The following is a 112,123-nucleotide window of genomic DNA, read 5'->3' on the forward strand; positions in this document are numbered from 1 at the left end:
ATCGATGCAGAACAGGAGTCGCTGGAGAACGTGGCCGATCCGCTGTCCGCCGAGGGCGCGGAATAGGGGCAGGCCTCCGACGGTGGAGGTATTCCAGTCCTGAGATAATGCGTGCTGCGAGGCTCCTTGGATGGGGCCTCGCTTCGCTTTGTTACCGCCCTACCCTTTGCGGGTTGAAGGCGGCGCATTGTCCGGTCCCCGATAGCAGCGCTCCGACCATTGGCGCTTGTGACACACCGCCGGATCGCCAAGAGATCTCGCGGCTCCGCGCCGGGAATCTTCACGGATGCCGACTTTTCTCGTCTGCGGTCGAAGTTTTTGGGCTCCCGGCGGGTGCGCCCGAAAAACTCGCGAGATAGGAATTGAGGATTTCCGCCAATGCGACACCCTGCGCTGGCCCCGCCCCCCGGGGGCCGACCGCCACACGAGAAAGCCCCCCGCCGCGTAGGACGAGGAGCTCCGAGGGCGATTTAGCTATTGGAGCTGATCAGGTGTTGCCGTTGACCACGACGATCAGGTTGCCATCGCTATCGATGAATGCGGTTTCGACGTCATCGGCGGTGTAGTCGGTGCCGTCGAACACGCCGTCCGGAAGCTGGCTGTAATCGGCGTCCACGTCGGACCCGGTCGCGTTCTTCAGAGCCGCGGAACCATTCTCGGCGCCTTCGCCCTGCAGGTCGGATAGCGCGACGATCTCCACCTCGCCATCGGTTCCGACCTGATAATCGGCGAACTGATCGGTGGAGGCGGCACCGTTCGCCTTCAGCCCCGCGATTAGCTGACCGTAGGTCTTGATCGACCCGCCTTGGTCCATGGCTGCGGACGCACCGGTATCTGCCGAAGCGCCCATATCCGCGCTTGCGCTGGCATCGGTGCCTGCACCCTCCGCAGCACCCGAAACTCCACTGTTCATTTCGGTCGAGGCGCCGGCCGCGGCGCCAGCCGCATCTGTGTTATTCTGGGCCAGGGCCGCGACGGGAGCAGCGGTGGCGAGCAGACCGACGAGGACGATCGATTTGAGGCTATAGGTCATAGTGATCTCCTTCCATTTTTACACCGACCAGGAGCCGGCAGGGAGACAACACGATGCCGTAAGGGCAGTTCCCCGGGTTGGTAGGGCTCGGAAGAACCCTGCCCAAACCTCGATTATCGTGAGCGCGATCACGCCGAACGGAGAACGAAATTTCGATTGATAATTGTAACCACGGGGCGCGTGCGCGCGATCGCTTGATCTGGGATGCAAAAGACGAGCAGCACGGCAAAGCACGCGTCATTCAAAGACGAACCAATAGCAAGAAGACTATTTGTCTTGCGCTTTTACGACGCTGATTGCCCCATTTCGTTCGATGTAGGCGACTTCGACCTCAGCTGGGCCACGAAGCCCTTTGAGGCGTAACTGTTCGGTGAGGTCTCGCTCTCCGAGACGGCTTTTTTCGGCGGCCTCCCAATCTACAACACCATTACTGATCAGCCGGACTGGTCGCCCCTTTATAATGTAGGAGAGGAATTCAGAGCGTGGCGCGAGTGCAGCAAGAACGGAGTGAAGCGCTATCAAAAGTGCGGTGGCCACCAGCGTGGGAAGCAGCGGCGCGTTACCTGTCAAAGCCCGGCTAAGTCCCGATCCCATAATCACGGACAAAACGACGTCGAATGCAGAGAGACGGGCAAAAGAACGCCTTGGCGCGATCCTATAAATGAACACAGCGTAAATGAAGATGATGGCCGCACGAATACCCATCTGCCACCAGCTGATATGCGCGCCATTCTCCCCGATCAGATAGTGAAACGTCTCCATGGTTTCCTCGCTCTAAGGGTAGCCGAAACCGCCGTGAGGCCTCGCTCTCTCATCGATCCGATCGTGGCCTCGTTCACGCGAGAGGATTGCCGCCATGTCAAAAAAAAGTCGCGTCGACGGGTCAAAACACGGGGCCGACTTAGCTCGATCTCTCCTCAGCCTGAACGCACTGTTCTTGACGATGGCGGCATCTCCCGAGGGCCATCTCCGTGTGGAGTTACATCTTCTCTTTGATGCCTTTCCGGATCAGCCACCAGTTCACTGGATAGGAGGTAATGAAGCCGAAAATCATCGCGATCTGCATCATGAACCAGAATTCAACGCTGTTCACTTCCAGCTTCACGCCGAGAATGCTTGCAAAGATCCAGAAATGCGCAATTGCCATGAAGCCATACATCCCGATCTGCCACGCTGACAGAGAGAGGACGTCTGCTTTGATTGCTTGAACGATGCCCTCTTTCACGGAGAGATTTCTCATCGGTTTGATCGTGAAATACTGGAAGGCCACCCCGATCACGAGCGCGAAGATATAGTCTACAATCCACGCGGCGAAAATCTTCTCGGCAAAGAGTTCTTTCCAGCCAAACCAAGTCGCGATGACCGGCACGAAGAACAGCAACCACTCCGCGATGATGTCTCCGAGGGTGCACCCACTGCCACAGTGAGACGCGCCCTTTGCCACCATCATGGGAAATGGAGTGTATTTTTTGTTTGGCGGGGTCTCATCGTTCTCCATCGCAGCATGCATTTTGCTGTGCGCCCCGAGCTTGCCGTAGGTGAAGTAGGCCCAGAGAGCGATCACCGAGGCAAAGAGAGCCACGACAGGCCAGACCACATTCATGATCCACATGTGCTGGGGGTCTTTCGACTCGTCCCACGCAATGACAATTGCGGAAATCGCGCCAACAGTAAGAGAGATTAGCGATAGGATGTGCAGCCAGTCGGGTATCATGGACGAACTCCTGAAATGCTTAGGGTGACTTCAGGTCGAAACGGTCGAGTTTACGCGAGGTTCCGGCTGTCTGTCACTGCGTCCGCTTCGCTGGCTTCGTCAATTCACCCGCTCTGAGCTCCAGGCCGCCGCAGCATGCGAAGTTGGTTGGCCGCTTCCTTCCGACACTGTCGGCGTATAAGTGCCGCCATGCCCATCCTGGCTTCCTAAGATGCGAAATGCCGCGCGGCGCCGACGATGACCGCTTTCGGAATGCGGCACTGCGGCGCCGTGAGCTCGGACGAAGGTCCGGAATGGGCCGATCAATGCAGCCGCATCAACTCGTGGCTAGGCACGGTGAGCTCGCGCGCGATCCAGTCGGTCGTAATGCAATTTGATGCGAAGAAGGGCGGCTTCGGATCTTACCAGGGCAAAGGCGTCGGCGGCTCGAGCCCGACAGTCTCGATTCCTTGGGGTGATATCCCAGCGCGCCCGTTCATGGGAATCTCAGCGGGTGACCAAGAGAACATCGAGGCGGCAATCGTGGAGTGGCTAAAACTCTGAAGCGCCTTATACTGGCGTGATATATCGCCGAAGGCTTCCCCTTTTCTCTTCCCTGTGTGAAATTCCCATAAAGTTTGTTTTCTGGGAGAATTTCATGTCAGCCTTGCAACCCATTCCGCTCAGCTTCTATTTGAAACTGGAGGAAGGGAAAAACGCAGATCTTGAGGTCGTTTCACGTGCTTCGATTGAGCTGATCGGTGCCCTTCGAGACTTCATCGAATTTGCTGAACCAGATGCTCAGCTGAAAATGACGATCCAACAAGGTGACGAGGGAAGCCTCAACCTGAAAACGTTTGTGCATTTTTTCAGCGGCAGGAGCGAGGAAGATAGAAAAAGGCGAGAACTCGTCCTGGGGAACATGATCAAGGGAGCATCCTTCTTCCTCCTCGAGCTCACAGCGAGTCACTACGGCGAAAAGGTCCTCGATCAGCTGGACGCCTACGTCACGCAGTGGTTCCAGGAGGATCCCGAAACCGCGACGATGCCCGAAGACGACAAAGCCGCGTTGAAAAAAGAAGTCACAGATGCCTTGCGAGGAGCCATCGACAATCAGACAGCAGCTCCGCACATCCGGAAATTCTACAGTGAGGTGAAACGTGATCCCAGCATTGCTGGCGTTGCGCTTATGGCTGGTCATCAGGACGAGGAACCAGAGACGATCATCCCACGTGAGCAGTTCTCCGGTCGTTCTTCTGAACCCGAACCTGCTGAGGAAAAGAAGCCCAGGACTCGCACCGAAAGGCAGCCGCTATTGCTGCTCCAACCCAGGCTACACGCCGACAAGAAAGCTTGGCGCTTCTCGGTGGGCGGCATGGAGTTCGCAGCTAAGATCGAAGATGAGAATTTCGTTTCGGACATGCTGTCTGGGAAACTGCCCGTGCCAGCAGTTGAGGGCGTCTATTTTGACGCTGATTTGACCATCACAGAGGAGTTCGAAGGAGGGGCATGGGTCGTGAAGAACAGGAAGGTCACGAAGGTCCATGATGTGATCGCACGACCTGAACAGAAAGACCTACTTGGCTCGGTCGATCAACAGAATGATGGAAGCGACAGCGATTACAGCGATCGCGACGAGTAGAGATACTTTCGATCCGCTAGCGAGCCAGACGACATTGAGCGCCAGAACGGTTGCAGCCGCAATGGCCCATCCCTTTGCCTTCTGTTTCATCTGGACACGCATAGCATTCGCTTCTCTCTCGAAATTCACGATCATTCAATGCCCGGAATCTTTAACGCTATGTTGATTCGATCCAAGGAAATTGCACAGGGATCAGCGACAAATCGCTTTCCTGAAGAGCTCAAGGGGCGCCTCCAGATCGCTAGGAGGCGGATAAGACACTGGAAATCAGTGCTTAGTGGCACTGGTTTCGAGATCTTCCATTGCCTGCTCTAGCCAGCCATCGGGCAATTTCCCGCGGTTCTCTGCGATCAACGAATTCACGAGCTCGGCTGCCCAATTTCCGTTGCCGATTTGGTGGCCAACCGCTCGATACTCCATAAATTCCGGCATGAGCCCCTCCGCAACACACGACGGTTCATCGACGACAGGTTCCACTCGCCTCGCAACATAGGCCGCTGCCCAAGAGAAGGATTCATCCTCTCCATCAAGACGCATCGCGATGAATAGTCCGCCGTTCATGGAAAATTTATTGGCCCTGATCTCTTCTACGAAATCGGGGGCCAATCCGACATCTTCGGAACCTGAAAATAAGCCGATTCTGTCGATGGTGAGCTTAAACTCAGTTTTCATGGCGTCTCTCCACCCTTTAGGTGCGGAGCTATAGCCCTACTGAGATCATGCCGCCAGCGACGAAATCTCACCCTTGACCGCGTCCCGGCCTCTGGCGCACCACCGAACAAATCCGCACTCTACGCCACTAGAGCGCCCAATCGAGTTCTAACGAGCAAATTCTCAACGAAAGCAATGCCCCACTGGCTTCCTGAACGTCTTCGCCCGGCTCACCGGGAAACGCTGCCCTCGTTCTTTTCGCGGCTCGCGGCATCGAAAGGGGTGAGCGCCAAAAACCTCGCCTTGGATATGGGCGTTTCGTTGAAACGCTTGGTGACGCAAGATCCAGAAGCCTTGGAGCAGTTGCGCATTTGGAGCAGGCTCACGGACACGGAATTTGCCGATCTCCTTTCATGGACAGGCGTCGGCGCAGGAGACATTCAACAAGAGTTCCGCGGCGAGCTTGTCGGATCACGCTCTCTACGCAATCCGGCGGTCCGGGGGTGTCCGTTGTGTCTCGCGGAGGATGCGGCAGCCGGTGACAGATCACCTTTCGAGGCAATGGTCATGCGTGGCGATTGGCAGTTCAAGGAAACCGTCCGCTGCGTTCGGCACGGAGCCGATCTGGTGCCCCTGTGGCGGGCCAATTCACCGTCAGTCCGATACGACATCGGCTTAAGGCTCCAAGAAATCTTACCAGCGCTCCTCGCAGGAGATTTCTTTCAGCCGAGGAGCAAGGCAACGGAATATGATCATTGGCTCGATGCACGTCTTGAGAACGGAACCGACGCCACTTGGCTGGCCAGACATTCACTCTATGCAGCGACCACCATGTGCCGCCTTCTCGGGGCCTGTTTGCAAAGGCTTCCCGGACAAGCGGAACAAGATCCGCACCAACTTGGTTTCGACGCACTACGAAATGGCGAGAGAAGCTTTCAGGATACTCTCAATCAACTCGCAGATCACTGCGACAGCACCCAATTTGGCCCAAGCAAAACCTTTGGTTCTCTTCACGAGAAGCTTAGCCGTAACTACGCGAAAGATCCCCAATTCGCTGAGTTCCGCCAGTGTCTCCGCGACTGCATTCTTGAAAATTGGCCCGTGGGAAGCGGCGAATTGGTATTGGGAGAAGCGCTCGCAGAACGCCGTCTCCATTCGGTGACGAGCGTGTCGGTGCAGACCGGTGTAGGTCCCGCTGTCGTCGAAGCGCTATTAATCGAGGCCGGGGCAGTCATGGCCGATGATCCCAGGCCACGAGCCCGCAAGACTTTCGATGCAAAAGGACATGCTGGGCTCGTCGCCATAATCCCTCAACTGGTTGGGCCGATGAAGATGCGGAAAGCGATGGGTGCGACCCGCTCGGAGTTCCGGGCTTTGGTGGAGCTCCGGGAGCTGTCACCTGTTACGCGGATCGCCGGTTTCAAGACGCCTTGGCTCGCATCCGAGGGTATACGTTTTGTCGAGGGTCTCCGCCAGAAAGGCGGCCCTATCCCCAACGGAGAGCGAGGCTGGAGCACCATCCAATTGGCCAGCACCCATACCGGAATTCCTGTGAGCCAGATCCTCGCTGGCATTCGGAGCGAAGCTCTTGGTGTCGGACTTCGCGATGGAGAACTTGGCTATCATGGCATCTGCGTCTCGCGGAACGAGATAAAGGCCATGAAAGATCAGGTTCAGGGAACTACTAGAATGTGGCAGGACGGCTCGATCTCGATCGCAGCCTTCGGCCGATCAATTGGCATTCGGGATCACGGCACCTTCACACGTTTCGCTGAGGCCGGGCACTGCCCTGCGCATCTGGTGCGCAACCCACACACCGGGCAAAACCAATTGCGGATGACCGAAGCCGAAATTGCACTTTTTCATGAGAGATTCGTCACACCAAACACGATCGCCACAGAAACCGGCTTGCATAGGAATACCATCTGGGCGCTTTTGAAAGACCATGACATCGCACCCTTCAGCGCAGGTGGCCATGAATTTGGGCGCATCTACCTTCGCAAAGAGATGGTCGCGATCCTGCCCGATGGGGCTGTCACGTATCCGAGGCGCTAGTGCGCTTAGAAGGCGCGAATGAGAGGCCGGCGCCCGTTCAGCTCTTCCCCCAAGAATCTTTCCTTCCAGATCAATGCGTTAATCTGATTTCGTCGCGCAAAACGAAACACCTCTTGACAGGAGATGCGCAAGAAATTCCAATTTTTCGCAAGCTTATGCTTCATTGGCAGGAGAAAGTTTCTTGGCGATCCCTGAAGGACTCGAACCCTCAACCTGCTGATTAGAAGTCAGCTGCTCTATCCAGTTGAGCTAAGGGACCGCGTGGCCCCTAAATGCGCGATCGGGGCGCGCGGCGCAAGTTCAGATCGCGCGCATCAGGAAGACGGAATTCGGATCGGGCTGGTAGCCGACATAGGGCCCGCATTCCGTAAAGCCCGCGCGCAGGTAAAGCTGGCGCGCCGGGGCGAAGGAGTCCTGCGATCCGGTCTCGAGATAGAGGCGCGCCATGCCCTCGGCGCGGGCGGCTTCGACCAACTGCTCGAGCATCCGCTGCGCCAGCCCCTGCCCGCGCATTTCGGAAAGGATGTGCATCGACTTGATCTCGCCCTCATCGGGCGCGATGCGCTTCAGCGCCCCCATGCCGACCGGGCGTCCCGCCTGCCGCATAACGAAAAACGAGATGCCGGGAGCGGCGAGCGCATCGGGCGGCAGCATGTGGATCGACTCCGGCGGCGTATCGGCGTGCATCGCCGCCGCGTGGCGGGCGTGAAGCTCTGCGAGATCGCCCCCCAGCGGGGTCTCGCGCGCGATTTCGATCGTGTCTTGCATTGGGCGTCCTCATTCGTATCGGCGGCAGATTAGGCATGGCGCGCGCCGGCCTCCAGCGCGAAAACGCATCAGTTGCGAATGACTTTGCAGAAGCCGCCCCCACCGCGGATTTTCTCGCAGGTCGCCAGCGCCTCCTTGCGCGAACCCGCCGGGACCTGCGCGGTGTATTGCGCGCGTCGTCCGAAGCCCGGCATGACCGCACGTACGAAGCGCAGCTTGGCGTCGCCGATAACCCCGGAGTGGCGCGCGGCAGCCTTTTTCCCGAAAGTCTCGGCCGATCTCTGGGTGCGCCCGGCGGCCACGATGACGCCCCAGGGCGGGACCGGATCGCGGAATTCGCGGATCGCCTGACCCTCCGCCAATGTGGTGCAGGCGACGAGGAAAGGCGTATCGCCATCGAGCCTGTAATCCACCCTATCTGGCGGCGTGTCGCGCCAGTCTTCTGCCGAGTGGCCGGTGATCGCGCGGACATAGGCCCGGGTTTCGCCCGCGAGGCCGCCGGTCTTCGCAATGAAGCCCGCCGCGCGATCCTCGCCGCCGTTATAGCCGATCGCTGCGAGGCCGGGATTGCCGAAGCGTCTGGCCATCTCGCCGAGGTAACGCGCCGAGGCCTCGATCGCTTCCGCCGGGTTGAACGGGTCGGCAAGCGCGCGCAGCCGCGCCGTGCCCGGCATGAATTGCGCGATACCCTGCGCGCCCGCCGGGCTGATCGCCGCCGGATCGAACCGGCTTTCGCGCCACAAAAGCCGCGCGAAGTAGCCCGGATCGAGCCCAGCCTCGTCGGCCGCGCTTTGAATGAGCCTGCAGGTGTCGGCGAAATAATCCGTCAGTCCGATACATCGCCGCCCGTCCGCGGTGCAGCGCAGATCGGGCGCGGGCGGACCGATCATCGCCCGCGCCGGTTGCGCGTTCGGCGTCCCCGCGAGGGCACAGAGGATCAGGGCGGAAAGGACGGCTCGCATTGCGGAAAATTACCGGGATTCCCGGCGTGGGGCCAGCGCGAGTTCAAGGACGAAGTCACCAGACATCGTGCGGCTGCATGGACGAATGGGCTGGCTTCAAGCAGCTTTCGCTCAGCCCCAGTCGCGCAGCCCTAGTCGCGCAGCACCCCGGCGGCGGTCAGCGCGTGGCGGTCAGGCCGCCAGATATCGGCATGCGGTGTGGCGAAGGCCCGCGCGGCGAAGCGCGCCGTCACGCCACGCTCGCGCAGGAAAGCGCGGTCGATCTCCTCCTCTTTTCCGATGTCGATCGGCAACGGGTAAGCTTCCAGGCTGTAGCCGTGAAAACCCAGCTCCCCTTCGGGGCCAAGATCGCGATGCGCGCCTGCCATGAAAATCAGCGTGCAGGCCGAGTAGCATCGCTTCGTCACTCGCGTCTTCAGCCCCCGCCTCATCACGCGCTGCGCCAGCGCGCGGGCGGCAAAGACGTGCCCACCGGCGCTGTCGAGATCGATCGCCGAGACGCCCTGCGTCGGGGTCGCCTCGAACCGAGCCAGAAGATCGTAGCTGATATCGCCGGTGAGATAGACGATGCCGTTTCGCACCTCCAGCGGCATCGGCCCGGCATGAGCGATCGGCGCCAAGGCCATCGTTTGCCGCGCCGATTGGTCGAGCGCATGCGTCGCGCTCACCACCGCGACGGCCCCGATCGCCACACGCGCGGCGAACAGCACATCGCCCCGTGCCCGCGCATCGACCCAATGCGAGACGCTGCGCCACGCCCCCACCACCTGCCATACCGCCAGCGCGATGTCCGCGAGGATGAGCATTGAGAAGAGCGGCATTGGCACCGGCGGCGACACGACCTGCCAAAGCCGAGCCACGGCGAACCGCCCGCCGATCAGCACGACTATAAGCGCGATCCACGGCGGGTACGCGCCGCGCCAATATGCGCCGATGCCCCAGAGCGGGGCTGGTTGCGATGTCCGGGTGGCTCGGGCCATTCACGCGGTCCTTTCGAGCACTATCAAGCGTCAGTGTAGCACGACCGAGCCGAAAACCGGGAATCCGCCTCGCCGACCGGGCTGCGAGGCAGACCGAAGGTGGACCTTCTGCGACGACGGGAGCCTCTGTTATACTTATCGGATCGGGAGGTTTCTTCGCATGATCACGCTGACGATCAATGGGCGACATATCGACGTCGAGGACGGCACCAGCTTGCTGGAGGGGGCGAAGACAGCCGGCATCCACATCCCGACCTTGTGCCATTATCCCGGCCTGCCCGCCCATGCCGTGTGCCGCATGTGCCTCGTGGAGATCGAGGGCACGCAGAACCCGCAACCGGCCTGTCGCACTCTGGCGAAGGATGGGGACGTGGTGACGACGGACAGCGAAGCGCTGACTGCCTTTCGGAAAGCCGATGCGGAATGGCTGCTCGCGCGGCATCCGAACGACTGCATGCGCTGCGAAGTGAACGGGGCGTGCCAGCTCCAGCGTCTCGTCCATGAGAACCAGTGGGAAGAGCGTTGGCCGAAGACGCCGGCCGGGGCCGTCACCGCGTCGGAAGAACTTTCCTGCGATCACACCTCCCCCAGCATCTGGCGGGACTTGTCGAAATGTATCGAATGCGGGCTTTGCGCGGAGGTCTGCGGCGACAGCGTGCAGAACCAGAACGTGATCGGCTTCGCCAATCGGGGCTTCGACCGGCGCCCCGTCACCGTCTTCGACGTGCCGCTGTCGCAGACCAACTGCATTTCCTGCGGCCAGTGCACACTTGTCTGCCCGGTTGGCGCGCTGATCGGGGCCCCGCATTGGCACGAGGTGCTGCGCACGCTCGATGCCCATCGGCGGGTCTCCGTGGTTCAGGTCGCCCCGGCGACCCGCATCGCCATCAGCGAAGAATTCGGGCTGGAGTCGGGAACTGTCAGCACGGGGCGCCTGATCAATGCGCTGCGGCTCTTGGGGTTCGATTATGTGTTCGACACGAATTTCGCCGCCGATCTCACGATCATGGAGGAAGGCACTGAACTGCTGTCGCGCCTCGAGGCGGGCACGGATTTGCCGCTGTTCACCTCCTGCTGTCCGGGCTGGGTGAACTGGGTCGAGTTGAACCGGCCCGATCTTCTGCCGCATCTGAGCACGACCAAATCGCCACAGCAGATGCATGGCGCGATCGCCAAACGGGGCCGCTTCGCGCGGTCTCTGGGCCCTGATTTCGCAGACGGCAAGGCCGAACCCTACGTGGTGAGCGTGATGCCCTGCACCGCCAAGAAGGACGAGGCTCAGCGGCCCGGCGTCTCGGGCGACGTGGATCATGTGCTCACCACCCGAGAGCTGGCGCGGATGATCCGGTCGCGCGGGATCCCGTTCGGGGCGCTCTCCGAGGACGGGCAATTCGACAGCCCGCTGGGCGAGAGCACCGGGGCCGCCCAGATATTCGGCGCCTCGGGCGGCGTCATGGAGGCGATGGTCCGCACGGCTGCGCATTTCAATGGGGTCGAGCACGATCTGCCGCTGGAATGGGAGGCATTGCGCGGTGTGCGCGAGGGCGTGAAGACCGCGACCATTCCCGGCGTCGGCACGGTGGCCGTGTGCAACGGGATCGCGTCCGCCCAGCGCATGCTAGAGGATGAGACGTGGCGCGAGGACTATGTCGCGATCGAGGTCATGGCCTGCGTCGGTGGCTGCCTCGGCGGCGGCGGCGAGCCGAAATCCATGGACCCGCAAATTCTGCAAAAACGCGCCAAGGCGATCTACAGCGTCGATGCAAAGGCACCGCGCCGCCGTTCCTATGAGAATGCGGATGTGCAGGCGCTCTATGCCTCGGAACTGGGCGCGCCGAACTCCCCGACCGCGCACCATCTGCTCCACACCCATTACGCCCCCAGACATTCCAAGCGCTCGTTGCTGATGCGCTTTCTGGATTGCGTGGACCGGCGCGACGGTGCGGCGGCTGCAAAGCTGTTTCATCCCGACGGGATCTGGTCGACTGCCTCTCCCTTCGGCGTGCTGACCGGCGCGGACGAGATCGCGGGGCTCATCGACGCGAAGCTTCCGCCGAACCTGCGCGGCGCGAAATATGCGCGCCACCAGATGGAGCGCTCCTCGGATATCGACGATCTCACGGTCCTCGCCCCCGACGGGAGCCGCAGCCGCTTCGATCTGGAGCTGAGCACCGTGGAGGAGGACGGATATTCGCAGATGGCGATCAAGACCCTCACGCGCACGGTCCTTTGATGCGGTGATGTGCAAGCATTGCCCGCAGCGGCCGACGACAGATCGCGAATTGATCAACTCGCCGACCCCACGCGCGTTTCTTCTTCCCTTCTTGTTCTAGAGCAAAGCCATAGCGGGCGACGGGGTTCATCCTTTGCGACGTATCACACCTGCCCTCCCTGCGGGACGAGAAACCGGAACGGATTCATCATGCCGAGTCAGAGCCGCGACGAGATCGAACACGTATTGTCCAGCGCGAAAAGCCGCCGATCTTGGCGGCTCTGGGCCCTCGGCGCGGGGGCCCTCGTGATCGCGGTCGGCGCTTGGGTCTGGTTGGCGCCGTCCCGCGACAGCACCGGCACGAGCTACATCACGCAGGCCGTCACCCGGGGCGATTTGACCGTCACGGTCACCGCGACCGGCACGGTGCAGCCCACGACGGAAGTCGAGGTCTCCTCGGAGCTGTCGGGTACGCTGGCAAGCATCGACGTCGACTATAACGACGAGGTCAAAGTGGGTCAGGTCCTCGCGCGGCTCGACGATACGAAATTCAAGGCGCAGGTCGCCAATGCCGAGGCCGCGCTTGCGGCCGCCAAGGCGCAGCTCGCACAGGCCGAAGCCACCCAGAAGGAAGCGACGGCACTCTACGAGACACAGGCGGAACTGGACCGGCGCGGCGTCTCGACACATAGCACCTTCGTCACCTATATCGCGCAGCGCGATCGCGCGGTGGCGGCCGTTCAGGCCGCGAAAGCGTCGCTGACTTTGGCCGAGGCGAACCTTGCTTTGGAGAAGGACGATCTGGAGAAATCGGTCATCCGGTCCCCGATCAACGGCGTCGTTCTGGACCGCAATGTCTCGGCCGGTCAGATCGTGGCCGCCTCGCTATCCGCGCCCACCTTGTTCACGCTCGCCGAAGACCTACGCCGCATGCAGTTACTCGTCGATATCGACGAGGCGGATATCGGTCAGGTCGCGGTCGGCAATGACGCGACATTCACCGTCGACGCCTATTCCGGTCGCTCTTTCCCGGCGACGATCACGCAGGTGCGCTACGCCCCCGAGACCACCGACGATGTCGTGACCTACAAGGGTGTGCTGGCGGTCGACAATGCCGACCTGCTGTTGCGCCCCGGCATGACCGCGACGGCGACGATCACCGTGGACGAGGCCAAGGACGCGCTCCTGATCCCGAATGCGGCGCTGCGCTATGCGCCCCCGCAACAGGTCGAAGACGCAGGCAATGGCGCGAGCGGGCTCATCGGCCTCGTGATACCGAGCCGACCGGGTTCGGAGAGCGGTACCGCGAGCGGGAAATCCGTCTGGGTTCTTCGCGAGGGCACCCCTGTCGAGGTTGCGGTCACGCCGGGGGCGACGAATGGCAAGTTCACGATCGTCACCGAAGGCGACCTGGTCGTCGGCGATCAGGTCATCACCGATCAGCGGGACACGTCGCGATGAGTGAGCCGCTCCTCGAGCTGCGCGGAATCGAGCGCCACTACGGCCACGGGGAGACCCTCCTGCGTGCCCTCGACGGCGTCGATCTTCGCGTCGAACCGGGGGAATTCCTTGCAATCATGGGCCCCTCGGGGTCGGGAAAGTCGACCGCAATGAATATCATCGGCTGCCTCGACCGGCCGACCGCGGGGAATTACCTGTTCAACGGCGTCGAGGTCGCGACCCTGAACCGCGATCAACGGGCCCTGCTGCGCAGGCATTACCTCGGCTTCGTCTTTCAGGGCTACAACCTTCTGCCGCGCACCACCGCGCTGGAGAACGTCGAGCTTCCGCTGATCTACAAAGGGATGCGGAAGGCCGAACGCGTGGCGCGCGCCCAGCTGGCTCTGGCACGCGTCGGGCTTGATGGGCGCGAGGATCACACGCCGTCGCAGCTCTCGGGTGGTCAGCAGCAACGGGTCGCGATCGCGCGGGCGCTTGCGGGAGAACCGATGGTTATGCTCGCCGACGAGCCCACGGGCAATCTCGACACCAAACGCAGCGTCGAGATCATGGACCTGATGCAGGATCTCAACCGCGAGTCCGGCCTGACCATCGTCATGGTCACGCATGAGGAGGATATGGCCGCCTACGCTTCGCGCCTCGTCGTCTTCACCGACGGCCGGGTCGTGCGCGACGAGAAGATGCGCGAGGGGGCCCTGTGATGCTCTGGGAAACCATCCGGCTCGCACTCACCGCGATCACCCGAAACGCGCTTCGCTCCTTTCTCACCGTGCTGGGCGTCGTGATCGGGGTGGCGGCCGTCATCGCGATGATGACCGTCGGGCAAGGTTCCTCGGAACAGGTCTCGGCGAATGTCGCCGCGCTCGGCACCAATGTTCTCGTCCTGCGATCCGGTGCGCGGATGATGGGGCCCGGATCGCGCGAGGCCGCCCCGCCCTTCAAGCTGTCGGACGCCGAGGCGCTGAAAGACCTGAGCAGCCTCTCCGCCGTCGCGCCGGTCGTCTCGACCGCGGCCACGGCCGTGTTCGGCAATAGCAACCGCATGACGTCGATCACCGGGACGACCTCCGCCTATCTCGATATCGGTGGCTGGTCCCTCGCACTCGGGCGCAGCTTCACCCCGGCCGAGGATCGCAGCGGCGCCAATCTTTGCATCATCGGCGAGACCGTGCGGACGACCCTGTTCGGCGCGACCGATCCGACCGGCGAGAAGGTCCGCATCAAGTCGATTTCCTGCGAGGTGATCGGCTTGCTGAAGACGAAAGGCGCAGGCTCGTTCGGGCAGGATCAGGACGATCTCGTCATCATGCCCATCCGAACGGTGCAAAGACGGCTGATGGGCAGTCAGGACGTTTCCACGATCTCGGTTCAGGTCGCGCCGAACGTGTCGATGGCCCGGGCGACCTCCGACATTGAGACCCTGATGCGCGAGCGGCGTCGCATCGCCATCGGCGAAGAGGACGATTTCTCGGTCTTCGACATGGCCGAGCTGAGTTCGATGCTCAATTCGGTCAACTCGGTGCTCACCGGCCTGCTCTCCTCCGTCGCGGCGGTCAGCTTGCTGGTGGGCGGCATCGGCATCATGAACATCATCCTCGTCTCGGTGACCGAGCGCACCCGCGAGATCGGCATCCGCCTCTCGGTCGGAGCGCAGGCGCATCAGGTGCTGATGCAGTTTCTGGTCGAGGCCGTGGTGCTCTCGGTTCTGGGCGGGATCATCGGCATCCTCTTCGGCCTCGGCCTCGCCTATGTCGCGTCGCGGATCATGGCGATCCCCTTCTCGCCACGCCCGGATATCATTCTTCTCGCCTTCGGCTTCTCGGCGGTAGTGGGAATGGTCTTCGGCTACTTCCCGGCGCGACGCGCGGCACGGCTCGACCCGATCGATGCGCTTCATTACCAGTAGAGGCGGTGGCCGGGTGGCCCCTGAAACGCAAAACGGCGCTGCCACCGCAACGCCGTTCTCGTCATTCGTTGGTGAGGACCTGGACCCTCAATGCGTCCAGTTCGCGCGGCGGTCGGTGGCGAAGTTCTCGCCGTAGCCGCGAGCGCGGACATTCGGGGCGCGCTTATGCGGCTCGGTCACGACGTAATCGATGCCCTTTTCCTTGGCATAGGCTTCCGCCGCTTCGCGTGTCTCGAAGCGCAGCCGTACCTGCGCCTGCGTGTCGTTCGAGCTGGTCCAGCCCATCAGCGGGTCGATTTCGCGAGCGTCGGCAGCGACGTAGTCGAGATACCAGAACCGCGTCTTCGCGTTGCCCGATTGCATGGCGTTGCGGGCGGGTTGGTAGATGCGCGCGCGCATGGGCAAACTCCTCTGCGATACCTCTGGCTTTTCTTAGTGCATCTGCAACAAATCGCAAGCCCCGGAGCGCAATGGCGACGGATGCGCGGCGATTATGCAGGGTGCAGCGGGAAGGAAGGAAGACCGTCCGCCGCTGGTGCCCGGGCATCCGCTTTGCACGAAGAATGTGGCGGACCTGCGGACCGACCGGAGGGCAAGCTCAGGGTGACGCGCGGCTCGGCGGTCGGACACGCCCCAAGAGGCAAAAGACGCTCCCCCGGACCGTCGCGACCCCAGGCCGAACTCCGCCACAAGCCTCTGTTAAATATGGACAATCCGACAGCACGCATTAAGCTTTCCGCATCCTCCCTCGCAAACCCTTGAATGCGAACGAAAAGAGGACAAATCTGGGGAGCAAGCAAAAGGTCTGCCCGATGCCCCACAACAATACCAATCTGCCCACCGAACGCCCCGATGTGCTTACCCGCCCCAAGCTGGAAGGCGGCAAGCGGTTCGTGATGCACACTCAGTACGCTCCGGCCGGCGACCAGCCCACAGCGATTGCAGAGCTGTCTTCCGGGGTCGAGGCGATGGAGCGCGATCAGGTGCTGCTCGGGGCGACCGGGACCGGCAAGACCTTCACCATGGCAAAGGTGATCGAGGAGACTCAGCGGCCCGCGATCATCCTCGCGCCCAACAAGACCCTGGCCGCGCAGCTCTACGGCGAGTTCAAGAGCTTCTTCCCCGAAAACTCGGTGGAATATTTCGTCTCATATTACGACTACTACCAGCCCGAAGCCTACGTGCCGCGCTCGGACACCTATATCGAGAAGGAATCGCAGATCAACGAGCAGATCGACCGGATGCGCCACTCGGCCACCCGGGCGCTTCTGGAACGTGACGACGTGATCATAGTGGCCTCGGTCTCGTGCATCTACGGCATCGGCTCGGTCGAGACCTATTCGGCGATGACCCAGGATATCAAGACCGGCGACCTGATCGAGCAGCGCAAGTTCATCAACGAGCTGGTGGCGCAACAGTACAAACGCCTCGACGCGGCATTCCAGCGCGGCGCGTTCCGGGTGAAGGGCGACACGGTCGATCTGTGGCCCGCCCACTTGGAGGACCGCGCCTGGCGGTTCTCCTTCTTCGGCGAAGAGCTGGAGGCGATCACGGAGTTCGACCCGCTGACGGGCGCGAAGACCGACAGTTTCGACCAGATCCGCATCTACGCGAACAGCCACTACGTCACACCACGCCCGACCCTGCAGCAAGCGGCCAAGGGCATCCGCAAGGAGCTGGCGCTCCGGCTGAAGCAGCTGGAAGAGGAAGGCAAGCTGCTGGAGGCGCAGCGCCTCGAACAGCGCACGAATTTCGACCTGGAGATGCTGGAGGCGACCGGCGTCTGCAACGGGATCGAGAACTATTCGCGCTACCTCACGGGTCGCGCACCCGGTGAGCCGCCGCCCACCCTATTCGAATTCATCCCCGACAACGCGATCGTCTTCGCCGATGAGAGCCACGTCACCGTGCCCCAGATCGGCGGCATGTATCGCGGGGACTATCGGCGCAAGTTCACGCTGGCAGAACACGGCTTCCGCCTGCCGTCTTGCATGGATAACCGCCCCCTCAAGTTCGAGGAATGGGATGCGATGCGCCCGCAGTCGGTCTTCGTCTCGGCGACGCCCGCTGCATGGGAGCTGGAACAGACCGGTGGCGTCTTCACCGAACAGGTCATTCGCCCCACGGGCCTCCTCGACCCGGTCGTGGAGATCCGCCCGGTCGAGACGCAGGTGGACGACGTGCTCGATGAAATCCGCACTGTCGCGGCGCGCGGCTATCGCACGCTGGTCACCACGCTGACCAAACGCATGGCCGAGGATCTGACCGAATACCTGCACGAGCAGGGCGTTCGCGTGCGCTACATGCACTCCGACATCGACACGATCGAGCGGATCGAGATTCTGCGCGACCTGCGCTTGGGCGCGTTCGACGTGCTGATCGGGATCAACCTGCTGCGCGAGGGTCTGGACATTCCCGAATGCGGGCTGGTCGCGATCCTCGATGCCGACAAGGAGGGCTTCCTGCGCTCGGAAACCTCGCTGATCCAGACCATCGGCCGCGCCGCGCGGAACTCCGAGGGGCGGGTCATCATGTATGCTGACAGGATCACCGGCTCGATGCAGCGCGCGATGGACGAGACCGACCGCCGCCGCGCCAAGCAGATCGCCTATAACGAGGAACACGGCATCACGCCCGAGACGATCAAGAAGAATGTCGATGACGTTCTGGCGGGCCTCTATCAGGGCGACACCGACATGTCGCGCGTGACCGCCAAGGTCGATGCGGTGAAGCCGGGGGCCAACCTTCAGGCTCATCTGGACGACATGCGTGCGAAGATGCGCAAGGCCGCCGAAGATCTGGAATTCGAGGAAGCCGCCCGCCTGCGCGACGAGGTGAAACGTCTCGAAGCGGTGGACCTCGCCGTCCACGACGACCCGCTCGCACGACAGTCCGCAGTGGAAGCGGCAAGCGAGGCTGCGGTCAAGGCGACGGGCCGGTCTACTGCGGGTCGCCCGGGCCAGCGCGGGGGTGTGAAGCGGCGGAAGGGTCGGTGAGGCTTGTCCGGCGTCTCTCGCTGAGCCTCTGGCTCGGTGCGCTCGCCCTGCCCGCGCACGCCCAGATACTAACCTGCGCCGCACCGCCATTCGACGATCCCCCCGAGGTCGCAACCATCGTCGATCAGCTGCGTCCCGCTCTCGACCGCTGGCCAAGCCTGCATGTTGCGCTCTTTCGAGACGCTAGAGAGCTGTGTGTTGCCGACACGCTGCACGATGCGCGGGGATATTTCGAGCCGCGCTCCTCCCGGCTCGTGATCGCCACCGATATGGCACCCGCCTTGCAAAAGGCAGTTCTGATTCACGAATTGCGCCATCTGGAGCAGAAATTCCACGGCTCCTGCCCCGAGCCGAACCTGTCGATGAAGGAAAACGCCCGCGCGATCTTCGCGATGGAGGCCGATGCCACCACCTACAGTCTCGCTGTCGCCTGGGATTTGCGCAAAGCCGGGATGCCCGACACCTGGAACGCGCTGGCGACCTGGCCAATGCAGGCCGATATCGCGACCGCGTTCGAGGCCGAAATGGGCCGCTCGGGCGATCTCATCAGCGCGGCCAGCGCCGCGTTCACCCAATGGTACGCGAAAGACGGACGACGCGAGCTATACTACCTCGCGTCGTGCAGCGATTATCTCGAGTCCCGCGACCGGGACCACAGAATGCTCAGCTATGATCGACTTTCCAGCGGCTTCTTCAACGCGCTTTGTCGGCTTCCCGATGGCGAAGCCTACCCTTGCGCAGAATCCGGAGGATGAGGGTCAGCCGCCGCTGACCGTCAAGCCCAGCAGCCGCCATTGCTGCATCCCGCCGCGGTAGTAATAGATCTTTTCCGCCGGGAAGCCGGCTTCGATCATCCGGCGCGCGGCTGTCGGCGACTGGCCGCACCACGGACCGTTGCAGTAAAGCGCGACCGATTTCACGTCCGGACCATCGCAGATGAAGCCCTCGAAATCGGGCTGACAGCCAAGCTCGCCCAGACGATCGGGGGCTTCCATATAGGGAATATTGATCGCACCGGGGATCGCACCGCCCTCAAAATCGCGGGTCACACGTCCGTCGACGACCACCACGTTGGGATCCTTGAGAAACTCCATCATCTCCAGTTCACCCACCGGGGTCACACCCGGCGCCGGGATCATCGGCTGGATGCAGAAATTCGGACAGGGGCGCGAGGTCTTTGCCCACTCGCCTTCCAGCTTGTTCTCGTTATCCTGAATCCGCTTGATCTCGACCGGCCCCTTGGCAGTCTCCACGGTCACGGACATAACGTCCGGGCGAATATTCACCGGCTCGGCGAAAGCGGGCGCGGTCAGAACAGGCGCGGCAACAAGCAGCGCGGCAAGAAACATGAAACGCATGATAACCTCCCTTTTTCGTGATCTTAACATAAATCCCGGCCTTGTCGCCGGACGTGCGGATCTTTAGCTCAACGAAATGAGAGCGATTTTGATCCTCGGTGCGGCGGTCTGGGCGGAGGGCGCCCCGTCCCCCACTTTGCTACGGCGCACGCGGCACGCGGCTGCGCTATGGCACGCGGGCGCGGCGGAGCGGGTGATCTGCTGCGGGGGTGTCGGGCGGTATCCACCGAGCGAGGCGGAAGTGATGGCCCGGATATTGCGCGCGGAAAGTGTGGATTCTGAGGCGATCTTTCTCGAAGATCGCTCGACCAGCACTTACGAGAATATCGGCTTCGCGCAGGCGCATCTGGATGGCGACGAGGTAACCATCGTCACCGATCCCTACCACGCACCGCGCGCGGTGATGATCGCGCGCCGGATCGGGCTGCGGGCACGCGCGGATTGCCCCACGCACCGCGCAAGCGCGAAGGCCCGCGCCCGCGAAGGCTTCGCCTACCTGAAGCTGGGATGGTGGATGGCGCGGGGCGGGCCTTTGCCCTGACCCGCGCCGCATGCGTCAGTCGAGGATCATCTTGCCGATGATCAGCACGATCACCGCCCCGACAAGCGCGATGGCGATTATCGCAAGCAGGCCGCCCGCCGCAAGCACCGCTCCGCCCAGAAGGGCCACGATGAACGGGGTGATGAGGGCGCCGACGACGCCGATCGCCAGATAGGCGGCTTTGTGACGTCCGCCCGAGGCGACGCTCGCGATCCAGCCCGCCAGAAGACCTGCGAGCACGAGAAGGATCAGGCCGACCGTGCCGATTGCTTGCAGAACGCTTTCCATGATTTCACTCCGATATGTCTTTTCACATCAACGCGAGGCGCGTTCTGAAGTTCCCTCTTCGCGCGCCTATTTCGGCAGCGCAGCGCCCCCTGCGCGCCAGTCAGAAATCGGCGGAAACTTCGTACATCACCGGCTCGAAATTGCGGCAGAGCGTGTAGATGACCCGGTTGCGCTCGATCATCTCGGGGCTGCGCAGCATCGCCTGATAGTCGCCGCGCTCGTGCCATTTGGAATAGGTCGCGATCCGCGTGCGCGCGTCGTTCATATGCAGCCCCGCGCCGATGAAACCGGGCGCTTTCGAGATCACCTCGGCATAGGCGGCTTGCAGCTTCTCCATCAATTCGTCGGCTGTGGCGGGCGTCATCTCGAAGGTGCAGATCACGGTCTGCCCTTTGAAATCGCTGGTAATCTCGGTCATGGGCGGTCCTCCTCCGGGTTATGCTCGCACAGAAGCGCGCAGAAATCACCGCTCTTTTGTTCTCCCGTATCAGAGCGGCAGAAGCGCTAGCGCCGGGATCGCTACGATCAGCGCGATCCGGATCAGATCGGCGCAGACGAACCAGCTGACCGCGCCCCAGCTCGCGCGGCCCGGCCCCTGCCCTTCGATGGCGGAAATGACGAAGAGGTTCATGCCCACGGGCGGCGTGATCAGCCCGACCTCGACCACGATCAGCACCAGCACCCCGAACCAGATCGCGAGTGCCTGCGGGTCGAGGCCGAAATCGAGCCCCGCGACGATCGGCCAGAAGGTCGGCACAGTCAGCAGGATCATCGAGAGGCTGTCCATGAAGCAACCGAGGACGAGATAAAGAACCAGCATCGCGATCAGCACAGCCCACGGAGACACCCCCGCGCCGGTGATCATCTGCGCGAGTTCCTGCGGGAAGCGCGCGAAGCCGAGGAACCCGTTATAGACCGCCGCGCCAAGGATGATGAAGAACACCATCCCGGTCGTCTGCGCGGTCTCCAAAAGGGCGCGCACCAGCCCGCCTCCGCGCAAGCCCCCCGAGGCCCAGGCGGCGATCCCAGTCAGCGCCGCGCCGATGGCCGCACCTTCGGTGGGCGAGACGATGCCGCCATAGATGCCACCCACGACGAGCGCGAAGATCGCGATCACTGGCCAGATTCCAATCAGCGCCCGCACACGTTGGGCCCAATTGAGCGCAGCGCGCGGAGCGCCGGCGGCGTCAGGATGCCGGATCAGGTAGGCGCGCGTCGCGATCACGTAGCCCAGAACCGCCAGCAACCCCGGCAGCACGGCGGCGGCGAAGAGCGTCGCGATGTTCTGCTCGGTGAGGATCGCGAAGATCACCAGTACGATCGAGGGCGGGATCAGGATGCCGAGCGTGCCGCCCGCCGCGAGCGTCGCGGTGGCGAGCGCGCTCGAATAGCCCGCCGCCCGCATCTCGGGCAGTGCCACACGCCCCATCGTCGCCGCCGTCGCGAGCGAGGAGCCGCAGATCGCACCAAAGCCCGCGCAGGCTGCGATCGCTGACATCGCCAGCCCGCCCCGCCGGTGCCCGATCAGCGCGTCCGCGGCGCGAAACAGCGCCCGGCTCATCCCGCCCTGGGTCGCGAATTGCCCCATCAGCAGGAACATCGGGATCACAGACAGCTCGTAATGGGCGAATGTCGAAAACCCCTCGTTCTTCATCTTGGCGAGCCATATCTGCGGGCTTCCGGTCAGCGCCCAGAGCCCGCCTGCGCCCAAGATCAGCATGGCCAGCCCGATCGGCGCGCGCAGGGCGATCATCAGCAGCAATAGTGGAAAAGAGGTCAATGCGAGGGCGAAATCACTCATGGTATCCCCCGCCAGCCGCAAGCCGCCAGCCGTTCCACGTGGCCACCACGGCTGAGCCCCATGCGCCGGGCAAGCAGGCCGCATAGCCCCACCAGAGCGGCAGCCCCAGCAGGAAGGTCGTGGTGCCCGAGCGCATCTTCGCCCCCATACCCAATCCGATCCGCCACGCGATCACAGCGAACAACACCGCCGCCACCAACTGCCAGAACAGGTCAAGCCAGCGCGCCGAACGGCCACGCAGGATCTCGACCCGCGCATGGGCGTGGCGCAGTTGCACCAAGGGGATCATAGCGTAGACGATGGCAGGCAGGCTCAGTTCGACGATCTCGAAACCTGCCTTGAACGGGCCTATCCCAACGCCCCCGGGGAGCCAACCGCCTTGCGCGCCCTTCAAGCCGAGCGCGCCGAGGCTGGAGAGACAGGTCATCACGACCAGCGCCAATAGCACCAGCCCGCCGAGCAGCGCGAGCCCCTGCGCCGCCCTCTCGATCGCGCCGCGAGCCATGATCAGAACAAGTGTTTCTCGATCAGGGCGCGCGCGGTTTCCAGTAGCTCATCGCCCGGCACGCCGTTCTCTTTCATCTCGGCGACCCATGCGTCGATCACGGGCTGCGAGGCGTCTCTCCACATAGGTGTATCCTCGGCCGGGATCGTGATGATCTCGTTGCCCAGATCCATCGCGGCCTGACGCGAGGGGATATCCTCGGCCTGCTGCAAACGGCCCGCCTGCGCCGAGAAGTCGGCGCCGGAGACGCTGTCGATCGCGGCTTGCAGTTCGGGATCAAGCGCGGCGTAGCGCTCCTTGTTCATCGCGAGGATGAAGCTCGCGGTGTAGATCGACGGCCCGGCGAATTGCGTGTGATGGTGGACCAGCTCGCCGATATGCAGCGAGGCGGACACCTCCCAGGGCAAAAGCGCCCCATCGATCGTCCCGCGGGAAAGCGCCTCGGGCACAGAAGGCACCGGCATCCCGACTGCCGTCGCGCCGAAATGCTCCAGCAGCTTCGTCGTCACCCGCGAAGGCCCGCGCAGTTTCAGCCCCTCGAAATCGGGAATGTTCCGCACCGCCTTGTTCGCGTGGATAACGCCCGGCCCGTGCACCCAGGTGCCCAGAAGATGGAAGTCGCGAAAATCCGTGTCGACCATCTTCGCTTGCGCCAATTCCCACAGCGCTGCGGAGGCCGCCTCGGCCTCGGCGACCATGAAGGGCAGCTCCATCACCTCGGTGCGCGGGAACCGTCCCGGCGTGTAGCCCGGCAGTGTCCAGACGATATCGACCACCCCATCAGTGACCTGATCGACGAGATCGGTCGGTTTCCCGCCCAACTGCATGGAGGGGTAGTGCTGGATGCGAACCCGGCCCTGCGTCGCCTCCTCGACCGCCTTGATCCACGGTGTGAGGATATGGGCGGGCACGAAGCTGGTCAGCGGCAGGAACTGGTGGAGTCGCAGAGTGACCTCCGGCTCGTCGGCCAACACGGGCGGCGCGGCCAGAGCGGCGGCGCCTGCGGCAAGGGCGAAACTCTCACGGCGGGTGAATCTCTGGCTCATGCGGGGCTCCCTCTCACGCAGTCCAGAGCGGATTTACCCGGCGGATGCCCCGACGTCCAGTTTTGCTTTTCCCGAGAGGACGGGATCTGTCATGCGGCGCGCGATCCGGTGCCCCGCTCGGGCGGATCCCTCCTCTTTCTGCAAAAGAAAAACCCGCGCCAAGCGCGGGCTTTTCCTGTCCCCGGAGCGTCAGGCCCTACCCCGTATCTCCGGAAATGAAAGAGGCCGGAACGCTAACGTCCGGCCTCTTCCAATTCGGTGTTAACCGAAATTAGTTGTTCGAGGCTGCGACAGCAACGCCGATCAGCAGCAGAACCGGGATGATGATGCCGGCGTTCGAGGACGACGACTGCTCAACCACGACGGGCTCGGGCTCGACGACCGGAGCGGTGTAGCCACCGGCGAAAGCGGTCGAACCGGTGAGGCCGAGGGCCAGGGCGATGGTAGCGATCTTTTTCATAGTAATCTCCGTCATTACCGTAGGGAGCCGCCGGGTTTTCTGGCAGCTTCCCGGCGAGACTTACACAGCTTCCCGGGATTGCAAAGAGTGAATTACACGGCCCATTCACGCAGAGGCGAAGACTGTTGCACTTTGGCACGTTTATTGCATGAAATGCCCACAATTCGTGTCTAACGCGGCACATGGCACCATTCTGCGCTTCTTGAGCGGCGCGGATTCTGAGAAGAATTACCAGAACTTGCCGGGAAATGGCTTGCATCTTCGCCGCCCGGGAATCAAGGCATCGACATAGCACAGGCAAGGACGAGAATATGAAAATCGCGATGATCGGCACGGGCTATGTTGGCCTTGTTTCGGGGGTCTGTTTCTCGGATTTCGGCCATGAGGTCGTTTGCGTCGACAAGAACCCCGCGAAGATCGAAATGCTCGAGGGCGGCCGCGTGCCGATCTACGAGCCGGGCCTCGACGATTTGATGGTGAAGAACGTCGAAGGCGGGCGTCTTTCCTTCACCACCGACCTGAAGAAAGCCGTTGCAGGCGCCGATGCGGTCTTCATCGCGGTGGGCACGCCGACGCGGCGCGGCGATGGCCATGCGGACCTGACCTATGTGATGGCCGCCGCCGAGGAGATCGCCAATGCGATGACCGGCTATGCGGTGATCGTGACGAAATCGACCGTGCCGGTGGGCACCAACCGTCAGGTCGCGGAGGTCGTGCGCAAGACCCGTCCCGACATCGAGTTCGACGTCGCCTCGAACCCCGAATTCCTGCGCGAAGGCGCGGCGATAGACGATTTCATGCGTCCCGACCGGGTCGTCGTCGGCACCACCTCCGAGAAGGCCGAGGCTGTGATGGGTGAGATCTACCGCCCGCTCTTCCTGCGCGAATTCCCGATCCTCTATACCGACCTGGAAACCGCCGAGATGATCAAATACGCGGCCAACGCGTTTCTCGCGACGAAGATCACCTTCATCAACGAGATCGCGCGGCTCTGCGAGAAGACCGGCGCCGATATCAAGCAGGTCTCGCGCGGCATGGGTCTCGACGGCCGGATCGGCAACAAGTTCCTCCATGCGGGCCCGGGCTATGGCGGCTCGTGTTTCCCGAAGGACACGGCGGCGCTCGCGCGGATCGGTCAGGACTACTCCTGCCCGATGGAGATCGTCGAAACCGTCATCAAGGTGAATGACGACATCAAGCGGCGGATGATCGAGAAAGTCGTCGATCTCTGCGGCGGCTCGGTCAATGGCAAGACGATCGCGGTCTATGGCGTGACCTTCAAGCCGAACACCGACGACATGCGCGAGGCCCCTGCCCTGACCATCGTGCCCGCACTGGTGGGCGGCGGGGCGAAGGTTCGTGTGGTCGACCCGCAGGGCAAGCGCGAGGGCGAAGCGCTGCTGCCGGGCGTGTCCTGGATGGATGATGCCTATGCGGCGGCAGAGAAGGCCGATTGCGTGGTGATCCTGACCGAGTGGAACGAGTTCCGCGCGCTCGACCTGCAGAAGATCGCGACGACGATGGAGACCGCGCGCATGGCCGACCTGCGCAACATCTACTCCGAGAAGGACGTCAGGAAGGCGGGCTTCGCGGATTACGTCGCGGTCGGGCGGTAAGGAAGCGGCCACGCCGGGATCGGACCCGGGGAGGGGGCTCTGCCCCCGCCCTTCGGCCCCCCCGGGATATTTCTCCCAAGAGGAAGGGGAGGCCGCCTAGGCCACCTGCCCCGCCGCCCAGCCGGACGCCCAGGCCCACTGGAAGTTGTAGCCACCGAGCCAGCCGGTGACATCGACCACCTCGCCGATGAAATAGAGCCCTGGTACCTGCTTGGCTTCCATCGTCTTCGCGTCGAGCGCATCGGTGGACACGCCGCCCAGCGTGACCTCCGCCGTGCGATAGCCTTCCGACCCCACGGGCCGCACCTGCCAGCGATGAATCTGATCGTCGAGCTTGGCCAGATCCTTGTTCGATTGCTCGGCCAGCCGCCCCTTGAGCTTTGCCTCCGCCAACACAAATTGCGCGAGCTTCTCCGGCAGATGCCGCGCAAGCGCATTGTGCAGCGCCTGCCGGCCCGCCGCGTCGCGCTGCTCAGCCAGCGCCGCCGCGATGTCATTGCCTGGCGCGAGATCGACTCTGAGCGTGTCGCCCTCGCGCCAATAGCTGGATATCTGCAGGATTGCAGGGCCGGACAGCCCGCGATGGGTGAACAGCAGATCCTCGGCGAAATGCGTCTTGCCGAGCCGCAGATCGACGGGCCGCGCGAGGCCGGACAGCGGCGCGGTGCGCGCGAGATCCTGCTCGGCGAAGGTCAGGGGCACCAGAGCGGGGCGCGTCTCGACGATCTCGAGGCCGAAGCGCTGCGCGATCTCGTAGCCGAGGCTAGACGCCCCCATCTTCGGGATCGACTTGCCGCCCGTCGCCACAATCACCGAAGCCGCGCGGATCGGGCCTTGCGAGGTCGTCACCAGGCAACCTTCGCCCTCGCGCTCCACCCGGTCGATCGAGGTCTCGAGCGACAGCTCGCCCCCTGCCGCACGCAGATCGCGCAGCAGCAGGTCGATGATCTGCGTAGCCTTCCCGTCGCAGAACAGCTGGCCGAGATGTTTCTCGTGCCACGCGATCCCTGCCGCATCCAACCGCGCGATGAAATCCGCAGGCGTATAGCGCGACAGCGCCGAGAGAGCGAAGCGGGGATTGCGCGACAGGAAGCGTTCGGTCGCATTCTGCCGGGTCAGTAGCCGGTTGGTGAAGTTGCACCGCCCGCCGCCGGAGATTCGAATCTTCTCGCCCGGGCGCCGTGCGTGGTCGAGCACGCGCACCGACCGCCCGCGCCGCGCCGCCTCGATCCCGGCCATCAGCCCGGCAGCGCCCGCGCCGAGTATCACAACATCGCATTTTTCCATGCCGCCTCGCTTGCCGTAGCGGCGCATGACGCGCAATCGAAATTTGTCGGATTTTCCTCTTGAAGCCCCGCGCGAGCTTGGCTAGATAGCCCCCAAGTTGGGGCGTAGCCAAGTGGTAAGGCACCGGTTTTTGGTACCGCGCACCGTAGGTTCGAATCCTACCGCCCCAGCCACTCTCCTTTTTTTTGTAGCGAAACCAGCTAATTGCGGAGCGGACCAGTTTCGCGAACATAACACTTTGCGGATCACGTTCCCGGACTATCAGGGCATTCATCCTCGTCGAGTCGAAGGATCGCTTTCGCCCGCTCTACAGCCGCAAGCTCGGCCTCCAGCTCCGCCATCTCTCGCTCAGCGCGCAGGAAAATTGGAAGATAGACACGATCATGCAGCGAGCGCGCAGCATGCGCCTCAGGCCATCCAACGTTACTCGGTCGTTCATTAGACTTCTCCTCTAACGAAAAGAGCGACGCCCTGAGGGCACGCCCTATGGATGCGGCCGCAAGGGACGGGCGATCAAGCAGCGCGCAGAACCTCACCCGCCCAAATTTCCCGGCAGCAATCGGGCATGAAGCGCGCAGCCCCCAACGACACGAGCCGAACGTGAGGGCTCTCACTTCTGTTGCCCGAGCCAAGGTCTCAGTCGTTTTTGGGCGAGAGCAGACATTCGCTGCATTGACGGTGCTCATCTCAGGTCGCTACCTGCCACGAAGTCCATGGCCAGCACTCAACCGAAGCTTGTCGCACTATCCAATAATGCCGTTTGTTTAAGCGCTCACGCTTTCCCTCACTTCTTCAGCTTCGCCTGTTCGAGCGACCAGTATTCCATGTCGAACAGCTCGCGCTCGGAAATCGGAGCGAAGCGCCCGAACTCTTCCGCCGCGTTCACGATACGCGCCGCCTGCTCCAGCAGATCGCCTGCGATGCGCGCCGCTTTCTCGTTCGCACCGACTGCAAAAAGCCCCTCGCCTGGCACAAGCACCGCGCGCGGCGCAGGATCGAGCATGGTCTTCGGCTCGGAAGCATGGGGCGCGTTGCGCTCGAAATAGGCCTGATAGCGATCGGCGTAACCCGCGAGCTTACGCTTGATCGCCGCGACATCGTCCCCGACCTCCACGATCAGCGGGAAGGGTTTGATACGTATCACGTGGTCCGGGGTCGCTGTGCCACGCATTGCCAGCTCCGACAAATCCTCGCGCGAGAGATAGCGCCGGATCGCAGGTGTCGTGCGGAAGTCTACCACGGGCTCGGCGCCAAGCGCTCCCTGCGCGGCGAGGGCCCGGGTCAGCGCGGAGGCCAGATCATCGGGGACCGGCGCGTCATTGGACTGCGGACCCTCCACAGTGATCCGTTGCGACGCGAGAAACGCTTCGGCGGCGCTAACGAACTCGATCGTCAGCTCATAGCTCTCGCGCGCGGTCTCGGCGAAGGTGAACAGCCCGTGCTTTTCGAGCCAGAGGCCTTCCACATGCGGGTCGCGAGCAAGCGCATCCTTGCACGCATGGCTGAGCGCGTAGCCGGGCATGACGTAGGGCACGAAGCCGACCCGACCGTCATAGAGATCGCGCACCACCGTCTCCATGTTCTCTTGATCGGCCAGCGCGAGGATCGCCGTTGCATGGCAATGATCGACGAATGCCTGCGGCATATAGGCGTGAAGCAGCGCCTCTACCGAAGGGTTCGGCGCGGTCGGGTCGAGCAGCTGGCTGCGCAGGAAAGCTACCATCTCTTCGTCCGACATATACGGGATGGACCGCGTCTCCAGCAGCGGCTCCAATCGCATCGCCGGGAGGCCCGGCGCTTCGATATCGCCGAGGTCCCACCCCGACCCCTTCACATGAATGATCGCGCCGCCCGGCGCATCGGGAATCTTGACCGATGTATTACCACCGCCATGCAGCACCAGTTCAGGGTTCTGTCCGATCAGACGCGAGCTGTAGACGCGCAGCCCCAGTGCCGCGGGTTGGCCTGCCGCTTCAGCAGCCTCGGCGAATGAATGGGCGTCGGCGTCGTTCCAGCGCGATTGCATGGGAGGCTCCTTTTCAACGTGTTTGCGAGGGCGCGTCGCCGCGCCCCCGCCAGGTGAGATCACGGGGGATCAGAAATCGAAGTTGTCGATGTTGTCCTTGGTGAACACGGTGCGTTCGGGCAGCAAAACGATGCCGTTATCCTTGGCTTCATAATCGTAGCCTTGCACCGAGTTGGGCGAGACCTTCACTTCGCCGATGCCGGGCACATCCATCGTGTCACCGACCTGAAGCGGCCCGTTCTTGAGCACGTGATCGGCGAGCGCCACCGAGATCGCACCCTGCTGGGTCACGTCCCACAGGCCGAAGCGCGCAACCGTTCCGCGCTTCACATAGGGGCGCATCACGTTGGGTGTCGAGAAGCCCACGATCGTCACTTTGCCAGCCTTGTCCAGATTTTCGGCAGCTTGGGCTGCGGCGGGAAGCGCGTTGGCATCGGGCGCGATGATCGCGTCGAGATCGGGATAGGCGCTGAGGATGCCCTCTGCGGTCTGAAGCGATTTCTGCGCGTCGTTATAGCCGTACTGCGTGGTCACGATTTCCCAGCCGGGATGCTCCTTCGCGATCTTCTCCTTCGCGGCCGCGACCCAGGCGTTCTGGTCGGTCACGGTCGGCGAGGAATAGAAGAAGGCGACCTTGGCCTTGTCCTTGCCGTTCAGCCCGTCGGATGCCATGTCCACCAGCATGCCGCCCAACTGCGCGGGCGTGCCCTGGTTGATGTAGTAGGAGCGGCAATCCGGGTTCACATCCGAGTCCCAGGTCATCACCAGCACGTCGCGCGCCATCGCTTGCTTGAGCGCCGGGCAAAGGCCATCGGGCGAGACCGAGGCGAGGATCACCGCCTTGTAGCCCTGATTGACGAAGTTGTTCACGAACTGAACCTGCCCTGACACGCTGGGTTCGGTCGGCCCGTCATAAGTGACGTTGTCGCCAAGCTTCTTGCCCATGTCGACAGCGCCCTTGCCGCCCGACGTGAAGTAGCCCACCCCGACAAGCTTCGGGATGAAGGCGATGTCCTCGGCCGCGGCCGAATTGGCCATCAGCATCCCTGCCGCAAGGGTGCCCATCACCCATTTGGTCGATTTACGCATTTCAGTTCTCCTCCTCTGAACTCTCTGGACGCGTCATTCTGACGGACGCGGCCGCACCGGAATGAACTCGCGCAGCAAGGACGCCCCGTGGCGCATTGCGACGACGACAACCAGCAGCGCTCCGGACAACGCGCTGGAAACCTGACTGGGAACACCGCTCATCTGCAGGCCCTGCTGCAGGTAACCGATGATGAAAGTGGCGATGATGGTGCCGATGACCGAGCCCTGACCGCCATAGATCGAGGCGCCTCCGAGAACGGCGGCGGTGATCGCGGGCAGCAGCGTTGCCTTGCCCAGATCGACCCGCGCCGAGCCGAAATAGGCCGACAGCAGCAGCCCCGCGAGCGCGGCGGCAAGCCCGGTAATGACATAGGTCAGCAGCTGCACCCGAGCGACGGGCATGCCCGCGTGGCGCGCGGCGGATTCGTTCTGGCCGATCTGGAACACCAGACGCCCGAAGCGCGTGACATGCAGCAGAACCAGCATCACCAGCGAGAAGGCGAGGAACACGAAAAGCGGCATCGGCAGGCCGAGGATCATCTGGTAGCCAAGCCCGGTGAAGGCCGCCGGGAATCCGCCGATGCCGTCATAGCCGTTCGCGCCGACGACGCCGGAGAGCACCGTGGCCGCGCCCGAGAACATATAGAGCGCGCCAAGCGTCACCACGAGCGGTTGCAGCCGCGTGAGCCGGATGATCGTCGCGTTCAGCAGCCCCGCGAGCGCACCCGTCGCGAAGCCCACCGCAAGCGAGACCGCGAGCGGCATCCCGAAGAAATTGGCAATCCCGAAAGTGATCGCACAGAGCCCGACGGTGGAGGCGAAGCTCACGTCGATCCCGCCAGCGATGATGACGAGCGTCAGCGGCACAGCGACGATACCGACATGCACGAAATCCGAGGTGCCATAGAGCAGCGAACTCAACTTGAGGAAGCGCGGGTTGATGGCGCCGAACACCACAAGCTCAAGGACCAGAAGCCCGAGCAACAGGACCTCCCAGCGCATCACGAGACGCTTCATGCCGCTTCCTCCAGATCACGGGTTTTGGGTGGGGGCGTTTCGCCTCGGCGGTAACGCGCCGCGCGGTCGCGCGCTTCCAGAGCGATCCGCAGTCGACCGTCGATCAGCAGCACGGCGAGCAGCATCGCTCCGCCGATGAGGTCGTTCCAGTAGGCCGGGATCTTGAGGAAGACGAGCGCGGTGTCGATCGAGGTGAAGAAGATCACGCCGATCACAACCCCGGCAACCGATCCGACGCCGCCCAGCAGGCTGATCCCGCCCAGCACGAGCGCCGCGATCGCGCGCAGCTCCATCCCCGAGCCCGCCTGATTGGGCACGAAGCCGATCTGCGCCGCAAAGGCGATACCCGCGATCGCATACATCGCGCCCGCCCAGACAAAGGCGAGAAACTCGATCCGGCGCACCGGCAGGCCCAGATGGCGCGCTGCCTCGCGGTTGTCACCCATCGCGAAGACCCAGCGTCCGCGCCGGGTGCGCAGCACCAACCAGACCGCCGCGATCAGCGCGAGCGCTACGACACCCACCGCCGACAGCCCTAGGAAACCTTTGCCGGAGAGGTCCTTGACGCCTTGCGGCAGCTCCTCGATCCACTCGCCGCCGGTGGCGATCAGCATCACGCCGCGAAACAGGCCAAGCGTGCCAAGCGTGGCCACGATGGAGGGCACGCCAAGCAGCGCCACGAGCCCGCCATTGAGCGCGCCGGCTGCCACGCCCGCGCCAAGCGCGGCCGCGATCGCCACCGGGAGCGACGCCCCTGCGTTCACCGTCAGGCCCAGCGTCACCGCCGAGAGCCCGAGCACCGAGCCGCCCGAGACGTCGATATTGCGCGTCAGGATCACTGGAAAAATCCCCAGCGCCACGAGCATCAGCACCAGGCCGTTCGACCAGATGATCGAAGCGGTGCGCGCCGAGAGGAACCCGGGCGCCGCCGCACCGACAAGCAACAGCACGATCAGCGTGACGAGGAACAAGGTCGCGACACGTTCGCGGGCGATCCGTTCAAGCATGGACGGCCTCCTTGGATTCGAAGGCCAGTTCGGCGATCTCGTCGGTGCTGCTTCCGCCCGGAAGCTCGCCGGCGAGGTGCCCGCCCGCCATTACCGCGATCCGGTCCGACAGGCGCACGACCTCGTCGAAATCAGAAGAGATCAGCAACACCGCCGTGCCTGCGTCGGCCAGCTGTTCGATCAGTTCGTAAATATCGTTGCGCGCGCCCACATCGACGCCGCGCGTCGGCTCGTCGAGGATCAGAACCCGCGGCATTGCGGCGAGGCATTTCGACAGCAGAACCTTTTGCTGGTTTCCACCCGAAAGGCTGCGCACCGGTTGCTCCGCCGTCTCGCATTTGATCCCAAGCGTCTTGCGATAACCTTCGAAGCGCGCGCGCTCTGTGCCAGGCCGCAGCAGGAAGGGCAGCAGATAATGCACGAGCGAAGAGGTATTCCAGTAAAGTGGCGCATCGAGAAAGAGCCCGTATTGCTGCCGGTCTTCGGACAGCAGCACGACATTCTCACGCACCGCGTCGCGCGGTGTCCGGGCGACGAAAGCGCGGCCCTCGAGTGCGACCTTACCGCCAGCACGCGGCCGCAGTCCGACGAGGGTTTCAGCCAGTTCGGTGCGCCCTGCCCCGACGACCCCGGTCAGACCGAGAACTTCTCCGTGATGCACATCGAAAGAGATATCGACAAAGCCTTCGCCCCGTAGCCCCGCGACTTCGAGCGTCTTGCGCTCGGCGCGGGTCCTGTCGGCGCGGCGGTCGCGCAGGGCCGCGACACCGGGACTCATCGCGGCGAGAATCTCCGCATCGTTGCTTTCGGCCATCTTCGCGCTGTGCACGACATAGCCGTCGCGCAGCACCGTGATCCGGTCGCTGACCGCGCGCAACTCGTGCAGCTTGTGCGAAATGAAGACGAGCCCGTGACCTGTCGCGCGAAGCGCCCGCATTCGATCGAAGAGCGTGTCCACCTCATGCGGAGTAAGCGCCGAGGTCGGCTCGTCAAGGATCAGCACCTTCGCCTCGCGCACGAGGCCCCGCAGGATTTCCACGATCTGTCGGTCTGCGATCTCGAGGGTCGCGGCCTTGGCATCGGGCGACAGCGCGACGCCAAGATCCGCGATCAGCTCGCCAATGCGCGCGCGATAAGCCTCTGCCCGGCGCGGCAGGCCAATGCAGATATTCTCCAGAACGCTTTGATTGGGGAAGATATGCGCCTCTTGCGGCACCAGATACAGCCCCATCGCCTGCGCCTGCGCGGGCGTCGCGGGATGCAGGGGCGCTCCACCGATGGAGACCCGCCCCGCCGTCGGCGCGACCAGACCTGCGAGGATTTTCATCAAGGTGGACTTACCCGCACCATTGCCGCCCAGAAGCGCATGGATTTCCCCGGCACGAACCGCGAAATCCACGCCCTTAAGCACGGGCACGCCGCCGTAGCTTTTAGAAACCCGGCCAAGCTCGGCGAGCACAGATGTCATAGCGCCTCCCTCGATCAACATCCCGTCTCCTCGAATGTTCATCTGTTTGTCGTGATAACATCTGTTCATCCGATATACTCGCTGTCAACAATTTTTAGCTTATTCTTTATGCTGCGATGCGGCGTTTTTGAGTTATTGACTTGTTCATATGTTTTTGTAACGAGTTATTTGAACATTGCCCCACCACTTCGGAGGACCGATCGTCATGGAAGAGCTAGCGCCGAACGAAACGGACGAAGCCCTGCTCGCGCGGGTCGCTTGGCTCTATTACAATGACGGGCTCACGCAGAGCGAAGTCGGGCATCAGCTCAACCTCTCGCGCATCAAGGTATCGCGGTTGCTCGATGCGGGACGCGCCTCCGGGCTGATCGAAGTGCGGATAAATTCGCGCCAGCAAGGCTGCCTCGAGATCGAGACCCGTCTGCAGGAGCGATTCCGCCTCAAGGATTGCCGCGTGATCCCCGACAGCGCCGGATCAGATGTCGACGCGCGGATCGGACAGGCGGCGGCGAATTACCTCATGCAGAAACTAGCGCCCGGCGACAGTCTTGCGGTCGGCTGGGGCGCCACCGTGTCGAACGCCATCCGGGTGCTCGGCCATGTGGTGCAGGAGCGCCGCATCGAGCTGTTTTCGCTGACGGGCGGCGTGCAGACCTATGTGCAGGGGATGCGCGAGGCGCATTGGGACCGCACGCCGAACATCATCCCCGCGCCGCTCGTTGTCTCGACGCCGGAACTGGCCGCCGCCCTGCTGCGAGAGCCTGCGATCTCGTCCTTGCTCAACCAGGCGATCGCGGCCGATTACAAGCTGGTCGGGATAGGCGGCATCTCGGAACAGGCGACCGTGGTTGCGCAAGGCTACATCACCGCAGGCGAAATCGAGCCACTGCGCCGCAGCGGTGCACGTGGCGATGTGCTCTGTCGGTTCTACGACCGGACCGGGCAGGACATGGAACTGCCGCTGCATGAGCGCGTGATCGGCGTCGATCTGGTCCAGCTCCGCGACAGCGAGCAGGTAATCGGCGCCGCCGGGGGCCCAAACAAGGTGACCCCGATCCTCGCCGCGCTGCGCGGCCAAATTCTCGACATTCTGGTGACCGATGAGGCGACCGCGCTGTCGCTCCTCGACGCCGCGGAGGACTGACATGCGCTATTTTCTCGCCTTCGACGCTGGCACCGGCAGCGGGCGGGCCGTCCTGTTCGACGAGACCGGCGCCGAGATCGCGACCGCCGGGCAGGAATGGTGGCACGCCAGCGACCCGCGCTATCCTGGCTCGATGGATTTCGACACGGAAGGCAACTGGGCAGCACTGGCCCGCTGCTGCCGCGAGGTGATCGCGAAGTCCGGTGTCGATCCGAAGGATATCGTCTCGGTCAGCGCCACGGCGATGCGCGAGGCCTTCGTTCTGCATGACGAGAGCGGTGCGGAAATCTGGGCCTGCGCGAATGTCGATGCGCGCGCCGATGCCGAGGTCCGCGAACTCAAGCGGGACTATCCGGGGCTGGAGGAAGACATCTATGCGCGCTCGGGGCAAACCTACGCGCTTGGAGCCCTCCCCCGGCTGATCTGGCTGCGCCGGCACATGCCCGAGGTGCTCGACCGGGCCCGGGCCCTGACGATGCTGTCGGATTGGGTGCTCTATCGGCTTTCGGGAGAACTCACTTCCGAGCCGTCAAATGCCGGGACGACCGGGCTGATCGGCCTCGCAGATCGCAAGGTGCTTGGCGACGCGATGGAGAAACTGGGGCTGCGCAGCGACATCTTCCCGCGCGGCGTCGTGACCGGAGAATGCGTGGGCACGGTAACAGGCGCGGCGGCAGAGGAGACCGGGCTCGCGCCTGGTACGCTGGTCGTGGCGGGTGGCGGCGATTGCCAAACCGGGGGACTAGGGCTCGGGATTGTCGGGAATGGCGATTGCGCGGTGCTCGGCGGCACGTTCTGGCAGCAGGTGGTCAATGTCCCGCTGACCCTGACCGACCCGAGCATGAAACTCCGGATCAACCCGCATGTGGTCTCGCATCTCAATCAGGCCGAAGCGATCAGCTTCTTCACCGGGGCAGCGATGCGTTGGTTCCGCGACGCCTTCGGGCAGGGCAAGGGGTATTCCGAGCTGGAAGCCGCCTCGAAGGAGGTGCCGCCCGGCGCGCATGGGATCATCCCCATCTTGTCCGACGTGATGCGCTACAACGAATGGATCCACGCGGCCCCGTCGCTGCTCAACCTTTCGCTCGATCCCGAGAAATCCGGGCCCGCCGCGATCTTTCGCGCCTTGCAGGAGAATGCCGCCATCGTCGCGCATCGCAATCTCGAGGCGGTCTTCGCCCTGACCGGCGAGCGCCCCGCGCGCATCGTCTTTGCCGGAGGCGCATCGAAATCCCAGCATTGGGCGCAAATCCTTGCGGATGTTACCGGCCTGCCGGTCGCCACCTCGAAGGTGAAGGAGGCCACCGCGCTTGGCTGTGCGGCAGCGGCCGCGACCGGGTCCGGCCAGTTCGGCTCGCTGAAGGACGCAGGCGCGGCATGGTCCTGCATCGAAGATGAATACCAACCGAACCGCGCGCTGCGCGACCTCTACGACGAGGCAAGCGACCGCTGGCAACGCGCCTATGCCGCGCAGCGCGCGCTGGTGGCCGAGGGCGTCACCCAATCCATGTGGCGTGCTCCGGGCACGTGAGACCTGCAAGAAAGGACTTCTGAATGCTGATCCAACTGGTGAATATCAAGGTGCAGCCGGGCACGCGCGAGACTTTCCTCGAAGCCTTCAAGATCAACTGCGACGGCACGCGCGAAGAACCGGGCAACCTGCGCTTCGACCTGCTGCACGACCCCGAGGACGAGAACAACTTCTTCGTCTATGAAATTTTTCAAAGCGATGATGCGTTGGAAGATCACCGAAAGACCGCGCATTACCAGAAATGCGTTTCGATGATCGACCCGATCACGATCGGCGGGCGCTCGAAGACCTATTTCGAGCCGGTACTCGTGCAGGGAGCTGCGGCAACCTCGGCATAACGCTCGATCCTATAAACCGAAGCCATCCCGGGCACTTCAGGCTTCGGTTTATGGAAATTCCGTCTTTGAGAATTGGATAACGCTTCCGTCACGCACGGCCGCCCGGGTTCATAAACTGCTTAAAGAAATTCTCGCAGAGCGACGAATTCCGAATTGAGTGGAAAGCGGTTACTAGCTGCGCTCGGGCCCAATGCCTGCTAAGCGCCCGAAGCCGCAATCCTCAACAACCAGGGCGCATTGGTCCATCTCTCGTTCGGACGACAGCTTTGCGCGCCCGGCCACTGCCTCTTACCGAGCCACCTCCCTTTTCTTTTGCGCATCGGCAGTCAGCGCGGCGAGGCGATAGAAGCCGTGTGCCATCTTGGAAAACGGTGTCAGCAGGAAGAATGCGAGCACGGCCCCAAGATGCAAGGCCAACATGGCCGGCATCAGCGGGGTTTGACCGAGCCCATAAAGCGCCAATCCGCTCAAACCGACAAAGCCCAAGAGAGCGACAAAGCCGAATTCGCCGCTCGTCGCGCCCGAGGCACCGAGTTCGGGATCCGCCCGCAGCTTCAGACGGATCATCTCGATGCAACCCAGGGTCAGCAGCAAGCCACCCGACAGGCCGAGAAGCTTCGGCAGGGACCAGAGCGGGTAAGGGGCGCGCAGATCCAGCAGGTAATGCATCAATGTCGCCACACTCGTGGCGGCGAAACACAGAAGAAAGCCATACATCACGGCTTGATGCGCGAGTCGGCGGCCTTGGGAAAAACGGTCCTCGTCCTCGAAATTGCAGCCATCTCCATGCCCGCCGTTGAGGTTGCGCATGTTCGCGGCGGCGGCAAAGCCTCCCCGAAGATCGGAGAAGCGAAGCGGACCGGCCCCGACCGCGCGCCAATACCGCCGCAAGCTGATCGCGAGGCTGAGCAGCGGGAACAGGAAGGCTGGCAGGAAGATCGCAACCATCGTGTTATGCGCCAGGACCGCGTAAAAACCCTCGCCCCCTGCGCTTGCAAGCGAGAGCATGGGCCAGATCAGGAGCGCAAAGCCCAGCACCGTCGCGAGCGCTATGCGCAGCCCGCTTTTCTGGAAGGCCTGACCCGCCGCGCGGGGAAACGCGAATTCTTCCCAGCTATCCTGCCGAACATTCGCCAGCGCCTGCGGCAGGTTGAGGGCAAACTCGTGCGGTGCCGTGTATTGGCAGGCGTAATAGCACCCGCGGCAATTGTGACAGAGATTGGCGAGCTGCGTCAGATCGCCGTCGCTGAAGGCGCGCTCGGCATGGAGCGCTGGAAAGACCGAGCAATATCCTTCGCAATACCGGCAGGCGTTGCAGATCTCGGCCTGACGGCGCGCCTCTTCGAGAAACTCAGTTTGCATGGGCGGCAGCCTCCTTGCCTGCAATACGTCCGAAAACGGTGCCGATCGTCATGCCGAAACCGGCGAGATACCCCTGCCCGAGAATTGAACCGGCCATGGTTTCGCCGGCAGCCCAGAGGTTCGAAACGGGGCGGTTTCCGATCGAGCATTGTGCGCGCTCGTCGACCTTCAACCCGAGATAGGTGAAGGTCACCCCGGTGCGCAGCGAGTATCCGTAAAAGGGCGGCTCGGTGATCGGACGCGCCCAGTTGGTCTTCGGCGGGGTGATTCCGGTGGTGGACACCCCATCCAGTTCTGTCGGGTGAAATCCGGATGTGTCGCCGCAGGCTGCGTTGAACTCGGCCACGGTCTCGGCCAAGGCTGCAGGCGGCAGTCCCATCTTGGTCGCCAGATCTTCGAGCGTATCGGCCTTGATCGGCGGAAAGACCGAAGGCATGAACAGTTCGAGCGACTTCGCGTCGATGATGACATAGCCCACCTGATCGGGCTGCGCCGCGACGAGACGGCCCCAGATCGCATAGCGCTTCGGCCATACGTCCTCCCCCTCGTCGTAAAACCGCTCGCCATTCTTGTTCACGACGATCGAGAACGGCACGCAATCGAGCCGCGTGACGATCCCGCCATCGAATTTCGGCGCGCGCCCGTCAATCGCGACCGCGTGGCATTGCGTCGGATCGCCGACCTGTTCGACCTTCTGCTCGAGAAGGTCCGCGAGCACGACGCCGCGATTGTAGGGCGTGCCGCGGATCAGAAAGTTCTTCGCGGCCGGCCCCCAGGCGCGGGCAAGCCAATCGGTATCGGCCTGAAAACCGCCCGACGCGACCACGACCGATTTCGGGCTGATGCGCCGCGTCTCGCCATTCTGCGTATAGTCGATATGCGTCACGCGATCGTCGTGGATCTCCAGATGGGTGACAGCCGCTTCGTATTCGACCTGAACCCCGAGCGCTTCCGCGGTGCGGTAATAGGCATTCACGAGGCCCTTGCCGCCACCGAGGAAGAATGCGTTTGTCCGCGCCAGCGAAAGCGTGCCCGACAGCGAGGGCTGAAAGCGAACGCCATGCGCCTCCATCCAGGGCAGGCATTCCTCGGAGCTTCGAATGGCGAGCCGCGCCAGACCTTCATCGGTCTTGCCGCCGGTGACCTTCATCAAATCGGCAAGGTATTCTTCCTCGGTATAGCTGTCGGTGAGCGGACCAAGCGGCCCGCGATGCATGCAGCGGAAGTTGCGCGTATGGCGGGAATTGCCGCCCCGATAGGGTTTCGGCGCGGTTTCGAGAATCAAAACGCGCGCCCCGGCCTCTGCCGCGGTGATCGCGGCACAGAGTGCCGCGTTACCGCCGCCGATGACGACAATGTCGGGTTGAGGTGAAGCAAGAGTCACAGCAGATCTCCGTCATAGCTGGGGGTCTGGCCGGGCTCGGAGCGCAGGGCACGCACGCGTACTCTCTGGGCCGCCTCGATGTGCGCGCGCATCGCAGCCTCGGCGAGCGCGCCGTCGCGCGCCTTGACGGCCTCGAGCACGGCGAAATGTTCTTCCACCGCTTTCACCGCCCTGTCCGGTTCGGTCAGCGTGGTGGGTCCGAGGATCATCAGCGCCTTTTGCAGCGAGCGGATCGAGCGGGTGAGGAACCGATTCTTCGCTGCGTCGAGCAAGGCGGCGTGGAACTGCCGGTTGAGCGTGAATGCCTCAGGGACATTGCCGATCTCGCCCAGCTGACGGTTCATCTCGTAGAGTTCGTCGATCTCGATATCCGAAGCCGCCCGGGCCGCAAGCCGTGCCGCTGTGCCTTCGAGCACCGCGCGCATCTCGTAGAGCTCCATGACTTCGGCATAGTCGAGCCGTCGAATGCAGGCGCCCTGCCGCGCAATGTGACTGACGATGTTATCCGCTTCGAGCTTTCGTATCGCTTCCCGGACAGGCGTTCGCGACATACCCAGGCGCTCCGCAAGTTCGGTTTCCCGCAAGCGGTCGCCCGGGTTGAGCCGCCCTTCGCGCAATTCGGTCAGCAGGCGGTCGTAAGCAGCGTTTCCCTGCGGTGTGCTGCCGTCCTCATTTGCCATTTCGCCCTCCGCGTTCATCTTGTGTCCAGCTGGATACATTCGTATACAAATTACGTCAAGATGAACAGGAGGCCAGTTTGCGCAAACATATTTTCGCGGGTGCCATGCGGCGGCGCGGCCTTACATTTCTCCTTGCAGCCTGTGGCACCGCGCTCTTCTGGGCGCTGGATCTGCCGCTTCCCTTCCTCTTCGGCCCGATGGCATTTTGCCTCGCCGGCGCGCTCGCGCATTTACCGCTTCAGGGCTTCGGCCAGATCTCTGTCGGCGCGCGCACGATCCTCGGCGTGGCGGTCGGCGCCTCGATCACGCCCGAGGTTATCGCGCAATTGCCGCGCATGGCGCTCTCGGTCTCTCTCGTCCCTGTCTTCATCGCGGTGATCGCACTGATCGGCGTGCCCTTCTTCCGGAAGTTCTGGGGCTTCGATGCGCCCACCGCCTATTACGCCGCAATGCCAGGCGGGCTTCAGGACATGGTGATCTTCGGCACGGAAGCGGGCGGCAATCCCCGCGCGCTTTCGTTGGTGCACGCGACACGGGTTCTGATCATCGTGACCGTGACGCCGTTTTTCCTGAGCCATTTCTACGGCGCCGAACTCAGCAACCCGATCGGCGCGCCGGTCGCGGATCTGCCGTGGTATGAGCTGGCGATCATGGCCGTCGCCGCGGTGCTCGGCTGGAAAGGCGGCGAGAGGCTCGGGCTGTTCGGCGCCTCGATTCTCGGCCCGATGATCGTCACGGCGACCCTGTCGCTCTCCGGGATCATCCATTTCCGCCCGCCTGCCGAGGCAATCCTCGCGGCCCAATTCTTCATTGGCTGCGGGATCGGCGTTCATTTCCTCGGCGTGACCTGGAAGGAACTCACCCGCATCGTGTCGGCAGGCATCGCCTACGTGCTCGTGCTGGCCGTGCTGGCCGCGGGGTTTTCCGGTCTTGTGACCGTGTTGGGTCTGGGCGAGCGGGTGCCAGCCTTTCTGGCCTTCGCGCCCGGCGGTCAGGCGGAGATGACGGTCCTCGCGATCGTGACCGGGGCGGATCTCGGCTTCGTCATCACCCATCACCTGACGCGCATCGTGCTCGTGATCGTCGGCGCGCCCTTGGTGGCGAGGATCCTCACCCGAAGGCGGACGGGTTGACCATGTGGATCGGGCTGCCCTCCGCATAGGCATTCACCTGCGCGAAGATGTCGGAGAACTGCTTGTCGAACTCGTCCTCGGTCACGTAGCCGATATGGGGCGTGGCGATGAGGTTCGGATGCGCGAGCAGCGGATCTGTCGCGTCGGTCTCTGGCTCGCGGTCGAAGACATCCACCGCCGCCTGCCCGGGATGTCCGGCCTCAAGCGCCGCCAGCAAGGCACCCGGCGCAATCAGCCCTGCGCGAGACGTGTTCACCAGCACCGAGCGCGGGGACATCTGCGCGAGATCCTCGGCGGTGACGATCCCGCGGGTCTCTGGCGTCAATCGCAGATGCAGGGAGACGATGTCGCTTTGCGCGAAGAAGGCGGCACGGCTCTCGGCAACGTTCTCCCCGTCGGCCAAGACACGCGCCCGCCCCGCCTCGGAGGCCCACCAGACGACCTGCATCCCGAAGGCCCGGGCATAATCCGCGACGACCCGCCCCAAACGCCCGTATCCGTAAAGGCCCAGCACCCGTCCGCGCAGGCTGCGCCCCACGCCCATCTGCCAGTTGCCGGCTTTGACGCTGGCCATCTGCTGCGGAAGCTGGCGCATCGCGGCGAGCATCAACGCGAAGGTCAGCTCTGCTGCCGCATAGTTCGCGCCATCCCCGCCCGTATTCGAACACAGCAGAACGCCTTGGTCGGTGCAGGCCTCCACATCAACATGCGGCCACGTGCCCCGCTGCGAAATCAGGCGCAGGTTGGGAAGCCGCTCGAGCAAGCCGCGCGTGATCTTCGTGCGTTCCCGAAAGAGAACCACGCATTCGGCCTCCGCGAGGCGGCGCGCAAGCGCCTCCTCATCGGGCTCGTGATCCGTCCAGACCGTCACCTCGTGCCCATCCAGCATGCGAAAACAGGGCAAGCTGCGGAGCGTGTCGAACCAGTCGTCGAGAATATGGACCTTCATTGCCTCTCCCTTGGCTAGCCTTGACCGGACAGCGCCTTGATCGCGCGACTGACCCGGTCGTGCAGGAGCACGAGGTCGGGTGATTTGCCTTCGTCTCGGGCAATCTTCGCGACAATCTCCTTGCGAATGTCCTCGAGGTCCTGACGGACGCGGCTCAGTTTCTCGAAATGGGTCATGGCCTCCTCAATGCGACAACAATACGGGAATTTTCGTGCGCGCAAGCACTTCCGAGGTCACGCCTCCAAGGAAATCTTCGCGAAACTTGGAATGCTCGAAAGCCCCGAGCACAAGAAGCGACGGGTCGTTGCGTGTGCACCAACTTAGGAGCGTGTCCGCCACCGGTCGCGGCGTCGGCCAATCCTCGTGAATGGCCGCCACGCCGTGCCGCGAGAGATGGGTTAGAAGGTCGTTGATAGCGCGGTCGTCGTGTGGCCCAACGGTCAGAACGCTGACCCGTCCGTCATCCTCGAGCAGTCGCAGACTGTCGGAGAGCGCGCGCGCGGCGGCCCGCCCTCCATCCCATGCGAGCGCTGCATGGCTGTGCTTTGCGCCCGCATCATAGCCCTCGGGAACCACGATCACCGGACGGCCCGACATCAGCGCGATACGATCGGGATGCAGGACCACATGGGCATCGCCATCGTCAGCCTGCGTGCCCACGATCAGCATGTCGTAATAGCGCGCCGCTTCGGACAGAACATTGTCCACGCGTCCAGCCACGACTTTCAACTCGAGATCACTGCCAAGCCCCAGAGCACGGCGCTCTTCCTCGAACCGCGCCTCGATCTCGCGCAGGATGTCGCCATTGGCCGCTTCAAGAAGCGCACGCGCCTCCTTCGGGATCCAGCGCGAGCGGCGGTCGATCACCTCGTGCGCCGCATGGGCCATTATCGCCGTCACATGGGCGCCACGCTGCGCCGCCATGGAGGCGGCATAGCGCAGGGCGGCGACCGACCCGCTCGATCCATTGAAGGCGACCAGAAGATTCATCATCGGCATGTCAGCGTCCTTTCCAAACCGAAGCGGGAACATAGACCCGGCCGTCGGCCAACTTGCGCGCGGTGCGCAGCAAACCTGCGGAGTTCAGCGTGAAGTGGTTGTTCATTTCGAAGTCGACGAGGACCTCGATCGTGCCGGACGCATGCTCCAGCACCACGCTCGCCGGGCTGGTGGTCGGTCGCTCCAGCAGACCGTCGGCCACAGTGCCGGGCGTGAGCGCGCAGGAGGCAAGACATTGCGCCCCGGTGACCGCCATCGACGGATGCGTGTTCCACGGCATGAAATAGCGCGTCGCGATGGTTGCACCCGCCTTGGCAGGCGCAAGCAGACCGAATTTCGGCGTCACCGATTTCGAGACGTCGCCCATCCCCATCGCCGCGCCCGCCTTGAGGCGCACGGCCTCCATGCGGGCGAAGAACTCGGTATTCGCGTCGAGCTCTGCCGCGCTTTCATAGCCGGTAAGGCCGAAGTCCTGCGCCCGCGCGATCACCATCGGCATCGCGACATCCATGCAGGTCACCTCGATACCGTCGAACTCGTCGCGCAGATGCCCCGTCGGAAGAAACGCTCCGGTCGAGGAGCCGACAACCCCCATGAAACTGAGCGCGATCGGCGCGGCCGTGCCGGGCACGCCGGCAATTTCCGCGTCGCCGTCGTAGCGCATCGCCCCTCCCGGCGTCTGAACGCGCGCGAGGACTTTCGCCCCGGTATTGACCGCGCGGATCTTCACCTCGGTCTCGTCTCCCGTGGGGCGCACGAGACCCAGCTCGATCGCGGCGGGCCCCACCCCCGAGAGGATGTTGCCGCAGGTCGGTTTGAAGTCGACGAGCCGATCTTCGACAGAGACCTGCGCGAAGAAATAATCGACCTCCGCCCAGTCATCGTCCGAGGGCGAGAGCATCGCGACCTTGGTCGTCACCGCGACGCCCCCGCCGAGCCCGTCGATATTGTTCGCATGCCCCGAACCGAGCACCGCGATCAGAACCTCGGCCAGAGTCTCGCGATCGGCAGGCAGATCGGCGCGGTTGAAATAGGGGCCTCGCGAGGTGCCGCCGCGCATGAATACATAGGGAATGGCTGTCTGTTCCATCTCATTCGCTCCGTCGGATCATTTCAGGGGCCAAGGAAGATTGGCTGCGTGCTGCAGCAGGCCGGGCGGGAAATCGCGGTTCAGCGCGCCGGCCATGACGCACATCAGGGCGATGCCGCTGGCGGCGAGGATCAGCGTCTTGGGCCAGCTGGCCTGGGCGCGGATGCGCAGGAAGGTGACGAGGAATCCGGCCAGGGCGAGGATGAAGCCGACGACGTAAGTCGCCGCGATCAGCCCCGCGAACCACGCGAGCGTTCCCCACAGGCCGTAGGGCGCGTCTGCGTCCTCTCCCGAGACTTCCTTGTCCGCGAAGATCACGTCACGCTCGGCGCGCAGGATCATCTGCACCAGAAGGATCACCAGCGCCGTCAGCGTGATGCCCCCAACCACGAGTGGCACGATCTTGTCGGTCATGTTGTAGTTCGGGATCAGGCTCGCGTTGACGAGCGCAGCAATCACGTAGCCCATGACCACCAGCAGGAAGATCAGCGGCGCGCGTTTGGAGCCCGACTGGACATCACCCTCGGCCATGATCGACTTAGCCTGCCGCAGCCCGAGGAAGACCGACACCACCGTCACGATGAGCAAGACGATCACGATGGGCGAGAACAGGTAATCGACGCCCGCCGAGAAGGAATTGCGGAACCGGAAGGATGCGATCTGGAAGGCCTGGTTGGAGAATTTTTCGACAGGGTTCGACAGCACGAAGCCGATCAGGAACGCCGGGCGCGACCAGTCGAACCGGCGCAGGAAGATCCCGATCAGGCCGATCGCGAACAGGGCGAGGATGTCCTCGAAATTCTGCCCTGACTGGAAGGCCGCGAAGGAAATCAGCATGAACAGGAACGGCGCGAGATAGGTGAAGCGGATCGTGGTCAGCTTCGCGATCCCGCCCGAGGCCGCGATGCAGAGCACCGTGCCCACGACATTTGCCAGCGCCAGCAGCCAGACGATCGAATAGGTGATATCGAGATTGTCCCGCAGCATGTTGGGACCGACCTCGATATCGCCAGACCCCAGCAGGGCGAGCGCGCCGATGAAGATCGCCATCGAACCCGAGCCCGGGATACCGAAGAGCAGCGTGGGGACGAGGCCGCCGCCTTCCTTGGCGTTGTTCGAACTCTCCGGCCCGATCACGCCGCGGATTTCGCCCTTGCCGAAATTCGACTTGTCCTTTGTGGTCTGAACGGCGTGGCCGTAGGCGATCCAGTCGACGACCGACCCGCCGAGCCCGGGGATCACGCCGACGATCACGCCGATCAGCGAGCAGCGGACGGACAGCCATTTGTTGGCGACCCAGTCGCGCACGCCTTGGCTCCAGCCGGCGCCGAGCGTCGCGTCCTTGGCGATCGAGCTGTCCTGACGAAGAAGCGAGACGATTTCGGGCAAGGCGAAGATACCGAGACCGACGATCACCAGCTGCAGCCCGTCCGTGAGATAGGGAATGTCATAGGTCGCCATGCGCAGGCTGCCGCCGGCATCGGCTTCGCCGATCGTGCCGATCAGCATGCCAAGCCCCGCGGCGGCGAGGCCCTTGAGCGCGACGCGCCCCGCGAGCACAGCGACCATCGAGAGGCCGAGGATCGAGATCATCAGCATCTCGGGCAGGCCGAAGGCCAGCACCAGCGGCCGGGCGACCATGATGAACATGGTCAGGAACAGCGCACCGACGAGACCGCCGAAGAGGGACGAAGTGAAGGCGGCCGAGAGCGCCCGCGCCGCCTGCCCTTTCTTGGCAAGCGGGAAGCCGTCGAGAACCGTCGCCTGGCTCGCCGAGGACCCGGGGATCCCCATCAGTACGGAGGCGAAGGTGTCCGAGGTCGGCACGACCGCGACCATGCCCACCATCAGGGCCAGCCCCAACACCGGGTCCATGCCGAACATGAATGGCAGCAGGAGTGAGAGGCCGGCGATGCCGCCGAGACCGGGGAAGACCCCCACGGCCAAGCCCATGACGACCCCGAGCACCAGGTATCCCAGAACAACAGGTTGCAGAATCAGAGCCCATGCCTCGCCAAGCGCAGGCACGGCGGTTGCGAAGACATCCATCTCGCCCACCTCGAATTTTAGGATTATGAGAAAGTGAGCGGTCCGCGTCCCGCAGGAAGGGACCGCTCGAGGGTTTCGCTTAGTTCAGCGAAACGCCGTAGGCTTCTTGAAGCCAGTCGGTCACATAGGCTTTGGCTTCGGGAGATACGGTCGTGCCTTCCTTGGTCGCCTGCTCGGCGCCCTTGCCGACGAAGACGTCGTATTTACCAACTTGCTGTGCCGCGATTTTCTTGAAGTCCGGACGGTTGCGCACGGCGTCGAAGGCTTCGGTATAGGCTTCGACCACGTCATCGGGCGTGCCCTGCGGCAGGAACGCGATCTTCTGAACCGGGAAGCCCGCGATGAAGAACGCTTTCCACGAATCCCAGGCTTCGCCGGAGGTTTCGCAGCCATCGGTGGCTTCGCAAACTTCCTTGAAGGTCGGCAGATCTGGGAAGGTCGGATCGCGGACGATGTTGTTATTCTCGTCGAGCGCGCCCCAAGTCATCATCGGAACGGCCTTGCCATCCTCGACCATCGAGAGCGAGCCGCCGAGATAGCCGGTCGTCGTCTGGTAGTCGATCGTCGCCTCGCCGCGTTCGAACATCAGGCGACCGTCGCCGCGCCCCTTGATGCCGAAGACCGGCTCCACGTTCATGCCCAGCATCCGCCATGCGAGAAGCGGCACGAGGTCGAGACGGGTCGCACCCTGCGAACCGTAGATGAAGTTGAGATCCTTGAGGTTATTCGCAGACCCGTCGAATTTCTTGCCGGCCTCGGGATTGAGATAAGCCACGCCGCCCGTGCCCGATGCCATGACCGGGATCCAGTCGGAATACTCGTAGCGCACCCGAGGATCCCCCAGCAGATAGGGGAACTGCGTCGAGCCGGAGGTACCGAACAGCAGCGTGCCGTCCTCGTAGCGCTGCTCCTGGAACCAGTTCGCGCCCTTGGTCGAGCCTGCGCCCGGCATGAACTTCACGATCACGGTAGGCTTGCCCGGCAGCTCCTGCGCCAGCAGCGGCGCAAAGAAGTTGGCCCATTTCGCAGAGCCCCCCGTCTCCGAGAACGGAATGACCCACTCGATGGTCTTGCCGCTGAAGTCGACATCCGCGAGGGCCGGTGCCGACATGAAGGCGAGCGCCGCCGCAGAATATACGAATTGCTTGATGGTCATTAGTGTCCTCCCTTAGACCTTTCGAACCGGGCGGGCTCGAAGCCGGCCGGTATGTAGTTATTCTCCTCAAGGGACGAATCCCTCCTCCTACACCGGCAACATGTCGTCCTAACCTTGCGCGAAACTTGCGCAACATGACAAAGAAGTAACCATGCGCATCGCCGTCATCGAAGATAACGAGGCTCTGTCCCGCGCCATCGCCTTCCGCCTGCGGGATCGCGGCCATGCCGTGGACCTTCTGCATGACGGGCTCGAGGCCGACCGTTTCCTCGCGCAGGAAGGCGCGGATCTGATCGTTCTGGATCTGAATTTACCGGGGATGGACGGGATCGAGGTGTTGCGGGCGCTGCGCAGGCGGGGCGACGGGGCGCCGGTGATCCTGCTGACCGCGCGCTCTGAAACGGCCGAGCGGGTTGCCGGGCTGGATGCAGGGGCGGATGACTACCTCACCAAACCCTTCGAGATGGATGAACTGGAAGCCCGGTTGCGGGCGATGGCACGACGCAAGAACCTCGAATTCATGGAGCGCGACACGTTCGGTCCGCTCGTCTTCGACCGCACCAGCCGTCAGTTGATGCATGACGAAACTCCGCTCGAAATTCCGCGCAAGGAGATCGCCACGCTGGAATGTCTCCTCGAACGGCGCGGACGGATCGTCTCCAAATCGGCATTGATCACGCATGTCTACGGCACCGGCTCGGATGCCGAGGAAAGCGCGATCGAACCGCATGTCTCGCGACTGCGCAAACGACTTGAGCCATACGGAATCAAGATCAAGACGGCTCGAGGCCTGGGCTACATGCTCGAGGTGGAAGCTTCATGATCTCGCAGCCCAAGGCCATGTCCTTGCGGATGAGGCTGTTCCTCGTCATCCTCCCGCCACTCTTGCTGGTCTCGATCCTGTTGGGGTGGTGGCGCTTCTCGGTGGGGCAACGAACCTCGGAAGAGCTCTTTGATCGTAGTCTCCTCGCCGCGGCACTGGCAATTTCGCGCGATGTCGCGATCTCTGAGGGCGATGCGCTTTCGCCGAGCACCCGGGATATCATTTCGGACGCAGGCGGCGGCGAAGTCTTTTACCACGTGACCGGACCGGGCGGGATATACGTGACCGGCTACGCCTATCCGCCGCGCCCCGAAACCGACGTGCCGCAGGAGAAGCCCTATTACTATATGGCGGATTATCGCGGCGAACTGGTGCGCGTCATGCGGATGCATGAACGTCGAACGATTGGCAACATGACCGGAGAAACCGTCGTCACGGTCTGGCAACGCGCGAGCGATCGCCGTGCCTTCGCTCGCCAGTTGGCCCAACGGGCGGCAGCCGTCATCGTCGTTCTGATGGTCGCGCTGAGTCTGCTGATCTGGTTCGGTGTCCAGATCGGTCTCCGGCCTCTCAACGATCTTCAGGCCGCGATCGAGAAACGCTCGCCCGATGATCTCGCCCGCATCAAACGCCCAGTGCCTAAAGAAGTCATGGGAATCGTTACGACTCTCAACAGGCTGCTGCTGCAGATGCGTCGAAGCATAGAAACCCATCAAGCCTTCATTTCCGATGCGGCCCATCAGCTTCGCAATCCTGCTTCCGCCCTCCTCGCACTGGCCGAGACTCTGCCGGGCGTGCGCGATCCAGCCGAACGCGAGGCGCGCCAGCAGGATCTAATCGAGGCGGCGCGCAACTCCGCCCGATTGGCGGACCAACTCCTCTCGCTCGAGCGGCTTCGCTACGAAGGCGGGGACACCATTGAGGCGTTCGACCTGAATACGGTCGTGGAAGAGGCCTGCCGCAGCTTTGGCTCCGCGGCGCTTTCGCGTGACATCGAATTCGAACTCGAAACGTACCCCGAGCCCCTTCCCGTGAGCGGCGACCCTGTTCTGATCGGTGAGGCGGTGCGGAACTTGCTGGAGAACGCCCTTCACCACGGCGGCCCGACAATGACCCGTATCGCGGTTAGAACGGAACAATCCGGGGGGGAAGCCATAATCACAGTGCAAGACGACGGAGTCGGCATCCCGCTCGATCAAGAAGAGACCGCATTTCGGCGCTTCTCACAGCTTAGGAATGGGCAAGGCACCGGTCTTGGTCTCGCGATAGTCGAACAGATTTTGCACCGCCACAAAGGGGAGGTGAGACTAGCCCCCTGCGACCGCGGAACTCGTGTCCGACTGACGCTTCCGCTTGCCGCGTGTCTCCCGGGCGACTGTTGAAGCGACCTCCGCAGAGGACATCGAGTGTTAGGATGAGTGTCCGTTTGACGTTCGAAGCGGATGCTATCTCGCTGGAAACGCAAGGACCGCTTTGGGCCGAAGTGGCCCACCCAGCTCTGCGGTGCCCGTCAAGCACGCCGAGCTGCTGAAGCTACGTGGCCGTATTTTCGCGCCTGTGCAGTTGCTTCACCTTCCACAGATACCCTGCGCGTCCGAGAGAGAACGTTTGACGGCTGCCACTTTATCTTGGGAAGGCTGCACATCATTACCCTTGCTCGTCGGTAAAGAAGGGATCGTCGGCGTTCTTCAGGCTGCACACGTTGCCGTCCGGATCGATGAACGCGCCGGTCGTGCCCCAGTCGTGCATTTTGACTTCGACTGGCACGCCTTGAGCCTCCAGCAGGCTGGCTGCAGCCTTCACGTCTGAGACGTTGAAGCGCAACGCAACCGGGTTCTGAGAAATGTCTTTCCGCGTGACTTCGGCGCGTCCGCCGGTCTCGATCATCAAATATCCGTCGCCGAAGCGAAGGCAGGTCAGCCCTGGCTTTTCATACCAAAGCGGCAGACCGAGCTTGGTTTGATAAAACTCTACGCAGGCCTCGTAGCGTTCGGTGAAGAGGATGAGGCCATGACATTCGATCATGTCTGTCAACTTGTTCGCGGGCGCGGTTTCGCTGTCGATTTCGATGGGCATTTCTGATCTCCTGTCAGTGCAATTCGTTATATCGCCTCGCGTCCGGCGGCGCGGGTGGTAGGCCAACGTCGCGCCGGATATGCGAGCAAAGGGTAGTCGTAGCGATCGATTTGGATCTCTGCCGTGACCGCAGCAACGCCCATAACAGCGCGCAAACGACAGACGTCGCTCTATGGCGGCGGAGCAAGCAATGAAGTTCATCGCGCAGCTGCAAAGCTTGCGGGTGCGCCTCTGGCGTCATGGTGCGCTCCCAACGTTCAGCCGGTCTCGACTGCTTCCTACCTGTCCCGGCATGTGGAAAGCCTGCGACTTTTGAGCCGAAGGATAAGCGTGAATCTGTCGCATTGGTTTTCTCCGTTGACTGTCGGACGAGCGGCGTTCTAAAAGTTCAAGCTAACTTGAGGTCAATGCTGAAATTTGAGAAACGACCGGACCATGGAAACGACGCTGACCATCAATCAAATTTCACGCCGCAGCGGCATCGCCTCCTCGGCGCTGCGCTATTACGAGGAGCGCGGGCTCATTTCGTCCGAGCGGGCTGGCTCCGGGCACAGACGCTTCCCACGCCACGTTCTGCGGCGCCTCGCCTTTATCACTTTCGCTCAGACCCTCGGCATGACGCTTGAAGAGATCAAAACCGAACTCGACAAGCTGCCGACAGACCATGTTCCGACCGGGGAAGACTGGGCGGCGCTGTCAGAGAAGTGGACGCACCGGGTCGACGAGCAGATTGCCCAACTTCAGCGCCTGCGAAAGACTCTGACCGCTTGCATCGGCTGCGGCTGCCTCTCCTTGAAATCCTGCGAGATGTTCAATCCCAAGGATGAGCTGCGTCAGCGTGGAACGGGCCCAAGAAAGTGGATCGAGGATATCTGAGAGCGTGGCAAAGGCACGGCCGAAAATTAGTGCGATCATCTAAAAGATTTGGGTGAATTCGAAATAGACGTCAGTTTTCACAGCGGACTCCCGTTTGACGCTGAACGATCTCACTGATCGTCGATATGCCGATCATCGGCATTAGGGTGTGCGTGAGATGTTGACGCTCGCGTTGCTCCTTGTGAGGCTTTGCGCCGGAAGTCAGGGCGTGTCGGGGGGCTAGGAATGGATAACGAGGTGCACGGAAAGTGCCAGTGTGGAGCCGTGAGGTTTCGTATATCGGGAGAGTTCGAGAGCTTCTTCCTGTGCCATTGCGGACGCTGCCGCAAAGATAGCGGCACGGCCCATTCCGCGAACCTGTTTTCATCGACTGCTGAGATCACCTGGATGTCCGGGGCGGAAAACATCAGGGTGTTTCGCGTTCCCGGGACACAGCATGTGAAGAGCTTCTGTGCAGACTGCGGGTCGGCGCTGCCGTTCTGTCAAGCGCATGATGGCTCGCTCGTCGTTCCAGCGGGCTCACTCGATAGCCCGCTCGAAATACGACCCACCGCGCATATTTGCGTTTCCAGTCGCGCGAACTGGGACAATGACCTGGCCTCGATCGAAAGGCACGACGGGCTTCCCGGTCGATCCGAGTAGGTTGGGGCCCCGTCACGCACTGCATCCAGAGAGGGAAAAGCGCCTCTCACAGCGTCCTCATATTCGTACCGTTCTTGCCCCGCCTGAGCGACCGCAGCTGTGATTTCGGCCGCTTTCCTCGGGGAAGAGATCGATTGTCGGCGAAACGAAGAAAACGCTGATCGCGAAGAGCATACTGGTTTCCAAGGCGAAGGTAGGCACCCGCGTCTGCCCGACCACGGAATGGAACATGTTCGACACGGGCGTGCTGCGCTGGCACACGATGCAGCGGCGCCCGGTTTCCTTTCTGGCCGCCTTGTCGGCGCATTGCGATGCGTTGGAGGTTGCCGCGAGCCGCGGTGCGTTCGCGCTCGCGGTTCTCGATCTCCATCGCCAGATCCTGCGTCTGTCGGGTAACCGTTTTCTCCAGTCACTCTGCGATCCCCTGCAGACTGCGCTCTATTCGCTCTTGGCGAGCGAGACCGAGGACCAGAAGCGCGGACCGTCCAAAATGGCCGAGGTCGTCGCCCCTCATAGCGCAATCGTCAGGGCCGTCGAGAACCGCGAGCCGGAGGCCGCGAAGAAAGCGATGGAAGCCGTCCTGGAGCGCTCCAGCGATGAATGTCTACGCTCCCGCGGGATGGGCTGAGCCCAGCTCCGCCCCGAGAAAATTGGACCGTTTGAAACTGGAATTTTCCGCTACGCTTCCTTGGCTGTAAGAGAAGTGCAATCGCAAGAAGGCGAGCAAAGCACGGCGCGACAGGCAACAAGGCCCCGATCACGCTGACGAAATCGGGGTGGCGTCACCAGCCCGCCACCCTGATCAAAGCCGGCGACATCCTCCTCTACCGCTGCGCGCGTCGCGTGGGTACAGAGCCAGCTCGGCATGCAACAGCTCCAAAAGAACGTGCCGTCGCCGATCTCAGCGCTGACCAAGCTCTGTAACGTCATGGCATCAGGCGTAACCTCTTTCGCGTCCGAAGGTGCCCTTACCCAAGGGTGAGCCCCTTGCGCAGTGCGATCAGGTCAATGTCACGGGAGACGAAAACGGCGCCGGCCTCGAGCGCACGCTGATAGACCTCGTCGTCGGTGGTCAGGATGCCCGGCGGCAGGCCCGCGGCGCGGATGCGCGTGATCGCATCTAGCACCGCCGCAGTAGTCTCGGGGTGCGAAGGCTCGCCCGGGTGCCCAAGCGAGGCGGCCAGATCCGCAGGCCCGACGAAAATCCCGTCAACCCCGCGCACGGCGGCGATCTCTTCGAGATTGGAGAGCCCCTCGACACTCTCGATCTGTACGACAAGACAGATCTCTTCACGTGCGACCTTGTGATAGCCCGGGACCGTCGCGAAGCGCGTGGCGCGGTTCATGCCGGAGACCCCACGCATGCCCTGCGGCGGATATTCGACCGCCGCCACCGCAGCGCGCGCCATCTCTGCGTCGTGCACCATCGGCACGAGGATCGTCTGCGCGCCGAGGTCGAGGATTTTCTTGATCTCCGCCGCGTCGAGAGAGCCGGGCCGCACGATCGGCGAGAGAGGATACGGGGCCACCGCCTGCAGCAGCGGCAAAACACTGCGCGGGTCGAGCGCCGAATGCTCGGTGTCGAACATCATCCAGTCGTAACCGCAGCCGGCGATCAGCTCGGTGGCGAGCGGATCGCTCATCGTGCACCAACAGCCCCGCTGGACCTCGAAGGCTTTCAGCGCGGCTTTGAACGAATTCCTTGGCAGATCGACCATCGTGACTTTCTCTCTTGTTGACCTCGGCACGCGCGGGAGGGATGCCCGGGGCCGTCTTGAAAAGGTTGGTTCGGAGCTTATTCGAAACAGACGCGGGTCGCACTTCGCAAACAGCGATCCGCCGGATTTGGATGACGTGCCGTCTCAGTCGAAGGCAATAGCGACGTTCCCGAAGGTGCCGAAATCGGCCTCGATCCGGGTCCTGGGCGGGCACTCGATCGGCGCGATGAACGAGCCCGACAGGATCACCTGCCCCGCCTCGATCCGCTGGCCGTATTGGCCCATTCGCCGCGCGAGCCAGACCAGCCCCTGCACCGGATCGTCCAGCACCGCCGCGCCTACCCCGGTAGTTTCGACCTCGCCATCCTTGCGAAGGATCGCACCGGTCCAGCGCAGGTCGACCTTGGCCGGATCGTGGCGCGCCTCGCCCAGCACGATCCCCGCATTCGCCGCGTTGTCCGACACGGTATCGACAATCACACGCGCCTGCCCGGTCGCGGGATCGGCGCGCAGAATGCGGGTGTCGAGAATCTCCAGCGACGGGGCCACGTAATCGGTCGCCGCCAGCACCGCAGCGCGATCCGCCGTGGCATCGAGCGGCGCTTTCATCACGAAGGCGATCTCGGCCTCGATCCGCGGCTGGATGAAACGGCCCGCGGGCACGGTTGCGCCATTGGCGAACAGCATATCGTCATAGAGCACGCCCGAATCCGGCGTCTCGATCTTCAGCGCGGCTTGCATCACCTTTGAGGTCAAACCGATCTTCCAGCCAAGGATCGACCGCCCCGCCGCCAGCTTGCGCGCCATCTGCGCCGACTGGATCGCATAGGCGTCGTCAAGCGTTATCTCCGGATGGCGCAGGCTCAGCAGCCCGATCTGTCTGCGCGCCTCCTCGGCGGCCAGCAACTCGTCGGCGGCCTGCGCGATCTGATCGGGGCTCAGCATGTTGGCTCATCCGCGACGGAGTTGCGCAGCAAGCCGATGCCTTCGGCCTCGACCTCGATCACGTCGCCCGGTTGCAGCCAGATCGGCGGATCGAACCGCGCTCCCGCCCCGGTCGGCGTGCCACACACGATCACGTCGCCTGGCGCCAGCGTCGTGAAGGTGGACACGTAATTCACGATATAGCGGAAATCGAAGATCATCCGGCCTGTGCGGTCTTTTTGCCTGATCTCGCCATTGACGCGGGTGGTCAGCTCGATGTCGTCCAGTTGCGCGGCCTCGCGGAACGGCACCAGCCACGGGCCCATCGCGCCGGAGCGGTCCCAGTTCTTGCCCTGGGTCACGTTGAATTTCGCATGGCGCACCCAGTCGCGGATCGTGCCCTCGTTGCACAGGGTCAGCGCGGCGATGTGATCGTAGGCGTCTTTCTTCGCGATCCGGCGACCCGCCTTGCCGATCACGATCGCCACCTCGCCCTCGTAATCTAGCTGCGGGCTTTCCGGCGGACGGATCAGCGGCTGGCCATGCCCGGTGAAGCTGCGCGGGAAGCGGATGAACATCGAGGGATAAGGCGGCGCGGCCTGCCCGTCCTTGTATTCCGCGTTGCGGTCGGGAAAGTTCACCCCGATGCAGATCAGCTTTTCGGGGGCGGCCATCGGGATCAGGAACTCGACCTCGTCGGCGCGGTAATCAGGCGCGCGGCCCTCCGCCGCCGCGATCACCTCTTCCAGCGCGCCGGCCTCGACGACCTGCTGCAGGGTCGCGAACCGCGCGCCGAACTCCGGCGTCAGATCGACGATGCCGCCATCCTGCACCACGCCGTAGCGATCCCTGCCACCGGTGCGAAACGCCGCGATGCGCGGCAGTGTCAGCGTCATGACATTCCCTCCTGTGAAAGTCCCAGGCCATCGAGAATGGCGCTGTAGGCGATGTCGATATCGGCTTCGCGCATCGCGAAGGACCCGGCCTGGAAGCGGATCGCAAGCTGGCTGCCGACCCGCGTTTGGGTAAGGTAGATGCGCCCGTCATCGTTGATCGCGCTCAGATGCGAGATCGTATCGTCGTCCGATGCGCCCGCGCGGCGAAACGAGAACAGCGACAGCACCGGGGCGGTCACGATCTCGACGCCCGGGGTTGCAGCCAGCCGTTCATGCAGCATCCCCGCCCAGCGAACGTGATCGCGGATCATCGCGCGCAGCCCCTCAAGCCCGTGAAAGCGCAGCAGGAACCACAGCTTGAGCGCGCGGAAACGGCGCCCCAGGGGGACGGACCATTCGGAATAGTTGACGACGCCATCGCGACCATGGGTCTTGAGATACTCGGGCTGGATCGCCAGCGTGCGCACCAGCATCTCGGGGTCGCGAATGAAATGGGCCGAGCAGTCGAAAGACGCGCCCAGCCATTTATGAGGATTGAAGACGACGGAATCCGCACCCTCGATCCCGGCCCAAAGCGTGCGGAACTCGGGACAGATCATTGCGGAACCCGCCCAGGCCGCATCGACATGGATCAACAGATCATGGGCATGCGCGACCGCAACCAGCTCGCCAATATCGTCGCAGGCCCCGGTGCTGGTCGCCCCGACGCAGCCGATTACCCCGGCGGGCTGATACCCGGCCGCCAGATCCGCGCGGATCGCCGCCTCCAGCGCTTCGGGCGAGAGCGCGCCACTACGCGGATCGGCGGGCAGTTTCACAAGGTTGTCCTGCCCGATCCCCGCGATCCAGATCGCCCGATCGATGGAGGAATGCACCTGATCCGAGCAATAGATCCGCAGGCGTAGCGCTTGACTGAGCCCCGCGCGATTTCCCTGCCAGCCCAACGTACGCTCGCGCATCATCAAGACCGCCGCCAGCGTTGCGGACGAGGCGCTGTCCTGAATGACGCCGGAGAACGACTCGGGCAGCCCCAGCGCGTCGCGCAGCCATTCCATCATCCGGGTTTCCAGCTCGGTCGCGGCCGGAGAGGTCTGCCACAGCATGCATTGCGCGGCCATAGCGGTGACCAGATATTCCGCCACCACCGAGACAGGGGCGGCATTGCTGGGAAAGTAAGCGAAGAAGCGCGGATGTTGCCAATGGGTCATGCCCGGCTCGATCAGGCTCTCGAACTCGTCAAAGATCCGCTCCATTTCGCAACCGGTCTCGGGCGGCCTGGGCGGGATCGCGCGGTAGATATCGCCGGGCGTCGTGCGCGCGCGCACCGCGCGGGCATCGAGTGTTTCGCGATATTTCACGCCCCATTCCGCCGCCCGCCGCGACCATGTCTCGAAATCCTGAGCATCCATCCTGTCTCTCCTGCAAGGGTCTCGTGTACGGGGCCCGCTCACGGCGCGATGATCGGAGTGGCCTTCATGTCGCTGGCGACCGGCTCGACATCCTGAAACCGCGAGCCATGCTCGAACCACGAGCGCGGAGCGGGCGCCCCCCACAGCGTCTGACGCTGCGGGTCCTTCAGATCCCAGCGGATCGCCTCGAGATCGGGATCGACGGTCTGATAATCCGAGCAGTAGATCTCGATCCGGTGACCATCGGGATCGAGGATATACAGGAAGAACGCGTTCGAAATGCCGTGGCGGCCCGGTCCGCGCTCGATATTGGCGACATAGCCGGTGGTCGACATCAGGTCGAGCAGATCGATGATGTTGAGCGGCGTCGGCACCCAGAACGCGGTGTGATGCAAACGCGGGCCAAGCCCATTCGTGAAGGCGATGTCATGCACCCCGCCCTTGCGATGGGTCCATGCCGCCCAAAGCCGCCCGCTCTCTTCGTCCTCGGTATATTCGGTGACGCGGAAACCGATGCGATTGTAAAACTCGACCGCCTTGTCGACATCGCTGGCAAAGCAGTTGAAATGGTCGATCCGGAGCGGTTTGACGCCGTGATAGAGGGCGTATTTCTGGTGGATCGGCTCCAGCCGGTCCATCCGGAAATAGAACTCGATCGGCATGCCGAAACAGTCATGGGTGCGCAGGGTGCGGCCTTGATAAGGGCGCTCGACCCATTCGACCGAATGACCCTCGGCCTCGAACCAGTCATGCGCCTTGTCCAGCTCGCCCTCGTCGAACAGCTTGAATGCGAGCGAGCGCACATTGGCCTCGGGCGTCTTGACCAGCACGACCGAGTGATGCCCGCGCTCTTCCATCGCACGCAGGAAGATATGACGATCGTCCTCGTCGGTCACCTGAAGCCCCAGCGTATCGACATAGAAGGCGCGGCTGGCGGCCAGATCGGTCACGCCGAAGACGACATGGCTGAGACGGATGATGTTGAACGGTGGATACAGGTTCGGGGCCGGAATGGGCATGTCTCGCTCCCTTGAGGAAAGATCGGGGCGGCCTCCTCCGACCGCCCGCTGTCGTTAGCCGAGGCGCGGCACGCGATGCGCCTGACGCGGGAAGGAAACGTTGACCGTCTCCATGTAGAAATCGAAGGACCAGTCGCCGCCATCGCGGCCGATCCCGCTGGCCTTCACGCCGCCGAAGGGGCTGGGCAGATGGCGCACGTTTTCCGAATTCACCCAAATCATGCCCGCCTCCAGCGCGTCGGTCATCCGCATCGCGCGATCCAGATCGGCAGTCCACAGATAGGTGGCCAACCCGTAATCGACGTCATTGGCCAAGGCGAGCGCCTCATCCTCGTCGGCGAAGGAGATCGCGGTCAGCACCGGGCCGAAGATTTCCTCCTGCGCGATGGTCATGTCGTTGCGGGCTTGCGTGAACAGCGTGGGCGCGACGTAGCAGCCCTGATCGCCGACTTTCTTGCCGCCGGTCGCGATCGTCGCGCCTTCCTTGCGCGCGGTCTCGAAATAGGACAGCACCTTGGCCTCATGCTCGGGATGGATCAGCGGGCCGACCACCGTTTCAGGGTCGAGCGGATGGCCGACCTTGATATTCGCCGCCACCTTGGCGACGCGCGTGCAGACCTCGTCGTAGATGTTCTCCTGCACCAGAAGCCGAGAGGACGAGGTGCAGCGTTCGCCGTTGAGCGAGTAGATCATAAAGCTCGCGGCATCGACGGCACGGTCGATGTCAGCATCGTCGAACACGATCACGGGGTTCTTCCCGCCGAGCTCGAAATGCACGCGCTTCAGCGTCGCCGCGCCCTGCGCCATGATCATCGAACCGGTGCGGCTTTCGCCCACAAAGGCAATCGCCTTGATGTCGGGATGTTCGGTCAGCCGCTTGCCCGCATCCTCGCCGTAGCCGTTAACGAGGTTCAGAACCCCTCTCGGCAGCCCGGCCTCCTCGGCGATCTCGACCAGCAGCTTGGCGGTCATCGGCGAAAATTCGGCAGGCTTGTGCACCACCGTGCAGCCGGCCGCCAGCGCGGGGGCGATCTTCCAGGTGGATAGCATGAAGGGCGTGTTCCACGGGGTGATGACGCCCACGGGGCCGATCGGACGGCGCGAGGTCACGTTCATCTGCGTCGCGTTGCGCAGAGCCTGACCATCCTCGGCCGCCGGAGCCTTATCCGCGAAGAACCGGAAATTGGCCGCCCCACGCAGTGCCGCTTTCGACATGAAGCGCAGCGCCTGTCCGGTGTCGAGGCATTCGGTAAAGGCGATGCGCTCGGCATTCGCCTCGATCGCCTCGGCGACTTTGATCAGGAGCTTGCGGCGGTCGGCCCCGGGCATCTTGCTCCAGGTCTTGAACGCCTCTTTCGCAGCGGCGACCGCGCGGTCGATATCCTCGACCCCGCCTTTCGCGACCTTTGCCAGCGGCTTCAGATCGACGGGCGACAGCGCGTCGAACGTGGCACCAGATGCGGCCGCGACGCTTTCGCCTCCGATGTGATTGCGCACGCCGGTTTGCGCGAAATGCGCGATATAGCCTTCGGCACGGCGCAGGTTTTCCGTCAGATCGGTCATCACTTACCCTTGGCTTGGCCCGACAGGCGGGCGTGGATCGGTGTCTGCTTCCAGCTCAGCTCCGGATCGATCACCCGGATTTCGAGCGAGAGCGCGAAATGTTCGGTGGCCAGCGGACCGGCAAGCGCGGTCTGGGCGGCGGCAAAAATCGCATCGCCCCCCGCGCGCAAGGTCGCCGTGTCCCGCCCTGCCCCCACCGAAAGCGTCAGCGCGGCGAAGTCATTCTCCGGCAATCCGTCGGCCACGACCGCATGATCGGCGCGGAAGGCGCGCACTCGGATTCCGGCCACCGGGAACAGACCACATTCGACCATCGCGGCATGCAGCGCATGGCAGACCGCCGACATATCGACGCGCTCCGCCAGCCCTGCGGAATATTCGATCTTGAGATGCGGCACGATTCTCCTCCCGCGCTTTTCATTAACATGTTAAGCTTATCCAGACTTGTCAACTGCTCCAAACCCACCGATTTTGCGCGCCACCTGACAGGAACGAGGTTTCGATGCCCCAAGACAGCGCCCCCCGACAGCGGCCCGACGGGTTCGAGTTGAACGCCCCGCGTCGCTCCTTGCCGATCGCCCTGCTGCGGGCGCGGGAATTGGTGATGGAGCGGTTCCGCCCGATGCTCAACGCGCATGACGTGACCGAGCAGCAATGGCGCGTGTTGCGGGTGCTGCGCGAGAGCGGACCGCTCGACGCCACGATGCTGGCCGAACGTGCCTGCGTGCTGGCCCCTTCGCTGACCCGGATGCTGCGCGCGCTCGAGACTCGTGGATTGATCGAAATCTGCCGCGACGGCGAAGACCGCAGGCGGGCCCGCGTCGGTCTGAGCGAGGCCGGCACCGCCTTCCTTCGTGACGTCTCGCCGCAAAGCGCCGAGATCTATGCCAAGCTCGAGGCCGAAATCGGTGCAGAGCGGATCACCCGGCTTCTCGATGAGCTTGAAGCTTTCGTCGCCGCGCTGGAACATGACGAGCGCGCGTGAAACAGCCCGGATTGGCGCGCGCTTCGCGATCCCGCCCTCCAGTGCCGCGGCGTCTCCCGAGGAAACCCCGCGTCAAGCGGTGAATGCGATGAATTGAAATCGCCCGGCCCAAAGCAGTCGACCGGGCGTTCTGCGATCAGACCGCCGCGAGACCCGCATCGAGGGCGTTGAGGATCGTCGCAATATTGCCTTCGGTCACGATCAACGAGGGCGACAGGATCACGTTGTTGCCCGACACCCGAACCATTGCGCCCGTTTCGTAGGCACCGCGGTGGACCTTGGCGATGCTGGCCTTGTCGATCGGCGCCTTGGTTGCGCGGTCCGAAACCAGCTCCAGCGCGCACATCAAGCCACGCCCGCCCCGCACATCGCCCACGATGTCGTGTTTCTCCTGAAGCGCCAAGAGCCCTTCGTGAAGCTGCGTTCCACGGGCTGCCGCGTTGTCCTTGACGTTGAGCGCCTGCGTTTCCTTCAGGCAGGCGATAGCCGCCGCCGCGCCGACCGGATGGCCCGAATAGGTGTAGCCCGACCCGATCGCCGCCTTGCCGCTGGTGTCGGATTCGAAGACTTCCGCGACGCGGCCCGAGATCATCACGGCGCCGAAGGGGAAATAGCCGTTGGTGATCGCCTTGGCGGTGGTCATCATGTCCGGCTGAACGCCCCAGAGCCGCGAACCCGACCATGCGCCAGTGCGACCGAAGGCGGTGATGACCTCGTCGGCGATCAGTAGAATGCCGTATTTGTCACAGATCGCGCGCACGCCGGGCATGAAGCTTTCGTGGGGAACGATCACACCGCCTGCGCCCAGGATCGGCTCCATGATCATCGCGGCGATCGTCTCCGCGCCCTGGAACTTGATCTCGTCTTCCAGCGCGGCGAGGCAAAGCTGGGCCAGCTTCTCGGGATCTGTCTCGTTGAAGGGGTTGCGATAAGTATAGGGTGCCGGGATGTGGTAGCAGCCCGGCATCAGCGGTTCGTACTGGGTTCGGAAATTGGCGTTGCCGTTGACGCTCGCGCCCAACGTATGGGTGCCGTGATAGCCCTTCTTGAGCGAGAGGTATTTCACCCGCCCCGCCTCGCCGCGCACCTTGTGATATTGCCGCGCCAGACGCAGCGCGATCTCGACCGAATCCGAACCGCCCGAAGTGTAGAAGGCGCGCTCCAGCCCGTCGGGGGCAAAGAATTCGGCGAGCATCTCCCCCAGTTCGATCACCGCGTCATTCGTGGTGCCGCGAAAGATCGAGTAATAGGGCAGACGGTCGAGCTGCGCGGCAATGGCGTCCTTCACCGGCTGGCACGAGAACCCGAGATTGACGTTCCACAGCCCGCCCACGCCGTCGACCGCCTTGTGGCCATCGACATCGGTGATCGTCACACCGTCGCCGGCGACGATGATCTCGGGCAGGTTCTTCTGGCTATCCGCAGGGTGCGCCATCGGGTGCCAGATCGAACGGGCGTTACGCTCTTTCAGGAAATTCTCGTCTTTCATGTCGGTCCTCATCATAGGCCCAACAGGCGCAGCGCGGTGGCGTAGCCCTGGGCGGGAGATTGCACGTCGAAGTGAACGGGGATCATGCCGACAGCCTCGGCGCCGCGAATGTTGCGCAGCTGGTCATCGACGAAAACGCAGGCTTCGGCCGGAAGGCCGAGCGCGTCGAGCACACCTTGATAGGCGCGCGGATCGGGTTTCAGAATCTTGGTGTAAGTCGCGTCGATCACAGCATCGAACCGGCGCAGGAAGGGCAGCTTCTTGCGGAAGTCGGCGCCGTAGAACAGGTCGAGCTCGTTGGACAGGATAGCGAGGCGGCACCCTGCAGCCTCGGCCTTGTCGATCGCCGCGAGGAATTCCGGGCGGATCACGTCGGCAGGGCTCGCCCCGCGCGCCGCGCGCACGAAGTCGGACATGTCGCTCCAGTCGCATCCGACCAGAGCCGCCACCTCCTGCGTGCGCTGGCGCCAATAGTCGCGCTCCGAGATTTCATCTGCCTGCATCGCGCGCCAGAGCGGGTCGGTCTGAGGCTCGAACGGACCGCGCCAATTCAAGCTTCCCGAAGCGAGCCCCAACGCAGCCTCGGTCAGATCATGCGTTTCGAAAAGCGTGCGTGAGATCACGCCACCGAAGTCGAGCACGAGCGCGCGCTCAGCCATGCGATACCTCGCGTTGTTGATAATCCGCAGGAAGCGAACCGCCCATGAGTTCGGACAGGCGGGGCACCCATTTTCGCAGCGCCTCCACCATGGCTGCGCGTTTGTCGCCCACCGCGCGCGACGAAGGGACCGCGATCGAAACCGCGCCTATCACCGCGCCACCGAGCCCGAAAATCGGCCCCGCGAGGGAGGAAACCTCGTCGTCGAAGCCCTTCTCCACCCAGACGCTGCCATTGGCACGGCATTCCGCCAGCTTTTCGCGCAGACTATCGGGATCGACGACGGTCTGGGCGGTGAAGCTCTCGAGCGGCGCATCCAGAACCCGCGCCCGTAGATCGTCTCCGCCGAAGCAGAGCATCACCAAACCAGAGGCTGTCGCGTGCAGGGGCAGAAGCTGCGACTCGTCGAACGCGACCTGCGTCCCGTGCAGGCGCGGATCGTGATGCACGACCGGCGACAGCTGCTGGCCTTGCAACAGAGAGACATGGACCAGCTCGCCGACCTCCTGCGCCATCTCTTCGATGAACGGACGCAATACCGACCGCAGCGGCATATTCGCTTCGCGCACGCCATAGAGACGCAGAATCGCGGGGCCCAGCCGATAGCGACGCGTCTCCGGGTTCTGTTCCAGAAAGCCGCATTCGGCCAGTTCGACGAGATGGCGGTGCACGGTGGCCTTATCGCGCTGCGTGAGGCGAACATACTCGCCGAGCCCGATCTCGGGACGCTGAGTGGAAATATAATCCAGCAACTCCAATGCCTTTGTGATCGTTCCCATCGAGCCCTTTGGCAGCCTCCCGTAAAATTTCCGTTCGTTGCAACTGAAACGTTGACAGAAAAGAAAACCCGATACAAGAATATTTGCTACCAACGGTTCAAATAATAAACCACTCAACAGGAGAGCTTCATGACGTCGACCTTCAAGCTGCTGGCAGGGGCGCTCGCCCTCGGCCTCCCGCTTGCCGCGGGCCTGCCCGCGCAGGCCGAGTATCCAGAGAAACCCGTCGAATTCGTCGTTCCGTTCCCGCCGGGCGATCTGGAAGACGTGCTGACCCGGATGATCGCGGACGAGTTCCAGAAGACCTATGGCGTTCCCGCTGCCGTGGTGAACAAGCCCGGCGGCGGCGGCGGCCCCTTCCCCGGTGCGGCCGAAGTCGCGCAGGCGCCCGCCGATGGCTACACGATCGGTTCTTTCGTGATCGACGTGCCGGTGGTCGGCCCTTCGGTCGGCATCCCCGCGCTCAGCCCCGATCCGTTCGAGCCGGTGGGCATCTTCCTGACCTACCCGTTCGTCATCGCGGCCTCCAAGGACGCGCCTTACGCGACGATCGATGAACTCGCGAGCTACGCCAAGGACCACGATGTCGCCCTGGGGCATTTCGGTTCCTTCCTGATCCCGACGCAGGTGACCTTCGCGCTCGCAAAGAAGAAGGGTTTCGATTTCGGCTCCGAGGCTGCGTTCGACGCGCTGGACTGCAACACGCTGGCTTCGGGCGATGCGGACGTGATCAACACGACGCTGCAACTGATCCTGCCCTGCCTCGACGATGTGAACGTGATGGCCTCGATCGGAGAGAAGCGCATTCCGCTGACGCCCGACACGCCGACCGTCGGCGAGCTGGAACCGGATCTCGACCTGGCGCTGTGGGATGGCCTCTTCGTCAAGAAAGGCACCCCCGAAGACGTGCGCCAGAAGATCGCCGCCGTCGCCGAAAAGGTCATGAGTTCGGACAAGGCCAAGGAACTGGCCGATCAGACCGGTGCGCTGGTCTACTGGCAGGATGCGGCGACCGCGCAGCAGCGCATCGCGCATGACAGTGAAACCCTCGGCACGATCGACGGTCTCATCAATGGCGAATGAGCCGTCCTCCTCGGGTCCCGCGCGCAAGGAACCACCGCGCGCGGGTGCCCGCTCGGTCCGGGCGATCCGCACCAAGAACCTGGAAGATCTGTTCAAACGCTATCGCCGTCCCGGAGACATGGCCTTCGCCGTGCTGTTCTTCGCACTCTCGATCGGATTGCTGATCGCCCTGCCCTGGCAGACCGAATGGGTCAAGCGCACCAAGACCTACGCACAGCCCGCATTCTGGCCGATGGTCTCGATCTTCGCGATGGTCGTATTCAGCATGTTTCACCTGCTCGGCTCGTTCGTCTCGGAGCGCATTCCCGGGCGCTGGCGCGAAGTCGCGCAATGGCTGCGCTCGCTCGAATATGCCGTGTGGTTCATGGTCTATGTCGCGCTGGTGCCGCTCATCGGCTACCTGCTCGCCACGATCCTGTTCAGTTGCATGATGACGCTGCGCCTTGGCTATCGCGGCTGGCGCTGGATGCTGGTCTCCGTGCTGTTTTCCGTTGTCGTCGTGGTGCTTTTCAAAAGCTTCCTGCAAGTAAAAATTCCTGCCGGAATGATCTACGAGGCCGCGCCTGCGCCCTTCCGCGCAATTCTGATGACCTACTTCTAAGGAGCGTCCCTCATGGACATGCTGCTTTCCGGCGCAGAGATGCTGATGCGCCTCGACGTTATGGTCGCTCTCTTGATCGGCTCAATCGGCGGGGTGGTCATCGGTGCGATCCCCGGTGTCGGCCCTGCCGTCGCGATCGCCATCCTGCTGCCCGCGACCTTCGCAATGCCGCCGCTGGTCGGCTTGACCATGCTGCTGGGCATCTACGGCTCGTCGATGTTCGGCGGCTCGCTTCCCGCGATCCTGATCAACACGCCCGGTACGGCAGTCAACGCATTGACCACCTATGACGGCCACCCGATGACGAAGAAGGGCGAAGCGCTGCGCGCGCTCGGCCTCGCCTATGGTGCCTCGTTCTTCGGTGGCATCGCCTCGATCATCGCTCTGATCCTGCTCTCGCCGGTGCTGGCGAAGATCGCGCCGATGTTCGGCTCGCGCGAGATTTTCCTGGCCGCGCTGCTGGGCATCGTCCTGGTGATCCTCGCCCATCGCGGCCAGACTTTCGCGGCCGGCATGCTGGCGGCCTTCGGGATATTTCTGCAGACCGTAGGTCTGGAGCCCGTCAAATACACGATGCGCTTCACCTTTGGTTTCGACTTTCTCAACTCGGGCTTCGACCTGATCGTGGTGGTCCTCGGACTGTTCGCGCTGAGCCAGGCGTTCCTGCTGCTGATTGAGCCGGAATCCGCACCGCATGCGCAACGCATCGAAGGCTCGATGGGACGCGCGATGATGGGTGTGCTGCGCCACAAGCGGGTGGCGGGCTTTGCCGCGAGTTGCGGCGTGATGATGGGGATGATCCCCGGCGTCGGCGAGTTTACCGCGCAGTTTCTATCTTACACCTACGCGCAGAAGACCTCGAAGACGCCCGAGGAATTCGGCAAGGGCAGCCCTGAAGGCCTGATCGCCTCGGAGGCCGCAAATAACGCAGTGCCTGCCGCGGCAATGATCCCGCTTCTGGCGCTTGGCATTCCCGGTGAGGCCCTGACCGCGATGATGCTGTCGGTCTTCTACGTCCATAACGTGATCCCCGGCCCGCAGCTGTTCCAGAACAAGCTCGATTTCGTCTACGCGCTCTATATCGCGATGATCCTGCTCAACATCATCGTGGTGCTGTTCATGCTCGTCTCGTCGAACTGGCTGCTCAAGATCATCCAGATCCCGACGCGTTTCCTCGGCATGATGATCCTCGTGCTCAGCTTCGTGGGCGTCTATTCGTTGCGCAATTCGATCGTGGACTGCGCGATCGCTGCGGCGTTTGGCGTCCTCGGCCTGATCCTGAAACGGCAAAACCTGCCGATCGTGCCAATAGTTCTGGGCATGGTTCTGGGTGGCATCATGGAGACCAAGCTGCGGTCGTCGATGGCCCGCGTGCACGTGCCGATCGACTTCTTCGACCGCCCGATCGCGGCGATCCTTGGTCTGGCGATCTGCGGGCTTCTGATCGCCCATTTCGCGAGCCTCTACCGCGAGCGCCAGAACCGCGAGCCAGAGGGCGCGCACGACCACGACATGCACGACAGTTTCACGAGGTAAGCAATGCTCGACACCGACAAGATCGCCGCGCTGCGCAGCGCCGACGTTCCCCCTGCCCTGCATCTGATCGAGGGCGCGGCGCAGCCCGCCTCCGACGGTGGCACCCTGCCGGTGATCTCCCCGCTCAACGGGAAGGAACTCACCACGCTGGCGCGCGGCACGGCTGCCGATGCCGAAGCGGCAATTGCCAGTGCGCGGGCGGCTTTCGACGACGGGCGCTGGTCGGGGCTCGCCCCGGGCGCGCGCAAGGCGGTGATGTTGAAATGGGCCGCCCTGATCGAGGCGAACGCGCTCGAACTCGCCGTTCTGGGTGTGCGCGACAATGGCACCGAGATCGGCATGGCGCTGAAGGCCGAACCGTTCTCGGCTGCCGCGACGATCCGCTACTATGCCGAGGCGATCGACAAGATCTATGGCGAGATCGCCCCCACCGCGCCCGACGCGCTGGGGCTGGTGCATCGCGAACCCGTCGGCGTGGTCGGCGCGATCGTGCCGTGGAATTTCCCGCTGATGATTGGCGCATGGAAACTGGGTCCGGCGCTGGCGGCGGGCAATACGGTCGTGCTGAAACCGGCCGAGACCGCGTCGCTCACGCTGCGCCGGGTCGCCGATCTGGCGCTCGAGGCCGGGATACCCCCGGGCGTCTTCAACGTCGTACTGGGCGAAGGCGCGGTGGTCGGCGAAGCGATGGCGCTGTCGATGGAGATCGACGTGATGGTTTTCACCGGCTCCGCCCCGGTCGGTCGGCGTCTGCTGGAAAATGCCGCGAAGTCGAACCTCAAGCGCGTCTATCTGGAGTTGGGCGGCAAGTCCCCCAATATCGTCTTTGCCGACGCGCCCGATCTGGACACGGCGGTGAAGGTCGCCGCCAACGGCATCTTCCGCAATTCGGGGCAAGTCTGCATCGCCGGATCGCGACTGCTGGTCGAGCGGTCGATCCATGACGCGTTCGTCGAGAAGCTGCGCGCCTTTACCGAGACGATGCAGGTGGGCGACCCGCTCGATCCCGCGACGCAGGCCGGGGCGGTGAACTCCGCCCGCCAGTTGGAGCAGAACCTGCGCTTCGTCAGCGAGGCCGAGGCCGCGGGGCGTCAGGTCTTCGGCGGCAAGCGCATCCGCGAGGAAACTGGCGGCTTCTTCATGGAGCCCACGATAGTCACAGGAGTCGCCCCCGAAGATCCGATCGCGCAGCGCGAAGTCTTCGGCCCGGTTCTGGCGGTTATCCCCTTCGATACCGAGGAAGAGGCCCTGCAAATCGCCAACGGCACCGAATACGGGCTGGCCGCCGCTGTCTGGACCGCAGATCTGAGCCGCGCGCACCGGATGATCCGGGGCATCCACGCGGGGCTCGTGCATGTGAACACCTATGGCGGGTCCGACCTGACAGTGCCCCTGGGCGGCGTCAAGCAATCGGGCAACGGGCATGACAAGTCTCTGCATGCGTTCGACAAATATCTCGATCTGAAAACCGCTTGGATCAAACTGTGAGGGGGCGCCTATGACCGATCGTACCATTCTCGTTGTCGGCACTTACGACACCAAGGACGATGAACTGACCTATCTTCGCAAGGTGATCGAGGCACAGGGCGGGCGTGCCCTGCGCATGGATGTCTCGGTGCTGGGCGACCCCTCGACCCCGGTCGAATACAGCAAGCATCAGGTGGCCGAAGCGGGCGGCTCCTCTATCGAGGCCGCAATTGCGAGCGGCGACGAAAACCGGGCGATGCAGATCATGGCGCGCGGGGGCGCGACGCTGGTCGCTCAACTCCACGCCGATGGCGTCTTCGACGGAATGGTTGTGCTGGGCGGAACGATGGGCACCGATCTGGCGCTCGACCTATGTGCGGCGCTGCCGATCGGGGTGCCGAAATACATCGTCTCGACGGTCTCCTTTTCGCCGCTGCTGCCGCCCGAACGGATCGCGGCGGATGTGCAGATGATCCTCTGGGCGGGCGGGCTTTACGGGCTGAACTCGATCTGCAAAGCCTCGCTCAGCCAGGCGGCGGGCGCGGTTCTGGGCGCGGCCCGCGCGGTGGAACGGCCCGACCGGTCGAAACCGCTGATCGGGATGACATCCTTCGGGAAATCCTTCCTGAAATACATGGTGACTCTGAAACCCGAGCTGGAAGCGCGCGGCTACGAGGTCGCGGTGTTCCACGCCACCGGCATGGGCGGGCGTGCCTTCGAGAGCCTCGCGGCACAGGGCGCCTTCGCCTGCGTCTTCGACTTCGCGACGCAGGAAATCGGCAACCATCTGCATGGCTCCGCGATCAGCGCAGGCGCCGACCGGATGACCAACGCAGGCGCATCGGGCACGCCGCAGATCGTCGCCTCTGCCTGTCACGACCTCGTCGACATGATCGGCTGGCAGCCCCTGCCCGACAAATGGGCCGAACATCCGAGCCATGCACATAACCGGCTGCTGACCTCGGTCGTGCTCGATCATGCGGAGCGCAGGGCCGTGGCGCGCGCGCATTGCGAGAAATTGGCTGGGGCAAAGGGGCCGACCGCGCTGCTGCTGCCCTTGGGCGGGGTGCACGAGCTGGACCGTCCCGGTCATGATCTGCACGACTCCGAGGGGCTTGCGGGCTTCTTCGAGGAAATCCGTGCCTGCGCGCCCGACACCGTCGCGCTGCACGAGGTGGACGCGCATATCAACGACCCCGACTTCGCCGCAACCGCGCTCGCGATCTTCGATGCGTGGCGCGAGGACGGGGTGATCAAGGGCTAAGCGACATCGGCCCGGCAGCAACCGGCCCATTCGGAGAGCAACGGCGCGACCTCCTCGGCCTCCGCAAAGCGTAGGTCGAACTATCCTCGCCGCATAGGCCCGCCTCAGTCGTCGAGATCCCTTGCTGCTTCCGCGATGTGGCGCAGCGTCGTGTCGGGATCGGCTGCCTCGTGTGCCTGCAACAGGACCAGCTTCGCCAGGAACAGTTCGCGCTGTGGTTGGGGTATCGCGTCCAGCTGTGTCGCGAGCGCCTCGTAGATGGTTTCAAGCTGTTCGGGTGTCATGGCTCATCTCCTCCGATGGACCGGTGCAGCGCCGCGCGAACGGCCTCCGGCGAGGCCTCGCGCCAGCGCGCAGCGACGTGGCCGTCGGGGCGGACGAGATAAGTCACGCCCGGACCGGTGCCAAGCGCGCTTTCCGCCTCGGTCTTTGCCTGAAGGACCACGATGGTAAGATCGTCCTTCGCGAGACCCTCGAGCTCCGGATCGAAGGTCAACAGGTTGAACCCCGGGCCCAGAAGGTCGGACAGGAACCCGTCACCCACCCGCGCTTCCGGCAAAGTCGCACCGGGCACGGGACCACCCTCGAAACCGCTCTCGTCGGGCAGCACGATCGGACTGTCGGCATAGGTGTAGGGCGTCATCTGCCGCGGATTTGCCAGCTCGCCGGCAAAGGGATGCGTCAGCGCGAGGCTGAGCGCCGCGTCGCGCATCAGCCGCCAACCCTCGGTGGGCGGCGTCATGAAACGGGCCGATTTCGACGCATTGGCGAAGACATCCAGCGTCGCCCCGCGCCGTTCGGGCGTGTAGCTGTCGAGCAGGCCCTCGGGCGCGCGCCCAGCGATCACCCGCGCCAGCTTCCAGGCGATGTTCTGCGCATCCGCCAGCCCGTTATTGAGCCCGCGCACGCCGAAGATCGGCACGATATGCGCGCTGTCCCCGATGAAGAACACCCGGCCGTCGCGGTAGTCGTCCAGGGCCAGCGTGTTGGCGGAATAGACGCTCCACCATTCCAGCTCCCACGCGCCGTCATGGCCGAGATCGGCGAGTACGGCGGCGACGGAACGCCGTACCTCACCCTCGGCCATGGCGGCCTCGGTGCTTTCGTCGTCCCGCAGTTGATAGTCGATACGCCAGATATTGTCGGGTTGTTTGTGGACCAGCACGGTGCCGCCGCGTCGACAATCCGGGTCGAACAGCGCCCGCCGGATGGTCGGATAGTCATGGTTCATCTGGACGTCGGCGATCACATAGCGACCCTCGTAATTCTCGCCTTTCAGGCGCAGCCCGCGCATCTTGCGGGTCGGGCTGCGCGCCCCATCGGCGGCGAGAACCCAGTCGGCGGCCATGTCGTACCCCCCCTTCGGGTCGCGCACGGTGAGGGTGACACCGTCCGAGGTATCCTCGATCCCTGTCACTTCACTTTGCCAGCGTGCCTCGATCAGCGGCTCCCGCTCGATCGCCTCCGATAGATACTGCTCGATGAACTGCTGCTGGATATTGTACATCGGGCGATATTTCTCGCGCGGGCTGTCGGGCATGTCGAATTCGAGGATTTGCCGCCCACGGTAGAAGCTGCGCCCCGTGGTCCATCCGAGCGCCTTTTCGAGAAACGGCGCAACCGCACCGATCCGGTCGAGAATGTAGAAACTCTGCCGTGCTACGCAGATCGCACGGCTGCCGTCGTTGAAGCTGGCCTTCGCGTCGAAGAGCACAGAGGCGATGCCCTCCTTTGCCAGGGCGAGCGCCGCCGTCATCCCCACCGGCCCCGCGCCGACGATGGCGACCCGTGCCCGGCGCGTGAGGCCAGCGCGATCGCTCGGCGGTTCGAAATGCGGGTAGTCGAAATAGAGCGACTCCGTCTCGCCGCGCCCGTCTGGTCTCATGCTTCAGTCCTCCCTTTGGCCCGGTGATAGTCAATCGCGACGCACGCTGTCTGTTCCCTTTGTCGGGGGACATGCTATGAAGGCCCATGTCCTCCACCGCCCGCATGATCGATGCCTGCCTCGAGACGCTCGGCGCCGACGCGTTCGCGCCGGTTTTCGCGGATTTCGTCGAGACGCTGGGTGTCGATCAGCTGATGATCTTCGCGATCGAGACAGGGGCGGCACGGTGCCTGCTGTCGCGTCACTTCGCCAATGCGGCGCTCGCCGGAGAACTGGCGGCGGCCTATATCGCGGGCGGGTTCCGACGCGATCCCCTGCTTCCCGCCCTGGAAACAGCGGCTTCGGGGAGCGTTCAGCTGCACCGTCTGGAGGGCGTGACCTCGGTGATGGACGACGGCTACCGCGAGCGGTTCTTCGACGCACCGGGCCTCAAGGCGAAAACGACGGTGCTCGCCGTAGGCGAGACATTGCGCCTCTTCGTCAGCTTCTATGCGGTCAAGGCGGAGGGCGACGTCTGCGATCCGGACCTCGCCCGCCTGGCCGCGCGGCTCGCCCTGCTGCATTTCGAGCGCGCCCTCGACACCGGTGTCCCGGCCCCGCTCACGGTGCTCAGCGACCGCGAGCGCGCTGTCTGCCTCGGCATCCTCTCTGGCCGCAAATCAGAGGCCATCGCGGCGGAGCTCGGCATAGCCCCCTCCAGCGTGATCACCTACCGCAAGCGCGCTTATGGCAAGCTGGGCATTTCCTCCCGCGCCGGCCTGTTCGCAATTTGCGCGGGATAGGAGCGACAATCTCGGCCGAAGTTTAGGTTCGTCGTCACGATGATCTACGTTCACTCCTAGAGCTGACTGATGCGGTGAAATAAAAGCGGTCCGCCGGTCGGAGCGAATGGCAGGTAGCCAAGCTCGTCGGGGATCAGGAAATCGAAGCCACTCAAGCAAGCCCGCGGTGTGGCTCATCGTTCCGGGCATTTTCGGTCAACCTAGGCGAGATAGCCGAGGAAGAATTCGACACCGAGCACGATCGCTTGGACCGCAGGTGACGCATACTCCCGGAAGGACCAAAGCTCGAGCGTGGCGTCGCGGGAGACAGCCTCCGCCTCACAAGGCAGCGGCGCCATCGAGGCGCTCAGCCTTCGGGTCGGTCGCAGAAATAGGGGGCTCGACTCGCGGCCGTGCGCGCCGTGACCCTCGCGCGCGATGCAGCTACCATGCAGCCGGGATATTTATTCCCGACCATTCAGCCGGATTCGCGGATAGGCCGCCGGACGGAAACAACATCATCCACCTGACCGGAGCCCACCGGACGAACCGTCACAGGCCCGCGAGTGATGCCGCGAGGGTGCGCGCTGATGCCTTGCTCAAACGCGCGCCCGGCTCGCCCAGAACGGCACCGCCGACCGACTGCCCCCAGCCAATCGCGTCATCAACCGGATGCCTGAGGAGGCGGGCGGCGAGGTAGCCCGCATTGAAAGCATCGCCCGCGCCGGTCGTGTCGCGCAGCTCCGTCAGAACCGGGGTGTCGCAGCGACCGGTATGGCCTTCGGCCAAATGCCAAACCGGACGCGCGCCATCCTTCACGGCGATCTCCGCGAGCCCATGTCTGCGGAGACGCTCCAAAGTCAGTTCCGGGTTCACATCACCCCAGAGCGCTGCCTCGTCGTCAAAACTGGGCAACGCGATATCGGTATGGGCGAGCATGCGCGTGATCGTATCGCGCGCCTCCGACGGCGAGGCCCAGAGCCGCGGTCGGTAGTTCGGATCGAAGGAGATACGCGCGCCCGCCTCGCGCGCATTGGCGACCGCATCGAACAGGGTGTCCCGCGCTTCGGGCGAGAGGATGGCCAGGGTGATCCCCGACACATGGACGAAATTTGCGCCGGACAGAGCCTGGTCAAGCAGATCAGGATCATCCGCGAGACGACGGGCTGCCGAGTGCTGACGCCAGTAGTGGAAACTTCGCTCCGTCCCCTCGAGCTCAATCATGTAGAGCCCCATCTCGCGCTCGGGGTCGCGCTGGACGGCGGCGAGATCCAGCCCGTCGGCCGCCATCTCGGCGAGGAAACGGTCGGACAGCCTGTCCTCTCCGATCCGCGTCACAAAGCCCGCCCGGGCACGCGGCCCAAGGAGTTGCGCCGCATGCCAGAGGGTGTTGAACGTGTCGCCCGCATAGCCGAGCCGAAACGTGCCGCCCTCGACCGGAGCGAGCTCAAGCATCGCCTCCCCGATGGCGAGCATTTTCTTAGGAGTCTCTGTCATTCGCGCAGGCCTTTCGCGTCGAGGTCAAAGATGCGGTCGGTCAACCAATCGGGCCAGTCGCGCTCGAAGAAGGCACGCGCACTCTCGTCGAAGCTTCGGTTTTTGCGGGTGGCGATCTTCAACTCCTCCCCCTCCAGACGGACCAGGATTTGCGTCTGCTTGTCGATCTCCCGCTCTGTCTTGAAACGGAACGCAGCCAGATCCGTATCGCGCGCCATCGGGATCGCCTCCCCGTCGTCAGAGCAGATCGCGCGCGCGCCGCGGCTGCCACCGCCTTGCGAGATATACTGGTCGAGCGCGGCAAGGACGGCTTCGGAGGCGAGTGCCATCTGCTGCCACTGGATCGCGCGCGCGCCGTCGCCCGACCGCTCCGGGGCGATGCCGTCGGCGCGCAACTTCCGGTTCAACTCGCGCGCCGCTGCAAGCGCATCGGCGACGTCCACGCCATTGCAGATCATCCCGGCATGGTCGCTCATCCGGGCCTGAACTTCGTCGCGGACCGACTTCACGGAATGTGCGCTGTCCGTGTTCAACCGTGCAAGCAGATCCGTCACAGCCGAAATGAGGGCCTCCGATCCGACAGCCTCCGGCGCATGGGCCGTGCGGCTCGCGCCGATATGCTCGCCCACCCGGGTGCCGAAGACCTGACCGGCATTGAGGGCCGATCCACCCGGACGCGTCACGCCATGCGTGCCCGCCGCCTCGCCCGCGGCATAGACACCGCGCAGGTTGGAGCGCCCCCAGGGATCGACCGCGATCCCGCCGTTCATATGCTGGTTGTTTACCGCGAATTCGAGCGGCGCGGCGGCGATGTCCACCTTGTAGCGGCGGTACAGTTCGATCGCGAGCGGGTTCATGTGGCGCAGCCGGTCGATCGGTAGCTCCTGATCCGCCCCGGCGGTGCCGAGATAAGTCCGCACGTCTTCGTCGAGGCGGGTAAGATCGAAAGGCTGATCTCCGGGCACCGGAAGCGGATTGCGGTTGAAATCCATGAAGACCCGCCGCCCCGCGGCGCTCTCGCGCCAAATCGCCAGATCGACGAGGCTCGACGCGAAATCCAGCATCCGCGTCGCGTGGAACGGCCACTGATAGCCCTTGCGGAAGACGTTGGAGGCCAGTTCTTGCGTGGTGCGATAGTACTGCGCGAGGAAGTGATGCTCGCGCCCGTCGGCATCGACCGAATAGATATGCGGCAGGGATTGCACGTAAGTTCCCGACAGGTTCCAAGGGAACCCCTCGCGGCGCGTGCCGATGCCGAACTGGCTCTCGGTGAGGTTCACCAGTTCGATCCCCGCTTCGAGCGCGAGACCCAGCGTTCCGAAACAGCCATTGGGATAGACGCTGTCGCGATAAAGCTCGCCCGGCCCGCCCGCCGCGAGCACGGCATTCGGCGCGGCAAACAGCACGAGACCGTAGGGGTTGGCGGCGCTGCGGTCGGCTTTGCGGAAGGCCAGCGCGCCGGTGACCCGGCGGTCATCCCCCTCCCCTTCGGTGAGCAGTTGCACGACCGTCGTGTGGTTGAAGATCGGCACGTCGAGCCGCAGCGCCTCTTCCGCCAGCATCTTGACCATCAGCCGCGAGGTTCGGGGGCCGCAGCTTGTCGCGCGCCCGGTTTCGTCATGGTCGGTCTTGTAGCGCAGCGTCGCGCCGAACCGGTCCTGCGGCAGCGGCAGGCCGAGATATTGCAACGAGGCCATCATGCGCGGCGAGCCGACCGCCTCGATATAGGCCGTGTCCTCGTCCATCGCGCCGCCAGCCCGGATCGCCCGCGCCATCGCCTGGAAATCATCGCCGTGATCGGCGGTATTCGCGGTGTGCAGTGTCTGCTTGTCGGAGCCCGAGCATGCGGAGGTTCCGCCCCACGCGCTCTGGCTCGCGACGATGACCTCGCCGCCGCGTCGCTTGAGTTCGACGGCGGCGCGAAGACCCGCGGCCCCGCTGCCGACCACGAGGCAGCCGGTGCGATAGACCGGAAGAGAGAGGCCCGCGATCTCGAGCATCTCCGGGACCGCCTCGTCGGCCCGCAGCCGCGGCATCTCGATATCGGTCAGGGCGTCGAGGATTTCCTGAGGGATTGCACTGTCCATGTCTTGGCTCCGTTTGCGGTCCGGTCAGCTTTGCGGAATATCGACCCAGGCGCGTTGCCGGGACGAGCTCATGCAGGCGTCGACGATCTGGGTGATGTGATGGCCCGTCTCGAAGGTCGGCCACATCGCCTTGCCGGAGACGATGGAGCGGATGACCTCCGCCGCTTCGATGATCTTGGTCTCGTTATAGCCGAGCGCGAAATTCGGCAGCGGCAGGAAGGCCGCGTAGGTCGGATGCTCGGGCCCGACATCGATCTCGCGGTAGCCGCGGCGCCCGATCGGATCGGCATTGGTGTAGAAGCGCAGCCGGTTCACCTCGTCGAACGTATAGGCGAGGCTGCCTTTCGTGCCGTAGATCTCGTAGGTCTGCATGAATTTGCGCCCGGTCGCGACACGGCTGAAATCCACGATCCCGTTGGCGCCGTTCTCGAACGTGCACAGAATCTGGCTCGCGTCGGGATTGGTGATATCGGCCCATTCCTCGCTGCCGGTCAGCTCTGCCGTCTCACCGAGCCCCAGACCTTCGATCTTCGGACGGCGCGGCGTGACGATGATGTTGTTGGCAATCAGCGACGAGACGCGACCGACGAGGAATTCCATGAAGCTGAAGACATGGCTGCCGGTATCCCCGACGATCCCGGTCGGCGCGAGCGACCCATCGGCGCGCCACATATAGGGCACCATCGGGTCGCCATACATGTCGACATGCTGGCACCCTTTGAACATCGTGATCTCGCCGATTTCGCCCGCATCGATGATCTCCTTCGCAAGATCATGGACGGGGTTGCGCGGGAAGCCGTGACCGACGCGGGTGATAAGGCCGCGCGCCTTCGCGATATCGGCAAGCTCGCGCGCCTCCTCGGCGGACTCGGCAAGGGGCTTTTCGCAAAAGACATGCTTGCCCGCTTCGAGCGCGGCTTTCGCGACCTCGTAATGCAGGTTGTCGGGCAGGCAGATATCCACGAGATCGACCTCGGGATCGGAGATCACCTCGCGCCAGTCCTGAACGATCCGCGCACCGGGCACCCGCGCGGCAAGCTCCTGCGCTCGCGCGGGATTGCGATCGACGAGGGTGACGACGCGCGCCGTGCCACCTTCAGTGCCGAAGAAATGCGGAAAGGTCTGATAGGCCATCGTGTGGACTTTGCCCATCCACCCCGAAGCGCCGAGCACGGCAACACGAATCTCTGTCATTTGAACACTCCTCTCCTGTCCGCGCCGGTGTCTCTCTGCGCGGTCTCGTCTCTGTTTCGTCCGAACGGGCGGGCCTCCCGTCTCCCTGTCGTCTCAGCCCGCAGGCGTCTCGCCACTCGAGCCACGAATGGCCAGCGAGACCGGCGTGCGGATTTCCGGCGGCGGCACCTTGTCGTTCTCGAGCCAGGCGAGGATCGTTTCGGCGACAAGCTTCCCGAAGCCGTCAATGTCGCAGCGCACCGAGCTGAGCGGGGGCCAGGAATGGGCCGCCTCCTCGATGTCATCGAAGCCCACGATGCGCAGATCGCGGCCGACATTGCGCCCGATCTCGGCGCAGCCCGAAATCATCCCGAGCGCGACCTGATCGTTGAAGCAGACCGCGCCATCCACCTCCGGATGGTCGTCCGCCAGCTCATGCGCCGCCTGCCTGCCGAAAGCGCGGCTCGCACTGCCGGTCAGGACATGGGGTTCGAGCCCGGCGCTCTCTATCGCAGTCAGATACCCTGCCATGCGCTCCTGCGTGACGGCCCGGCCCTCCAGACCACCGACGAAGGCGATCCGCTTCGCGCCTTGTTCGAGGAGATGCTCGGTCGCGATACGCGTCCCGTTCGGATAGTCCGGCGCGGCGAAGGGGAAAAGCTCGGTCCGCATCTCGACTTTGCGCAGCACCTGCATCGCCGGAATGCCCGCCCGCTGAAGCGCCTCGAAGCTCAGCGCCTCGTCGCCATAGGCGGGCGAGAGGATCATCGCGGAGACGCCGTGCTCGATCATCGCCTCGACCACCTGCGCCTGAAGCTGCGGGTCTTCGTCAGTATTGGCCACGACGGCCGCATAGCCGCGGCTCGACAGCGCCATCTGCAACGACGTCGCGAACTCAGTGAAGAAAGGGTTGCGCAGGTCGTTGATCACCAGACCGACAAGCCCTGCCCCGGCGCTGCGCAGATTGGCTGCCGCGCGGTTATAGACATAGCCGATCTCGGCCATCGCAGCCTGCACCTGCTCGCGTGTTTTCTGCTTCACCAAGGGGCTGTTCTGGATCACGAGGCTGACTGTCGATTTCGACACCCCGGCCTTTCGGGCCACGTCGATGATCGTCGGTCTGCGGTCGCTCGGCGCCATGTCACGCCCCCTGCGACGGAGTTGCGATCTCGAAATCGAAGACAAGAATGCCGTCGATCCCGCCTTGAGCGTTGGCCACGAGCTTCGCCCCGAGCGCCCGGTGATCGGGATGTTCCTGGTAGGCGGCGAGCGCCTCCCAGTCGCGGAAATCGACGGTGAAGCCATGCATGTAACCGCGCTCGATCTTCTCGGGGCTCTCGGAGCGGCCCGCGCAGATTGCACCGAGGCCGTCGACCTTGCCCTCAATCGCGCGCAGCTCCTCCCAGAGCGGCGCGATCTCTTCGTCGCTCAGCCCGGGTTTGAATTTGACGAGAACGATGTGGCGCACTGTCATGTCAGCCTCCATGTGACGCGCGGATCATATCGGCGGCTTTCTCGCCGATCATGATTGCCGCAGCGTTGGTGTTGGACGAAATCACACGCGGCATAATCGAGTTGTCGACGACGCGCAGCCCCTCGATCCCGTTGAACCGCAATGTCGGGTCTACGACAGCCCCCGCATCGGCGCCCATGCGACATGTCCCTGCGCAGTGATGCGAGGTTTTCGAATGGGCGCAGATGAAATCAAAATAGTCCTCGTCGGTCCGCACGTCGGGACCGGGAAGGCGCTCGGCGAGGATATATTTGCGCATCGGGGCTTGTGACAGGATTTCCTGCGTCAGCTTCAGCCCCCGGATCGACATTTCGCGATCGAGCGGGTCCTGCAGGTAGTTCGGATCGATCAACGGCGCGACCGCCGGATCGTCGCTTTGCAGGCGGACGCTGCCGCGCGAGCGCGGGCGCAGGTAACAGGAATTGAGCGTGATACCGCCCTGCGGCATGGAAACCACGCCATGTTCAATGCCGGTCCCGAGTCCGAGATGGAACTGCAGATCCGGCGACCGTGCCTCGGGATCGGCATACCAGAAGCCACCAGTTTCGAACAAAGACGACGCAACCGGCCCCTTCCGTCCGAACAGATATTGCAGCCCCGCCAACGCCGCCCAATGCGGCTTCGCATAGCGGTCATAACTGTAGGGGCCGGAAAGCTCGCTGATGCAGTAGAGGTCGAGGTGATCCTGCAGATTGGACCCCACCTCCGGCTGGTCGAAGACGACATCGATCCCGAGCGAGGCCAGCTCATCCGCCGGTCCGATACCCGACAGCTGCAGCAGCCGCGGCGAGCCGATCGCCCCAGAACATAGCAGCACTTCACTTTCTGCCCGTAGGCGCGTGCCATCGACAAGCTCGACCCCGGTCGCGCGGCCATTCTCGACCACGAGCCGGCGCACCTGCGCACCCAGCTTCACCGTGAGGTTCTCGCGGTGACGGTTCGGCGCGACATAGGCCATCGCAGCCGAGGAGCGGCGCACATTGCGCTGGGTCAGCTGGTAATAGGCGACCCCGTCCTGCTTCTCACCGTTCACGTCGTAATTGCGCGGAATGCCGAGCTCGGCGGCCGCTTCGAAATAGGCCTCGCAGACCGGCAGGGGCGCGCGCGGATCGCTCACGCCGAGCGGGCCGCCCTTGCCGTGATAGCGGTTCTCGATGCTCGCGTTATCCTCGGCCTTGCGGAAATAGGGCAGCACATCTTCATAGCCCCAGCCGGTACACCCCATCTGGCGCCATTCGTCGTAATCGAGCGCATTGCCGCGGGTATAGACCTGAGCATTGATCGCGGAGCCGCCGCCGATCACCTTGGCCTGGGTGTAGCGAAAGACCTTGTTCTGCATGTGCCGCTGCGGAACCGTTTCCCAGCCCCAGCTGCCGATGCCCTTGGTCATCTTCGCGAAGCCCGCGGGCAGATGATAGAACGGGTGGCGATCGCTGCCGCCCGCCTCGAGCAGCAGGACGTCCGCCGACGGGTTCTCGGAGAGACGCCCGGCCAGTACCGACCCCGCCGAACCGCCGCCGATAATTATGAAATCGTAAGTCGTCTTCATGCTGGCCTCCTTGGCCAAGTCTCTCGCCGCAGCCCGGTGGCTCAGGCGGCGAGCTCTGTCTGTGCGATATGCTCGGCCGCGCGCAGGGCGAGCGCCGCGACGGTAAGGGCGGGGTTCACGGCAGCCGAGGTCGGCAGGACGGACGCATCGGCGATGAACAGGTTCGGGTGATCATGGCTGCGGCAGAACGTGTCGACGACGCTCGACGCCGGATCGTTACCCATCCGCGCCGTCCCGCATTGATGTGACGGGGTCTGCCGGTCGAAGGGCCGCGCGAGCACGATCGGATAGCCCGCAGCGCGCAGCTTTCGGCGCAGCATGTCGACGAGTTCGAGATGGGTCTCCCAGTTGGAGCGCTTCCAATCGAGCCGGATCTTGCCCTCCTTCAGCGTCACGCGGCTCTCGGGATTGGGCAGGTCTTCAGACATCGCGTAGAGATCGACCGAGCGGTTGGCGATCCAGCTTGCCACCGGACGCGGCAGCGGCGAGGCCGAGGCGAGGATCGGACCGGAGATTTTGCCGAGCAGCTGGATATTGCCTAGCGGCGCGCCGTTCGCCCCGCCCGAGAGGTAGAAATCGTTGATCGCCAGCGTCTTCTGGTAGATTGCGCGGTTCCGGCGCAGCGGGTGCAGCGCCAGCACGGCCGAGCAATTGTGGTTCATGAAATTGCGCCCGACCTGATCGGAACCATTCGCAAGCCCGGTCGGATGGCGCCCAGTCGCAGAGGCCAGCAAAAGGGCCGCGCTTTGCACCGCCCCGGCGGAGAGCACCACGACCGACGCCGTGAGCGTCCGGACCTGCCCGTCTTTCTCGATCTCGACCCCGCTTATGCGGTTCTCGGCATCGACGATCAGACGCCGCGCCCGCGCGCCTGTCATCAGCTCGACATTCTGGGATTTCAGCGCAGTCGCCAGACCGACGCTTTCGGCATCCATCTTGCCGCCGCAGGTATCGGGGAACGCATCCCAAGGCGTCTGCCCATGCGCGAGCCAACGGTCGATATCGACCCCGAGCGGCAGGGAGGACGGGTGCAGCCCGACCGATTTCAGCCGCCGCCGGAGCGCCGCGATATCGGGCTCGTCCGGGACCGGAGGATGTGCGTAGAGGCCGGAATGGCGCGGCTCCGTCGGATCCTCTCCAAGCTGACCGCGCACCTGATAAAGCGCCTCGGCCCTCTGGTAGAACGGCTCGATCTCGTCATAGGCGATCGGCCAACCCGGCGTGGTCCCGCCTTGATGCTCCACTGGCGAGAAATCCGCCTTGCGATAGCGCATCAGAACGGCGCCGTAGAACTTCGAATTGCCGCCGACATTGTAGTAATTGCCGGGGCTGAACGGCACGTCATCGCCATCGAGCCAGGTTTCCTCGGGCCGGTAATGACCGCGCGCGAAGATCGCGTCGGGATCGCGCGCATCCGGCGTGTCGGGCAGGCGTTCGCCACGCTCGAGCACCAGCACGCGCCGTCCCGTCTCGGCCAGCGCCGCCGCCGTGGTGGCACCGCCCATGCCCGAACCGATGATGATGACGTCGGCATCGCTCATGGCTGGATGCGCTCCTCCGTCTTGGGATCGAAGGCCACCGCCTTGTCCATGTTGACCGCGAAATCGAAGACCTCGCCCGCCCGCACGGTCACATCGGCCCGCATCCGGGCGATGGCATCGCGACCGCCCAGGGTCATCGTCACGAAGGTGTCCGACCCGGCAGGTTCGGTTACGCCGATATGATTGCGCAGCGGCGCTATATGGGCGGCGTTGCGATCCGCGCCCTCCGGATCCGTAATCGTCTCCGGTCGGATGCCGAGAAGGATCTCGCGCCCGTCCCACTGGGCGAGATTGGCTTGCGGGAAGCGGAGCAGTTGCTCCCCCCCGTCATGGCCCATCACGGCCGCGTGGGGCGCACCGTCCTTCAACACGATCCGCGCCGGAACCACGTTCATCGCGGGGCTGCCCATGAAGGTCGCCACGAACACATTCGACGGCGTGTCGTAGATTTCCTTCGGCGTGCCGAGCTGCTGCACATAGCCCTTGTTCATCACCGCGATCCGGGTCGAGAGCGTCATCGCCTCGATCTGATCGTGGGTCACGTAGACGATCGTGGTGCCAAGGCTCTGGTGCAGCTTCTTGATCTCGGTGCGCATGTCGACGCGCAGTTTCGCATCGAGGTTCGACAGCGGTTCGTCGAAGAGGAACACGTCCGGGTCCCGCACCAGCGCACGTCCCATCGCGACGCGTTGGCGCTGACCGCCCGAAAGCTGCCCCGGCTTGCGGTCGAGCAGATTGTCGATCTGCAGCATCTCCGCCACCCGGTTCATCGCCTCTTCGCGTTCGGGTTTGGGGGTGCCGTGCATCTCAAGGCCGAAGGTGATGTTCTGGCCGACGGTCATGTTCGGGTAGAGCGCGTAGGACTGGAACACCATCGCGATGTTGCGCTTCGACGGGTGCACACCGTTCATCGTGCGTCCCTTGATCGAAATCTCGCCGGAGGTGATTCCTTCCAGCCCTGCGATCATGCTCAGAAGCGTCGACTTGCCGCAGCCGGACGGGCCGACCAGCACGAGGAATTCACCTTCATCGACCGAGATGTCGACGCTGTGCAGCACTTCGACCGCGCCGTAGGACTTGGTGACGTTTGAAATATCGAGGAGACCCATTGGCATTACCCCTTGACTGAGCCCGCCATCAGGCCGCGCACGAAGAAGCGCCCCGAGACGATGTAGACGATGAGAGTGGGCAGCGCCGCAAGGATCGCACCCGCGAAGTGGACGTTGTAGGCCTTCACGCCGGTCGAGCTTTGAACGAGGTTGTTCAAGGCGACGGTCATCGGCTGGCTGGCCTGCCCGGCGAAGGACGACCCGAACAGGAAGTCGTTCCAGATATTGGTGAACTGCCAGATGATCGTGACCACGATGATAGGCCCCGACAGCGGCAGAAGGATGCGGTAGAAGATTCGGAAGAATCCGGCCCCGTCGATCTGCGCCGCGCGCACCAGTTCGGTCGGGAAGGCCGAGTAGTAGTTGCGGAAATATAGCGTCGTGAAGCCAAGCCCGTAGACGACGTGGACGAGGATCAGACCCGGCACCGAGCCTGCGAGCCCGATCATGCCCAGCACCCGCGCCATCGGGATCAGCACGATCTGGAACGGGATGAAGCAGGAAAACAGCAGCATCCCGAAGAGGATCGTATCGCCGCGGAACCGCCACTTGGTCAGCACGTATCCGTTGAGCGCGCCCATGATGGTCGAGATCGCCACCGCCGGAACCACGATCAGGATCGAGTTGATGAAGTAGGGGCGCAGGCCGGTCGGCTGCACGCCGATCTGGGCCGAGGACCAGGCTTCGCGCCAGGGCTCGAAAGTCCAGACATCGGGCAGCGCCATCATGTTGCCGCCGGTGATCTCGCTCAGAGGTTTGACCGAGTTGATCAGCATCACCGCGAGCGGCAGCAGGTAGAACAGCGCGAACAGCAGCAGGAAAAGATAGATGAAGGTGCGGGTCACGCGATTTGTGCGGATCGCGACCCCGGTATCGACGGCGCCGGACATTACTTCGGCTCCTTCAGTTCGGCGTAGAGATAGGGGATCATGATCGCGGCGATGGTCATCAGCATGATAACCGCCGACGCTGCGCCCACGCCCATCTCGTTGCGGGTGAAAGTGTAGGAATACATGAAGGTCGCGGGCAACTCGGTGGCCCGGCCCGGGCCGCCACCGGTCAGCGCGATCACGAGGTCATACGATTTGACCGCGAGATGCGCGAGGATGACGAAGGCCGACAGGAACGCGGGCCGAAGCTGCGGAATTATGATGCGGCGATAGAGGTTCCAGTTCGAGGCGCCATCCATCTGCGCCGCTTTCAGGATCTCGTTGTCGATCCCGCGGAGCCCGGCGAGGAACATTGCCATGACGAAGCCCGAGCTTTGCCAGACCGCGGCGATCACCACGGTGTAGATCGCCATGGACGAGCTTTTGATCCAGCCGAAATGGAAGCTCTCCCAGCCCCAAAGATGCAGCGTGTGCTCGATCCCGATGCCCGGATCGAGAAGCCATTTCCACGCCGTCCCCGTCACGATGAACGAGAGCGCCATCGGATAAAGGAAGATCGGGCGCAGAAGCCCCTCGCCGCGGATTTTCTGATCGAGAAAGATCGCGAGAGAAAGGCCGATCGCGATACAGATCGCGATGTAGAGAGAGGCGAAGATCGCGAGGTTCTGCACCGCGATCGTCCAGGTCGGCAATTGGAAGAGACGCCAGTAATTGTGCCACCCGACAAGGTCGAACGTTGGAAGAATTCGGCTGTTCGTGAACGACAGGTAGCCGGTGAAAACGATGAAGCCGTAGACGAAGATCAGCATCGACGCGACAGAGGGCGCGAGAACGATCTTGGGAATCCATTCCTGAAGCCGGGTACGCAAGTCTGACTGGACCAGACGGGCCATTGCTCTCTCCTTTAGGGAAATGAGACGGATCGGTGACGTACGGGCCGGTCTCAGAGACCGGCCCGAGGGCCTTTTACTGGGCCAGCGACACGGCCTTGACGAGTTCCTTGGCGGCGGTCTCGGCGTCATAGTCGCCGTTGAAATTCGCCGTCACCACGTCATAGATCGCGTTCTTCACCGAAGCCGGGTCAGCATGGCCATGCGCCATAGAGCCCAGAAGCGTGCCGTTCTGGCTCGCCGATTTCAGCTGAGCCATTGCCTTCTTGCCGCAAGCGTCGAACTCTTCGTCCGACACGTCCGTGCGCGAGGGAACAGAGCCTTTCACCGTGTTGAAGGCGATCTGGAACGAGGGCGACATCACGGCTTTCGCCATTGCGTCCTGTGCGGCCTGTGCGTCCTCGCCCACCTTGAACATCGCGAACTGGTCGGCGTTGAAGGTCACATCGTCCGCGGTGCCCGGGGTCCGGAAGCAGCCGAAATCGACCTCGGCCTCTTTGCCGGCCCGCAGGAATTCACCCTTGGCCCAGTCGCCCATCATCTGGAAGGCGGCCTCGCCATTGATGACCATCGCGGTCGCGAGGTTCCAGTCGCGGCCCGAGAAGTTCGGGTCGACGAAGCTGTGGAGCTGCTCCATGCGCTTGAAGGATTCGACCATCTGCGGACCGCCGAGCGCGTCGGGATCGAGATCGATGAAGGCCTTCTTATAGAAGTCGGGGCCACCGACCGAGAGCACGACGCCATCGAACATCGTCGCTTCCTGCCAGGGCTGACCACCAGCGGCGAGCGCGATCTTCCCGGAATCCTTCACCTTCTGCATCGCAGCGATGAACTCATCCCAGGTCTTCGGCTCTTCGATCCCCAGATCGGCAAGCATCTTCTTGTTCGACCAGACCCAGTTGGTCGAGTGCACGTTCACCGGAACCGCGACCCAGTGACCGTCGTATTTCGAGAACTTCTGGAGCGCCTCGGGCACGACGGCATCCCAGTTGCCATCGGCCGCCACCTTGTCGAGCTGGGCCAAAGCGCCCTGCTGTGCCCAGTCGGAGATGTCGAAGCCGAGCATCTGGACCGCGGTCGGCGGATCACCGGAGGTGACGCGCGCACGCAGCACCGTCATCGCGCTCTGGCCGCCGCCACCGGCGACGGGCATGTCCTTCCAGCCGATCCCCTCCTTCTGCAGATCGTCCTTGAGAACGTTGAGAGCGGCCGCCTCGCCGCCCGACGTCCACCAGTGAAGGACCTCCACATCCTTCGCTTGCGCCGACCCTGCGACGAGCGCCAGAACGCTCGCCATTTTCAGTGTCCGTCCGATGTAACTACGCATTGATTTTCCTCCCTGTTGCGTTGTCGTTACACATCCCTCCCGCGCGACCCTTCAGGTCATTCGGGTCTCACCCAAGGCTCCCGCGTGCGACCGATGCGCATCACGAGCGTCTTGATCTCGAAGAACTCCTCCAGGCCATAGCGTCCGATCTCTCTCCCCTGACCGGATTGCTTGACTCCGCCGAAGCTCAATTCCGGAAAGCCGTCCATCCAAGTATTCGTCCAGACGGTCCCCGCGTGCGCCCGAGTCGAGAACTCGAGACAGGTGTGGACGTTCTCGCTCCAAACGCCCGCAGACAGACCGTAGCTTGCGTCGTTCGTTAGCGCTACAGCTTCGTCCATCGTCCGGAAGGTCAGCACCGAGAGAACCGGCCCGAACACCTCTTCTCGGGCGATCGCCATCTCCGGCGAAACGCCGCGCACGACTGTCGGCTGATAGAATTGCCCCTCGAGCCCCGGCACGGTCATCGGCCCGCCCCCCAGCGCGATCTCGGCCCCCTCGGTGACCGCGGCGCGGACGTAGTCGTCGATCTTGCCTTGATGCTGGACGGAGATGATCGCCCCGACCTGCGTGCGCGGGTCAAGCGGATCGCCGAAAGCCACGCGCTTCGACAGCTCCACGACGCGCGCGACCACCTCATCCACGATATCTGCATGGACGATAATCCGGCTGCTCGAATTGCAGCATTGCCCGGTATTGAAATAGACGCCAAAGGTGATCGCATCGGCTGCACTCTCGATATCGGCATCGGGGAACACGACCTGCGGATTCTTCCCGCCCAGCTCCAGTGCGACCTTTTTCAACGTGCTCGACGCAGCCGCGGAGATCGCCTTGCCGACCGCGGTCGAGCCGGTGAATGTTACCATGTCAACCGCCTCATGCGTCGTCATCACGCTGCCCACGGACGCCCCGTAGCCCAGAACGATATTCACGACGCCCGGCGGCATCCCTGCCTCGAACAACAGCTCCCCGAGCATCACCGTGGTCGACGGCGTCAGCTCGGACGGTTTGATTACCGTGGTGCAGCCGGCGGCGAGCGCGAAGGGCAGCTTTTGGCTCAGGATCCAGAACGGGAAGTTCCACGGCGTGATCATCGACACAACACCGATTGGGTCTTTGACGACGACACCGAGGATGTCGGGCCCCAGCGTATTGTGGCTATCGCCATGCATCGTGCGCGCCAACGACGCCGCGTAGCGCCACAGATCGGCCGCGCCCGACACTTCGGCGCGCGATTGCGAGATCGGCTTGCCACTCTCGAGCGTCTCCAGCAGCGCCATCCGTTCGACATTGCCCTCGATCAGATCGGCGACGCGCAGCAGCACGGTCGCACGCTCCTTGCCCGAGATCCGGCTCCAGACGCCGCTGTCGAACGCCTCGCGCGCCGCGACGATCGCGGCTTCCGCATCGGCTTCGGCGCCCAGCGCCGCGCGGCTGACGAGGCAACCATACGCCGGGGACATCCGATCGTAGGTCTCGCCGGAGGCACTGTCGCGCCACTCGCCTGCGATCAGGTGACGACAGATGAAGGGCTCTGCGGGGAGCGCCGCATCGACGGCAGAGATCAGGTTCAGCTCGGTCATGTTCAAAGTCCCGAAAAGTTAGGTTTGCGTTTCTCGCGGAAGGCCGTGACCCCTTCGGCGCGATCTTCGCTGGCCGAAATGGCGGCACTTCCAAGCGCCTCAGCCATTGCACCGCGATCTTCACCCGCCGCGACATGGATCATCGATTTCGTGATTTCGACGGCGCGGGGCGACAGCCCGAGCGCACGGTCGATCAGGGTCTGCGCTGCCGCGCGCGGATCGTCGGAGACCGCGGCCACGAAGCCGACCGCCAGCGCCCGGTCGGCCTTCACGCGGTGACCGAAAAGCGCCATCTCCTTCACCATTGGTTCGGGCAGCAGACGCATCAGCCGCTGCGTGCCCGACCAGCCGGGAACGATCCCGACGCCAGCTTCCGGGAGGGCAAGGCTGGCGCCGGGTGCCATGACCCGAAGGTCGCAGGCTGCGGCAAGTTCGAGACCGCCCCCGAAGGCGTGTCCGTTCAGCACCGCAATCGTCGGCTTCGAGAGGCGCGCGAGCCGGTCGAAAATCCGGTGTCCGTCGCGGACCCAATGCCGCGCGAACTCGGCCGGGCTCAGATCGCCCCATCCGTTGATATCCGCCCCGGTGCAGAAAGCCCGGTCGCCCTCGGCGCTCACCAGCACGCAGCGAATCTCGACGTCTCTTTCGATCCGATCGAGATGCGCCTCGAGCGCGCTCAGCATCTCGACCGTGAGGGCGTTCATCTTCGCCGGGTTGTCGAGACGCAGCTCTGCCACCGCGCCGTCGATGATCAGGTGAATGTCACTCATGGCGTCCACCCCATCGGGGCGCCGGCGAGAAGCTTCGTGGACATGGTGACGGCATTCTCCGCCACGCGCACACGCCCCTCGGAGGCGCCGACGATATCGCGCTCAGGTTCGATCCCCGGCATGATTTCGGTGGCGATGAGCCCCTTGGCATCGAGCCGCATCACGCAGCGCTCGGTGATATAGAGCACCTCCTGCCCCTGCTCTCGCGCACGCTCCCCGGAGAAGGTCACATGTTCGACTCGGTCGACCATCTTGGTGAACTTGCCGGGTGCGCGGACGCGAATGCCAGCCTCGTCCATCTCCATCTGCGCGCCTGCCTCGAACCAGCCCGAGAAGACGATCTTGCGCGCATGGGCGGTGATATCGACGAAGCCGCCGCAGCCTGCGGTGAGGTAAGGTTTCTTGCCGAGCTTGGAGACATTCACATTCCCCTGCACATCGACCTCGAGGAAGGACAGGAAGGACATGTCGAACCCGGCGCCCTGGAAATAGATGAATTGCTGCGGCGAGGGCACGTAGCCATCGGCGTTCGACGCACAGCCGAAGGCAAATCCGGTCAAGGGCATCCCGCCCACTGCGCCCTGTTCGATCGCCCAGGTGACCGCATCATGGTGGCCCTCTTCGAGCAGGATGCGCGGCACCATCGCCGAAATCCCGAAACCGAGATTGGCGGTCATGCCGCCGCGAAGCTCCATTGCCGCGCGCCGTGCGATGACCTTCTCGATGCCATGTTCGGCCAATTCGAAGCTCGACCACGGACGCATCACTTGCCCCGAGATCGCCGGATCGTAGGGCGTCTCGCAGGTTTGTTTCTGATCCTCGTCCACGACGACGCAGTCCACAAGATGCCCCGGCACCCGGACATCGTGGGGGCGCAGGGAGCCCGCAGCCGTGACGCGCTCCACCTGCGCGATCACCAGCCCGCCATTGTTGCGGACCGCAATCGCCTGCTCGAGCCCGCCGAGATAGGCCCCCTCGTGCTCATAGGTCAGATTGCCGCGCTCATCCGCGGTGGTGGCGCGCAGGATGCAGACGTCGGGGTAAATATTCGGAAAATGGAGCCAGGTGTCACCATCGAACTCCACCCGGCGCACGATGGGCGCGCCTGCTGCGCGATCGTTCATCGCACAGCCCTCGCGCTCGGGGTCGACGAAGGTCTTCAAGCCGACCTTGGTCATCACGCCCGGACGGCGCGCCGCCGCCTCGCGATGCATATCGAACAGGATGCCGGAGGGCACGTTATAGGCTGCCACCCGATCCTCAACGACCATCTTCCAGATTTCCGGCATCGGCAGGCTCGAGGAGCCCGACGGGTAGGAACCTGCCAGAACGGTATCGAGCAGACCATCCTTCGCGATGTGGTCGATGCCCTTCACCCCGTACATGTCCCCCGCGGCGATCGGGTGGATCGTGGTGATGTTTTTCGGATGCTGCTCCCGATCGAAGCGCTCGCCGATCGCCTTGAGCACGGAGTCGGGACACCCCAACGCCGAAGACGAGGAAACCGTGATGACAGCACCATCCGCAATCTTCCCTACCGCTTCCGACGCACTGACAATCGTGCCCATAGTCCGCTTCTCCCTGTTCAACCGCACGTCCGCTAAAACAATTTTAGGAACGTTCCAAAATTAATAGGAACGTTCCAATTTTTTGTCAAATGTCTTTTTCGAGTGCGGGGCCCAAGGAGTGCCAAAAGGCATGGCTACCGCTAGGAAACGAAGGAGTTTCGGTGCCCTCCGTCCCTCCGAAGCGTTCAGGCCACGAGGCCGAGCGCCTCGTCACTTGCGGCGCCGGAATACTTGTCGCGCGGCGGCCACGGCCGGTCCTGCCAAGGCGGGGTGAAGATGAAGCTCGAGACCGACCACCCGTCGAGGAGCGCCCCATTCCCTGCTCCGTGCGCGTAGTCGTAATAGAGTTTGACGATCTCTTCGCGGCTCACCTGCTCCGTCGCCTCGTGGGCCGTGCAGGCTTCCCGCCACACGCGGACCCGGTCATACCCGACACCCTCGGGCAACTGAAAACCTTCGTAATAGTCGAGGAACCAGAACCTCTTGAACATCGGAGTGAATACGGTCCCGGAAAGCCCGAACTCATCGAACAGGTATGGGCCTTCGGGGCTGTGCTCGAGCAGGAACCCGTCGATGTCGCGATAGAGGGACAGGAGCTTCTCGGCCCAATCGTCGCGACGGTCGCGATCCTGGTTAAGCACGAACCGGTACCCTGTCATCGTGAACGCCCCCTCTCGCGCGCCCGGCAAGGGGCTTGGGGACGAGGCGATCATCACGGGTGGGTTCACCCGATCCGATCAACGACGTCGCGACCCTGAACATGCGCTCGGCCCCGTCGACCGGGGCAAGCATCGTCACCCGCCTCGCGGATGGGCAGAATCTGCGCAATCTCGGGTGTCGCATGGCAGAGGGGCGCCGTTGGTGCCAAGTTGCGACGCTCGCCGATCCTGGCTTCGAGGGCTGGGCTGCGGGAGAGTATTTGATCGAAGGCACCGGGACACCGACTCGAGCGGAAGCCGTCCCGAGTCCGAAACCGAAGATAGTGACAGGCTCAGGTCAGGAACGCGTGGGTTTCGCCTCAGGCAGTTCGGATGCGCGACTTCACGGGGGTCTCCAGCCCGGGAAATCGCGCCGTTACCTGCTCAACGCGCGGGACGGGCAGTATCTGAACCTTCGGGTGATGGTGCAGGAAGCCCCCCTCACCTACCGAATCTACAACCCCGACAAGAGCCCTCTCTTGGGCGACATGACGAAGAGCAAGGATTACCGCGGTCAGCTTTTCCAGTCGGGCGATCATGTGATCGAGGTGATCAACAGCACCAATCCGCCCTCGAGCTATGAGCGTCTCGTCGCGGTCAAGTAAGCGCGCGACGCAGCCCGCATGACACAGGCCACCGTCAAGCGCTTCCCACACAGGAAATACCGCGGTTAAGCGGCCCACGTCAGTCATCGGAGGGGAGGAGGAGGCGGTGACCTCAGGGAGGAGGAGAGAGGCCACCGCCAATTTCCGAGGCTCAGGGAGGAGGAGAGAGCCTCAGGAACTGGTGCAGCGAATTGCCCGCTACGTTGGGATTGTTTTCGCACAGATGCTGCGCCGCAGAAATAGCTTATTCGACATAGCCGCGCTGCATCTTCCGCATAGCTGTCGCAAGGTCAGGATCCGTGCTGCGGCGCGCTGACCTCGGCCGACAGTCCCGGGGCCAGTCTCGCAGTCTGCGGCTGATCCGGGTCAATCGAGATGCGCACCGGCACGCGCTGCGCGATCTTGGTGAAGTTGCCGGTCGCATTGGAGCCCGACAGCAGGCTGAACTGCCCTGCCGTGGCAGGCGAGAACCGTTCGATATGGCCTTTGAACTCGATCTTCCCCAGAGCGTCGACGGTGAAGGTCACCAGCTCACCCATGCGCAGCCCTGCCAGCTGGGTCTCCTTGTAATTCGCGATCAGCCAGAGGTCGGAGGGCACGAGCGAAACCAGCGTGCTCCCGGCACTGACGAACTTGCCGACCCGAGCCGAAACCTGACCCAGTCGCCCATCCTGGGGCGCACGGATCACCGCATGATCTAGCGCCACCTGCGCCGCATCCAGCGACGCCTGCGCGGCATCGGTCTTCGCGGCGAGCGAGCGTTTGTTCAATTCCGCCGTCTGAACCGCTTGTTGGGCCACATCGATGGCGCTTTGCGCCTCTTGCACGCCCGCCTTCGCCTGATCGAGCGTAAGCTGCGCCTGATCGGCATCCGATTGCGAGACATAGCTTTTCTTCGTCAGCTTCGAGGCCCGATCGCGCGCGGTCTGCGCCGTGGCTTGGGCCGCTTTCGCCGAGGCCAGCGCGGCCTGTTTCGCCTCCAGCGTCGCCTTGGCCGAGTTCACCGCCTGCGCCCCGTTGGATTGCGCGGCCTTCGCCGTCTCAAGCGCGGCCTGCGCCTGTTCCACCGCCGCTTTCAGCGCGCGATCGTCCAGCCGCACCAGCACATCGCCCTTCTTGACCTCCTCGAAGTCGCTGACAGGCACCGCCGTGACTTCGGCCGCGACCTGCGCGGAGATCGGCGTGACCTTGCCCTGCAGATAAGCATTGTCGGTCCATGCGACGTCGGAGCGGAAAGGCGGAAGGCGCCATGCATAGAGCACGGTCGCGACGCCGGCGAGCGCGATCAAAAGGATCAGGGCAGAAGCAATATAGCGGCGGGTCTGGGACATAGGATCAACTCGTGGAAACAGGGGTGGAGGGCGTAAGGCGCGGGAGCGGCCAGCTTCGCTGCAATGCGACATGGGCGATCAGCCCGGCGAGCGCCGCCAGCGCGAACCAGAAGACCGCGCGGAACACATCGTCATAAGCGAGGATCGCGGCCTGCTGCTGCACCGCGGAGGCGACGGAGGACAGCGCGCCCCCGGCCCGTGCGCCCGCATCCGCGGTCTGGCCACCAAGCGAAGCAGCACTCTGCGCGAGGGTCTGGCTCAACATCGGATTGTCGGGCGAAATCTGCGGAGAAAGCTGCGCCATGTGATAGGCGGTGCGGTCGACCACCAGCGAGCGGAACAGGCCGGAGCCGATGACCCCGCCGATGGATTGCGTGGCCAGGAACAGCACGACGAAGCTCAGCAGGTAATGCGGCCCCTTCGCGAAGGCCGCCCCCAGCCCTTTCGCCATCGCGGGCGGCAGAAACAGGATGCCCGCGAAACCGATCATCGCCTGGCTGAGATACATCTGCTCGGGCCCGGTGAGCGCGGTCGATTGCGAATCGAGCCACGCCCCAGCCGCGATCAGAACCAGTGCGATGCCGTGAAACAGCGGCGCACGCGCCCCGCTATTGGTCAGCATCAGCACGCCGGTCGCGGCGAGCATCGACAGCGCGATGATCCCAAACAGCAACTGCTCCTGCCCGGGCTGAAGCCCCATGGTGCGCAGGAAGCCGACCGCGCCCGCGCTCTGCTCGGCGAGCGCGATGCGGAACACTAGAAGCGTTCCCGCCAGATGCAGGATTGGCGGGCTCAGCAGCCAGTGGAAATCAATCAGCGGATTGGGGCGCTGCATCTCGATCAGCACCGCGCCCGCGACCATCCCGATGGCCGCCACGAGCGCCACGCCCAACCATTCGGTCTGCGTCCAGTAATCTAGCGCCCCGAACATGAAGACGCTGGTGAACGCCCCGAACCCGAACGCGAGCAGGCTGAAGGAGACGAAATCGAGCGGTTTGAGCACCTTTTGCAGAGGGCGCGGCGTCAGCGGCAGCGCGAAAATCAGCGCCAGCGCCACCAGCGCCATGCCCATCTGGAAAAGGCTCACCGCGTGCCAACTGGCATTCGCGGTGAGGTCCGGCAGCAGCACCCGCGCCAGAGGCCTGCCCACCATGATCATCGTCAGAACGGCGGGGATAGCCACCTTCAGACGCTGTACAGCGGGTATGGCCTCCAGCATGTAGAGAAAGCCGAGGCTCGACAGCGGCGCGGCGGCGCAGCCACTCAGGAACGCCACGATCACTGCGGAATGCAGGTCGTCGACCCAGAGATTCAGCACCATCGCCAGCACGAAGCAGACGATCCCCACCTCGGCGAAGCGCCGCAGACCGAACTGGTCGCGGATACGGATCAGCATCAGCGGCATAGAGGCGCGCGGCGCCATGAAGGCCGCCATCACCCAATAGGTGTTGTTCGTGGTGGCGTGAAGATCGCCCGCCAGCTGCGGCAGGTTGGCCGAGACGAAACCGGTCGCGAGCGATTGCGACAGCGCCACGAAAACGGCTGCGCTGGCATAGACGACCCGCTTTGCACCGGAATGGTCGGGCTCTGGCGGAGCGGCGGGCTGCGGCGCGGCGTCCGGCTCTGCGGTCTCTGCCGCTGTGGCTTCGTCTTGCTTGACTTCACGCTCTGCGGCGGCCTCGGTTGCGGGTCGCGTCTCCGCCTCTTCAGACCGCGCGCGCTCGCGCAGCGTCCGCTCGTCCGGCGATACCGGTTCGGCGGCCGTCGGACGCGCATCCGGGCCGTTGAGATTGCGAATCTGGGAATTCATTGGCCGCGCATCCTTTCGAGATTGGCCTGCATCCGCTCCATCGTCTTGCGGGCGCGGGCGACCTCGTCGGCGTCGAGTCCTTCGTAGAGCTGCGCGCGCAGCGCCTCGACGAAAGTCTCGATCTCGGAGGCGTTCGCACGGGCGTGATCGGTCAGGAAAATCTGGCGGACGCGTTTGTCCTTGGGATCGGCGCGCCGCTCCACGAAGCCGAGCTTCTCCAGCCCGTCGAGCGTGCGGTTCAGCGTCGGCGTCTCGATTACCAGCGTTTCCGCCAGTTGCCGCTGGCTCATCCCCTCGTCGCGCGAGATCGCAAGGATGGCCTGCGCCCGCGCGAAGGTCAGCCCCATGTCCCGCGCCTGTGCGTCGAACATCGCGCGCACCGAACGCGCCGTCAGCATCATCGTGCGCGTCAACTCGGCACGGTCGCGGCGGGCGGCTTCGCTGGGCACGGATAGTTCTGCGGCACGGTCGGACATGGGGGCCTCGGGAATAAAGTTAGCCTGCTAACGTTTTTGTCCCATCCCACATATCTTCTGTGTCGCGAGGATCAACATGGGTCCCCTGCACAGGGGGCCGTGCGAAATTGCGAAACGGAGCGATCTGGCCGTGCATCCAGCGCGAGAGCTCAGGCGGCGAGCAAGCTCACAAGGCCGAGACCAGCCGCCACGAGCATCACCAGCGACAGCGTCACCGTCGCGATCACGCGCGGCCCGGCGGCTGCCACTGCCCGAGCGTCGACGCCAAGCCCCAGCGCTGCCATCGCGATCACCGTCAGGATCGACGCCCCCTGCCCCATCGGCGCCAGCGCGACTTCCGGCAACGCCCCGGCAGAGCGCAGCACGATCATCCCGAGAAACCCGAGGATGAAAAGCGGCGGCATGAGTCCACGCCGCACACGCCCTTCCGGCGCGGCAGAGCGTCCATCCGCCGGCAGGTGCGGCGCGAGAAACGACAGTACCACGGTGATCGGCCCCAGCATCAGGACCCGCACCAGCTTCACCAGCGTGCCGAGCTGGATCGCCCCGGCCCCCATCGGCGCCGCTGCAGCCAGAACTTGCGGCACCGCATAGACGGTGATCCCCGACAGGATCCCGTAACCGTTGACGCTCATTCCCGCCACATGGCCGACGACCGGCAGCAACAGAACCACCGCCACGCCGAGCACGGCGGTGAACGCGATCGCGGCACTAACATCGTCGCTGTCTGCGTCGATCACCGGGGCGACGGCGGCGATGGCGGAATTGCCGCAGATACCGTTGCCGCAGGCGATCAGCAATGCCATCCGGGCCGGCAGGCGCAAGGCCCGCCCCAGCAGATATGCGGTGGGCACCATGAGCGCGACCACGGCGACAATCCCGGCCAGCAAGCCCGGACCGACCGACAACAGCGTCTGTGCGCTCACCGAGGCGCCGAGCAGGACGATCGCGATCTCCAGCACCGTCTTGGCCGAGAAGCGGATACCGGCCTCGAAACGTGCAGGCGGGGCCCAGAGGGAGCGCACCACCGCCCCGATCAGGATCGCCAGCACCAACGGCTCCAGCCATTCCGCCCCGAACAGCGCGTGCTCTGCCATACCGCCCAACGCCGCGAGCGCGGCGACGCCGATGCTCAACCCGACCCCAGGAGCGTAAGCGCGAAGCGCGAGCTGCGGACGGGCGAAACGGCAGGGCAGGATCGAATGAAGCGGCAAGACGGTCTCCTCGGGGTCAGCACGTACCCCGTATTTGCCCGCCACAATTCATTCTTCAAACAAAATGTTTTTGTCGATATGATCGGTTAAATCGATTATTTAAAGGGACGCAGGAATGACGCCTGAACAGCTCCGCGTATTTGTCGCGGTCGCGGAAGAGCAGCACATGACCCGCGCCGCGGCGCGGCTGAACATGACGCAATCCACCGCCTCCGCCGCCATCGCGGCCCTGGAGTCGCGTCATCAGATCGCCCTGTTCGACCGGATTGGGCGGGGAATTTCTCTGACCGAGGAAGGTCGCGCCTTTCTGCCCGAGGCGCGCGCGGTGCTGGCACGGCTCGCCGAGGCGGAGGCGATGCTCGCCGAGACCCGCGGGCTCGAACGAGGGCATATCCGTCTAGTCGCCAGTCAGACCATCGCGGGCTATTGGCTGCCGCCATATCTTGCCGCCTTCCGGCAGGCGCGCCCGGGGATCGAGGTGACGCTGGAAATCGGCAATACACAGGAAGCCGCAGACCGGCTGCGCGCGGGCCTGCACGATCTCGCGCTGGTCGAAGGCGATGTCGAGGATGCGAAGCTGGAGCGCGTTCAGATCGGCGCGGATCAGCTGATATTGGTCAGTGCGGCCCCGCCGCCCGGCAAACTGGATGCGCGCGCGTTGAGCGAAGCGAACTGGGTTCTGCGCGAACCCGGCTCGGGCACGCGTTCCACCGCCGAAGCCGCCCTCGCCGACCTGGGCGTCGCGCCCGGTGCGCTCTCGGCCGCGCTGGTTTTGCCATCGAACGAGGCGGTGCTGAGCGCGGTCGAGGCGGGGGCCGGGATCACCATTCTCTCGGCCCATGTCGTCGCGCGGGCGCTGAGCCTTGGCACGGTCAGAGATTGGGAGCTGCAACTCGCCCCGCGGCCCTTCTACGCGCTACGCCACCGCGACCACCATGTCAGCCACGCCGCGGGCGATCTTCTGGCGCGGATCGATCAGTCGCAGTTGGACGACTTCAATCAGATGGAATGAACCATTTCGCGAGCTTCGCTTCGATCTCGGACGGCATAGCCGGCTTCGGGCAGACCGCGGCACCGGGGTAGCGCTCGCGCAGCTGAGAGGCCTCCGCATGTCCGGAATGGAACAGGAGCGGCACCCCCGCTTCGTGGAGCCGGTCGGCCAGTTCGTAGACCTCGCCATCGGCCAGCATCACGTCGAGGATCGCGGCACCGGGCAGACGCTCGCGGACCAAGTCCAGACCCGCGCGAACCGTGGCGCAGGGTCCCCAGACCTCCATCCCGAGATCTTCCAGCATGAATTGAAGATCAAGCGCGACGACGGCTTCATCTTCGACAAGGAGCACCTCGCTCGGTGCTTTCTCAGTCAGCGTCGCCGTCGATTTCATGTGCGAAGATAATCCTGTTGCAACGGCTTTCCGGCGTCTGACGCGTGTCGACCCGCGCCGAAATCTGGCTGGCGGAAATATCGACCAACGTCGAGCCGAAGCCCTGTTTGTTCGTGTCGAGCTGCAACGCCTCACGGTAGCGCTCGTTCCACGAAAGTATCACAGTGTCGTCGTTTTCCTTCGACCAGGTGATCTCGAGAGCGCCCTCGCGTGGCCCCAATACCCCGTATTTCGCGGCATTGGTGCTCCATTCGTGGAAAATCAACGCAAGTGCGGTCAGGTGATGCGTCGGAACGTCGACCTCCGGCCCATCGATCAGGAACTTCGAGGGATCGTCATAGGGCGCGAGGGTCGTCTCGATAACCTCGCGCAGCGGAATAGCCGCGCCGCTCGTCCGAGTGCGCGCCAGATCGTGCGAGCGCGCGAGCGCGTTGATCCGCTGACCGACGTCATCGACCAGCTCGCGCGGGCTCGAGGCGGTACGTCCCGCGATGCGCAGCATGCCCGAAACGATGGAGAACAGGTTCTTCACCCGGTGGTTCATCTCGCGCAGCATCAATTCGCGCATCTGTGCGGCCTCTTCATCGGCGGTGATATCGACGCTGAGGCCCAACAGACGGCTTTCCTTGCCTTCGCCCATCATCCGGCCAGTGGCGCGCAGGTGGCGCTTCGTCCCGGAGGGAAGGTCGAGCTCGTGGTCGACCTCCATATCGACGCCCTTTTCGCGCGCTTCGCGCACCGCCTGTTCTACGGCGTCCCGGTCATGCTCGGCCACGCGTTCGAAGAACCGCTCGAGCGGATAGGTGCCCGCAGCCTCGAGTTCGAAGAATGCGGCGACAGCCTCGTCGACCTCCACCTCGCCGCTAGGCTCGATGATCGACCAGATGCCGATCTGTGCGATTTCCAGCGCGAGTTGGAGCCGTTCGCCCTTCTGCGTGAGTTCGGTCTCGAGACGCAGCGCCTCGGTGATGTCGGTGAAGACGAGCGTCGCGCCTTCAACATTGCCGCGCGCATTCAGATAAGGCGTGGCGGCAAGCGACCAGACCTTGTCGAGCTCGGTGGATTTGACCCGGCAGGGCCGCGGCAGCTCGCCCTCGAGCACCGCATCGATCAACTCGATCATGACTTCCGGCGTGTCGAGCATGTTCTTGATGTCGCCGAGCGGTCGACCACGATCGCTGCCGCGCAGGCGGATCATCTCGCTCGCGCCGTCGGTGAAGTTGCGCAGGCGTAGCTTGCGATCAACCGTCACCAGCGCATGAAGCTTGGAATCGAAGATATTGCGCAGGTCGGCATTCGCGGTCGAAAGCTCCTCGACCTTGGTCTTCAGCTCGTCATTGACCGTCGCGAGCTCTTCGTTGGTCGATTGCAACTCCTCGTTCATCGACATCATTTCCTCGTTGGAGGATTTGAGCTCTTCGTTAGCGGTTTCCAACTCTTCGACGGTGGTGCGCAGGCGGTTGCGGGTGGCGCGCAGCTCCGCTTCCAAGACCTGCACATGGCTCTCGGAGGGCGCGATCTCGTCGAAATCGTATTCGTCGAGCGCCTCGAACGGGCCACGGTCGCGGAACACGATCAGCAGCGTGTCGTCCGAGAGCGGATCGGCGAGCACGTCGACGCGCTGCCGCCCGGTTTCCGAGATCACTTCGACGTCGCGGACGATCTTGCGCGTCCCGAGTTCAGCCGACTCGTGGATGACGGCGGAAAGCGCCTCGCGCAGCCCCGCCCGTGCGAGCGATTGCGCATAGCCCTGCCCGGTCTCGGACGGATCGATCTCGAGATACTTGCCCAGGCGCCCGGTGGCGGCGAGGATCGCTCCATCGCGATCGACATTCAGCGTCGCGGGCGCATAAAGATCGAGGATACGATTGCTGGCCAAGGTCGTGTTCCAGTCTCTGGGTCTTCTATCAGTCGTTTTTGGTCGAAGCGGAGCAAGCCGCGTATGAGGGTCGGAGCGCATAGGCAGTTCGGTCGGGTAAGGTGACCGTGGTCCAATGCTCCGGAAGATGCGCATCGCCCCGTCGATCGGCTCGAACAGCTCCTCGTGCCGCCCGATCGTCTCGGATGGGCCGAGGAAGAGAACGCCGCCCGGGTTGAGCGCGTAATGGAAGATCGGCAGCGCCCGCGCCTGCAGCTTGTCACCGAAATAGATCAGCAAGTTGCGGCAGGAGACCATGTCGAGACGCGAAAATGGCGGATCCTTGATCAGCGAATGTGGCGAGAAGCGCACCCGGTCGCGCAGCGCGACGGTGATCTGGAAATTGCCATCGCGTCCGACCGTATAGGTGTCGCGATACATTTCCGGCAGATCGAGCAGAACCGAGACCGGATAACGTCCCTCGCGTGCGATCGCGAGCATCCGTTCGTCGATATCGGTAGCGAAGATCTGGAAATCGATTTCCTTGCCGCTCGCATGGATCGCGCGATCGATGAGCATCGCCAGCGTGTAAGCCTCTTCGCCGCTCGAACAGCCGGGCACCCAGATGCGCAGCGCGCCGCCATCCTCGGCCTTCTCGACCATCGGCTTGATGGCTGCCTCGTTGAGCGCCTCGAAATGCTCGCTGTCGCGGAAGAAGCGGGTGACGTTGATCAGAAGATCGCCGAGCAGTGCCAGGGGCTCGTCTTCCTCTCGTTCGAGCCGTTCGAGATATTCGCGCGGATGAAGAATGCCCACGACCTGCATCCGGCGCTGAATCCTGCGCTCAAGCGTCGAGCGTTTATACTGCGAGAAATCATGTCCCGTCAGGCGATTCAGCGCAGAGCAGATCTCGTCCAGCGTGCCTGAAACCGGCGGCGCGGTATTGACCTGCTCGGGATCGACATTGCGGAATTCGGTGATCCGCGCGATCACGTCGGCAGGCGCGCTGACCACGTCGACCATCCCGGTCGCGACAGCCGAATTGGGCATCGAGTCGTAGCGCGCCGTGGCATCCTGCGCGATGCAGAACCCGCCGTGTTCCTTGACCGCGCGCAACCCGACCGAGCCATCCGTGCCTGTCCCCGACAGGATCACGCAGACTGCCCGACGCCCGAGATCCTGCCCCAGCGACACGAAGAAATCGTCGATCGGTCGGCGCAGACCGCGCGGCTGGGCGAATTCCGAAAGCTTCAGATGGCCGTTCTCTACCTCCAGCCCATAGCCCGGTGGGATCGTGTAGACGTGCCCAGCCTCCAGCTTGGCGCCATCTTCGGCCTGTAGCACTTCCAGCGAGGTCGACCGGCCGAGCAACTCGGCCAGCAGGGATTCGTGGTTCGGATCGAGGTGTTGGACGACGACATAGGCGCTCGGGTCGTCCGCACGCGCAGGCTCCAGCAGATCGCGAAGCGCTTCAAGCCCACCGGCGGAGGCGCCGATGCCGACAACATATAGATCCTCGGGGGTGTCGGTCACCTTATGGCCCGCCGATCCGCGCAGCGCGCGATCAAAAGGACGCGGCCCACGCGCCCTTCTCTATAGTTATCTTTGCAGTTCATCCGCAGATCGGTGTCACTGGTCTCAGAACCCTGCAATAACATTTGACATAGTGTCGAACACATAACCGTGGCCGCAGCCATTCTCAGCCCTCACGGTAGATGATCGTAGCCATGGTTGAAAGACTCTCCGACAGGACCTTGGCGGAGCCGATCATCGCCAGGCCAAACCCGCGCGAGATCGCGGCGAGATCGTCGGCATTGCGCAGCAGGCTCGAGTCATTCGCCGCAAGATCAGCCTTCACGTTCTGACGTTCGGCGGCGGAGGTCAGGTCGAACTGCGACCCGAGAATCAACCGCGTTTCGCCATCGGGTTTGCGCAACCGCGTCATGAAGACGAAATTCTGGAAAGTCTCGCCATTCGCGCGGCTGTTGGTGACGCGAAAGCGACCCGCGGAAATCTCCTCGTCGTCGATGAACTCCCGCATCGCGGCGCGTTCTTCTTCGGTCGCGGCGCCTGCCTGCAGGAAGCGGCAGTTCTGCCCCAAAACCTCATCAGCGGAATACCCGGTCAGATTGAGAAACGCCTGATTCACGTAGACAAGCGGCACGTCCTCACGATCGACTGCGGCGATGGTCAGCGCGACATTCGACTTGTCGCAATAGCTGACGAGCGTGTCCGGTAATTCGTATTCAGTATAGACGGGCATTCAGCCTCCGCATTGTTCGAGGAGACAAGATTGATCACTGCGCGGAAAAGTCCAGCGCATGAGGCGAAATATCATCTATAACGGTTTTCAGGGGAGGATGGTACCGCCTCCCCGGCTTGAACGGGGGACCTCTGGATCCACAATCCAGCGCTCTAACCAACTGAGCTAAGGCGGCACTGGCGCGGGATTTAGCCCCCTCTCGCGCGGAATGCAAGTGTCCGATGACGAGAAATTCGCACCAAGTCTTGCCTGCGCACGTCGCGGGGGTTAGGTGCATTTTCCATCCAACCTCTCAGGAGTTTTCGATGAGCATCGACAAGGAAAGCGACATCTCCGCGAATCTGCAAATCGGCCCGACCTCGCTCGGGATGGTGCGGATCTATGTCGAGGGCGAAGGCATAGAGCTGCCGCTCGATTTCGATCCCGACGAGGCGATGGAAATCGCCGAAGAACTGCAAGCCGCTGCCGAAGCCGCGCGCGAGATGAGCAAGGGCGGCAAGGGCAAAGGCAAGAAGCGCTGAGCCCGGGCGTCAGACTCCGGGCGGATTCGCGCCCGGATCGTACAGCCTCTGCAACCGCCGCGCCGCCGCGCGCGCGAAATCGAGCGTCAGCGCCTTGCGCCGCGCTGGCGCGAGCTTGGAGAGTGGCGCCTCGCGGATCATCTCGGCACCGTAGCCATCCGCGATGAACAGTCCGGTTCCCTCGGGCAGCAGATCGGTCGGGAAATCCTGGTCCACTGCCCAGAAGTAGCGGTCGCACCATTCGAGATAGCCGTCCCATTTCCGGTCCGAAGTGAAATCGGCGCGACTCGACTTGCACTCCACGATCCAGATCTCTCCTTTCCGGTCGATTGCCATCAGATCGGCGCGCAGCCGCGGGCGCAGCACCATCTCCGGCACGCTGTCGAGGCCAAGCTCGGACAGCGCCCGGGCCGTCCCGCGCGCAAGCACCTGCCCCGGCTGCAGATCGGAAAGCGGAATTTGTGTCATGCGGAAACCATGAACGAAGTATGAACAAATGTCCAGCCGCCGCTGCGGCGCGCGCTGACCCTGTAGGCAATTCCGCCCGTGCGAGGCAGTCGTCCCCATGCGTCGTTCACCTCGTTGAATTCACCCCCTTGTCGGAACGCGTTTTCGCCCCTATCTCGGGCTCTGACGGTTACTGCTCTTTCCGTGAAAGACCCTTTTCCAGTGGCCTATACCATTCCTGAGGGAGCTGGCTCTGCCGGGGTCCTGGCCTCGGTATCTGGCGCCCACCTGACTTTTCAGGTCTCCGGGAACTCTCGTCTACACGTCTGCTGCGGTTTCCGTCACTTCGCTTCCCGCCAGATAGCAAAAAGCCCCGCCGGATCGGTCGGGGCTTTTGTCGTCTTGGGACGTGGACACGTTCAGCGACGCAGCTGCATCTGCCGGCGCGACTTGGGCGTATCGACGGGCACCGGGATCGCCAGTTGCTCGGCGGCCATATCGGTGGGGATACCGTCACGCTTACCGCCGCCGGAACTGTCCTCATCCTCGGCCATGCGCATCACGGCGATCGCGAATTGCACACCGGAGAAGACGACCGTGTTGAAGACGATCAGCAGCGCCATCGCGATGTAACCGACATCCGAGGTGAAAATCAGGTGACGCAGATTGCCGACATTGAAGCCGAGAAGCAGGCCAACGAAGGCGAGCGCGATGAAGAAGCCGATGACGACGTTCTTGATGTAGAGCCGGACCAGTTCGGGCATGAAAAATCCTCCTGCTTACCTCACAATTTAGTGCATATTCCCAAGTTTCAAACGGGGAAACATGCCGTGACGGCGAGATCGGCGGGGGTTTGCCCGTGACATGGTGTCGCGAAGGGGCGGGGTGCGTTCGCTCAGAACGCGTCGGGCTGCAGCGCGCGCGCCATGTGATCGAGCACCGCGTTGACGAACTTCGGCTCTTTGCCCTCGGGGAAGAAGGCGCGCGCCACATCGACGAACTCAGTGATGACGACGCGCGGCGGCGTCGCGGGGGTGATCAGCTCGGCCCCGGCGGCGCGGAACAGGGCGCGCAGCACCGGGTCGATCCGGTCGATCGGCCATTTCGCCACGAGCGCGCGGTCGGTCGCCTGGTCAATCTTCGCCTGCCACGTCACCGCATCGTCGATCAGGCGACGGAACAGGTCGGGATTGCCCTCGGCCATCTCGGTACCGTCCTCGTCCACCGCACCGAAGCGATAGGTCTCGAACTCCCGGCGCACCTTGTCCGCGCCCTGCCCGGCCGCTTCCATCTGAAACAGCGCCTGAACCGCGTAAAGACGCGAGGCGGATTTCATCTGGCGCTTCTCCTCTTGAGTGAGCTTGCGCGGTTTCGGGGCGTCTTGGGGCGCGTCGGAGGAGGCGTCGTCGGTCATGCGTTATTCGATCCGTCAGTGTCGCCGGCGATACGGAAGGATTCGGCAGGCTTGAAGCCGATGCCCTTCGTCCGGCGCGCCCATTTGCGCGACAATGAGACAAGATGCAAGGCCGCAGCAGCCGCGCCGCCACCTTTGTTTTGATCGGCGGGATCGGCGCGCACGGCGGCCTGCTCGTAATTCTCGACCGTCAGGATACCGTTGCCGATGCAAATCCCTTCGAGCCCCATCAGCGTCAGCCCGCGCGAGCTGTCGTTGCAGACGGTCTCGTAATGGGTGGTCTCACCCCGGATTACGCAGCCAAGCGCGACGAAGCCGTCGTAATCGGCCATCCGCGCCGCCATCGCGATCGCGGTCGGAATTTCCAAGGCGCCGGGCACTTCGATCACGTCGACATGGGCGCCAGCTTCTTCGGCGGTGGCCTTCGCGCCCGCGATCAGGTTGTCCGCGATATCCTTGTAATAGGGCGCGACCACGATCAGCAGGCGCGGCGCGCTGTCGAATTTCGGCAGCTCGAGCGTGTAATGCGAAATTCCGGCCATGTCTTACTCCGTGATGGGTCGGGTGCCGACGATACGCAGGCCGTATGCGTCGATGCCTACATATTTCGTCTGCGGATTGTCGGTGAGAAGGATCAGGTCGTGAAGCCCCATGGAGGACAGGATCTGCGAGCCCAGACCGATCTGCTTGATCGTGCGCGGCCCCTGATCCTCTTCGCGCAGGAGGCGGTTCGACGGGTCGCGGAAGAGGCAGACCAGTCCGCGACCTTCGGCAGCCACGATCTCCATCGCGCGGCGCACCTCGTCGGCAGGACCGGGGCCGATGCCCAGCACATCATCGAGGATGTTGAGCGAATGGGTGCGCACCAGAACCGGCTCGGGCGTCGAGATGTCTCCCTTCACCAGAACGATGTGGTCGACGCCTTCCGCCATATCCGTGAAGACGCGCATCTCCCAGTCGCCGCCATGGCTGGAACTTACCATCTGGCGCACGCCCTCGCGCACGAGATTGTCGTGACGGCGACGATAGGCGATCAGGTCACTGATCGTGCCGATCTTCAGCCCGTGCTTCTTGCCGAAGGCGATCAGCCCTGGCAGGCGCAGCATGTGGCCGTCATCGCCCATGATCTCGCAGATCACGCCAGCGGGCTTGAGCCCGGCCAGACGGGCCACGTCCACGGCAGCCTCGGTATGGCCAGCGCGCACCAGCACACCACCGTCGCGCGCGCGCAGCGGGAAGATGTGGCCGGGCGAGGCGATATCCTGCGGCCCCTTGCTCGGATCGATCGCTACCTTGATCGTCTGCGCCCGGTCATGGGCGGAAATCCCGGTGGTGATGTTCTCGCGCGCCTCGATCGAAACGGTGAAGGCGGTCTCATGACGCATCGAATTGGCGCGCACCATCGGCGCAAGGCCCAGTTGGTCGACGCGCTCTGCAGTGAGCGGCAGGCAGATCAGCCCGCGCCCATATGTCGCCATGAAGTTCACCGCTTCGGGGGTGCACTTCTCGGCGGGGATATACAGGTCGCCCTCGTTCTCGCGATCCTCGTGATCGACGAGGATCACCATGCGCCCGGCCTTTGCCTCGGCGATGATCTCTTCGGCAGGCGAGATAGCGTGGCGCAGGCTTTCCTCGACCTCGCCGGGCACGTCATGGGTGCCGGACTTGTCGACCGGGGTGAGGGGCTTTCCGTCGGAGGTCATGCGTTCCACTCCTGCAGCCGCGCGACGTAACGCGCGAGCGTGTCGATCTCGAGATTGATCCGGTCGCCTGCCTTGGCGTGGCCCCAGTTGGTGACCTGTTTGGTGTGCGGGATGATGTTCACGCCGAACGTCGCGCCGTCGACCTCGTTCACGGTGAGCGAGGTACCGTTCAGCGCAACCGAGCCTTTCGGCGCGATGTATTTCGCGAGGGCGTCAGGCGCGCGGAAGGTAAACCGCGTACTGTCGCCCTCATCCACCATCGCCACGATCTCGGCCACGCCATCGACATGGCCCGAGACGATATGACCGCCCAGCTCGTCGCCTACTTTCAGCGCGCGTTCGAGATTGATCTTCTGCCCGACCTGCCAGCCGCCGCTCGCGTCGTTGCCGCGGCCGCCGATATTGGTCTTGGCCTGGCTCTCGGCGGAGATCTCCACGTCGAACCAGTTTTTCGGCTCGGTGCCGGTGGCGATCACGGTCAGGCAGCAGCCGTCGCAAGCGATCGACGCGCCCAGCTCGATGCTGCCCACGTCATAGCTTGTGCCGATCCGCGCGCGCAGATCGCCGCGCTGCTCCAGCTCGAGAATTTCTCCGATATCGGTCACGATCCCGGTGAACATGGCATATCCCCTCAGATTTCGGACCTTAGCTAGCCCGCAGGGCGCGCCTTCGCAAGAGATGAGCGCCCCGCCGTCCCGTCACGCTATGCGCAGCCCCGCACAGCGCCTGCCCTAAAATTGTCCAATATTTAAGGGATTACCCCACAAACTCCGTGACTTCGCGCGGATCCTGCGCAATCAGGGAGGCAGGCCAAGGACACATGACTGGATGAACCGCTTCGAAAATCGCCACTTCCTGATGCTGCAGGGGCCCCATGGTCCCTTCTTTCATCAGCTTGGCGCGATGCTGCGGCAGGCGGGGGCGACGGTTTGGCGCGTGGGGTTTAATCGCGGGGACGAAGTTTTCTGGTTCGACAGCGCCTCCTATCTGCGCTTCGACGCCCCGCCGGAGGAGTGGGTCGGTTACCTGCGCGCCCTGATCGCCGAGAAAGGCATCACCGATCTCGTGCTCTATGGCGACACCCGCCCGATCCATGCGCAGGCCGTCGAGGTCGCGAAGGCTATGGGCCTGTGCGTGCATGTCTTCGAAGAGGGCTACGTCCGCCCCTACTGGGTCACTTACGAGCGCGGCGGCTCGAACGGGCATTCCCGGCTGATGGAGATGTCGGTGACGCAGATGCGCACCGCCCTCGCACAGTCCGAAATCGAGTTTCCCGACGCGCCGCCCCGTTGGGGCGATATGCGCCACCACGTGTTCTACGGCGCGCTCTACCATTTCTTCGTGATGCTGCGCCCCGGCCCCTATCGCCGTTTCCGCCCGCATCGCGACATCACCGTGTTTCAGGAATTCCGGCTCTGGCTGCGCCGCCTGCTGCTGATGCCGCTGCATATGCTGGAGCGCAGACGCGCGACGCGGCGCATCCGGAATGGCGGCTTCCCCTATCATCTCGTACTGCTGCAGCTCGAACACGATTCCAGCTTCCGGATGCATTCGCCCTTCGCGAGCCAGACCGAGTTCATCGATCTGGTGATGGAGAATTTCGCGAAAGGCGCGCCGCCCCACCATCATCTCGTCTTCAAGGCCCATCCGCTCGAAGACGGGCGCGCGCCGATCCGCGACACGATCCGCAAGGCGGCCCGCGCGCATGGGCTGGCGTCGCGCGTGCATTTCGTGCGCGGCGGCAAGCTGGCGGGGCTGCTGGCGCAGGCGCGCTCTGCGGTCACGGTCAATTCCACCGCGGCGCAACAGGCGCTGTGGCGTGGACTGCCGCTGAAATCGCTGGGCCGAGCGATCTTCGACAAGCCGGAATTCACATCCGCCCAACCGCTCGAAGCCTTCTTCGCAAGCCCGGCCCGCCCCGACAGCCGCGCCTATCGCGACTACCGCCACTACCTGCTGGAAACGAGCCAGGTTCCGGGCGGGTTCTACTCTGCGAAAGGCCGCCGCGCCCTGCTGAGACAGGTGGTCGACATGATGCTGGCGGTCGAAGATCCCTATGATGCGCTGGTCGCGGGCAACGCGGCCCCACGGCAACAGTTGCAGGTGGTGCGATAATTTTTCTCGTTTTTTTCCCGGGGCTTCGGTAGCTTGATCACAAAATGATAAGCAGCATCCCGAACGAGGAGCTCGAGCAGTGACCATTACCCCTTCCCGCAGGGCCGTTTTGACGGGCCTTTCCGCCACTCTTTTGACTGCATCTTGTAGCCTTCCGCGCTCCGGCCCCAACAAGCGCGAACTCTTCGCAGGCTCCGTGATGCGCCAGGGCGATGCGTTCGTCGTCAAGGTGAACGACTTCGTCACCCGCGCAACCGCCGTGCAGCCGGCTCTCGGCTTCACCTCCGATTTCGTCAACGCGGGCCAGATCGGCTCCGACACAATCCGCCCGGGCGACACGCTTTCGCTGTCGATCTGGGAAAACGTCGATGACGGGCTTCTGGCCAGCAAAGGCGCCAACGCGACCCAGCTGCAGCAGGTGCAGGTCGACGGCGCGGGCTTCATCTTCGTGCCCTATGCGGGCCGCATCAAGGCCGCGGGCAACACGCCCGACGGGCTGCGTCGCATCATCACCACCAAGCTCGATGCGCAGACCCCGGACCCGCAGGTTCTGGTGTCCCGCGTGGCGGGTGACGGGGCGACCGTGTCGGTCATGGGCGCAATCAACGGTCAGGGCGTCTACCCGATCGAGCGGCCGACGCGCACGCTCTCGGCGATGATCGCGCGCGCCGGTGGTGTCGGCATCCCCGCCGAAGTCGCACGTGTCACCGTCAAACGGGGCAGCCGCTCGGAATCGGTCTGGCTGAAGGACCTCTACGAGAACCCGAAGATGGATATCGCACTGCGCAATGGCGACGTGATTCTGGTCGAGAAAGACCAGCGCGCCTTCACTGCGCTCGGCGCGACAGGCACGCAATCGCGCGTCCCCTTCGAGACCCAGACCCTCTCGGCGCTCGAGGCGATCGCGACCGTGGGGGGGCTGCAGTCGAACCTCGCCGATCCGACCGGTGTTTTCGTCCTTCGCAACGAGCCTGCCGAGATCGCGGACAAGGTTCTGGGGCGCTCCGATCTGGTCGGCGATCAGCGCATGATCTACGTGCTCGACCTGACCCAGCCCAACGGCATGTTCATGGCGCGCGATTTCGCGATCCGCGACGGAGACACAGTCTACGTCACCGAGGCGCCCTTCGTGCAGTGGCAGAAGACGCTCTCGGCCCTTACCCAGCCGCTGGGAACGGTGAACACGCTCAACACGCTTGCCGGGAACTGATGCACCGCGACAGCGAACACGAGGCCGCCGGGACGATTCCCCGGCGGCTTTTTTTCTACAATGGCGGCGTGCTGCGACAGCCGCGCCTGCGCCAGATCTTGCGGGCGGCGGGCCACACCCCGCGCCTTGGCGTCCCCGGCCCCGAAGACGGCGTGATCGTCTGGGGCCGGTCGCCCTATGCGGCGCGCGGCGAGGCGGTGGCCGCGAAACGCGGTGTGCCGCTGATCCGGATGGAGGATGCGTTCCTGCGCTCGATCCAGCCGGGCCGGACCGGCGCGCCGCCTTTGGGCCTGATCCTCGATCCGATGGGCGTGCATTTCGACAGCGCCCAGCCCTCGCGGCTCGAATATCTCCTTGCGACCGAGCCGCTCGACGATAGCGCCATCTTGCAGCGGGCCCGCGACGGGATCGCCCGGCTGAAGGCCTCAGACCTGTCGAAATACAACAATTCCGACCCGGACCTTCCCGTCCCCGATCCGGGCTACGTTCTGGTTATCGACCAGACGCGGAACGATGCTTCGATCGCCCATGGCAGGGCGACAGCGGCGACATTTCGGGAGATGCTGGCCTATGCTCGGATCGAAAACCCCGGCGCGCGCATCTTGATCAAGACCCACCCCGAAACCCGCGCCGGCCTTCGCCCGGGCCACTACAGCCGGGAGGATTGCGACGCGAATTCCGAGATTTACGACGCGCCCGTATCCCCTTGGCAGCTACTCGAGGGCGCCATCGCGGTCTATACCGTCTCGTCGCTGATGGGCTACGAGGCGATCCTCGCAGGCCACAAGCCCCGCGTCTTCGGGCAACCATTCTACGCAAGCTGGGGCCTCACGCAGGACGAAACCCCCGTGCCGCGCCGGTCGCGTAGCCTGACCCGCGCGCAAATCTTCGCAGTGTCGCATATCCTCGCGCCGATCTGGTTCGATCCTTGTCGCAAGCGCCAGTGCAGCTTTGAGGAAGCGGTGGATCAGCTTGAGGCCGAAACCCGGGCCTATCGCGAGGATCGGCGGGGCTATGTCGCGGGCGGCATGTCGATCTGGAAACGTCCGCATCTGCGCAAAATTTTCGGCCGCCACGGACCGCTGCGCTTTAGCGAGACGCCCGACCCTGCGCGTCCCTTCCTGTATTGGGCTTCGCGTGAGGCACCTGCCAACAGCACACCGATCCGTGTTGAAGACGGCTTCCTCCGCTCGCGGGGCCTCGGTGCAGAACTCGTGCCGCCGCTATCGTTGATCGCGGATCGGACCGGCATCTATTACGACCCGACCCGACCCAGTGATCTGGAAGCGTTGATCTCCCGGCCCCTGCCCCCGGGCGGCGAGGCTCGCGCGCGCAAGCTCATCGACCGGATCACCGCGAACAAGCTGACAAAATACAATCTCGGCGGCGCGCTTCCCAATCTGCCAGAGGGCCACAAAATCTTGTTGCCGGGGCAAGTCGAAGACGACGCCTCGATCCGGCTCGGCGCGGGGGAGACTTGCACAAATGCGATGCTTTTGGAGAGGACCAGGGCCGAAAACCCCGATTCAGTCATCCTTTTCAAACCTCATCCCGATGTCGTCGCTGGCCTCCGCCCCGGCGCGGTACCCGACGATGTCGCCAAGACCTGCGCCGACCTGATCCTGCCCGACGCCGACACCGCCGCGCTGATCGAAGCGGTGGACGAGGTCTGGACCATGACCTCCGGTCTCGGCTTCGAGGCGTTGCTGCGCGGCAAAGCCGTCACGACGCTCGGTGCGCCCTTCTATGCCGGGTGGGGGCTGACGCGCGATCTCGGGCCAGTGCCCGCGCGCAGAACGGCGCGCCCCGATCTGCTGCACCTCGCCCATGCCGCGCTGATCGCCTATCCGCGCTACCTCGACCCGGTGAGCGGCCTTCCCTGCCCGGTCGAGGTCGCTCTGGATCGCCTGAGCGAGGGCCGCGCCCTGCCTCGTGGACCGCTCAACCGGATCGGCGCGAAGCTGCAGGGGGTGTTCGCGTCCTACGCGTGGGTCTGGCGCCGCCAGCGGTGAAGCAGGTCGTCGCCAATCGGGCGGCTCTCGACCAGCCGGTAGCGCGGTGCACAAGCCAACTCACTCACCCCCATATCGCCAACCCCGGCGCGACCATCCGCGCCCAGCACCATGCCCGCCGTGAAGCCGACCAACTCGTCCACCAGCTCCGCATTGATCAAAGAGGCCGCGAACTTCCCGCCGCCTTCGCAGAACACGCGGGTCAGGCCGAACCCGGCCAGAGCCTCCATTAGCGCCAGCGGATCGAGACCGCCGCCAACTGTCTCGGCCACTTCGATCAATTCCGCCCCCGCATCGCGCCAGAAGGCTTTCCCCTCCTTGGGCGCCGCCCCTCCGTGGATCAGCCAGAGCGGCGCGGCGTCCAGTGACCCAGCAAGCCGATTGCGCGGGAGATTGAGCCTTGCAGACGCCACGATCCGCAGCGGCTGGCGCAAGGGCGTGAAGCTGCGCACGGTCAGCAGCGGATCATCGGCCCGCGCGGTGCCGCCGCCCACCATGACCGCATCGAATTCTGCGCGCATGGCATGGACGAGCGCACGCGATTCTGGCCCGGTGATCCACTGGCTCTCACCTGTGGAGGTGGCGATACGTCCGTCGAAACTGCTGGCGAGCTTGAGCGCGAGCCACGGCCGGGCGCGCGTGACGCGTGACAGGAAGCCGGCTTGCAGCTCACGCGCCTCCGCCTCCATGAGCCCGGTCTCCACTGCGACTCCGGCGTCGCGCAACATCGTATGGCCGCCGCCCGAGACCCGCGGATCGGGGTCTTCCATCGCCGAGACGACCCGCGCCACGCCGGCCTCTGACAGAGCCAGCGCGCAGGGCGGCGTCTTTCCGTAATGGGCGCAAGGTTCCAGCGTGACATAGGCAGTCGCGCCGCGCGACGCCTCCCCCGCTTGCGCGAGCGCACGCACCTCCGCATGGGGCCGCCCGCCCGGTTGGGTCCAGCCGCGCCCTATGACGCGGCCATCCTTCACGATCACGCAGCCTACGACCGGGTTCGGCCAGACATTGCCAAGGCCCCGGCGCGCGAGCGTCAGGGCCATGGACATGAACCGCCGGTCGTTCTGGGTCACTCCGGGTCGCCCGCCCCCGGCGGACGCAATTCGGAGACGAACTTGTCGAAGTCGTCCGCTTCCTGGAAGTTCTTGTAAACGCTGGCAAACCGGACGTAGCCGACCGTGTCGATCCGCGCGAGCGTCTCCATCACGATCTCGCCGATCACCTTCGAGGAGATGTCGGTCTCGCCCATGCTTTCCAGACGCCGCACAATCCCGGAGATCATCTGGTCGATCCGCTCGGGTTCGACGGGGCGCTTCTGCATCGCGATCCGGATCGAGCGTTCGAGCTTGTCGCGGTCAAAATCCTCACGCTTGCCAGAGGTCTTGATCACCACGAGATCGCGCAGCTGAACGCGTTCGTAGGTGGTA

Annotated in this window: 105 protein-coding genes, 3 tRNA genes and 1 pseudogene (1 of these 109 cut by a window edge); 33 read left to right on the top strand and 76 right to left on the bottom strand. The window is 63.7% G+C overall.

Annotated features, from left to right (window positions below; genetic code table 11):
* Window positions 1–487: 487 nt before the first annotated feature.
* The 3 genes from B6V76_RS08540 to B6V76_RS08550 form a co-directional block, all read right to left on the bottom strand.
* Complete coding sequence (locus B6V76_RS08540; protein WP_088727207.1) at window positions 488–1,033, bottom strand: hypothetical protein; 546 nt, start codon at window positions 1,031–1,033, stop codon at window positions 488–490.
* Between the two features lie 267 nt (window positions 1,034–1,300).
* Window positions 1,301–1,795, bottom strand: a complete 495-nt coding sequence (locus B6V76_RS08545) for a YetF domain-containing protein (protein WP_088727208.1) — start codon at window positions 1,793–1,795, stop codon at window positions 1,301–1,303.
* A gap of 217 nt (window positions 1,796–2,012) precedes the next feature.
* Entirely contained in the window at window positions 2,013–2,747 is a 735-nt protein-coding gene (locus B6V76_RS08550) for a DUF4396 domain-containing protein (protein ID WP_088727209.1), read from the bottom strand.
* 237 nt (window positions 2,748–2,984) lie between these two features.
* Between B6V76_RS08550 and B6V76_RS08555 the strand changes: the two genes are divergently transcribed.
* Entirely contained in the window at window positions 2,985–3,290 is a 306-nt protein-coding gene (locus B6V76_RS08555; RefSeq protein ID WP_206184198.1) for a hypothetical protein, read from the top strand.
* A 94-nt stretch (window positions 3,291–3,384) separates the two neighbouring features.
* Window positions 3,385–4,368, top strand: coding sequence for a hypothetical protein (locus tag B6V76_RS08560; protein WP_088727210.1), 984 nt, complete (start codon window positions 3,385–3,387; stop codon window positions 4,366–4,368).
* Between the two features lie 267 nt (window positions 4,369–4,635).
* On the opposite strand, the gene B6V76_RS08565 is transcribed toward B6V76_RS08560, so the two are convergent.
* Window positions 4,636–5,040: a hypothetical protein gene (locus B6V76_RS08565; protein WP_088727211.1), complete on the bottom strand. Its 405-nt coding sequence runs from the start codon at window positions 5,038–5,040 to the stop codon at window positions 4,636–4,638.
* A gap of 174 nt (window positions 5,041–5,214) precedes the next feature.
* On the opposite strand from B6V76_RS08565, the gene B6V76_RS08570 reads away from it, so the two are divergent.
* Entirely contained in the window at window positions 5,215–7,074 is a 1,860-nt protein-coding gene (locus tag B6V76_RS08570) for a TniQ family protein (RefSeq protein ID WP_088727212.1), read from the top strand.
* A 182-nt stretch (window positions 7,075–7,256) separates the two neighbouring features.
* On the opposite strand, the gene B6V76_RS08575 is transcribed toward B6V76_RS08570, so the two are convergent.
* From B6V76_RS08575 to B6V76_RS08590, 4 genes are all read right to left on the bottom strand, one after another.
* Window positions 7,257–7,333: transfer RNA gene (locus B6V76_RS08575), tRNA-Arg, on the bottom strand.
* A 41-nt stretch (window positions 7,334–7,374) separates the two neighbouring features.
* Window positions 7,375–7,842, bottom strand: a complete 468-nt coding sequence (locus B6V76_RS08580) for a GNAT family N-acetyltransferase (RefSeq protein WP_075774298.1) — start codon at window positions 7,840–7,842, stop codon at window positions 7,375–7,377.
* A gap of 68 nt (window positions 7,843–7,910) precedes the next feature.
* Window positions 7,911–8,732 carry a lytic transglycosylase domain-containing protein gene (locus tag B6V76_RS08585; RefSeq protein ID WP_088727452.1) on the bottom strand — a complete coding sequence of 274 codons (822 nt, stop codon included), beginning with the start codon at window positions 8,730–8,732 and terminating at the stop codon, window positions 7,911–7,913.
* Between the two features lie 203 nt (window positions 8,733–8,935).
* Window positions 8,936–9,784, bottom strand: a complete 849-nt coding sequence (locus B6V76_RS08590; RefSeq protein WP_088727213.1) for a hypothetical protein — start codon at window positions 9,782–9,784, stop codon at window positions 8,936–8,938.
* 160 nt (window positions 9,785–9,944) lie between these two features.
* On the opposite strand from B6V76_RS08590, the gene B6V76_RS08595 reads away from it, so the two are divergent.
* The 4 genes from B6V76_RS08595 to B6V76_RS08610 all read left to right on the top strand — a co-directional run bounded on the left by B6V76_RS08595 (window position 9,945) and on the right by B6V76_RS08610 (window position 15,363).
* Entirely contained in the window at window positions 9,945–12,017 is a 2,073-nt protein-coding gene (locus B6V76_RS08595; protein ID WP_088727214.1) for a [FeFe] hydrogenase, group A, read from the top strand.
* Window positions 12,018–12,206: 189 nt separating this feature from the next.
* Window positions 12,207–13,457, top strand: coding sequence for an efflux RND transporter periplasmic adaptor subunit (locus tag B6V76_RS08600; RefSeq protein WP_088727215.1), 1,251 nt, complete (start codon window positions 12,207–12,209; stop codon window positions 13,455–13,457).
* Window positions 13,454–14,158, top strand: a complete 705-nt coding sequence (locus tag B6V76_RS08605; protein ID WP_088727216.1) for an ABC transporter ATP-binding protein — start codon at window positions 13,454–13,456, stop codon at window positions 14,156–14,158. Before B6V76_RS08600 ends, B6V76_RS08605 begins: the two co-directional genes overlap by 4 nt.
* Window positions 14,158–15,363, top strand: coding sequence for an ABC transporter permease (locus tag B6V76_RS08610; RefSeq protein WP_088727217.1), 1,206 nt, complete (start codon window positions 14,158–14,160; stop codon window positions 15,361–15,363). The genes B6V76_RS08605 and B6V76_RS08610 overlap by 1 nt, the downstream gene beginning before the upstream one ends.
* 87 nt (window positions 15,364–15,450) lie before the next feature.
* On the opposite strand, the gene B6V76_RS08615 is transcribed toward B6V76_RS08610, so the two are convergent.
* Window positions 15,451–15,762: an ETC complex I subunit gene (locus B6V76_RS08615; protein ID WP_075774291.1), complete on the bottom strand. Its 312-nt coding sequence runs from the start codon at window positions 15,760–15,762 to the stop codon at window positions 15,451–15,453.
* Between the two features lie 413 nt (window positions 15,763–16,175).
* Here B6V76_RS08615 and uvrB point away from each other — a divergent pair, with 413 nt between their 5' ends.
* Both uvrB and B6V76_RS08625 read left to right on the top strand, forming a co-directional pair.
* A complete protein-coding gene (uvrB, locus tag B6V76_RS08620; RefSeq protein ID WP_088727218.1) occupies window positions 16,176–18,359 on the top strand; it encodes an excinuclease ABC subunit UvrB in 2,184 nt (727 codons plus the stop codon).
* Window positions 18,356–19,114, top strand: a complete 759-nt coding sequence (locus tag B6V76_RS08625; protein ID WP_088727219.1) for a DUF6782 family putative metallopeptidase — start codon at window positions 18,356–18,358, stop codon at window positions 19,112–19,114. The genes uvrB and B6V76_RS08625 overlap by 4 nt, the downstream gene beginning before the upstream one ends.
* A gap of 3 nt (window positions 19,115–19,117) precedes the next feature.
* Here B6V76_RS08625 and B6V76_RS08630 read toward each other — a convergent pair whose 3' ends face one another.
* Window positions 19,118–19,717: a rhodanese-like domain-containing protein gene (locus B6V76_RS08630; RefSeq protein ID WP_075774288.1), complete on the bottom strand. Its 600-nt coding sequence runs from the start codon at window positions 19,715–19,717 to the stop codon at window positions 19,118–19,120.
* A gap of 76 nt (window positions 19,718–19,793) precedes the next feature.
* On the opposite strand from B6V76_RS08630, the gene B6V76_RS08635 reads away from it, so the two are divergent.
* Window positions 19,794–20,258 carry a YdcF family protein gene (locus tag B6V76_RS08635; protein ID WP_088727220.1) on the top strand — a complete coding sequence of 155 codons (465 nt, stop codon included), beginning with the start codon at window positions 19,794–19,796 and terminating at the stop codon, window positions 20,256–20,258.
* Window positions 20,259–20,273: 15 nt separating this feature from the next.
* Here B6V76_RS08635 and B6V76_RS08640 read toward each other — a convergent pair whose 3' ends face one another.
* From B6V76_RS08640 to B6V76_RS08665, 6 genes are all read right to left on the bottom strand, one after another.
* Complete coding sequence (locus B6V76_RS08640; protein ID WP_088727221.1) at window positions 20,274–20,546, bottom strand: GlsB/YeaQ/YmgE family stress response membrane protein; 273 nt, start codon at window positions 20,544–20,546, stop codon at window positions 20,274–20,276.
* Window positions 20,547–20,646: 100 nt separating this feature from the next.
* A complete protein-coding gene (locus B6V76_RS08645; protein WP_075774285.1) occupies window positions 20,647–20,964 on the bottom strand; it encodes an antibiotic biosynthesis monooxygenase in 318 nt (105 codons plus the stop codon).
* Between the two features lie 69 nt (window positions 20,965–21,033).
* Window positions 21,034–22,347, bottom strand: a complete 1,314-nt coding sequence (locus B6V76_RS08650; protein ID WP_075774284.1) for a TRAP transporter large permease — start codon at window positions 22,345–22,347, stop codon at window positions 21,034–21,036.
* Window positions 22,340–22,852, bottom strand: a complete 513-nt coding sequence (locus B6V76_RS08655) for a TRAP transporter small permease (RefSeq protein ID WP_075774283.1) — start codon at window positions 22,850–22,852, stop codon at window positions 22,340–22,342. Before B6V76_RS08655 ends, B6V76_RS08650 begins: the two co-directional genes overlap by 8 nt.
* Window positions 22,853–22,854: 2 nt before the next feature.
* Window positions 22,855–23,898, bottom strand: a complete 1,044-nt coding sequence (locus tag B6V76_RS08660) for a TRAP transporter substrate-binding protein (protein ID WP_088727222.1) — start codon at window positions 23,896–23,898, stop codon at window positions 22,855–22,857.
* Window positions 23,899–24,169: 271 nt separating this feature from the next.
* Window positions 24,170–24,358, bottom strand: a complete 189-nt coding sequence (locus B6V76_RS08665; RefSeq protein WP_206184199.1) for a hypothetical protein — start codon at window positions 24,356–24,358, stop codon at window positions 24,170–24,172.
* Window positions 24,359–24,669: 311 nt separating this feature from the next.
* Between B6V76_RS08665 and B6V76_RS08670 the strand changes: the two genes are divergently transcribed.
* The gene (locus B6V76_RS08670; protein ID WP_075774281.1) at window positions 24,670–25,974 is read left to right on the top strand and encodes a UDP-glucose/GDP-mannose dehydrogenase family protein; all 1,305 of its coding nucleotides are present in this window, start codon (window positions 24,670–24,672) and stop codon (window positions 25,972–25,974) included.
* 96 nt (window positions 25,975–26,070) lie between these two features.
* On the opposite strand, the gene B6V76_RS08675 is transcribed toward B6V76_RS08670, so the two are convergent.
* Window positions 26,071–27,261: an NAD(P)/FAD-dependent oxidoreductase gene (locus tag B6V76_RS08675; RefSeq protein WP_088727453.1), complete on the bottom strand. Its 1,191-nt coding sequence runs from the start codon at window positions 27,259–27,261 to the stop codon at window positions 26,071–26,073.
* Between the two features lie 98 nt (window positions 27,262–27,359).
* Here B6V76_RS08675 and B6V76_RS08680 point away from each other — a divergent pair.
* Window positions 27,360–27,434: transfer RNA gene (locus tag B6V76_RS08680), tRNA-Gln, on the top strand.
* Window positions 27,435–28,045: 611 nt separating this feature from the next.
* Here the strand turns inward: B6V76_RS08680 and B6V76_RS08685 are convergent.
* The 5 genes from B6V76_RS08685 to lsrA all read right to left on the bottom strand — a co-directional run bounded on the left by B6V76_RS08685 (window position 28,046) and on the right by lsrA (window position 33,868).
* Window positions 28,046–29,287: a class II aldolase/adducin family protein gene (locus tag B6V76_RS08685; RefSeq protein ID WP_088727223.1), complete on the bottom strand. Its 1,242-nt coding sequence runs from the start codon at window positions 29,285–29,287 to the stop codon at window positions 28,046–28,048.
* A gap of 69 nt (window positions 29,288–29,356) precedes the next feature.
* Window positions 29,357–30,376 (bottom strand): autoinducer 2 ABC transporter substrate-binding protein LsrB, encoded by a 1,020-nt coding sequence (gene lsrB, locus B6V76_RS08690; protein WP_088727224.1) that lies wholly within the window; start codon window positions 30,374–30,376, stop codon window positions 29,357–29,359.
* 33 nt (window positions 30,377–30,409) lie between these two features.
* Window positions 30,410–31,393 carry an autoinducer 2 import system permease LsrD gene (locus B6V76_RS08695; RefSeq protein ID WP_088727225.1) on the bottom strand — a complete coding sequence of 328 codons (984 nt, stop codon included), beginning with the start codon at window positions 31,391–31,393 and terminating at the stop codon, window positions 30,410–30,412.
* On the bottom strand, window positions 31,390–32,400 hold the full coding sequence (locus B6V76_RS08700; RefSeq protein WP_088725728.1) for an autoinducer 2 ABC transporter permease LsrC: 1,011 nt from the start codon (window positions 32,398–32,400) through the stop codon (window positions 31,390–31,392). The genes B6V76_RS08695 and B6V76_RS08700 overlap by 4 nt, the downstream gene beginning before the upstream one ends.
* A complete protein-coding gene (lsrA, locus tag B6V76_RS08705; protein ID WP_075774351.1) occupies window positions 32,393–33,868 on the bottom strand; it encodes an autoinducer 2 ABC transporter ATP-binding protein LsrA in 1,476 nt (491 codons plus the stop codon). The genes B6V76_RS08700 and lsrA overlap by 8 nt, the downstream gene beginning before the upstream one ends.
* A 205-nt stretch (window positions 33,869–34,073) precedes the next feature.
* Between lsrA and B6V76_RS08710 the strand changes: the two genes are divergently transcribed.
* The 3 genes from B6V76_RS08710 to B6V76_RS08720 are packed head-to-tail and all read left to right on the top strand — an operon-like array spanning window position 34,074 to window position 36,881.
* Window positions 34,074–35,012, top strand: coding sequence for a sugar-binding transcriptional regulator (locus B6V76_RS08710; protein WP_088727226.1), 939 nt, complete (start codon window positions 34,074–34,076; stop codon window positions 35,010–35,012).
* 1 nt (window position 35,013) lies between these two features.
* Complete coding sequence (lsrK, locus tag B6V76_RS08715) at window positions 35,014–36,543, top strand: autoinducer-2 kinase (protein ID WP_088727227.1); 1,530 nt, start codon at window positions 35,014–35,016, stop codon at window positions 36,541–36,543.
* A 23-nt stretch (window positions 36,544–36,566) separates the two neighbouring features.
* Window positions 36,567–36,881: an antibiotic biosynthesis monooxygenase gene (locus B6V76_RS08720; RefSeq protein WP_075774274.1), complete on the top strand. Its 315-nt coding sequence runs from the start codon at window positions 36,567–36,569 to the stop codon at window positions 36,879–36,881.
* Between the two features lie 288 nt (window positions 36,882–37,169).
* Here the strand turns inward: B6V76_RS08720 and tcuB are convergent, their stop codons facing one another.
* From tcuB to B6V76_RS08735, 3 genes are read right to left on the bottom strand one after another with little or no spacing between them, the layout of a single operon-like run.
* The gene (gene tcuB / locus B6V76_RS08725) at window positions 37,170–38,243 is read right to left on the bottom strand and encodes a tricarballylate utilization 4Fe-4S protein TcuB (protein ID WP_088727228.1); all 1,074 of its coding nucleotides are present in this window, start codon (window positions 38,241–38,243) and stop codon (window positions 37,170–37,172) included.
* Window positions 38,233–39,627, bottom strand: a complete 1,395-nt coding sequence (gene tcuA, locus B6V76_RS08730; RefSeq protein ID WP_088727229.1) for an FAD-dependent tricarballylate dehydrogenase TcuA — start codon at window positions 39,625–39,627, stop codon at window positions 38,233–38,235. The genes tcuB and tcuA overlap by 11 nt, the downstream gene beginning before the upstream one ends.
* Window positions 39,624–40,307 carry a GntR family transcriptional regulator gene (locus tag B6V76_RS08735; RefSeq protein ID WP_088727454.1) on the bottom strand — a complete coding sequence of 228 codons (684 nt, stop codon included), beginning with the start codon at window positions 40,305–40,307 and terminating at the stop codon, window positions 39,624–39,626. The genes tcuA and B6V76_RS08735 overlap by 4 nt, the downstream gene beginning before the upstream one ends.
* Window positions 40,308–40,411: 104 nt before the next feature.
* On the opposite strand from B6V76_RS08735, the gene B6V76_RS08740 reads away from it, so the two are divergent.
* Entirely contained in the window at window positions 40,412–41,440 is a 1,029-nt protein-coding gene (locus B6V76_RS08740; RefSeq protein WP_088727455.1) for an AbrB family transcriptional regulator, read from the top strand.
* On the opposite strand, the gene B6V76_RS08745 is transcribed toward B6V76_RS08740, so the two are convergent.
* The 6 genes from B6V76_RS08745 to B6V76_RS08765 all read right to left on the bottom strand — a co-directional run bounded on the left by B6V76_RS08745 (window position 41,418) and on the right by B6V76_RS08765 (window position 47,683).
* A complete protein-coding gene (locus B6V76_RS08745; RefSeq protein ID WP_088727230.1) occupies window positions 41,418–42,389 on the bottom strand; it encodes a D-2-hydroxyacid dehydrogenase family protein in 972 nt (323 codons plus the stop codon). The two genes, B6V76_RS08740 and B6V76_RS08745, sit on opposite strands and share 23 nt — an antisense overlap.
* A gap of 14 nt (window positions 42,390–42,403) precedes the next feature.
* Complete coding sequence (locus tag B6V76_RS19915) at window positions 42,404–42,565, bottom strand: hypothetical protein (RefSeq protein WP_166504574.1); 162 nt, start codon at window positions 42,563–42,565, stop codon at window positions 42,404–42,406.
* Between the two features lie 7 nt (window positions 42,566–42,572).
* The gene (locus B6V76_RS08750) at window positions 42,573–43,388 is read right to left on the bottom strand and encodes a universal stress protein (RefSeq protein ID WP_088727231.1); all 816 of its coding nucleotides are present in this window, start codon (window positions 43,386–43,388) and stop codon (window positions 42,573–42,575) included.
* A gap of 1 nt (window position 43,389) precedes the next feature.
* Window positions 43,390–44,478, bottom strand: a complete 1,089-nt coding sequence (locus B6V76_RS08755; RefSeq protein ID WP_088727232.1) for a 4-oxalomesaconate tautomerase — start codon at window positions 44,476–44,478, stop codon at window positions 43,390–43,392.
* 18 nt (window positions 44,479–44,496) lie between these two features.
* Window positions 44,497–46,527, bottom strand: coding sequence for a tripartite tricarboxylate transporter permease (locus tag B6V76_RS08760; protein WP_075774267.1), 2,031 nt, complete (start codon window positions 46,525–46,527; stop codon window positions 44,497–44,499).
* Window positions 46,528–46,606: 79 nt separating this feature from the next.
* Window positions 46,607–47,683 (bottom strand): tricarboxylate transporter, encoded by a 1,077-nt coding sequence (locus B6V76_RS08765; RefSeq protein WP_075774266.1) that lies wholly within the window; start codon window positions 47,681–47,683, stop codon window positions 46,607–46,609.
* 151 nt (window positions 47,684–47,834) lie between these two features.
* Here B6V76_RS08765 and B6V76_RS08770 point away from each other — a divergent pair, with 151 nt between their 5' ends.
* Both B6V76_RS08770 and B6V76_RS08775 read left to right on the top strand, forming a co-directional pair.
* A complete protein-coding gene (locus B6V76_RS08770; RefSeq protein WP_075774265.1) occupies window positions 47,835–48,506 on the top strand; it encodes a response regulator transcription factor in 672 nt (223 codons plus the stop codon).
* Window positions 48,503–49,888, top strand: coding sequence for a sensor histidine kinase (locus B6V76_RS08775; protein ID WP_240497831.1), 1,386 nt, complete (start codon window positions 48,503–48,505; stop codon window positions 49,886–49,888). The genes B6V76_RS08770 and B6V76_RS08775 overlap by 4 nt, the downstream gene beginning before the upstream one ends.
* A gap of 265 nt (window positions 49,889–50,153) precedes the next feature.
* Here B6V76_RS08775 and B6V76_RS08780 read toward each other — a convergent pair whose 3' ends face one another.
* Window positions 50,154–50,582 (bottom strand): VOC family protein, encoded by a 429-nt coding sequence (locus B6V76_RS08780; protein ID WP_240497832.1) that lies wholly within the window; start codon window positions 50,580–50,582, stop codon window positions 50,154–50,156.
* Window positions 50,583–51,017: 435 nt separating this feature from the next.
* On the opposite strand from B6V76_RS08780, the gene soxR reads away from it, so the two are divergent.
* Both soxR and B6V76_RS08795 read left to right on the top strand, forming a co-directional pair.
* The gene (gene soxR, locus B6V76_RS08785) at window positions 51,018–51,458 is read left to right on the top strand and encodes a redox-sensitive transcriptional activator SoxR (protein WP_075774263.1); all 441 of its coding nucleotides are present in this window, start codon (window positions 51,018–51,020) and stop codon (window positions 51,456–51,458) included.
* An 871-nt stretch (window positions 51,459–52,329) separates the two neighbouring features.
* On the top strand, window positions 52,330–52,728 hold the full coding sequence (locus B6V76_RS08795; RefSeq protein WP_088727233.1) for an FCD domain-containing protein: 399 nt from the start codon (window positions 52,330–52,332) through the stop codon (window positions 52,726–52,728).
* Window positions 52,729–53,068: 340 nt separating this feature from the next.
* Here B6V76_RS08795 and B6V76_RS08800 read toward each other — a convergent pair whose 3' ends face one another.
* The 7 genes from B6V76_RS08800 to B6V76_RS08830 all read right to left on the bottom strand — a co-directional run bounded on the left by B6V76_RS08800 (window position 53,069) and on the right by B6V76_RS08830 (window position 60,027).
* Complete coding sequence (locus tag B6V76_RS08800; protein WP_088727234.1) at window positions 53,069–53,818, bottom strand: aldolase/citrate lyase family protein; 750 nt, start codon at window positions 53,816–53,818, stop codon at window positions 53,069–53,071.
* Window positions 53,819–53,962: 144 nt separating this feature from the next.
* Window positions 53,963–54,760: a 2-oxo-hepta-3-ene-1,7-dioic acid hydratase gene (locus B6V76_RS08805; RefSeq protein WP_206184209.1), complete on the bottom strand. Its 798-nt coding sequence runs from the start codon at window positions 54,758–54,760 to the stop codon at window positions 53,963–53,965.
* Complete coding sequence (locus tag B6V76_RS08810; RefSeq protein ID WP_088727236.1) at window positions 54,757–55,638, bottom strand: fumarylacetoacetate hydrolase family protein; 882 nt, start codon at window positions 55,636–55,638, stop codon at window positions 54,757–54,759. The genes B6V76_RS08805 and B6V76_RS08810 overlap by 4 nt, the downstream gene beginning before the upstream one ends.
* Window positions 55,635–57,047, bottom strand: a complete 1,413-nt coding sequence (locus tag B6V76_RS08815) for a pyridoxal-dependent decarboxylase (protein WP_088727237.1) — start codon at window positions 57,045–57,047, stop codon at window positions 55,635–55,637. The genes B6V76_RS08810 and B6V76_RS08815 overlap by 4 nt, the downstream gene beginning before the upstream one ends.
* Window positions 57,048–57,085: 38 nt before the next feature.
* Complete coding sequence (gene hpaD, locus B6V76_RS08820) at window positions 57,086–58,066, bottom strand: 3,4-dihydroxyphenylacetate 2,3-dioxygenase (protein ID WP_075774257.1); 981 nt, start codon at window positions 58,064–58,066, stop codon at window positions 57,086–57,088.
* A gap of 54 nt (window positions 58,067–58,120) precedes the next feature.
* Window positions 58,121–59,629: a 5-carboxymethyl-2-hydroxymuconate semialdehyde dehydrogenase gene (gene hpaE, locus B6V76_RS08825; protein ID WP_088727238.1), complete on the bottom strand. Its 1,509-nt coding sequence runs from the start codon at window positions 59,627–59,629 to the stop codon at window positions 58,121–58,123.
* Window positions 59,629–60,027 carry a 5-carboxymethyl-2-hydroxymuconate Delta-isomerase gene (locus tag B6V76_RS08830; protein WP_075774255.1) on the bottom strand — a complete coding sequence of 133 codons (399 nt, stop codon included), beginning with the start codon at window positions 60,025–60,027 and terminating at the stop codon, window positions 59,629–59,631. Before B6V76_RS08830 ends, hpaE begins: the two co-directional genes overlap by 1 nt.
* Before the next feature lie 104 nt (window positions 60,028–60,131).
* Between B6V76_RS08830 and hpaR the strand changes: the two genes are divergently transcribed.
* Window positions 60,132–60,614 (top strand): homoprotocatechuate degradation operon regulator HpaR, encoded by a 483-nt coding sequence (hpaR, locus tag B6V76_RS08835; RefSeq protein ID WP_088727239.1) that lies wholly within the window; start codon window positions 60,132–60,134, stop codon window positions 60,612–60,614.
* A 136-nt stretch (window positions 60,615–60,750) separates the two neighbouring features.
* Here the strand turns inward: hpaR and B6V76_RS08840 are convergent, their stop codons facing one another.
* From B6V76_RS08840 to B6V76_RS08850, 3 genes are read right to left on the bottom strand one after another with little or no spacing between them, the layout of a single operon-like run.
* Window positions 60,751–62,103 carry an aminotransferase class III-fold pyridoxal phosphate-dependent enzyme gene (locus tag B6V76_RS08840; protein ID WP_075774253.1) on the bottom strand — a complete coding sequence of 451 codons (1,353 nt, stop codon included), beginning with the start codon at window positions 62,101–62,103 and terminating at the stop codon, window positions 60,751–60,753.
* A gap of 11 nt (window positions 62,104–62,114) precedes the next feature.
* A complete protein-coding gene (locus tag B6V76_RS08845) occupies window positions 62,115–62,762 on the bottom strand; it encodes an HAD-IA family hydrolase (RefSeq protein WP_075774252.1) in 648 nt (215 codons plus the stop codon).
* A complete protein-coding gene (locus B6V76_RS08850; RefSeq protein WP_240497833.1) occupies window positions 62,755–63,657 on the bottom strand; it encodes an IclR family transcriptional regulator in 903 nt (300 codons plus the stop codon). The genes B6V76_RS08845 and B6V76_RS08850 overlap by 8 nt, the downstream gene beginning before the upstream one ends.
* 12 nt (window positions 63,658–63,669) lie before the next feature.
* Here B6V76_RS08850 and B6V76_RS08855 point away from each other — a divergent pair, with 12 nt between their 5' ends.
* From B6V76_RS08855 to B6V76_RS08875, 5 genes are read left to right on the top strand one after another with little or no spacing between them, the layout of a single operon-like run.
* Window positions 63,670–64,623: a tripartite tricarboxylate transporter substrate binding protein gene (locus B6V76_RS08855; RefSeq protein ID WP_075774250.1), complete on the top strand. Its 954-nt coding sequence runs from the start codon at window positions 63,670–63,672 to the stop codon at window positions 64,621–64,623.
* Entirely contained in the window at window positions 64,613–65,224 is a 612-nt protein-coding gene (locus B6V76_RS08860; RefSeq protein ID WP_088719727.1) for a tripartite tricarboxylate transporter TctB family protein, read from the top strand. Before B6V76_RS08855 ends, B6V76_RS08860 begins: the two co-directional genes overlap by 11 nt.
* A gap of 12 nt (window positions 65,225–65,236) precedes the next feature.
* Window positions 65,237–66,760 carry a tripartite tricarboxylate transporter permease gene (locus tag B6V76_RS08865; RefSeq protein WP_088722455.1) on the top strand — a complete coding sequence of 508 codons (1,524 nt, stop codon included), beginning with the start codon at window positions 65,237–65,239 and terminating at the stop codon, window positions 66,758–66,760.
* Window positions 66,761–66,763: 3 nt separating this feature from the next.
* Entirely contained in the window at window positions 66,764–68,248 is a 1,485-nt protein-coding gene (locus B6V76_RS08870; protein WP_088727240.1) for an aldehyde dehydrogenase, read from the top strand.
* Between the two features lie 10 nt (window positions 68,249–68,258).
* On the top strand, window positions 68,259–69,491 hold the full coding sequence (locus tag B6V76_RS08875) for a Tm-1-like ATP-binding domain-containing protein (RefSeq protein ID WP_088727241.1): 1,233 nt from the start codon (window positions 68,259–68,261) through the stop codon (window positions 69,489–69,491).
* A 104-nt stretch (window positions 69,492–69,595) separates the two neighbouring features.
* Here B6V76_RS08875 and B6V76_RS08880 read toward each other — a convergent pair whose 3' ends face one another.
* Entirely contained in the window at window positions 69,596–69,775 is a 180-nt protein-coding gene (locus tag B6V76_RS08880) for a DUF2783 domain-containing protein (protein ID WP_088719723.1), read from the bottom strand.
* Window positions 69,772–71,376: an FAD-dependent monooxygenase gene (locus tag B6V76_RS08885; RefSeq protein ID WP_088727242.1), complete on the bottom strand. Its 1,605-nt coding sequence runs from the start codon at window positions 71,374–71,376 to the stop codon at window positions 69,772–69,774. The genes B6V76_RS08880 and B6V76_RS08885 overlap by 4 nt, the downstream gene beginning before the upstream one ends.
* Window positions 71,377–71,462: 86 nt before the next feature.
* On the opposite strand from B6V76_RS08885, the gene B6V76_RS08890 reads away from it, so the two are divergent.
* Entirely contained in the window at window positions 71,463–72,158 is a 696-nt protein-coding gene (locus B6V76_RS08890) for a helix-turn-helix transcriptional regulator (protein ID WP_088727243.1), read from the top strand.
* 59 nt (window positions 72,159–72,217) lie between these two features.
* Here B6V76_RS08890 and B6V76_RS20065 read toward each other — a convergent pair.
* The 16 genes and pseudogenes from B6V76_RS20065 to B6V76_RS08970 all read right to left on the bottom strand — a co-directional run.
* Window positions 72,218–72,301, bottom strand: a pseudogene (locus B6V76_RS20065) (ATPase); the annotation flags it as partial.
* Window positions 72,302–72,689: 388 nt separating this feature from the next.
* On the bottom strand, window positions 72,690–73,634 hold the full coding sequence (locus tag B6V76_RS08900; RefSeq protein WP_088727244.1) for a sugar kinase: 945 nt from the start codon (window positions 73,632–73,634) through the stop codon (window positions 72,690–72,692).
* A complete protein-coding gene (locus B6V76_RS08905; RefSeq protein ID WP_088727245.1) occupies window positions 73,631–75,721 on the bottom strand; it encodes an FAD-binding protein in 2,091 nt (696 codons plus the stop codon). The genes B6V76_RS08900 and B6V76_RS08905 overlap by 4 nt, the downstream gene beginning before the upstream one ends.
* Before the next feature lie 24 nt (window positions 75,722–75,745).
* Window positions 75,746–76,915, bottom strand: a complete 1,170-nt coding sequence (locus B6V76_RS08910) for a Gfo/Idh/MocA family oxidoreductase (protein ID WP_088722448.1) — start codon at window positions 76,913–76,915, stop codon at window positions 75,746–75,748.
* Between the two features lie 93 nt (window positions 76,916–77,008).
* The gene (locus tag B6V76_RS08915) at window positions 77,009–78,034 is read right to left on the bottom strand and encodes a LacI family DNA-binding transcriptional regulator (protein WP_075774240.1); all 1,026 of its coding nucleotides are present in this window, start codon (window positions 78,032–78,034) and stop codon (window positions 77,009–77,011) included.
* A 1-nt stretch (window position 78,035) separates the two neighbouring features.
* Window positions 78,036–78,368, bottom strand: a complete 333-nt coding sequence (locus tag B6V76_RS08920; RefSeq protein ID WP_088727246.1) for a Dabb family protein — start codon at window positions 78,366–78,368, stop codon at window positions 78,036–78,038.
* Window position 78,369: 1 nt separating this feature from the next.
* On the bottom strand, window positions 78,370–79,956 hold the full coding sequence (locus B6V76_RS08925; RefSeq protein ID WP_088727247.1) for a GMC family oxidoreductase N-terminal domain-containing protein: 1,587 nt from the start codon (window positions 79,954–79,956) through the stop codon (window positions 78,370–78,372).
* Window positions 79,957–79,997: 41 nt separating this feature from the next.
* A complete protein-coding gene (locus B6V76_RS08930) occupies window positions 79,998–81,497 on the bottom strand; it encodes a GMC family oxidoreductase (RefSeq protein WP_088727248.1) in 1,500 nt (499 codons plus the stop codon).
* A complete protein-coding gene (gene ugpC / locus B6V76_RS08935) occupies window positions 81,494–82,606 on the bottom strand; it encodes a sn-glycerol-3-phosphate ABC transporter ATP-binding protein UgpC (protein ID WP_088722444.1) in 1,113 nt (370 codons plus the stop codon). Before ugpC ends, B6V76_RS08930 begins: the two co-directional genes overlap by 4 nt.
* A gap of 5 nt (window positions 82,607–82,611) precedes the next feature.
* Window positions 82,612–83,496 carry a carbohydrate ABC transporter permease gene (locus B6V76_RS08940; protein ID WP_078541537.1) on the bottom strand — a complete coding sequence of 295 codons (885 nt, stop codon included), beginning with the start codon at window positions 83,494–83,496 and terminating at the stop codon, window positions 82,612–82,614.
* Entirely contained in the window at window positions 83,496–84,389 is an 894-nt protein-coding gene (locus B6V76_RS08945) for a sugar ABC transporter permease (RefSeq protein WP_088727249.1), read from the bottom strand. Before B6V76_RS08945 ends, B6V76_RS08940 begins: the two co-directional genes overlap by 1 nt.
* 73 nt (window positions 84,390–84,462) lie before the next feature.
* Entirely contained in the window at window positions 84,463–85,713 is a 1,251-nt protein-coding gene (locus tag B6V76_RS08950; protein WP_075774233.1) for an ABC transporter substrate-binding protein, read from the bottom strand.
* A gap of 56 nt (window positions 85,714–85,769) precedes the next feature.
* Window positions 85,770–87,296: an aldehyde dehydrogenase family protein gene (locus B6V76_RS08955; protein WP_088727250.1), complete on the bottom strand. Its 1,527-nt coding sequence runs from the start codon at window positions 87,294–87,296 to the stop codon at window positions 85,770–85,772.
* Between the two features lie 2 nt (window positions 87,297–87,298).
* Window positions 87,299–88,066 carry an enoyl-CoA hydratase/isomerase family protein gene (locus B6V76_RS08960; protein WP_088719713.1) on the bottom strand — a complete coding sequence of 256 codons (768 nt, stop codon included), beginning with the start codon at window positions 88,064–88,066 and terminating at the stop codon, window positions 87,299–87,301.
* Entirely contained in the window at window positions 88,063–89,634 is a 1,572-nt protein-coding gene (locus B6V76_RS08965; protein ID WP_088727251.1) for a CoA-transferase, read from the bottom strand. Before B6V76_RS08965 ends, B6V76_RS08960 begins: the two co-directional genes overlap by 4 nt.
* Before the next feature lie 185 nt (window positions 89,635–89,819).
* Complete coding sequence (locus tag B6V76_RS08970) at window positions 89,820–90,293, bottom strand: hypothetical protein (protein WP_206184200.1); 474 nt, start codon at window positions 90,291–90,293, stop codon at window positions 89,820–89,822.
* A 59-nt stretch (window positions 90,294–90,352) separates the two neighbouring features.
* Between B6V76_RS08970 and B6V76_RS08975 the strand changes: the two genes are divergently transcribed.
* A complete protein-coding gene (locus B6V76_RS08975) occupies window positions 90,353–90,937 on the top strand; it encodes an SH3 domain-containing protein (protein WP_088727252.1) in 585 nt (194 codons plus the stop codon).
* A gap of 290 nt (window positions 90,938–91,227) precedes the next feature.
* On the opposite strand, the gene B6V76_RS08980 is transcribed toward B6V76_RS08975, so the two are convergent.
* The 4 genes from B6V76_RS08980 to B6V76_RS08995 form a co-directional block, all read right to left on the bottom strand.
* Window positions 91,228–92,268 carry an HlyD family secretion protein gene (locus tag B6V76_RS08980; RefSeq protein WP_088727253.1) on the bottom strand — a complete coding sequence of 347 codons (1,041 nt, stop codon included), beginning with the start codon at window positions 92,266–92,268 and terminating at the stop codon, window positions 91,228–91,230.
* A gap of 4 nt (window positions 92,269–92,272) precedes the next feature.
* Window positions 92,273–94,078: an MFS transporter gene (locus tag B6V76_RS08985; protein ID WP_088727254.1), complete on the bottom strand. Its 1,806-nt coding sequence runs from the start codon at window positions 94,076–94,078 to the stop codon at window positions 92,273–92,275.
* Window positions 94,075–94,554 (bottom strand): MarR family transcriptional regulator, encoded by a 480-nt coding sequence (locus B6V76_RS08990; protein WP_077701293.1) that lies wholly within the window; start codon window positions 94,552–94,554, stop codon window positions 94,075–94,077. Before B6V76_RS08990 ends, B6V76_RS08985 begins: the two co-directional genes overlap by 4 nt.
* A gap of 149 nt (window positions 94,555–94,703) precedes the next feature.
* Window positions 94,704–95,768: a putative sulfate exporter family transporter gene (locus tag B6V76_RS08995; protein WP_206184201.1), complete on the bottom strand. Its 1,065-nt coding sequence runs from the start codon at window positions 95,766–95,768 to the stop codon at window positions 94,704–94,706.
* Between the two features lie 115 nt (window positions 95,769–95,883).
* Here B6V76_RS08995 and B6V76_RS09000 point away from each other — a divergent pair, with 115 nt between their 5' ends.
* Complete coding sequence (locus B6V76_RS09000; protein ID WP_075774228.1) at window positions 95,884–96,780, top strand: LysR substrate-binding domain-containing protein; 897 nt, start codon at window positions 95,884–95,886, stop codon at window positions 96,778–96,780.
* Here the strand turns inward: B6V76_RS09000 and B6V76_RS09005 are convergent.
* The 4 genes from B6V76_RS09005 to B6V76_RS09020 all read right to left on the bottom strand — a co-directional run bounded on the left by B6V76_RS09005 (window position 96,764) and on the right by B6V76_RS09020 (window position 101,449).
* Window positions 96,764–97,153, bottom strand: coding sequence for a response regulator (locus tag B6V76_RS09005; RefSeq protein WP_075774227.1), 390 nt, complete (start codon window positions 97,151–97,153; stop codon window positions 96,764–96,766). The two genes, B6V76_RS09000 and B6V76_RS09005, sit on opposite strands and share 17 nt — an antisense overlap.
* Window positions 97,128–100,544: a CheR family methyltransferase gene (locus tag B6V76_RS09010; protein ID WP_088727255.1), complete on the bottom strand. Its 3,417-nt coding sequence runs from the start codon at window positions 100,542–100,544 to the stop codon at window positions 97,128–97,130. The genes B6V76_RS09005 and B6V76_RS09010 overlap by 26 nt, the downstream gene beginning before the upstream one ends.
* 166 nt (window positions 100,545–100,710) lie before the next feature.
* A complete protein-coding gene (locus B6V76_RS09015; RefSeq protein ID WP_088719706.1) occupies window positions 100,711–101,274 on the bottom strand; it encodes a PAS domain-containing protein in 564 nt (187 codons plus the stop codon).
* 98 nt (window positions 101,275–101,372) lie between these two features.
* Window positions 101,373–101,449 (bottom strand) — tRNA-His (locus B6V76_RS09020).
* Between the two features lie 130 nt (window positions 101,450–101,579).
* On the opposite strand from B6V76_RS09020, the gene B6V76_RS09025 reads away from it, so the two are divergent.
* The gene (locus B6V76_RS09025) at window positions 101,580–101,795 is read left to right on the top strand and encodes a DUF6324 family protein (protein WP_088719705.1); all 216 of its coding nucleotides are present in this window, start codon (window positions 101,580–101,582) and stop codon (window positions 101,793–101,795) included.
* Window positions 101,796–101,804: 9 nt separating this feature from the next.
* Here the strand turns inward: B6V76_RS09025 and B6V76_RS09030 are convergent, their stop codons facing one another.
* The 6 genes from B6V76_RS09030 to B6V76_RS09055 form a co-directional block, all read right to left on the bottom strand.
* Entirely contained in the window at window positions 101,805–102,263 is a 459-nt protein-coding gene (locus tag B6V76_RS09030; protein ID WP_075774342.1) for an MmcB family DNA repair protein, read from the bottom strand.
* 398 nt (window positions 102,264–102,661) lie between these two features.
* Window positions 102,662–103,006, bottom strand: coding sequence for a hypothetical protein (locus B6V76_RS09035; RefSeq protein ID WP_088719704.1), 345 nt, complete (start codon window positions 103,004–103,006; stop codon window positions 102,662–102,664).
* A gap of 131 nt (window positions 103,007–103,137) precedes the next feature.
* On the bottom strand, window positions 103,138–103,656 hold the full coding sequence (nusB, locus tag B6V76_RS09040) for a transcription antitermination factor NusB (protein WP_075774222.1): 519 nt from the start codon (window positions 103,654–103,656) through the stop codon (window positions 103,138–103,140).
* On the bottom strand, window positions 103,653–104,198 hold the full coding sequence (locus B6V76_RS09045; RefSeq protein WP_075774221.1) for a 6,7-dimethyl-8-ribityllumazine synthase: 546 nt from the start codon (window positions 104,196–104,198) through the stop codon (window positions 103,653–103,655). The genes nusB and B6V76_RS09045 overlap by 4 nt, the downstream gene beginning before the upstream one ends.
* A gap of 3 nt (window positions 104,199–104,201) precedes the next feature.
* Complete coding sequence (gene ribB / locus B6V76_RS09050; RefSeq protein ID WP_075774220.1) at window positions 104,202–105,359, bottom strand: 3,4-dihydroxy-2-butanone-4-phosphate synthase; 1,158 nt, start codon at window positions 105,357–105,359, stop codon at window positions 104,202–104,204.
* A complete protein-coding gene (locus B6V76_RS09055; protein WP_075774219.1) occupies window positions 105,356–105,979 on the bottom strand; it encodes a riboflavin synthase in 624 nt (207 codons plus the stop codon). Before B6V76_RS09055 ends, ribB begins: the two co-directional genes overlap by 4 nt.
* 208 nt (window positions 105,980–106,187) lie before the next feature.
* Here B6V76_RS09055 and B6V76_RS09060 point away from each other — a divergent pair, with 208 nt between their 5' ends.
* The 3 genes from B6V76_RS09060 (at window position 106,188) to B6V76_RS09070 (ending at window position 110,696) form a co-directional block, all read left to right on the top strand.
* A complete protein-coding gene (locus B6V76_RS09060; protein WP_088727256.1) occupies window positions 106,188–107,474 on the top strand; it encodes a capsular biosynthesis protein in 1,287 nt (428 codons plus the stop codon).
* A gap of 199 nt (window positions 107,475–107,673) precedes the next feature.
* A complete protein-coding gene (locus B6V76_RS09065) occupies window positions 107,674–108,684 on the top strand; it encodes a polysaccharide biosynthesis/export family protein (RefSeq protein ID WP_088719702.1) in 1,011 nt (336 codons plus the stop codon).
* Entirely contained in the window at window positions 108,684–110,696 is a 2,013-nt protein-coding gene (locus B6V76_RS09070) for a capsular polysaccharide biosynthesis protein (RefSeq protein WP_088727257.1), read from the top strand. The genes B6V76_RS09065 and B6V76_RS09070 overlap by 1 nt, the downstream gene beginning before the upstream one ends.
* Here the strand turns inward: B6V76_RS09070 and ribD are convergent.
* Window positions 110,666–111,769 (bottom strand): bifunctional diaminohydroxyphosphoribosylaminopyrimidine deaminase/5-amino-6-(5-phosphoribosylamino)uracil reductase RibD, encoded by a 1,104-nt coding sequence (gene ribD, locus B6V76_RS09075; protein ID WP_088727258.1) that lies wholly within the window; start codon window positions 111,767–111,769, stop codon window positions 110,666–110,668. The genes B6V76_RS09070 and ribD overlap by 31 nt on opposite strands.
* Window positions 111,766–112,123, bottom strand: the 3' portion of a protein-coding gene (gene nrdR / locus B6V76_RS09080; RefSeq protein ID WP_075774214.1) for a transcriptional regulator NrdR. Its footprint extends 113 nt past the window's final position; only the last 358 of its 471 coding nucleotides appear in the window; the start codon falls outside the window, past its right edge; its stop codon occupies window positions 111,766–111,768. Before nrdR ends, ribD begins: the two co-directional genes overlap by 4 nt.

This window comes from Thioclava sp. IC9, assembly GCF_002213225.1.
GTDB classification, from domain to species: Bacteria; Pseudomonadota; Alphaproteobacteria; order Rhodobacterales; family Rhodobacteraceae; genus Thioclava; species Thioclava nitratireducens.

Excerpts from the sequence above, each read along its gene's own strand:
- B6V76_RS08540 (WP_088727207.1), bottom strand. The coding sequence starts at position 1,033 with ATGACCTATAGCCTCAAATCGATCGTCCTCGTCGGTCTGCTCGCCACC.
- B6V76_RS08545 (WP_088727208.1), bottom strand. The coding sequence starts at position 1,795 with ATGGAGACGTTTCACTATCTGATCGGGGAGAATGGCGCGCATATCAGC.
- B6V76_RS08550 (WP_088727209.1), bottom strand. The coding sequence starts at position 2,747 with ATGATACCCGACTGGCTGCACATCCTATCGCTAATCTCTCTTACTGTT.
- B6V76_RS08555 (WP_206184198.1), top strand. The coding sequence starts at position 2,985 with ATGACCGCTTTCGGAATGCGGCACTGCGGCGCCGTGAGCTCGGACGAA.
- B6V76_RS08560 (WP_088727210.1), top strand. The coding sequence starts at position 3,385 with ATGTCAGCCTTGCAACCCATTCCGCTCAGCTTCTATTTGAAACTGGAG.
- B6V76_RS08565 (WP_088727211.1), bottom strand. The coding sequence starts at position 5,040 with ATGAAAACTGAGTTTAAGCTCACCATCGACAGAATCGGCTTATTTTCA.
- B6V76_RS08570 (WP_088727212.1), top strand. The coding sequence starts at position 5,215 with ATGCCCCACTGGCTTCCTGAACGTCTTCGCCCGGCTCACCGGGAAACG.
- B6V76_RS08580 (WP_075774298.1), bottom strand. The coding sequence starts at position 7,842 with ATGCAAGACACGATCGAAATCGCGCGCGAGACCCCGCTGGGGGGCGAT.
- B6V76_RS08585 (WP_088727452.1), bottom strand. The coding sequence starts at position 8,732 with ATGATCGGTCCGCCCGCGCCCGATCTGCGCTGCACCGCGGACGGGCGG.
- B6V76_RS08590 (WP_088727213.1), bottom strand. The coding sequence starts at position 9,784 with ATGGCCCGAGCCACCCGGACATCGCAACCAGCCCCGCTCTGGGGCATC.
- B6V76_RS08595 (WP_088727214.1), top strand. The coding sequence starts at position 9,945 with ATGATCACGCTGACGATCAATGGGCGACATATCGACGTCGAGGACGGC.
- B6V76_RS08600 (WP_088727215.1), top strand. The coding sequence starts at position 12,207 with ATGCCGAGTCAGAGCCGCGACGAGATCGAACACGTATTGTCCAGCGCG.
- B6V76_RS08605 (WP_088727216.1), top strand. The coding sequence starts at position 13,454 with ATGAGTGAGCCGCTCCTCGAGCTGCGCGGAATCGAGCGCCACTACGGC.
- B6V76_RS08610 (WP_088727217.1), top strand. The coding sequence starts at position 14,158 with ATGCTCTGGGAAACCATCCGGCTCGCACTCACCGCGATCACCCGAAAC.
- B6V76_RS08615 (WP_075774291.1), bottom strand. The coding sequence starts at position 15,762 with ATGCGCGCGCGCATCTACCAACCCGCCCGCAACGCCATGCAATCGGGC.
- uvrB (WP_088727218.1), top strand. The coding sequence starts at position 16,176 with ATGCCCCACAACAATACCAATCTGCCCACCGAACGCCCCGATGTGCTT.
- B6V76_RS08630 (WP_075774288.1), bottom strand. The coding sequence starts at position 19,717 with ATGCGTTTCATGTTTCTTGCCGCGCTGCTTGTTGCCGCGCCTGTTCTG.
- B6V76_RS08635 (WP_088727220.1), top strand. The coding sequence starts at position 19,794 with ATGAGAGCGATTTTGATCCTCGGTGCGGCGGTCTGGGCGGAGGGCGCC.
- B6V76_RS08640 (WP_088727221.1), bottom strand. The coding sequence starts at position 20,546 with ATGGAAAGCGTTCTGCAAGCAATCGGCACGGTCGGCCTGATCCTTCTC.
- B6V76_RS08645 (WP_075774285.1), bottom strand. The coding sequence starts at position 20,964 with ATGACCGAGATTACCAGCGATTTCAAAGGGCAGACCGTGATCTGCACC.
- B6V76_RS08650 (WP_075774284.1), bottom strand. The coding sequence starts at position 22,347 with ATGAGTGATTTCGCCCTCGCATTGACCTCTTTTCCACTATTGCTGCTG.
- B6V76_RS08655 (WP_075774283.1), bottom strand. The coding sequence starts at position 22,852 with ATGGCTCGCGGCGCGATCGAGAGGGCGGCGCAGGGGCTCGCGCTGCTC.
- B6V76_RS08660 (WP_088727222.1), bottom strand. The coding sequence starts at position 23,898 with ATGAGCCAGAGATTCACCCGCCGTGAGAGTTTCGCCCTTGCCGCAGGC.
- B6V76_RS08665 (WP_206184199.1), bottom strand. The coding sequence starts at position 24,358 with ATGAAAAAGATCGCTACCATCGCCCTGGCCCTCGGCCTCACCGGTTCG.
- B6V76_RS08670 (WP_075774281.1), top strand. The coding sequence starts at position 24,670 with ATGAAAATCGCGATGATCGGCACGGGCTATGTTGGCCTTGTTTCGGGG.
- B6V76_RS08675 (WP_088727453.1), bottom strand. The coding sequence starts at position 27,261 with ATGGAAAAATGCGATGTTGTGATACTCGGCGCGGGCGCTGCCGGGCTG.
- B6V76_RS08685 (WP_088727223.1), bottom strand. The coding sequence starts at position 29,287 with ATGCAATCGCGCTGGAACGACGCCGACGCCCATTCATTCGCCGAGGCT.
- lsrB (WP_088727224.1), bottom strand. The coding sequence starts at position 30,376 with ATGCGTAAATCGACCAAATGGGTGATGGGCACCCTTGCGGCAGGGATG.
- B6V76_RS08695 (WP_088727225.1), bottom strand. The coding sequence starts at position 31,393 with ATGAAGCGTCTCGTGATGCGCTGGGAGGTCCTGTTGCTCGGGCTTCTG.
- B6V76_RS08700 (WP_088725728.1), bottom strand. The coding sequence starts at position 32,400 with ATGCTTGAACGGATCGCCCGCGAACGTGTCGCGACCTTGTTCCTCGTC.
- lsrA (WP_075774351.1), bottom strand. The coding sequence starts at position 33,868 with ATGACATCTGTGCTCGCCGAGCTTGGCCGGGTTTCTAAAAGCTACGGC.
- B6V76_RS08710 (WP_088727226.1), top strand. The coding sequence starts at position 34,074 with ATGGAAGAGCTAGCGCCGAACGAAACGGACGAAGCCCTGCTCGCGCGG.
- lsrK (WP_088727227.1), top strand. The coding sequence starts at position 35,014 with ATGCGCTATTTTCTCGCCTTCGACGCTGGCACCGGCAGCGGGCGGGCC.
- B6V76_RS08720 (WP_075774274.1), top strand. The coding sequence starts at position 36,567 with ATGCTGATCCAACTGGTGAATATCAAGGTGCAGCCGGGCACGCGCGAG.
- tcuB (WP_088727228.1), bottom strand. The coding sequence starts at position 38,243 with ATGCAAACTGAGTTTCTCGAAGAGGCGCGCCGTCAGGCCGAGATCTGC.
- B6V76_RS08735 (WP_088727454.1), bottom strand. The coding sequence starts at position 40,307 with ATGGCAAATGAGGACGGCAGCACACCGCAGGGAAACGCTGCTTACGAC.
- B6V76_RS08740 (WP_088727455.1), top strand. The coding sequence starts at position 40,412 with ATGCGGCGGCGCGGCCTTACATTTCTCCTTGCAGCCTGTGGCACCGCG.
- B6V76_RS08745 (WP_088727230.1), bottom strand. The coding sequence starts at position 42,389 with ATGAAGGTCCATATTCTCGACGACTGGTTCGACACGCTCCGCAGCTTG.
- B6V76_RS19915 (WP_166504574.1), bottom strand. The coding sequence starts at position 42,565 with ATGACCCATTTCGAGAAACTGAGCCGCGTCCGTCAGGACCTCGAGGAC.
- B6V76_RS08750 (WP_088727231.1), bottom strand. The coding sequence starts at position 43,388 with ATGCCGATGATGAATCTTCTGGTCGCCTTCAATGGATCGAGCGGGTCG.
- B6V76_RS08755 (WP_088727232.1), bottom strand. The coding sequence starts at position 44,478 with ATGGAACAGACAGCCATTCCCTATGTATTCATGCGCGGCGGCACCTCG.
- B6V76_RS08760 (WP_075774267.1), bottom strand. The coding sequence starts at position 46,527 with ATGGATGTCTTCGCAACCGCCGTGCCTGCGCTTGGCGAGGCATGGGCT.
- B6V76_RS08765 (WP_075774266.1), bottom strand. The coding sequence starts at position 47,683 with ATGACCATCAAGCAATTCGTATATTCTGCGGCGGCGCTCGCCTTCATG.
- B6V76_RS08770 (WP_075774265.1), top strand. The coding sequence starts at position 47,835 with ATGCGCATCGCCGTCATCGAAGATAACGAGGCTCTGTCCCGCGCCATC.
- B6V76_RS08775 (WP_240497831.1), top strand. The coding sequence starts at position 48,503 with ATGATCTCGCAGCCCAAGGCCATGTCCTTGCGGATGAGGCTGTTCCTC.
- B6V76_RS08780 (WP_240497832.1), bottom strand. The coding sequence starts at position 50,582 with ATGCCCATCGAAATCGACAGCGAAACCGCGCCCGCGAACAAGTTGACA.
- soxR (WP_075774263.1), top strand. The coding sequence starts at position 51,018 with ATGGAAACGACGCTGACCATCAATCAAATTTCACGCCGCAGCGGCATC.
- B6V76_RS08795 (WP_088727233.1), top strand. The coding sequence starts at position 52,330 with ATGTTCGACACGGGCGTGCTGCGCTGGCACACGATGCAGCGGCGCCCG.
- B6V76_RS08800 (WP_088727234.1), bottom strand. The coding sequence starts at position 53,818 with ATGGTCGATCTGCCAAGGAATTCGTTCAAAGCCGCGCTGAAAGCCTTC.
- B6V76_RS08810 (WP_088727236.1), bottom strand. The coding sequence starts at position 55,638 with ATGACGCTGACACTGCCGCGCATCGCGGCGTTTCGCACCGGTGGCAGG.
- B6V76_RS08815 (WP_088727237.1), bottom strand. The coding sequence starts at position 57,047 with ATGGATGCTCAGGATTTCGAGACATGGTCGCGGCGGGCGGCGGAATGG.
- hpaD (WP_075774257.1), bottom strand. The coding sequence starts at position 58,066 with ATGCCCATTCCGGCCCCGAACCTGTATCCACCGTTCAACATCATCCGT.
- hpaE (WP_088727238.1), bottom strand. The coding sequence starts at position 59,629 with ATGACCGATCTGACGGAAAACCTGCGCCGTGCCGAAGGCTATATCGCG.
- hpaR (WP_088727239.1), top strand. The coding sequence starts at position 60,132 with ATGCCCCAAGACAGCGCCCCCCGACAGCGGCCCGACGGGTTCGAGTTG.
- B6V76_RS08840 (WP_075774253.1), bottom strand. The coding sequence starts at position 62,103 with ATGAAAGACGAGAATTTCCTGAAAGAGCGTAACGCCCGTTCGATCTGG.
- B6V76_RS08845 (WP_075774252.1), bottom strand. The coding sequence starts at position 62,762 with ATGGCTGAGCGCGCGCTCGTGCTCGACTTCGGTGGCGTGATCTCACGC.
- B6V76_RS08855 (WP_075774250.1), top strand. The coding sequence starts at position 63,670 with ATGACGTCGACCTTCAAGCTGCTGGCAGGGGCGCTCGCCCTCGGCCTC.
- B6V76_RS08860 (WP_088719727.1), top strand. The coding sequence starts at position 64,613 with ATGGCGAATGAGCCGTCCTCCTCGGGTCCCGCGCGCAAGGAACCACCG.
- B6V76_RS08865 (WP_088722455.1), top strand. The coding sequence starts at position 65,237 with ATGGACATGCTGCTTTCCGGCGCAGAGATGCTGATGCGCCTCGACGTT.
- B6V76_RS08870 (WP_088727240.1), top strand. The coding sequence starts at position 66,764 with ATGCTCGACACCGACAAGATCGCCGCGCTGCGCAGCGCCGACGTTCCC.
- B6V76_RS08875 (WP_088727241.1), top strand. The coding sequence starts at position 68,259 with ATGACCGATCGTACCATTCTCGTTGTCGGCACTTACGACACCAAGGAC.
- B6V76_RS08880 (WP_088719723.1), bottom strand. The coding sequence starts at position 69,775 with ATGACACCCGAACAGCTTGAAACCATCTACGAGGCGCTCGCGACACAG.
- B6V76_RS08885 (WP_088727242.1), bottom strand. The coding sequence starts at position 71,376 with ATGAGACCAGACGGGCGCGGCGAGACGGAGTCGCTCTATTTCGACTAC.
- B6V76_RS08890 (WP_088727243.1), top strand. The coding sequence starts at position 71,463 with ATGTCCTCCACCGCCCGCATGATCGATGCCTGCCTCGAGACGCTCGGC.
- B6V76_RS08900 (WP_088727244.1), bottom strand. The coding sequence starts at position 73,634 with ATGACAGAGACTCCTAAGAAAATGCTCGCCATCGGGGAGGCGATGCTT.
- B6V76_RS08905 (WP_088727245.1), bottom strand. The coding sequence starts at position 75,721 with ATGGACAGTGCAATCCCTCAGGAAATCCTCGACGCCCTGACCGATATC.
- B6V76_RS08910 (WP_088722448.1), bottom strand. The coding sequence starts at position 76,915 with ATGACAGAGATTCGTGTTGCCGTGCTCGGCGCTTCGGGGTGGATGGGC.
- B6V76_RS08915 (WP_075774240.1), bottom strand. The coding sequence starts at position 78,034 with ATGGCGCCGAGCGACCGCAGACCGACGATCATCGACGTGGCCCGAAAG.
- B6V76_RS08920 (WP_088727246.1), bottom strand. The coding sequence starts at position 78,368 with ATGACAGTGCGCCACATCGTTCTCGTCAAATTCAAACCCGGGCTGAGC.
- B6V76_RS08925 (WP_088727247.1), bottom strand. The coding sequence starts at position 79,956 with ATGAAGACGACTTACGATTTCATAATTATCGGCGGCGGTTCGGCGGGG.
- B6V76_RS08930 (WP_088727248.1), bottom strand. The coding sequence starts at position 81,497 with ATGAGCGATGCCGACGTCATCATCATCGGTTCGGGCATGGGCGGTGCC.
- ugpC (WP_088722444.1), bottom strand. The coding sequence starts at position 82,606 with ATGGGTCTCCTCGATATTTCAAACGTCACCAAGTCCTACGGCGCGGTC.
- B6V76_RS08940 (WP_078541537.1), bottom strand. The coding sequence starts at position 83,496 with ATGTCCGGCGCCGTCGATACCGGGGTCGCGATCCGCACAAATCGCGTG.
- B6V76_RS08945 (WP_088727249.1), bottom strand. The coding sequence starts at position 84,389 with ATGGCCCGTCTGGTCCAGTCAGACTTGCGTACCCGGCTTCAGGAATGG.
- B6V76_RS08950 (WP_075774233.1), bottom strand. The coding sequence starts at position 85,713 with ATGCGTAGTTACATCGGACGGACACTGAAAATGGCGAGCGTTCTGGCG.
- B6V76_RS08955 (WP_088727250.1), bottom strand. The coding sequence starts at position 87,296 with ATGACCGAGCTGAACCTGATCTCTGCCGTCGATGCGGCGCTCCCCGCA.
- B6V76_RS08960 (WP_088719713.1), bottom strand. The coding sequence starts at position 88,066 with ATGAGTGACATTCACCTGATCATCGACGGCGCGGTGGCAGAGCTGCGT.
- B6V76_RS08965 (WP_088727251.1), bottom strand. The coding sequence starts at position 89,634 with ATGGGCACGATTGTCAGTGCGTCGGAAGCGGTAGGGAAGATTGCGGAT.
- B6V76_RS08970 (WP_206184200.1), bottom strand. The coding sequence starts at position 90,293 with ATGACAGGGTACCGGTTCGTGCTTAACCAGGATCGCGACCGTCGCGAC.
- B6V76_RS08980 (WP_088727253.1), bottom strand. The coding sequence starts at position 92,268 with ATGTCCCAGACCCGCCGCTATATTGCTTCTGCCCTGATCCTTTTGATC.
- B6V76_RS08985 (WP_088727254.1), bottom strand. The coding sequence starts at position 94,078 with ATGAATTCCCAGATTCGCAATCTCAACGGCCCGGATGCGCGTCCGACG.
- B6V76_RS08990 (WP_077701293.1), bottom strand. The coding sequence starts at position 94,554 with ATGTCCGACCGTGCCGCAGAACTATCCGTGCCCAGCGAAGCCGCCCGC.
- B6V76_RS09000 (WP_075774228.1), top strand. The coding sequence starts at position 95,884 with ATGACGCCTGAACAGCTCCGCGTATTTGTCGCGGTCGCGGAAGAGCAG.
- B6V76_RS09005 (WP_075774227.1), bottom strand. The coding sequence starts at position 97,153 with ATGAAATCGACGGCGACGCTGACTGAGAAAGCACCGAGCGAGGTGCTC.
- B6V76_RS09015 (WP_088719706.1), bottom strand. The coding sequence starts at position 101,274 with ATGCCCGTCTATACTGAATACGAATTACCGGACACGCTCGTCAGCTAT.
- B6V76_RS09025 (WP_088719705.1), top strand. The coding sequence starts at position 101,580 with ATGAGCATCGACAAGGAAAGCGACATCTCCGCGAATCTGCAAATCGGC.
- B6V76_RS09030 (WP_075774342.1), bottom strand. The coding sequence starts at position 102,263 with ATGACACAAATTCCGCTTTCCGATCTGCAGCCGGGGCAGGTGCTTGCG.
- B6V76_RS09035 (WP_088719704.1), bottom strand. The coding sequence starts at position 103,006 with ATGCCCGAACTGGTCCGGCTCTACATCAAGAACGTCGTCATCGGCTTC.
- nusB (WP_075774222.1), bottom strand. The coding sequence starts at position 103,656 with ATGACCGACGACGCCTCCTCCGACGCGCCCCAAGACGCCCCGAAACCG.
- B6V76_RS09045 (WP_075774221.1), bottom strand. The coding sequence starts at position 104,198 with ATGGCCGGAATTTCGCATTACACGCTCGAGCTGCCGAAATTCGACAGC.
- ribB (WP_075774220.1), bottom strand. The coding sequence starts at position 105,359 with ATGACCTCCGACGGAAAGCCCCTCACCCCGGTCGACAAGTCCGGCACC.
- B6V76_RS09055 (WP_075774219.1), bottom strand. The coding sequence starts at position 105,979 with ATGTTCACCGGGATCGTGACCGATATCGGAGAAATTCTCGAGCTGGAG.
- B6V76_RS09060 (WP_088727256.1), top strand. The coding sequence starts at position 106,188 with ATGAACCGCTTCGAAAATCGCCACTTCCTGATGCTGCAGGGGCCCCAT.
- B6V76_RS09065 (WP_088719702.1), top strand. The coding sequence starts at position 107,674 with ATGCGCCAGGGCGATGCGTTCGTCGTCAAGGTGAACGACTTCGTCACC.
- B6V76_RS09070 (WP_088727257.1), top strand. The coding sequence starts at position 108,684 with ATGCACCGCGACAGCGAACACGAGGCCGCCGGGACGATTCCCCGGCGG.